The organism is Rhodanobacter sp. G1 (genome assembly GCF_055397855.1).
This window is the reverse complement of record NZ_AP039674.1, coordinates 1,189,453-1,298,575: the sequence shown is the minus strand read 5'-3', so window position 1 is coordinate 1,298,575 and position 109,123 is coordinate 1,189,453. Positions and strand designations below refer to the sequence as shown.

The window sequence follows — 109,123 nt, the reverse complement described above, 5'->3', positions numbered from 1 at the left end:
GGCCGGCGAAGCGCATCAGCACCGACTGGATGCCGCGATGGGCCAGCACAGCTTCACCCCTGGTGGGCTCGGCGACGATCACCGCCTGGTATCTCCCCTCTCCCAAAGGGAGAGGGGGAAAAGCGCGGAGGAAGGCGGCGATGCAACGCGGATCGTTCGCCTCCTCGTCCGTGGTGAACAGCAGCGCCATGTCGCCGTCGCTGGCGTTCGCCACCGCCAGCAGCGCCGCGGCGGCGCCCTTGATGTCGCAGGCGCCTAAACCAATGGCGCGATCCGCCGTCACGCGCAGCTCGTGCGGGCTGGCCGTCCACGCCGGTGAATCCGGCACCGTGTCCAGGTGCACGTTGAACAGCAGCTTCGGCTGGCCGCGCACCGCGTGCAGGCTCACCGCGCCGGCGCCGTGGTCGGTCACCGCGATGTCGAAACCGGGCAACTGCGCACGGATGTAGTCGAAGATGCCGCCGGTGGTGATCGCGCGCGGCGGGTTGCGCGTATCGAACGACACCAGCGCCTTGAGGTGTTCCAGTGTGGTTTGCAGCAGCGGATTCATGGATGGCCTGATGCCCTTGTGTAGACGTCCAGATCGAGTTTTTCCATCAAGGTCTGCGGCCGTGCGGGCGCGGCGAAACCGAAGCCGGCGTACAGGCCATGGGCGTCGCTGGTGGCGAGGCTGAAGCGTCGCAGGCCCTGCAATTGTGGATGCGCCATGACCGCCGCCACCAGCACCTTGGAATGGCCCTGCCCTCGATGCTCCGGCAGCACGAACACATCCGCCAGGTAGCCGAAGGTGGCGCCGTCGGTGACCACGCGCGCGAACGCCACCTGGCGTCCGTCGAGGTAACCGCCGAAGCACAGCGAGCCGGCGATGGCCCGTTCCACCGTCGCGCGCGGGATGCCGCGGCACCAGTAGGCCTCGCTGGAAAGGAAGCGGTGGATCAGCCCGATGTCGAGGCTATCCTTGTCCGTGGTTATTTGCAGGGTGCTCATGGGCTCGCTTGGCGAAGTTGCGGTTTCGGGACTTCCGTCATTCCTGCGCAGGCAGGAGGTGCTTTTCAACGGCCGAAGGGCTGGTCATCCAGTGCCTTTGCGCGTAGCCGCCAAGGTCGCTGGATCCCGGCCTTCGCCGGGATGACGGCGTTAGCTGCGATTGACCTCGGCCCACAGCGTGCTGCTCATGCCGAACAGCTTGATGAAACCCTCGGCCTCGGCCACGCCCCAGTCGGCCGACTGCGCGTAGGTGGCGCCCTTGGCGTTGAGGATGTGCTTCGACGCGATGGCCACGGCGTTGACCGTGCCGCCGTCCGTTTCCAGCGTGACCTCGCCGTTGACGGTGGACTGGCTGGAGGCGAGGAAGGCTTCCAGGTCGGCCTTCAGCGGATCGTGGAAGAAGCCCTCGTACACCACCTCCACCCACTTGCGCGCCACCTCGGGCTTGAAGCGGTTCTGCTGCTTGGTCAGCACGGCTTCTTCCAGCGCGCGGTGCGCGACGAGCAGCGAGACCAGGCCAGGCGCCTCGAAGATGATGCGGCCCTTGAGGCCGATGGTGGTGTCGCCGGTGTAGAGGCCGCGGCCCACGCCGTAGGGTGCGAACAAGGCGTTGAGCTTGGCCAGCAGCTTGTGGCCGGCGAGCTTCTCGCCGTCCAGCGACACGGCTTCGCCGTTCTCGAAGCCGATCTTCACCTGCAGCGGATGGGACGGCCATTCGGCGCGCGGCTTGCACCACGCGCGGGCGCCTTCGCCCGGCGCCTGCCACTTGTCGATCTCGCCGCCGGACATGGTGACGCCGAGCAGGTTCTCGTTGATGGTGTAGGCCTGCTGCTTGGCGCGCACGCCGAAGCCGCGCTCCTCCAGGAACTTCTGCTCGTAGGCGCGCGTCTGCGTGTGTTCCTTCTGGATCTCGCGGATCGGCGCCACGATCTCGTAGTCGCCCAGCGACTTCACCGCGAGGTCGAAGCGCACCTGGTCGTTGCCCATGCCGGTGCAGCCGTGCGCGATGGCGCGCGTGCCCAGTTCGGCGGCGCGCTGCAGCGCGACCTCCACGATCAGGTAGCGGTCGGACACCAGCAGCGGGTACTGGCCCTGGTAGCCCTCGCCCGCCCACACGAAGGGCTTCACGAAGCCTGCCCAGATCGCCGGGCCGCCGTCCACGGTGACGTGGCTGGCCACGCCCAGTTCCTTCGCGCGGTTCTCGATGAAGGCACGCTCCTCGGCGTCCACGCCGCCGGTGTCTGCGAACACGGTGTGCACGGCCCAGCCGCGTTCCTTGAGGTAGGGCACGCAGAAGCTGGTGTCGAGGCCACCGGAGAAGGCGAGGACGATGTCTTTGCTCATGGCTTGCGAATCCTGGTCGGGGAAGATGTCAGTCGGAAGAAACGACGATGCGCGGCTCGCAGCGCACCGGGAAATTCACGGAGTTGGCGATGAAGCAGGCGTGGTGCGCATCCTCGTGCGCGGCCAGCGCCTTGCCGGGATCGCTGCCGGCGCGGATGGCGACCCGCGGGCGCAACACGACTTCGGTGAAACGGCCGCCGTCGCCCTCGGTGACCATCGTGCCTTCGGCGCTGTCGTCGTAGGCGACGACCACCACGCCGGCCACGGTGGCCATGTGCAGGTAGGACAGCATGTGGCAGGTGGACAGCGCGGCCACCAGCATGTCTTCCGGGTTGTGCCTGGTGGCGTCGCCGCGGAAGCTAGGATCGGACGAGCCGGCGAGATCCGGCTTGCCGGGAATGCGGATCACGTGGTTGCGGCTGTAGTTGCGGTAGCCGTCGGTGCCGCTGCCGCGGTTGCCGACCCATTCCACGTCGACACGGTAGCGATGCGGGTGGTTCATGCCTTCGATTCCTCCTGCAGGGCCATCAGCGCGGCCAGCGCCGCGTCGCCATCGCCGTCGCGGCGGCGCAGGCCGGCGATCACGCCGAGGCGGTTGCGCTCGGGATGGTTCTGGCTGAGCTTGAACTTGCCTTCGATGCGCTCGATGGCGATCTCGATGCCAACGATGGCGCGCAGCAGCTTCTCGACGTGGTCGTCCGGCGCATCGCCGACGCGCCACGGCTGCGGTTCGGCGGCCTCGTGGTGGTCGGTCAGGCGCTCCAGCAGCGCACGCAGCCATGCTGCGTCCTCGACGACCTTCAGGCGGCCGCGCACATGCACCACTGCGTAGTTCCACGTGGGCACCTCGCGGTGCGTCTCCTGCTTGGTCGGATACCAGTTGGGGCTGACGTAGCCGTCCGGCCCCTTGAAGATCGCCAACACCTCTGCGCCATCCAGCCGCGCCAGCTCGTTGCCGCGCGCCACATGGCCGTGCAGCGCGCCGCCCACCCATTCCAGCGGAAGATGGTTGGCGACGACGCCGTCCGCCGCGCCCGCCACCACGGTGGCGAACGGGTAGTCGCGGATCAGCCCGTGCAGGGCTTCCGGACGCGTCTCGACGAACGACTTGGGCATGTACATGGCAGGCGCTCAGCGCTGGCCGACCAGCGATGCCATCACCGCCTTCTGCACGTGCAGGCGGTTCTCGGCTTCGTCGATGGCCATGCAGTACGGCGCGTCCATCACCGCGTCGGTGGCCTTGACGTTGCGGCGCAGCGGCAGGCAATGGCTGAACAGGCCGTGGTTGGTCAGCGCCATCTTGGCCTCGTCCACGATGAAGTGCTTGTGCGCCTCGCGGATGGGCTTCTCCTGTTCCCATCGGCCGAAGTACGGCAGCGCGCCCCAGCTCTTGGCGTAGACCACGTCGGCGCCGGCGTAGGCTTCCTCGATGTCGTGGCTGACCTTGAGCGAGCCGCCGTTCTGCTCGGCGTTCAGACGGCCAAACTCCATGTAGCGCTCGTCCAGCACGTACTCCGGCGTGGGGCACAACAGGGTCACGTCCATGCCCATCTTGGTGGCGATCAGCAACGCGGAGTTGGCCACCGCAGTGTTGAGCGGCTTGGGGTGGTAAGTCCAGGTGAGCACGTACTTCTTCTTCGTGAGGTCGCCCAGGTGCTCACGCAGGGCCAGCGCGTGCGCCAGTTCCTGGCAGGGATGGGTGATCGTCTCCATGTTGATCACCGGCACCGTGGCGTATTGCGCGAACGCCTTGATGACCTTGTCCTGGCGATCCACCGCCCAGTCCTGGAACTTCGGGAAGGCGCGCACCGCGATCAGATCCACGTAGCGCGACAGCACGCGCGCCACTTCGGCGATGTGCTCCTCGGTGTCGCCGTCCATCACCGTGCCCGGCTCGAACTCGATCGGCCACGCGTCCTTGCCCGGCGAAAGCACCACCGCGTGGCCGCCCAGCTGGAACGTGCCCAGCTCGAAACTGGTGCGCGTGCGCATCGAGGGATTGAAGAACAGCAGCGCCACCGACTTGCCGGCCAGCTGCGTGCCCGCGGGCGAACGCTTGAACGCGGCGGCCTGCTCCAGCAGCGCGTCGATCTCGGCGCGGCTCCAGTCCTGGGTGGTGAGGAAGTGGCGGATGGTCATGGTTCGGATCGCCCTCGGTGGAATCGCTCTTGGTGAATGGTCCGGCCATGACTGGCCGGCTTGCTGTTCGCGGACGGAGCCGCGCCTTTGTTGAAAGTCCGGCCATGGATGGCCGGGGTTTTGCGGACGGATCCGCGTGAAGTACAAGCCCAAAAACAAAAAAACCCGGCACGGTGGCCGGGTTTTTCGTCGATACGTGTGCAGCAGCGCGCGACAGCCTACCCGGCCGGATGTTCGTCCAGCGGTCGGCGCGCACGCGAAGTCATGCCAGCAGCCATGCGGGCGCTGGTCAGGACATTGGCGGTATAGACGGCTGTGGACATGGGTGTTCCAGTCGGGCGAGCCGCCATCATGACGGGATTTTCGCTGCCATGCAACATGCCATCGAAAGTGCGGCCGTGGATGGCCGTCCATTCGATTCTCGCGATCAAGGATGATCGCAAAGGCATAAGCGAAGGCGCCGCCCGGAGGCGGCGCGAATCGTCAATCGGCGGGAGTCACGCTCACCCGCACGCGCAGGCGCTCGCCGGGGTCGTAGTTCAAGCGCGATTCGTAGACCTCGCCGCGATAGCGGTACTCCACGTCGTAGCCCACGATCTGGCGCTGCTCGCTCACCGTGTTGACCATGGTGCAATTGGTCTGGGTGGTTTCATAGCTGCCGCCATGGTTGGAGACGCCGTTGCCCACCGCGCCGCCGGCTACCGCGCCGGCCACCGTGGCCGCGCGCCGGCCATCGCCCTTGCCGATGGTGCTGCCGAGCACGCCGCCCACCACCGCGCCGAGGATGGTGCTGGCCGTGCTGTTGCCGCGATCCTGGTGCACCACCTGCTGGTCGTAGCACTGCTGGCGCGGCACGTTGGCCTGCACCACGCCGTAGACCGGATCCACCCGGAGCACGTCGGCCCAGCCGAAGTGGGCGTTGTCGTCGGGCTGCGCGCCCGGCGGATATCCCGGCGGCGGCCCGGGGTAGCGCGCGTCCTGCGCCTGGGCACTGGCGGCAACCAGACCCAACATCAAGGTGGCAACAAGAAGCTTGGACATCGCGGACTCCAGACGGCATTTCAGGCGCAACTTCGGCGCATGGCCGATTGCAGCAAACAGACACTGAATCGCGGCTTAGAATTCCCGGGCTGCGACGCCATGCCGCCGTCCGCTTACTCCTTGTTAAGATGCACGGCTGGCCCGCAACCGCGGCCATTGCCCGGATACACGACATGCCGATTTCGCTCTACAGCAGCCTGACCCGCCGCACCGAAACCTTCGCGCCGCTCGATCCGCAGCGCGTGACGATGTACGTGTGCGGGCCCACGGTCTACAACTACGTGCACATCGGCAACGCGCGCGGCCCGGTGGTGTTCGACGTGCTGGCCCGGCTGCTGCGCCGGCATTATCCGAACGTGGTGTACGCGCGCAACATCACCGACGTGGACGACAAGATCAACGCCGCCGCGCTGGAACAGGGCGTGGGCATCGAGGCGATCACCGGCCGCTTCACCGCCGCCTATCGCGAAGACATGGCCGCGCTGGGCATCGCCCCGCCGGACGTGGAGCCCTGCGCCACCACGCACATCGGCCCGATCGTCGCGATGATCGAGCGGCTGATCGCCGACGGCCACGCCTACGCGGCGGAAGGCCACGTGCTGTTCGACGTGGCCAGCTACCCCGATTACGGCAAACTCTCCGGCCGCGACACCGATGAGATGATCGCCGGTGCGCGCGTGGAAGTGGCCCCGTACAAGAAGAACCCGGTCGACTTCGTGCTGTGGAAGCCCTCCACGCCGGAACTGCCGGGCTGGAACAGCCCCTGGGGTCGCGGCCGGCCTGGCTGGCACATCGAGTGCTCGGCGATGGCCGGGAAACACCTGGGCGAAACCATCGACATCCACGCCGGCGGCAACGACCTGCTGTTCCCGCACCACGAGAACGAGATCGCCCAGTCCACCTGCGCCCACGGAGGCAAGACCTTCGCGCGCTGGTGGCTGCACAACGGCATGCTCACCTTCGACGGCAGGAAGATGTCGAAGTCGCTGGGCAACGTGCTGCAGTTGCACGAGATGCTGAAGCACCATCCCGCCGAGGCGCTGCGCCTGCGCCTGATGAGCGGCCACTACCGCCAGCCGCTGGACTGGTCGGACGCCGCCATCGCGCAATCGGTGAACACGCTGGACGGCTGGTACCGCGTATTGCGCGATCTCGCCCACGTCGCGGTGGACAGCGCACAACTGCCCGTGCCCGATGCCGTCGAAGCCGCGCTGTGCGACGACCTCAACACTCCGCAGGCGCTGGCCGAACTGTCCGTGCTGGCCGACGCCGCGCGCGTGCAGGGCACGCCCGAGGCCAAGGCCGCCCTGCTCGGCGGCGGCGCCCTGCTCGGCCTGCTGCAGCAGGATCCCGAGGCGTGGTTCAAGCAGGCTGGCGGCCACGACGTCGACGCCGCCAAAGTGGAAGCGCTGCTGGAGGAACGCCGCGCCGCGCGCGCCGCGCGCGATTTCGCCCGCGCCGATGCGATCCGCGCCGAGCTGGTCGCGATGGGCGTGACCATCGAGGACGGCGCGCAGGGCACGCGCTGGAGCGTGGCCAAGGCGTGACCGCCATGGCGAAGGCATTTAGCGCATCGCCGGCATGCGCGCGATAATGTACGCATGAACGACATCGTCACCAGCAGCAGCGGCAGCGCCGACGGGGCGCAGCGCGAGATCGCCGAGGAGTTCGCCTACTTCAGCGAGTGGAGCGAACGCTACCAGTACCTGATCGATCTCGGCCGGCAATTGCCGCCGTTCCCGGAAGACCACAAGACCGAGGCCTGGCGCGTGCACGGCTGCCAGTCGATGGTATGGCTGGTGCCCAGCGGCGACGCCGCGCGCATGCACTTTGAAGCCGCCAGCGATTCGGCCATCGTCTCCGGCCTGATCGCGCTGGTGCTGCGCGTGTATTCCGACCGCCCGGCGGCGGAGATCGTCGCCACCGAACCGGACTTCATCCAGGCCATCGGCCTCGCCAAGCACCTGTCGCCCACGCGGTCGAACGGGCTGGCGGCGATGCTGGCGAAGCTGAAGGGCTATGCCGCTGCGGCGGCACAAGCCCAGGGAGCGAGTGGATAGGAGTGATGCGGGGAAAAAGGCAACGGCGTGTTGCACCCAGGCTCTTCTCCCGCTCCCCTTCCCTCACTGTCTCCAGCAAAAAGCCCCGCTCGCGGCGGGGCTTTTTGCTGCGACGCATAGCGTAACGATGCGCCTTGCTCAATCCCCCATCTGCTTCTGCAGATGCTCGCGGCGCTCCTGCGCGTCCAGCGACAGCGTGGCGATCGGGCGCGCGTCGAGGCGATCCACGCCGATCTCCTCGTCGGTTTCCTCGCAGTAGCCGTAGCTGCCTTCCTCGATGCGGCGCAGCGCCTTGTCGATCTTGGAGATCAGCTTGCGGTAGCGGTCGCGGGTGCGCAGCTCCAGCGAGTTCTCGGTCTCGCGGGTGGCGCGCTCGGCCTCGTCGCCCACGTCGCGCACCTCCTCGCGCAGGTTGTCCATGGTCTGGCGCGATTCCTCGACGAGCTGGTCGCGCCAGTCGCGCAGCTTGTTGCGGAAGTAGGCCAGGTGCATCGGGTTCATGTACTCCTCCTTGGGGGAGGGGCGGTAACCCTTGGGCAAGGCGATCTGGGTGGTGGCCGGCAAGGCGTAGCGCCCGTCTTCGCGGGTAACGCCGTTGTCGAGGTTCTTGGCTGCCGATTTGTTCATTGCGGATGGGGCGTTTTTCGATGTCTTGTGGGGGGTGCTGGCCGTGGCGTCCGCTGCACGCGGCAGCACCATGGCCGTGGCGCTCGCCACCTTGCCCTTGGGCAGGGCGGCGGGCGGAGCGGGTTTCTTCTCGACAGGCGCCGCCTTGGCTGGCTGGGGAGCGGCGGACTTGGCGACGACTGCCGGTTTCGCAACGGCCTTCTTCGCGGTCGCGGGCTTGGCAGCCGGCTTGGCGGGCTTCTTCGCCGTGGGCTTGGCGACCACCTTGGGCGCGGGCTTGGGTGCCGGTTTGGCGACCTTCTTCGCAGCCGGCTTGGCCACCGGCTTCTTCGCGACGGGCTTGGCCGCTTTCTTCGCCGCCGGCTTGGCGACCTTCTTCGCCACTGGCTTCTTCGCCGGCGCTTTCTTCGCGACAGGTTTCTTTGCCGCCGCCTTCTTCACGGCCGGCTTGGCTGCCTTCTTCGCGACAACCTTCTTGGCAGGTGCCTTGGCGCCAGCGGCTTTCGCCTTGGCGGATGCGGTGCTGCCCGCCTTCCCTTTCGAAGCCTTGGCTGCGGTCGAACTGCGCGTGGTTTTCGCCATCTTCCTTCACCATTTATTGGCCTTGGCGGCCGGGTGTTATAGCCCATGTACCCTGCACCGGCAAGCCGGCTTCTGGGATACTCGCAACACTAACTGGCGACGAGTTGTTCCAGCAACGTGAATGTGCCGACCCGATTCCTGCTGTTCCTGCTGCGCCTCTACAAACGCTGGCTCAGCCCCCTGATCGGACAGCATTGCCGTTTCTACCCCACTTGCTCGGATTATGCACGCGGCGCGATCGTGCGCTTCGGCCCCTGGCGCGGCTGCGCGCTCACCGCATGGCGGCTGTTGCGCTGCCAGCCGCTGTGCTCGGGCGGCGAAGATCCGGTGCCGGAGCGGTTTCGTTTCGTGCGGTGCAGGCACCACCACGACGGCGCGGACGCGCCGCATGCTCCCCAGCCCCTGCCGCAGGCAGACGAGGGGCGCTGAAGGCTCAGGGCGAACCGAAGCCGCCCGCCACGCCCTTGCTGGCGTAGGCCACCGCATCGTGCGGATGCAGGCTTTCCTGGTGCTCCACCCGCACGTGGAAATCGGCGAGACGCTCGTCGGCATCCAGCGCCAACTGGATGCGCCGCGCGGCGTCCTCGCAGAACATCAGGTTGCCGCCGTTGGCGAGCGCGAAGGCCTGTTCGTCCTCGCGCTTCACCGCGGTCTGCACCGGCGTGCCCAGCGCCTGCTCCACGCGGTCGAGGGTGTCGATCAGGTCGAACGGCACCCCTCCCTTCAGGCGCACCAGCAGGCGCGCCACGCTGCGCTGCGCGTGCGGCGTGGCGACGATGCCGCGCTCGCTGCCCAGCCAGGCCAGCACGGCGGCGTGGTCGACGGGTGCGGCCGCATCGAAATCTTTCGCGAACTGCTCCTGGATCAGCTGCCGCGACAAGGCGGCGGACGCAGGACAGGTGGAGGAATAGACCACCTCGGTGCCCAGCTCCAGCCGGAAGCCCTCCGGCCCCAGGCTGGCTTCCACCGAAACGGGATAGCTGCGCCAGCCGCTGTGGCCGCTGCGCAGGGCGTTGCGGCGCACCAGCGCGTCGAAGCGGATGCTGAGGCGGGCACGATCGGACAGCCCGCCGTGCGATTCGAGGAAGGCGCGCAGCAGGTTTTCCAGCACTGCCGCGCTGAGCGTTTGCGTGCCCAGGTGATGGTCGACCAGCAGGTACAGCCGCGACATGTGGATGCCGCGCTTGTCGGGATGCACCAAGTTGACGAAGGCGCCGACCTGGGCGCTGGCACGCTGCGCCTCGCCGTCGCCGGCGTCGAAGCGCACCGGCGCCTCGATGCCGTCCATGCCCACCCAGTCCAGCGCACCGCGCAGATGCGGCTGCGCCTGCGCGGCGACGTCGGGCATCAGGCGTGTGGTGTTCTCGTGGCTGTGCATGGGCGTACTCGTGGAGCGGAGTCGTCTATTTTGGGCCGGTCTGGCGCATTGCAACAGGCGATGGCGGGAAACGCTGCGTTCAAGCGGGCGCGATCGACCGCCAGCGCTGCGCCGCACGCCATGCGGCAAAGGTGGCGCCAAACCCTCCCTGCCCGCCTCGCTGCAGCACGGCCAGCGGATCGCCCGCGCCGCGTGCGCGGCGCAGCAGGCGCTCGGCCTCGCGCGATTCCAGCGCGCGGAACACGCCGAGCGGCCCCGACAGCCGGGCCGCTTCGCGCCAGGCCGATTGCAGGTCGGCCAGTTGCGCCTTGACCGCTTCGTCGCGCGCCGTGCTGCGCTGGCGCAAGGCGTTGCGGGCAAGGCCGTAGCGGGCCAGCCGCGCCATCGGCAGCGGCAGGCGGTCGCGCTCGGCGTCGTCTTCCAGCCGGCGCAGGGCGTACAGCAGGTGGCCGAGCGTGGCCACGCGCGCGGCGCGTTCCGGCGAGGCCTCGCCGCCGTACCACCACGCAGTTTCCAGCGCGGCCAGCGCACCATGCAATGAACCTGCGGCAGCGAGCTGGGCGGGGAAATCCGCCGCCGTGCCCTCTTCCAATTGCGCCATCGCGGCCAGCACCGGCGCCAGCCAGCGTTCGGCGGCGATGGCGTGGGCGCGTTCGTCGTCGAACAGCACCTGGGTCAGCGGATGGCGGCCGCCGCTGGCGGCGGCGCCGGACAGTTCCTCGGCCCACCAGTTGAGCTTGCCCAGCGCCACGTGCGGTTCGCGGATGCCGTAGGCGGCGGACAGCAGCTCCTGTTCCAGCGCGGCCAGCGCGACGTGGCCGGGATACTTCGCCGGATCGACGAAGGCCAGCGCCATGCGCTGCGCCGGCTGCACCGCCAGCCACTTGTCGACGTAGCTCTGCAATGCGCCCAGTTCGCTCACGTGCCGGCCTGCAGCAGTTCGGCCAGCTGGTGCGGATGGTCGAGCACCGCGTCGGCGCCCCAGCTGTCCGGGTCGCCGCCGTCGAGGTAACCCCAGCGCACCGCCACCGTGTACAGGCCGGCGGCGCGGCCGGCCGTGATGTCGCGCGCGTCGTCGCCCACGAACACGCTGCTGGCGGGATCGATGCGCGCGTGTTCGCAGGCCAGCAGCACCGGCGCAGGATCGGGTTTCTTCACCGGCAAGGTGTCGCCGCAGACCACCGCGCTGGCGCGCAGATCCCAGTCCATGCGCTGGATCAGCTCCTCGGTGAGGAAGCCGGGCTTGTTGGTGACGATGCCCCAGCGCAATTCGCGCGCCTCGATCATTTCCAGCAGCGGCGCCACGCCGTCGAACGGGCGCGTGTGCGTGGCCAGCATGCCCTGGTAAAGCTCGAGGTAGCGCGGCATGCGCGCCAGCAGCGCTTCGTCGTTCTCCTTGAACGCGCAGCGCAGGATCGCGCGGCTGCCACGCGAGACCACCTCGCGTACCGTGGCGTAGTCCGGCGCGGGCGCGCCGACCTCGGCGCAATAGGCCGCCAGCGCGGCGTGCAGGTCGGGCGCGCTGTCGAGCAGAGTGCCGTCGAGGTCGAACAGCACGCCCTCGATGTTCGCAGGCAAGGGCTTCATGCCGGCTTCCTTGCGCAGAGGATGTAGTTCACCGCGGTGGTGCGGCTCAGCCATGCCTTGCGGCTGAGCGGGTTATAGCCGAGGCCGCTGACGTCCTCCAGCTCCAGGCCCTCGATGCGCAGCAGGCGCGCGAGCTCGGAGGGCTTGAGGAACTGCGCGTAGTGGTGCGTGCCGCGCGGCAGCAGGCGCATCAGGTATTCCGCGCCGAGGATGGCCGCGCCGAACGCGGCCGGCGTACGGTTGAGCGTGGACAGGAACACGCGGCCGCCGGGCTTGAGCATGGCGGCGAGGTCGTGCACCAGGGCGGCAGGATCGGGCACGTGCTCGATCAGCTCCATGCAGCACACGACGTCGAACGAAGCCGGTTCGGACTCCGCCAGTTCCGCCGAGGATTGCTTGCGGTAATCCACCTTGAGGTTGGACTCGTGCAGGTGCAGCCGCGCGATCCCGATCACCTTGTCGCCCAGGTCGATGCCGGTGACCTCGGCGCCGGCGCGCGCCAGCGCCTCGCTGAGCAGGCCGCCGCCGCAGCCCACGTCGGCGACCCTGGCGCCGCGCAGGTTCGCGCGCGCGGCGACGTAATCGGCGCGCACGGGGTTGAGGTCGTGCAACGGGCGCGATTCGCCGTCCGGATCCCACCAGCGCGCGGCCAACTGGTCGAAACGGGCAATCTCGGCGGGGCTGACGTTGGCAGCGGTCATGTTCGGATCCAGGGTGGGCGCATCAATCTATTGAAAAGGGTGGCGACGGCCGGTCGCTGCCCGATCTTCGCGCCCATGGATGGGCGCCGGTTCAAACATGCCACTCGTACACCGTGACGTCCCAGCCGCCGCTGGTGTACGCGGGATCGCGGTGAACCATCGCCTGGGCCTCGGGCAGCGACTCGGCAAGCAGCAGATAGGCACCGCCACTGCCGTCGCCGAACGGCCCGGACAGCTCGATGCGCTGCTGCGCGCGCAACCCGTCGAGGAAGGCGCGGTGTTGCGGCACCACGGCCGGATCGAGCTGCGGGCGGCGCATGAGCATGACGAGATAGCGGTTCATGGCGGAAGCCTATTGAAAAGTGCGGCCACGGATGGCCGCTTTTTGATCTTGGCGCTCATGGACGAGCGCAGAATCCATCTGAAAGTGCGGCCATGAATGGTCGCTTTTTGACTTTTGCGCTCAAGGATGAGCGCCAAGATTCAGCTTGTCGCGATGCGTTCGCGCCAGGCGCGCGTGCGGGCGAGGATGGCGTCCACGTCCATACCCACCAGCTCGCGCGCGGCCAGCTTGCGGCGACCGGCGATCCACACGTCGCTGACCTGGTGACGCCCCGTGGCGTAGGCCAGTTGCGAGGCCACGTGGTACAGCGGCTGGGTCTCCAGGTCGGACAGCCGCACCGCGGCGAGGTCGGCCTGCTTGCCCGCCTCGATGGAACCGATCTTCGCCTCCAGCCCCATCGCCTTCGCGCTGCCCAGCGTGGCCGCGCGCAGCGCGCTGGCGGCATCCAGGGCGGCGGCATCGTTGGCGACTGCCTTGGCCAGCAATGCGGCGGTACGCAGCTCGCCGAACATGTCCAGGTCGTTGTTCGACGCGCAGCCGTCGGTGCCGATGGCGAGGTTCACGCCGGCCTTGCGCAGCTTCTCCGCCGGGCAGAAGCCGGAGGCGAGCTTGAGGTTGGATTCGGGGCAATGCACCACCGACACGCCGGCCTCGGCACAGGCGGCGATCTCGCCGTCGGTGAGTTGGGTCATGTGCACGGCGATCAGGCGGTCGTTGACCAGGCCCAGCTTCTGCAGGCGCTGGAACGGGCGCAGGCCGCTCTTCTTCTTTTCTTCCTCGACCTCGTGCGCGGTCTCATGCAGGTGCAGGTGCACCGGAATGTCGAGCTGGTCGGCCAGCACGCGGATGCGCTCGAAGCTTTCGTCGGACACCGTGTACGGCGCATGCGGCGCGAACGCGGTGGAGACCAGCGCGTCGCCGCGGAAGCTGTCGTGCACTTCACTGGCGCGCTCGAAGTATTCGTCCTGCGACTTCGCCCACGCGGTGGGGAACTCGATCACCGGCAGACCCACCACGGCGCGGAAACCCAGCTTGCGGTAGGTGGCGCCGATGGCGTCGGGGAAGAAGTAGTTCTCGTTGGCGCAGGTGGTGCCGCCGCGCAGCATCTCGGCCACCGCCAATTCCACGCCATCGCGCACGAACTCGGGGCCGATCACCTTGGCCTCGGCCGGCCAGATGTGCTGCTGCAGCCAGACCATCAGCGGCAGGTCGTCGGCCAGGCCGCGCAGCAGGGTCATCGGGTTGTGGGTGTGGGCATTGACCAGGCCGGGGATCAGCGCGTGCTCCATGAGGCGCACGGTTTCGCGCGGTGCGTAGGCGGCACGGGCATCGGCGATGGGCAGCAAGGCCACGATGCGGTCGCAGTCGATCGCCACCGCGTGATCTTCCAGCACCACGCCGTGCGGCTCGACCGGGACAACCCAGCGGGCTTCGATGAGGAGGTCGATGGACTGGGGCTGCGTGTCGCTCATGTAAAGACTCCATCAGGCGGATAAGCGAAGGGCGGCCCACCTTGCGGCGCCGCCCCTTGGCTCGTCATTTTGCCCGTCATTCCGGCGTAGGCCGGAATCCAGTTGGGTACTCGTGCGTAGCACGCTGAATATATCGAACGCTGCGCGTGAGTACTTCATTGGATCCCGGCTTTCGCCGGGATGACGAACCGGCAAAGGCGCGGGCGAATGCCCGCGCGCCGGTTCGTCACTTGCCGACGCGGCTGACGTATTCGCCGGTGCGGGTGTCGACCTTGATGATTTCGTCCTGGCCCACGAACAGCGGCACGCGCACCACGGCGCCGGTTTCCAGCGTGGCCGGCTTGCCGCCGCCGCCGGAGGTGTCGCCGCGCACGCCGGGGTCGGTCTCGGTGATCTTCAGCTCGACGAAGTTCGGCGCCTGCACCGCGATGATCTCGCCGTTGAACAGGGTGACCACGCACTCTTCCTCGCCCTTCAGCCACTTCGAGGTCTCGCCGATGCCGGCCTTGCTGGCCTGGTGCTGCTCGAAGCTTTCCTGGTGCATGAAGTGCCAGAACTCGCCGTCGGAGTACAGGTACTGCATGTCGGTGTCGGTGACGTCGGCGACTTCGAAGGAGTCGCTGGACTTCATCGTCTGCTCGGTGGTGCGGCCGGTCTTCAGGTTGCGGATGAAGATGCGGGTGAACGCCTGGCCCTTGCCGGGCTTGATGAACTCGGCTTCGGTGATGATCCACGGATCGTTGTTGTGAAGGATCTTCATGCCCTTCTTGACGTCGTTGAGACCGGCGGTAGCCATGCGGTGAACTCCAGGAGGTGAATGGTCGGGGCCCGAACGCCCTCGCGCCGCCATGGACGGCTAGAATGGATGGTTCGAGGGTCCGGTACGGCCCGGACAAGGCCACACATGATAACCGCAAGCCTCGGCGCACGCATTACATCTGCCTCCGGCACGCCGGACGGCGACTGGCGGCAACGGTGGCGCGAGGCCGTCACCGACGCTTCCGAACTGCTCGCCCTGCTTGGCCTGTCTACGCTCGCCGCGAAGCTGCCGCCGGCGGACGCCGGCTTCGCCCTGCGCGTGCCGCGCGGCTTCGTCGCCCGCATGCGCCCCGGCGACCCGCGCGACCCGCTGCTGCTGCAGGTGCTGCCGCAACTGGCCGAGCTGGACGAGGTACCCGGTTTCGTCGCCGACGCGGTGGGCGACCTCGCCGCGCGCGAGGCGCAGGGCGTGCTGCACAAGTACCACGGCCGCGCCCTGCTGATCGCCAGCGGCAGTTGCGCGATCAACTGCCGCTACTGCTTCCGCCGGCATTTCCCCTACGGCGAGGAAATGGCCGCCGCCGGCCAGTGGAGGAAATCGCTGGAGCACGTGCGGCAGGACGCCAGCATCGGCGAGCTGATCCTCTCCGGCGGCGACCCGCTGGCGCTGTCCACCGCCAAGCTGGAGGAACTGTCGCGCGGGCTGGCCGACATTCCGCACGTCGCCCGCCTGCGCATCCATACCCGCCTGCCGGTGGTGCTGCCCGAACGTATCGACGCAACCTTCACGCGCTGGCTGGCAGACCTGCCTCTGCAAAAGGTGGTGGTGCTGCACGCGAACCACGCCAACGAATTCGATGCCGGCGTGGATGCCGCCTGCGCCCGCCTGCGCGAGGCCGGCGCCACCCTGCTCAACCAGTCGGTGCTGCTGCAAGGAATCAACGACGCTGCCGATACACTGATTGCGCTGTCCGAGCGCCTGTTCGCCGCAGGCGTGCTGCCGTACTACCTGCACCAGCTCGACCGCGTGCAGGGTGCCGCGCACTTCGAGGTGGACGACGCTCGCGCGCTGGCGCTGACGGATGCGCTGCGCGCGCGCCTGCCCGGCTACCTGGTGCCGAAGCTGGTGCGCGAGGTGTGCGGCGACCCGTCCAAGCGCCCGCTGTAGGCGTGCGTCCCGTCATGCGCGTTTGGATGTCCGCTGGCAGTTGTGCCGACAATCCGCTACAACCCAGTTGTGCACCGCCCCGCCCGGAAGGCGAACGGACTTACCTGCTCATCGCGACATCGGCTACACCATGAAAAAAGACTTCGTCATCCGCATCCTCTTCATTGAACACTCGGTCGAAGAGGCGGAACAGATCATCAGCCTGCTGCGCAACACCGGCATCGCGGTGCGTCCGGCGCGCGCCACCGCCGCCGACCAGGTGCAGGCCGCGCTGGCCGAATTGGAACCGGATCTGGTGCTGTTCGATCCCGCCAACGGCGCAGTCACCTTGCCTGAAGTGATCCGCATGCTGGACGCCCACGGCAGCGACTACTCCCTGCTGGGCCTGGTCGGCGCGTTGGACAACCACCAGATCGCCGAACTGTTCGAACAGGGTGCGCAGGGCATCGCCACGCGCGGCATGCCCAGCCAGTTGCTGGCCGTGCTGCGGCGCGAATTCGAGGCCTTGCAGAACCGCCGCGCGCTGCGCCGGCTCGAGGCCACCCAGCGCGAACTGGAGCGCCGCTGCGACGCGCTGCTCGATTCCTCCCGCGACGCCATCGCCTACGTGCACGAAGGCGTGCACGTGCGCGCCAACCAGGCCTACCTGGAAACCTTCGGCCACGAGAGTTTCGACGACCTGCTCGGCATGCCCATCCTCGACATGATCGATGCCGTCGACCTCGACGAGTTCAAGAGCCTGCTGCGCGGCCACACCCGCCAGGAAAAGCTGCCGAACCAGGTCAGCCTGCACGCGCGCCGCGCCGACGGCAGCCAGTTCGACGCCAACGTGGAGTTTTCTCCGGCCACGTTCGAGGGCGAGCCCTGCCTGCAGATCGTGTTCCGCCGCCAGGCGGTCGACCCGGCCATGCTCGAACAGCTGCAGCGCGACCCGGTCACCGGCCTGTACAACCGCGCGCACATGCTGGAACGCATCGACCATGCGGTGACCGACGCCGCCAAGGGCAAGAAGGGCCAGGCGCTGCTGCTGATCGAGCCGGACAACTGGACCGGGCTGGTGGGCGGCATCGGCCTGGGCAAGGCCGACGAACTGCTGGTCGGCTTCTCCGACCGCGTGCGCATGCTGCTGGACGCCAACGACACCGCCGGCATGCTGGCCGAACACACCTTGGGCGTGATCCTCGACGCCCGTTCGGACGAGGCCATCCGCGAGTGGATCGCCAAGCTGCAGCAAAGCATCGCCAGCCAGATCTTCGACGCCGGCTCGCGCTCGCTCGCGGTCACCGCCAGCGTCGGCGGCAGCCTGCTCGGCGAAAAGAACGCCAATGCCGAGCTGCTGCTCAACCAGGCCAGCCAGGCGCTTCGCTCGGCGCAGAGCCTGGGCAGCAACCAGGCGGAACTGCACGACCCCGCCGCGCGCGAGAAGGCCGACGAGGAGCGCGAGCGCTACTGGCTGGATCTGCTGCGCAAGGCGCTGGAAGGCAAGGGCCTGATGCTCTACCACCAGCACACCATCAGCCTGCAGGACGCCGAAGGCGACTATTCGGAGATCCTGCTGCGCATGGACGGCCCGCAGGGCGAGGTGCTGCCGGGCTTCTTCATGCCGATCGCCGACAAGCACGGCCTCACCGGCGCCATCGACCGCTGGGTGCTCGACCAGGCCATCACCGCGCTGCAGCGGCGCGAGGGCATGGGCCAGCAGACCACGTTCTTCGTCAAGCTGACTGCCGCCTCGCTGCAGGATCCCACCTTCCTCGACTGGCTGGGCGGGCGCCTTGCGCAGGCCGCGCTGAAGCGCGGCCGCATGGTGCTGGAGATGACCGAGAGCAAGGTGATGACCCTGCTGCGCCCCGCGCAGGAGTTCCTCGCCGGCTGGAAGAAGCTCGGCGGCCGCTTCGCGCTGGAGCAGTTCGGCTCGGGCCTCAACTCGTTCCAGTTGCTCAGCCACATCGATGCGGACTACCTCAAGATCGACCGCAGCTACATGGCCGACCTGCCGAAATCGCCCGACAACCAGAAAAAGGTCGCCGAAATCTGCCAGCAGGCGCGCGAACTGAAGAAGCTGACCATCGCCGAATGGGTCGAGGACGCCACCAGCACCTCGCTGCTGTTCGCCGCCGGCGTGGACTTCGTGCAGGGCAACTTCCTGCAGGTGCCGCAGCGGCTGGATTGAGGCGTGCCGTGCGTCGCAGGGCGCACGCGCAGGCCAGGCCGCAGGGTTTCCGGCGGCGCCCAGGCGACCGGGCATACCGGGAACGGAAAGCATGAAAAAACCCGCGGAGCGATCCGCGGGTTTTTCGTTGCCTTGAAGCAGACGCTTGCGCTTACTCGGCGCTGGCGGCAGCGGCGGCGGCAGCCTTGTTCGCGGCCTTGATGGCGGCGGCGGCGGCGACGTCTTCCTTGATGCGGGCAGCCTTGCCTTCCAGGTTGCGCAGGTAGTACAGCTTGGCGCCGCGCACCTTGCCCTTGCGCTTCACCTCGACCGAGTCGATCGCCGGGCTGTGCGCCTGGAACACGCGCTCCACGCCGGTGCCGTGCGAGATCTTGCGCACGGTGAAGGCCGAATGCAGGCCGCGGTTGCGCTTGGCGATGACGATGCCCTCGAAAGCTTGCACGCGCTCGCGATTGCCTTCCTTCACCTTGACGTTGACCACCACGGTGTCGCCGGCGCCGAACTCCGGCAAGGGACGGGTGATCTGCTCGGCTTCGAACTGCTGGATGATCTTGTTCATGGCGACCTCAGTGGTTTGCGACGTTCCGTGCCGCGGTAGTTCTGTCGGCGGCCATCCACGACCGCGATTGTCATTGGTTAGTTGCGATCATCCCGATCGCGAGGATCAAACAGCGGCCATCCGTGTCCGCACTCTTCAACTTCCACCCGCCGCGCGATGTTCGCGACGGAATTCTTCCAGCAACGCACGGGATTCCGCATCCAGCGCGCGTTGCGCCAACAGCTCCGGGCGCCTGAGCCAGGTCCGGCCCAGCGCCTGCTTCAGACGCCAGCGGCGAATCGCCGCGTGGTCGCCGGAGAGCAGCACCGCCGGCACCTCGCCGTAGGCGTCCCGCACTGGCTTCGCGTAGTGGGGACAGTCCAGCAGGCCGTTCGAGAACGAGTCCTGCTCGGCGGACTGCGCATCGTTCAACGCGCCGTCCTGCAACCGCCCCACCGCGTCGATCACCACCGCGGCACCCAGCTCGCCGCCGGACAGCACATAGTCGCCGATGGAAAGCTCCTCGTCGACCTCGTGCGCCAGCAGGCGCTCATCCACACCCTCGTAACGCCCACAGAGCAAGGCGATGCGCGGCATCTTGGCCAGCGCTTCCACCTTGCCCTGCGTCAGCCGCGCTCCCTGCGGACTGAGGTAAATCACGTGCGCCGGTTCCGGCGCCGCCCCGCGCATGGCCTTGAGGGCCGCCCGCAAGGGCTCGATCAGCATCACCATCCCGGGCCCGCCGCCGCAGGTGCGGCCGTCCACGGTACGGTAGTTGTCGGTGGCATAGTCGCGCGGGTTCCAAGTTTCCACCTGCAGCAACTCGCGCTGCTGCGCGCGTCCCACCACACCAACGGCGGCGCACTGGCGGATGAAGTCGGGAAACAGCGTGACGACATCAACACGCACGACCCTAGAACTCCGGATCCCAGTCCACCACCATGCGCCCGCCGGACAAGTCCACCGAACGCACGACACTGCCCTGGATGAAGGGAACCAGCCGCTCGCGCCCGCCGTCCCGCACCACCACCACGTCGTTGGCGCCGGTGGCGAACAGGTGACTGACCCGTCCGAGCGCCGTGCCTTCGGTGGTGACGACCTCGAGTCCTTCGAGATCGACCCAGTAGTACTCATCCTTGCCGGGAGGCGGCAGCTGCTCGCGGGCGACGTGGATGTCGCTGCCGACGAGGGCGGCTGCCGTGTCGCGGTCGTCCACGCCGGGCAGGCAGGCCACCAGGCCCTTGCCCTGCGGGCGCCCTTTGGCTCCCGTGATCTCCTTGACCACATCCGGCGCCGTTGTCAGCAGCCAGGGGTGGTAGTCGAAGATCTTCGTGCGCGGCTCGGTCCAGGATTCGATCTTGACCCAGCCCTGCACGCCATACAGCCCGACGATGCGCCCGACCGGGACGCGCCGACCGGCTTCAGACACTTCAGGCAGCCTGCTGCTTGCCGGCTTCCTTGACGAGCGCGGCGACCTTGTCGCTCAGCTGGGCGCCCTTGCCCACCCACTCCTGCACGCGCGCGACGTTCAGCTCAAGGCGCTTGTCCTTGCCCGAGGCGACCGGGTTGTAGAAACCCACGCTCTCGATGTTGCGGCCGTCGCGCTTGTTGCGCTGGTCGGTGACCACGACGTGGTAGAACGGGCGGCCCTTGGCGCCACCGCGCGAAAGACGAATCTTGACCATGATGAAAGCTCCAGAGATGCCGGAATCGCCGGCCGCACGCACGAAGCCGTACGCGGTAAACGCGGCATTTTAGGGGGATGTGATTGAAAAAGGAAGAGGTTATGCGGTTCGCGGCGTAGCGGGGGCAGCCAGCTCGAAAAGCCAGAGCCTTGCCTGACTGCCCGGGAAGGGCAGTCGTGCCCTTCCCGGGCTCGCCAAGGCCGGCAAGCCGGCCTTGGCTCCGTTCCCATCGCATGGCGATGGGAACGAGCGGGCCATCCTTGGCCCGCGCTGCCGCCCCTAGCGGGGCGGCAGCATGCCGCCCATCCCGCCCATGCCCTTCAGCGCACCGCTCATCTGGCGCAGCAGGCCCTTGCCGCCGCCCCTGGAGAGCTTGGACATCATCTTTTCCATCTGCATGTACTGCTTGAGCAGGCGGTTGACGTCGGCGGGCTGGGTTCCCGAGCCGCGCGCCACGCGGGCGCGGCGCGAGCCGTTCAGCAGGTCGGGGTGGCGGCGCTCCTTCGGCGTCATCGAGCCGATGATCGCCACCATGCGCTTGATCTCGCCGTCGTTGACCTTGGATTTCACGCTGTCGGGCAGGCCGGAGACGCCGGGCAGCTTGTCCATCAGGCCGGCCAGGCCGCCCATGTTGTTCATCTGTTCCAACTGGTCGCGCATGTCCTCCAGGTCGAAGCGCTTGCCCTTCATCACCTTCTGGGCCAGCTTCTGCGCCTTCTCCTGATCGACCTTGCGCTCGACTTCCTCGACCAGCGACAGCACGTCGCCCATGCCGAGGATGCGCTGCGCGAGACGATCCGGGTGGAACGGCTCCAGCGCGTCGGTCTTCTCGCCGGCGCCGAGGAACTTGATCGGCCGGCCGGTGACGTAGCGCACCGACAGCGCCGCGCCGCCGCGGGCGTCGCCGTCGGTCTTGGTCAGCACCACGCCGGTGAGCGGCAGCGCGTCGGCGAAGGCCTTGGCGGTGACGGCGGCGTCCTGGCCGGTCATCGAGTCGACCACGAACAGGGTTTCGACCGGGGTGATCGCGGCGTGCAGCGCCTTGATCTCGGCCATCATCGCCTCGTCCACGTGCAGGCGGCCGGCGGTATCGACCAGCAGCACGTCGACCACCTCCTTGCGCGCGGCAACGATCGCCGCCTTGGCGATCTCGACCGGATCCTGCCCCGCCTCGGACGGGAAGAACTTCACGCCCACCTGTTCGGCCAGCGTGCGCAACTGCTCGATGGCGGCCGGACGGTAGACGTCGCAGCTCACCACCATCACCTTTTTCTTCTTGCGCTCGGTGAGCAGGCGCGCCAGCTTGGCCACGGTGGTGGTCTTGCCCGCACCCTGCAGGCCGGCCATCAGCACCACCGCCGGCGGCGTGACGGCGAGGTTCAGTTCGCTGTTGGCGGTGCCCATCACCGCGGTCAGCTCGTCGCTGACCACCTTCACCAGCGCCTGGCCGGGCGTGAGGCTCTTCATCACGTCCTGGCCCACCGCGCGCACCTTCACGCGCTGGATCAGCGCCTGCACCACGGGCAGCGCCACGTCGGCTTCCAGCAGGGCGATGCGCACCTCGCGCAGCGCCTCGCGGATGTTTTCCTCGGTCAGCCGGCCGCGGCCGCGCAGGCGGTTGACGGTGGCGGAGAGGCGTTGGCTGAGCGATTCGAACATGGGCGCGGCATCGGTATGAGCGAACTGATGATTATAACCGAGGCCGCCACCCGCTCAGCGTGCCGGTTGCGCTTTCACCCAGGCCGCGATGTCGGCGATCACCTGCGCGTCCACGCGGGCAGGCGCCCTGTAGTCGGCCGGGGTTCCGGTCTTGCCCGCCGGCATGAACAGGTGGCTGAGGCCGGGATACAGGTGGAACGTCGTGTACGGCCGGCTGGCCAGCACCCGCTGCCAACGCGCGAAGTCCAGCGTGGGCGACACCTGGAAATCGCTGCCGCCCTGCAGGATCAGCATGGGCAGCGTCGTCGCCTTCGCGTCGGCCACCGCATCGACCCGCGACCAGCTCAGCCAGTAGCCCTGCGGCATGCCGGCGAACGTGCCTTGTGGCGCCGGCTGGCCGGGAGCGACGGCGGCCAGCAGTTTCCGTTCCCGCTCATCCGCCTGCACGGCCTGTTCGACCGCCGCCGGCGGACGTCCCGCCTTGGCTTGCTGCTCGCGCACCTGCTGCTCGATCACGTCGAAAATCCGCCGCGCCGGCGCCGCCAGCAGCACCAGCCCGGCCAGTTGCGGGTCGCGCTGGCCAATGCGCGGCGCCATCATCGCGCCCAGGCTGTGGCCGAGCACGAACACGCGTTTCGGGTCGATCCCTTTCTGCTGCGCCAGCAGATGGGCTGCCGCCACGGCATCGTCGGTCACCTCCGCGTCGATCACGAGCCCGGCGCCGCCTTCGGAATGATCGAAGGTGCGCTTGTCGTAGCGCAGCGAGGCGATGCCGGCGCGCGCCAGCCCTTCGGCGATGTCGCGGAACGGCTTGTTCGGGCCGATGGTCTCGTCCATGTCGTGCGCGCCGGAGCCGGCCACCAGCACCACTGCCGGGAACGGCCCGGTTCCCGCAGGCAGGGTCAGCGCGCCGTGCAGCGGGCCGACCGGCGTCGGCACGTCCAGCGGCGACACCCGCACGCCATCGGCCTCGACGTGGGCCTGCACCGCCGTGGCGGCGAGCGCTTCCGCAGGCACGAAGCGGTAGCTGCCGATCTTGTCCTGCGCGTCGCAGGCTGCCACGAAACCCAGCTGCATGTTGGCGAAGCTCAACGTCGCGCCGGCAACGGCATGGCCGGCAAAGCTTTTCCGCCCCACCACGCCATGCGATTGATAGGCGCCAAACGTGCCTTGCAACTGCTTCCACACCTGTTCGAGCCTGGCGGCATCCAGCTTGCTCGCGACCGCATCGTCGAAATCCTTGCGCGCACCGGCGTAATCGCCATCTGTCAGGGCATCCAGCGACGCGGCCGCATGAGCCACGCAGGCCGGCGTGGGCGCATCGGCGGCACGAACGGCCGGCACGGACAGGACGACCGCAGTCAACAGGACATACAAAGATTTCATCACGCATCTCCTTCCGACGGGTGGCGCCGTTCGAGGCGCCGATAGATGAAGTACGAGCACGCGTGCGGGATCAGCAGCACGACCACCACGGCGGCCAGCGTCCATCCCGCCATGGCGCCGGCCAGCGCGAGGACGGCCATCGCCATGCCGGCCAGCACGTATACCCAACCGGCCAGCCGATGCGTGCGTTCCCACACCGCTTCGCTGGCCAGCGTCCACGGCGTGCGGATGCCAACGAAGAAGTTGCGGCGCAACTTGCCCATGTAATTGCCCAGCACCATCAGCAGCACGCCGACCGCCAGCGGCGCGACGGTCGCCATGGGCACGGCATGGCCCGCGCCGGCCAGCATGACCGCGATGCCGAGCACCAGCATCACGCCCTGGATCGCCAGCATCAGCGCGGCGTAGATGCCGGCGAAGGATTCCATTCCGAAACGCTTTGGCGAAATGCGCGGCAGCACTACCGCGAGTGCTGCCAGGCCGAGTATCAGCATCGGCCACATGGCCACGGCCCAGAATCGGGACGAATAGCCATTCGGCTGTCCATCGGCAGCCCAGTGGGTCGCCACGCGCGCCGGCATGTGCGGGTAAAGCCAGACCGACACGCTGACGGCGATGGCCACGAACACGACGGAAACGATCAAGCTGCGTGCGGGTTTCATCACTTGTCTCCAACCTTGCCCTTGGCGGGGAACAGATCCATCAGCATCCGCGCGAGATCCTCGAACACGGTGCTGTTGAGCGAATAGACGATGTACTGGCCGCGACGCTCGGTACGCACCAGGTCGGCGTGCTTGAGCACGGCGAAGTGGTGCGACAGCGAGGCCGGCGTGATGTCGAACGCCTCGCCGATCTCGCCAGCGGTGAGCGGGCCGCCCTGCAGGCGCTTGAGGATCGCGCGCCGGGTGGGATCGGCCATGGCCTTGAACACTTCCTGCTGCTTCATCGGATGCGTCATCCAGGGAATGTTTCTAGATATTTAGATATTTTTCTAAATATTGCAAGTGCTGTCGCGCGATTTGCCGCGTTCACGAGCCGCGGAAGCGTGTGCGACACTTCCAGACCATGCCGCTCGCCCTGCCTACCATCCTCGCCATCGTGTTCTACTTCGGTAGCGCCAGCCTGCTGGCCGCGCCACTGACCGGCTGCCCGCGCACGCCGCAGCGGCTGGGCCTGGCTGCGGCAACGCTGGCCGTGCTGCTGCACATCGCGGTGCTGCTGGGCGCGCACGGCGGGCGGCTGGATCTGCACTTCTTCGCCGCGCTGTCGCTGGTCGCCTGCGTGGTGGCGGCGCTGACCCTGCTGGTGAACCTGTCGAAGCCGGTGGCCGGGCTGGGCGTGATCGTGTTTCCGCTGGCGGCGCTGCTGCTGGGGCTGGACGTGTTCCTGGCGCCGCCCACCACGCCGAATCCGCTGGACTGGCAGATCAGCCTGCATGTGGCGATCGCCCTGCTCGGCTACAGCCTGCTGTCGATCGCCGCGGTGGTGGCGATGCTGCTGGCGGTGCAGGAGCGCGCGCTGCGCACGCACCGCCCGATCCGGCTGGTGCGCGCGCTGCCGCCGCTGACCCAGACCGAGGCGCTGCTGTTCCGCCTGATCGGCGCCGGCTTCGCCCTGCTCACGCTCACCCTGCTGAGCGGCCTGCTGTTCATCCAGAACATCCGTGCGCAGCACCTGATCCACACCACGGTGCTCAGCGTGCTCGCGTGGCTGATCTTCGGCACCCTACTGTGGGGACGCTGGAAGCACGGCTGGCGCGGGCGCAGCGCGGTGAACCTGTGCCTGATCGGCATGGCCGTGCTGCTGCTGGCCTTCTTCGGCAGCAAGGCGGTACTGGAGCTGATCCTTCATCGCACGGTGTAGGAGTCTGGGATCCGTTCGTGTCGAGCGTCGCGGAACGAAGTTCCGCGAAGTCGAAACACTTTGCCCAGCCGCACCATCCAGCCCTTCGACTTTGCGCCTGCGGCGCGACGCTCAGGGCGAACGGCCCCGGAACGACCGCCCCGTCACTCGCCGCGCAACCGCACGTCGCCGGGCGCGATTTCGGCACGTTCTTCCGCACGCGCCACGCGCTGTTCCTCGAAGAAACGCTGCACCTGCTGGCATACCGCCATGGTGTTCTCGCGCGCCAGCGCGGAGACGAGGAACCACGGCTCCTGCCAGTCGAGGCGGCGCACGATGCCCTCGGCCACCTGCTGGCGCTCGTCCTCGGGCAGCGCGTCGGACTTGTTCAGCACCAGCCAGCGCGGACGCTCCAGCAGTTCCGGGTTGAACTTCGCCAGCTCGTGCTCGATCGCGCGCACCTGCTCCACCGGATCGGTACCGTCGATCGGGGCGATGTCCACCAGATGCAGCAACAGGCTGGTGCGCGCCACGTGGCGCAGGAACTGGATACCGAGGCCTGCGCCGTCGGCCGCGCCCTCGATCAGGCCCGGGATGTCGGCGATCACGAAACTCTGGTCGGTGCCCAGGCTCACCACGCCGAGGTTCGGGTGCAGGGTGGTGAACGGGTAATCCGCCACGCGCGGCGTGGCCGCCGACACCGCGCGGATGAAGGTGGACTTGCCCGCGTTGGGGAAGCCGAGCAGGCCCACGTCGGCGAGCAGGCGCAGCTCCAGCTTCAGCTCGCGCGATTCGCCCGGCGTGCCGTTGGTGAACTGGCGCGGCGCGCGGTTCACCGAGCTCTTGAAATGGATGTTGCCCAGGCCGCCCTTGCCGCCCTGCGCCACCAGCAGGCGCTGGCCGTGCGCGGTGAGGTCACCGATCATCTCGTCGGTGTCGACATTGGTGACCATGGTGCCCACCGGCACGCGGATCGTGGTGTCCTCGCCGCCCTTGCCGTACATGTCGCTGCCCCTGCCGTTCTCGCCGCGCTCTGCCTTGTAGCTGCGCTGGTGGCGAAAATCGATCAGGGTGTTGATGCCCTCGTCGGCCACCAGCCACACCGAGCCACCGCTGCCGCCATCGCCCCCGTTCGGCCCGCCGAACGGGATGAACTTCTCGCGGCGGAAACTCGCGCAGCCGTTGCCGCCGTCGCCGGCCTGAACCTTGATGATTGCTTCGTCGACGAATTTCATGGGAGGCGGGCTTCGGGATCAGGAATGGGAAAAGCGCGCCCATGGTACGTCGGGCGCGATGCAGGCAGGGCGAAGGTTCTTTGGAACGCCCTGCAAAAACAAAAGCCCCGCCGAAGCGGGGCCCTTGCAGCAGCTTCGGAAAGGATCAGGCCTTCACGACGCTGACGAAGCGGCGATTGTTCTCGCCGCGAACCTTGAACTCCACCGTGCCGTCCACCAGGGCGAACAGGGTGTGGTCGCGGCCGAGGCCCACGCCGGTGCCGGCATGGAACTGGGTGCCGCGCTGACGCACGATGATGTTGCCGGCCTCGACGGCCTGGCCGCCGTAGATCTTCACGCCGAGGTACTTCGGGTTCGAATCGCGACCGTTGCGGGACGAACCTACGCCTTTTTTATGTGCCATGACTGTGTGCTCCGGCTAAATCAGGCGTTGATGCCCGTGATCTCGACTTCGGTGAAATGCTGACGGTGTCCCTGCTGGCGCTTGTAATGCTTGCGGCGGCGGAACTTGATGATGCGGATCTTGTCGGCACGGCCGTGCTTGCGCACGGTGGCGGACACGGTGGCGCCGGCCACGGTGGGCGCGCCGACGGTGATCGACTCGCCTTCGCCGACCAGCAGCACCTGGTCGAACTTCACGGCGGCGCCTTCTTCGGCGTCCAGCAGCTCCACGCGCAGGACGTCGCCCTGCTGCACGCGGTACTGCTTGCCGCCGGTCTTGATGACTGCGTAGCTCATGGGATTATCCCTTCTGTCGTTATTCTCTTGGGTTCCGTCACGGCCTTTCGGGCCGGACGAACCGCAGATTATAGCCAGCCGGCGCGGCGCTGGTCAAATCATGACCAGCCGGGAACCTGCGGACAGCATCGGGCAATAACTAACCTGCCCGGTTTGGTATAGTCCACTTTTTCCCCTTCACGACCCCACGCATGGACACCATCCGCATCCGCATCCGCGGCGCGCGCACGCACAACCTCAAGAACATCGACCTCGACCTGCCGCGCGACCGGCTGATCGTGATCACCGGACTGTCCGGCTCCGGCAAGTCCTCGCTGGCCTTCGACACCATCTACGCGGAAGGCCAGCGCCGCTATGTGGAATCGCTGTCGGCGTATGCGCGGCAGTTCCTCTCGATGATGGAGAAGCCGGACGTCGACCATATCGAGGGCCTGTCGCCGGCAATCTCGATCGAGCAGAAGTCCACCTCGCACAACCCGCGCTCCACTGTGGGCACGATCACCGAGGTGTACGACTACCTGCGCCTGCTGTACGCCCGCGTGGGCACGCCGCGCTGCCCCGACCACGGCATCCCGCTGGAGGCGCAGACGGTGAGCCAGATGGTGGACGCCACCCTCGCGCTCGATCCCGAGAAGCGCTGGATGCTGCTGGCCCCGGTGGTGCGCGAGCGCAAGGGCGAGCACGTGCAGGTGTTCGAGCAACTGCGCGCACAGGGCTTCGTGCGCGCCCGCGTGGACGGCGCGGTGTACGACCTCGACGCGGTGCCGCCGCTGGGCCTGCGCATCAAGCACACCATCGAGGCGGTGATCGACCGCTTCCGCCCGCGCGAGGACATCAAGCAGCGCCTCGCCGAGTCCTTCGAGACCGCGCTGCGGCTGGGTGACGGGCTGGTGATCCTCGCCGACATGGACGACGCCTCCGCGAAGGAACAGCTGTTCTCCTCGCGCTATTCCTGCCCGGTGTGCGACTACTCGCTGCCGGAGCTGGAGCCGCGCCTGTTCTCGTTCAACTCGCCGGTGGGCGCCTGCCCGTCCTGCGACGGCCTCGGCGTGACCCAGGTGTTCGACCCCGCGCGTGTGGTGGGCCACCCGGAGCTGCCGCTGTCCGGCGGCGCGATCCGCGGCTGGGATCGGCGCAACCCGCACTATTTCCAGATGTTGCAGTCGCTGGCCGCGCACTACGGCTTCGACGTGGACACCCATTGGCAGGATCTGCCCAAGGCCACCCAGCAGGCGATCCTGCACGGCAGCGGCAAGGAGAAGATCGCCTTCCGCTACCTCACCGAGCGCGGTGGCCGGGTGACCCGCGAGCATGCCTTCGAGGGCATCCTCCCCAACCTGGAGAGGCGCTACAAGGAAACCGAGTCCACCGCGGTGCGCGAGGAACTGGCGAAGTACATCAGCGACACGCCCTGCCCCGCCTGCGAAGGCCAGCGCCTGAACCGCTCGGCGCGCAACGTGTTCGTTGCCGACCACGCGCTGCCCGCGCTCACCCACCGCTCCATCGACGACGCGCTGGCGTTCTTCGCGGAACTCACGCTCACCGGCTGGCGCGGCGAGATCGCGGCGAAGATCATCAAGGAGATCCGCGAGCGCCTCACCTTCCTCAACGACGTCGGCCTCAACTACCTCACGCTGGATCGCCAGGCCGACACGCTGTCCGGCGGCGAGGCGCAGCGCATCCGCCTCGCCTCGCAGATCGGCGCCGGCCTGGTCGGCGTGATGTACGTGCTGGACGAACCCTCCATCGGCCTGCACCAACGCGACAACGAGCGCCTGCTCGGCACGCTCACCCGCCTGCGCGACCTCGGCAACACGGTGATCGTGGTCGAGCACGACGAGGACGCCATCCGCATGGCCGACCACGTGCTCGACATCGGCCCCGGCGCCGGCGTGCACGGCGGCGAGGTGGTGGCGCAGGGTACGGTGAAGGACATCCTGGCCTCGAAGCGTTCCGTCACCGGCCAGTTCCTTTCCGGCGAACGCGCCATCGAGGTGCCGAAGCAGCGCCGCCAGCCCAACGACGATTCGTACTGGTTGCGCTTGCACGGCGCCAGCGGCAACAACCTGAAGGACGTGGACCTGGACATCCCCGCCGGGCTGTTCACCTGCGTCACCGGCGTCTCGGGCTCGGGCAAGTCCACCCTGGTCAACGACACCCTGTTCCGCCTCGCCGCCAGCGAACTCAACGGCGCCAGCACGCAGCCCGCGCCGTTCAAGTCGGTGGAAGGCCTGCAGCTGTTCGACAAGGTGGTGGACATCGACCAGTCGCCGATCGGCCGCACGCCGCGCTCCAACCCGGCCACCTACACCGGCCTGTTCACGCCGCTGCGCGAGCTGTTCGCGCAGGTGCCCGAGGCGCGCGCGCGCGGCTACGAGCCGGGCCGCTTCAGCTTCAACGTGCGCGGTGGCCGCTGCGAGGCCTGCGAAGGCGACGGCATGTTGAAGGTGGAGATGCACTTCCTGCCCGACGTCTACGTGCCCTGCGACGTCTGCCACGGCAAGCGCTACAACCGCGAGACGCTGGAGATCCACTACAAGGGCCACACCATCGCCGACGTGCTCGACATGACGGTGGAGGACGCGCTGAAACTGTTCGAGAACGTGCCGGTGATCGCGCGCAAGCTCGACACGCTGCGCGCGGTTGGGTTGGACTACATCAAGCTCGGCCAGAGCGCGACCACGCTGTCCGGCGGCGAGGCGCAGCGCGTGAAGCTCTCCAAGGAGCTGAGCAAGCGCGACACCGGCAACACGCTGTACATCCTCGACGAGCCCACCACCGGCCTGCACTTCCACGACATCGAGCAACTGCTCGACGTGCTGCACCAGTTGGTGGACCAGGGCAACACCGTGGTGGTGATCGAGCACAACCTCGACGTGATCAAGACCGCCGACTGGGTGGTCGACCTCGGCCCCGAGGGCGGCGCGGGCGGCGGCCGCATCCTGGTCAGCGGCACGCCGGAAACCGTGGCCGCCACGCCCGAGTCGCACACCGGCCGCTTCCTCGCGCCGCACCTGAAACAGGCCAAGGCCAAGTCCACCGCCGCGAAGCGGGCGAAGAACGAACTCAAGCACATCGCCTCGGCCGACAAGCACAAGCCGATGCGCGGAAAAAAGAAGAAGACCCCATGAGCAAGACCGACAACGCATCGCCCAAGCCCGCACGCCGCGGCAAGAAGGCCGAGCCTGCTGCCGCGGCACCGGCGACCACCGAAGCAACGCAGGCCATGCCGCAACCGCTGTTCACGGCGGACATCGCCGCGCGCTGGCGCGACCTCGACGCCTTCAACCACGTCAACAACTCCAACTACCTCACCTACCTAGAAGAGGCGCGCCTGCAGTGGCTGAGCCACGTGCCCGGCCCGTGGTTCGACGAGCACAGCATGCCGGTGATGGCCGCCGTGCAGCTCAACTACCGCCGCCCGATCGAGTGGCCGGCGCAGCTGCACGTGGAGCTTTTCTGCGAGCGCATCGGCAACAGTTCGATGACCATCGCCCACCGCCTGGTGGACGCCAACGACGGCGAGCGCCTGTACTGCGACGGCCACGTGGTGATGGTGTGGATGGATCCGGCCACCGGCAAGCCGGTATCGCTGCCGGAAGCGATCCGCGCCGCGGTTGCCTAGGCAACCATCCGCCATGCGCCACCGCCCCGCCTTGGCCCGCACCGCATTCGCGGTCGGCCGCGACGCGGGCGAGCCGGTCGAGACCATCGCGGGTGAATGTCATGCCTGGCGTTTCCGTCCGCATTTCCACGTCGGCGACGAGATCGTGCGCGTGCTCGCCGGCCGCGCGCGGCTGCGCCTGCCCGACGGCTGCCGCGACGTCGCCGCCGGCGACACGCTGGCGGTGCCGGCCGGCGTGATCCATTGCTTCGAGCCGCTGGATCGGCAGGGCTGGGCCTTCGTCTCGCGCTTCGTGCCGGCGTCCCGCACCGCGACGCGCGAAACCGCCACGCTGGCCGCCCGGGCCACCGCGCTGCTGATGCAACGCCAGTCGCTGCACACCGATGTCGCCGCCGTCGCGCAAGGCTGCGCCATGTCCGCCGGCCACCTGTCACGCGCTTTCCGCCGCGAAACCGGCAGCAGCCTGCACAACTTCCACGTGCTGCTCGCACTGCACCAGGTGAAGACGCTGCTGCGCCGGCAGGTGCCCGTGATGGAGGCCGCACTGGAAGCCGGCTTCTATGACCAGGCGCACCTCAATCGCGAGTTCGTCCGCACCTACGGCATGACGCCAGCCGTCTTCCGCGATGGCTGGGCCGCCGCCGCGTGACGATGCCTCAGCCCAGCTCCAGCGCCATGTACAAGGTGCCCGGCAGCGGGTTGTCGTAGTACGGCGGCACCGGGCGGAAGCCCAGTTCCACGTACAGCCGCCGCGCGGCGTGCATCGTCACCAAGGTGTCCAGCACCAGGCGCGCATGACCTGCCTCGCGGGCGCGTGCGATGACCGCTTCCGCCAACCGGCGCCCCAGCGCCTGCCCGCGCGCGGCGGGGCGCAGGTACAGGCGCTTCATCTCGGCCGTGCCCGGCATTGGGGTCGGGCGCAGCGCCACGCAGCCCAGCGCCAGGCCTTCGGCATCGCGTGCGATCAGGATGTCGCCCAGAGGCGGCGCGTACTTGCCCGGCAGTTGCGCCAGCTCCGCCGCGAAGCCCTGGAAGGAGAGGTCGATGCCGAGGCTGCCCGCATATTCCGCGAACAGCTCGCGCACCGCTTCGCCGTCCGCGGGAAAGTGCGCCGACACGATGCTGGTACCCGATGCAGCCGACATGCCCGATAGCCTCCGCAGCCTGATCCTCTCAGTCTGCCGGAGGCGGTCGGTACATGCTTGGATGATCCTGACCTCGCGCGCGTGCGGTCTGACCTACTTCACCAGGATCTCGTCCGCGAACAACCAGGTGTTCGTGGCACCGTCAGGGAAACCGGCCGGCAGCGCGGTGTAGCGATTCGCCACGACGCGGACGTAGCGCGCACTCAACGGCTTGGCCACCTTGAACGCCACATGGAACAGGTGCGCGATCGAATCCATCACGTCGGCCTTCGGCTGCTCGGTATCGACCGCGATCCAGTGCTTGCCGTCGCCGGAAACCTCGAAGCTCACCGCACGCGGCGGCAGGATGCGCGAGCCGGTGTTCTGCAGGAAATCCACCGCCACCGCATGGATCGTCGTGGGCTTCCGCAGGTCGATGACGGCGTCCACGTCGGCGTCGTTCCAGCCCGACCATTGCCCGTTGTGGAAGTCGTCGCCGCCCAGCACGCCATCCGTCAGCGCAGCGGCAGGCGCGTACTTCGGCGACACCGGCTGGGCGAGATGCAGCGGCTTGCCGGTGGCGAGGTTGCCGACCAGGGTGAAGCTGGTGGGGTTGTCGTAGCGCAGCCCCTTGCGGAACGGCACCACCTTCAGCGTGCCGGCGCGACGCACGACCACGCTGTCGGTGAACGACGGCGAGCTGGCGGTGGGCGTGCTGCCGTCCAGGGTGTAATGGTTCACCAGGTCGTCGAAGCCGCGCTTGGCGTGCAACTGCCAGCCACCGTGCGGGTCGACCGTGATCGAGTACGCCACCACCGCTTTGTCCTCCGGGCCGTAGGCCACGTGCCAGGCATCCAGCCGCGGGTATTGCGCCTGCAGGCGCTGCTGGAAATTCGCCCACGCCGCATCGTCGTGCGCATTGCCGCGCCACAGGTTCTCGGCGAAGGCCAGCACGCGCGGATACAGCTTGGACTCGGCGTTGTACGGGTTCGCGCGCTCGCTCCACAGCGGCGCCTCGGCGCCCAGCAGCTGCGAGCGATGCGCCGCGAACAGGGCGGCGTCCGCCTTCGCGTCACCCGGGCTGCTGTCGTTGGCGATGTCGGTGCGGAATACGTCCTGCACCGTCAGCGAATCCAGCGCGCGATCGATGTAGAACGGGCCGGCGACCACCACGCGGTTGCCATTCGCCAGCGCCTTGGCCTGCTCGTCCGCGCCGCGCCAGGCTTCGATGATGGCCTGCGTGTCGGCGCCGCCCTCGAGGATCTCGTCCCAGCCGACCAGGGTCTTGCCCTTGCTCTCGAGGTAACGCTGGATGCGCTTGATGAAGTAGCTCTGCAGGCCGTCCTCGTCCTTCAAGCCCAGCTTGCGCATCAGCGCCTGGCAGGAGGCGCACGCGTGCCAGGCGACCTTGGGCGTCTCGTCGCCGCCGATGTGCACGTACTGCGACGGGAACAGCGGCAGCACCTCGTCCAGCACGTTCTCGAGGAAGGTGAAGGTGCCTTCGTCGCCCACGCAGTCGATGTTCTTGTGCACGCCCCAGGCGGTGGTCACGGCCACCGGCTTCTTGCTGCACGACAATTCGGGATACGCAGCGATCGCCGCCACGCTGTGCCCCGGCATCTCGATCTCGGGGATCACGGTGATGTTGAGCCGGCGCGCGTAGTCCACCACTTCGCGGATCTGCGCCTGGGTGTAGAAGCCGCCGTAGCGCGTGCCGTCCGCCTCGGTGCGCCATGCGCCGACGCTGGTGAGCTTCGGGTAGCGCTTGATCTGGATGCGCCAGCCCTGGTCGTCGGTGAGGTGCCAGTGGAAGGTGTTGATCTTGTAGTAGCTGAGCAGGTCGAGCTGTTTCTCGACGAAGCTCACCGGATAGAAATGCCGGCTGACGTCCAGCATCGCGCCGCGCCACGCATAGGCCGGCGCGTCCTCGATGCGCACGGCGGGAATCTCCACCGGCGCGGCCTTCGACAAGGGCAGCAGCTGGCGCAGCGTCTGCACGCCCCAGAACAGGCCCTTGTCGGTGGAGGCGCTGATCGTGACCCGCCCCGGCGTCACCGCGAGCCGGTAGACCTCCTCGCCCTGCACCGCGGGATCGAGCTTCAGCACGATGGCATGCACGCCGGAACCTTCGCGCACCGCGATCCCCGTCTGCGCGCGGATCGCCTCGCGCAGGAAGGCGGCGATCTCGCGGCCGCGGGCGTCCTTCGGGGCCTCCACGCGGGTGCGCCCGTCCAGCCGGTAGCTGCCCTGCTCCAGTTGCAGGTGCTGCGGTCGTGGAACGATGGACACCGCCGCCGCGGCGACGGCGGGAATCAACAGGCACAGGCCGAGCATGCAGGCCATCAGCGGTCGTGGCATTCGTGGCATTCCGGGGCTGGGGACGCGGGCACCGGCAAAGCGCCGCGGGCGGCACGAACCGGCCATGAAAAGTAATACAAACATACAATGGGTGCGAGGTCGATGCGGATCGCGTATCGGCCCGCATGCACTGCACATGGCGCCAAGGCGTCGGCCACATCCTGAATCACGTCCTCGCTGGCCGCCGGCCGACGGCCCTCGACCCGGTTAAGATCGGGCCGATCCCCCCAGGAGCAGCCCCATGAACCCGCCTGTCCTGTCTTCCCTTGCACTGGCCTGCGCCGCCTGCCTCGCCATCGCTTCTAGCGCCAGCGCGATGCCCGCCACGCCCGGCGCCAGCATCACGCTGTATCGCAGCGACAGCTCGGCGCTGTATGCCAGCAGCGGCGACGGCAACGTCGATGGCGGCTACGCGGTGATCCGCGAGCGGCGCCCGCTCACACTCAAGCCCGGCCTGCAGGACGTCACCCTGGGCGACCTGCCCGACCATCTCGACGCCGAAGCGTTGGCGCTGGGTTTTCCCGGTGGCGGCGCCAAGGTGGTCTCGCAGCTTCTGCTGCTAGGCCAGGGCGGCAACGCCGCGCTGGTTGGCCTGGTCGGCCAGGAAGTGACCGTGCTGGGCGGCAATGGCGAAACCCTGGCCCAGGGCACCCTGCTGCGTGCCAACGACGGCCTCCTGGTGAGAGGTGCGCAGAGCACCACCCTGATCCGCCAGTACGCCGCCGTGCGTACCGGCGATGGCAGCTTCCCCACCGGTTCCAGCTTGCGTCTGCGCATCGACGCCGCGCGTGGCGGCCGCAACGAGGCCGTGCTCAGCTACCCCACCGCGGGCCTTGGCTGGCGCGCCGCCTATGTCGCGACGCTGCAGCCAGGTGATGCGTGCCGCATGCAGTTCGAGTCGCGCGCCAGCATCGCCAACCGCAGCGGGCGCGACTGGAACGACGCCCGGCTCACCCTGATCGCGGGCGAGCCGGACTTCGCCAAGGCTTCCGCGCCCCGCCCGATGATGGCCGCCAAGGCCTTCGCCGCCGCGCCGCTGCCGCAGCAGGCGCAGTTGGACAACTACCGCAGCTACACCCTGCCCGCGCCGGTGGATCTGCCCGACGGCAGCGTGAGTCAGGTGCCGCTGTACGACACGCGCAGCCTCGCGTGCGAGCGCAGCAACCTCGTCGAGAACGGCGGCACGTGGCAGCCGGCGCAGCCCATGCTCGCCCCCGGCTTCGACAACGGCGGCAGCGACCGCATCGTCAGTACGCTCAAGTTCGCCGCCTTCGACAGCCTGCCCGCCGGCTACCTGCGCGTGCTCGCTCAGGATAGCCGCGGCACGCCGCAATTCATCGGCGAAGGCCGCATCGAGGACACGCCCAAGGGCGGCGACGCCAGCATTACGCTGGGCACCGCGTTCGACCTGCGCGCGGCGCGCGAACGCACCGCCTTCCGCGTGGATCAGGCCGGCCGCACGCTGGACGAAGCGTTCCGCATCACCCTCACCAACGCCGGCGGCAGCGCACGCACCGTCACCGTGCGCGAACACCCCAGCCGCTGGCGCGAATGGAAGCTGGCTTCGTCCAGCGTCGCGCCAGCCAGACAGACCACCGACACGCTGGAATTCCGCGTGAACGTGCCCGCCGATGGCAAGGCCGTGCTGGACTATGCCGTGCGCTACAGTTGGACGGCGGATCAGCACCCGCAGCCGTAACCGGAGCCATCCCATGATCGAAGTCACCCGCCACGACGCCGTCGCCGAGATCCGCCTCGCGCGCCCGCCGGTCAACGCGCTGAACCTGGAGATGCTGCAGTCGCTGCATGCGGCGCTGGATAAAAGCGTCCGCGACGGCGCGCACGGCATCGTGCTGTCCGGCGTGCCCGGCATGTTCTCCGCTGGCGTGGACGTGCCCGCTCTGCTGCAGGCGGATCGGGCCGGCGTGCTGGCGTTCTGGCGCGAGTTCTTCGCCACCGCCGCCGCGCTGGCCTGCTCGCCGGTGCCGGTGGCCGCGGCCATCACCGGCCACAGCCCGGCCGGCGGCGCGGTGATGGCGCTGATGTGCGATTACCGCGTGATGGCGCAGGGCCCGTACAAGATCGGCCTCAACGAAGTGCAGGTGGGGCTTGCGGTGCCCGACTGCATCCAGCTCGCGCTGCGCCGCGTGGTGGGTGCGTACCGCGCCGAGCGCCTGCTGACGGCCGGTGCGATGATCGACGCGCAGCACGCGCTGGACTGCGGCTTCGTGGACGAAACCACCGGCATCGACCAGGTGGCCACGCGCGCGCTGCACTGGATGCACGAGCTGCTCGCCCTGCCCCCGCATGCCATGCTCGCCACCCGCCGCGTGGCCCGCGCCGACCTGATCGCCACCTACGCCGACGTGGATGCGTTGCCCGTGGCCGACTTCGTCGAGGGCTTCTACCACCCGCAGACGCAAGCCACGCTGCAGGCGCTGGTGGCCAAGCTCAAGGGCAAGGGCTGAACCAGCTCAAGGCTCCCAGACCATGTACACATCCGCCCGCGCGTAGTGCGAACCCGCGCGCGGCGCGGGGCGATGGCGGAAACCGACGCTTTCGTACAACGCCAGCGCAGGCCCGAGCAGGCTGCTCGATTCCAGGAACAATTCGCGTGCGGGCAGCGTGCGGTACAGGTCAAGCGCCGCCTGCATCAGCAAGCGCCCTACGCCATGGCCGCGCGCATCGGGCGACACCGCCATCTTGGTGAGTTCGTAGACGCCGTCGCCCTCGTGCTTCAGGGCCACGGTGCCGAGCGCGCGCTCCGCCTCGTCGATGGCGAACAGGATGCGCCCGCCGCTGGCGAGAATGAATCGCTCGGGGTTCTCCAGCACTTCGCGGTCGTAGGCCTCGACCGTGAACCAACGCTCCAGCCACTCGATGTTGAGCGCCGCGAACGCAGCGCGCCAGCGTGGATCGAAGTCCGCGATGCGGATGCCTTGCGACAGGGAAGGCTGGGCCATGGGCTCGCTGCATGCACCGCTGCGCCGGCCCGGCTGACGCCAGGCCGGCCGCAGGGACACCATCAGCCCTTCTTGGCCTTGGTCAGCAGCTGATCCAGCAGCGACATCGCCAGGTCGATCTCCTCGTGGGTGATGTCCAGCGACGGCGCGAACGTGATCACGTTCTTGTACCAGCCGCCCACATCGAGCACGAGGCCGATCTTCTTGCCGTTGTGCTCCAGGTCGCCGGCGAGGCCGATGTCGACCATCTTGTCGAGCAGCGCCTTGTTCGGAGTGAAGCCGTCGTCGGTGCAGATCTCGGCGCGTAGCGCGAGGCCCAGACCATCCACGTCGCCGATTTCCTTGTGCTTCTTCTGCAGCTCGCGCAGGCCTTCGAGGAAGTGCGCGCCCTTCTTCGGCACGCTGGTCTCGTAGTCCAGCTCGTAGCCCATCTTGATCACTTCCAGGCCCAGCGAGGTGCCGAGCGGGTTGGAATTGAACGTCGAATGGGTCGAGCCCGGCGGGAACACGGTCGGGTTGATCAACTCTTCGCGCGCCCACAGGCCAGACAGCGGGTTCAGACCGTTGGTCAGCGCCTTGCCGAACACCACGATGTCCGGCGTCACGCCGAAGTTCTCGATCGACCACAGCTTGCCGGTACGCCAGAAGCCCATCTGGATCTCGTCGGACACCATCAGGATGCCGTACTTGTCCAGCACCTTCTTCAGGCCCTTGAAGAAGCCCATCGGCGGCAGCACGTAGCCGCCGGTGCCCTGGATCGGCTCGACGTAGAACGCGGCGTATTCGCACTGGCCGGTCTTGGGATCCCACACGCCGTTGTATTCGGTCTCGAACAGGCGCTCGAACTGGCGCACGCAGCTGTCGGAATATTCTTCCGGCGTCATGCCCTTGGGGCGGCGGAACGGATACGGGAACGGCAGGAACATCGCGCGCTCGCCGAAGTGGCCGAAGCGGCGGCGGTAGCGGTAGCTGGAGGTGATCGACGAGGCGCCCAGCGTGCGGCCGTGGTAACCGCCCTCGAAGGCGAACATCAGGCTCTTGCCGTTGCTGGCGTTGCGCACCAGCTTCAGCGAATCCTCGATCGCCTGCGCACCACCCACGTTGAAGTGCACGCGGCCGTCGAGGCCGAACTTCTTCTTCGCGTCCAGCGCGATGGTCTTGGCCAGCTCGATGCGGGTCTGGTGCAGGTACTGGCTGGCCACCTGCGGCAGCACGTCGATCTGCTTCTTCAGCGCGTCGTTGAGGCGCTTGTTGCCGTAGCCGAAGTTGACCGCCGAATACCACATCTGCAGATCGAGGAAGCGCGTGCCGGCGGTGTCGATCATCCAGCTGCCTTCGCCGTGGCGGAAGATCTTCGGCGGATCCACGTAGTGCACGGTGTCGCCGAAGGAGCTGTACTTGGCCTCGTCGGCGAGCAGTTGCGCGTCGTCGATGAAACCGACGGCGTTCTTGTCGATGTTCATGGATTGGATTCCGGGGGAGCGATTTCGGGAATGCGGCGAAGCGGCCGATCAGGCCGCCGTCGTCTCGTGATGGTGCGCGTGGCGCGGCAGGCTGCCGTCGAGCAGGCGAGGCAGGAACTCCAGCGCGTCCTCGAAGCCGGTGATCGGCACATAGGGGATGCCGGCGGCGCGACAGTGTTCGATCAGGCGGTGCTTGGCGAACACGAAGTCCACGCGGTCGGCCGCGCAGAAATCCGAGGCGCCGTCGCCTATCAGCAGGGTCTTGGCGCCCGTGGTGCGCGCCTGCGCCACGCAGGCGCATTTGCAGGTGCCGCTGCGGCAACCCTCGGCCTGGAACGGCGAGGTGAGCTGCCACTGCTTCGGCGGCGTGGCCGGCGCAAGGTGGTTGGCGGCCAGCGGCAGGTCGTCCAGGCCGTAGCGGCCGAGGATCTGGTGGATCGCGTAGTCGAGGCCGTCGCTGACGATGCGGATCGGCACGCCGAGTTCGCGCGCCTTGGCCACGAAGCCCGGGAAGGCGTGGTCGATCCACAGCTCGCGCAGGTGCTCGTCCAGCTCGGCGCGCGTCATCTGCAGCAGCCCGACCTGGCCCGACATGCACTCGCGCGAGCCGATGCGTCCGGCACGCCAGTCCTGCTCCAGCACTTCCCAGCCGGGGCGACCGAAACGGTCGAGCAACGAGTCGATCACGTCCTCGACGGAAATCGTGCCGTCGAAATCACAGAGGATGGTCCAGCCGGAAACGGGCATCAGTGGCGCACTCACAACGGTCATGAGTCGCACGTTAGGCAAGCTGCCTTTCGGCGCCCTTTCCCGTTTGTGCGATGCGCGCACTGCGCTGGTGCAGCCGCAGGCGGCTGCCCTCGGTGCCCCGTAGTGGGCGAGTCGTTCAGCCATCGGCGGACAGCCGAACTGCGGCGGAACGGATGCATCGCCTTTGACAACCGGGCGCACGGACAACCCGTCAAAGCGACGCGGCACCCTGCCTGCCCGTGTCCAGTCCCGTTCGCACCTGTTGCTCGCCTTGTCGTGTCTGGCATTGCCGTCCTGCGCCACGGCCTGCCCCAACGACACGCCCCTCGATAAGCCAGTACGGCTCGCGCAGCCAGCTCACTGCGTCTACTTTCTTTCTTGAAGACGCCAGGTCGCCAGCAGCACGATGGCCAACATCGCCAGATGCGCCGCAATGGACAGGATGGCAGCGCCGTGTACGCCACGCGATTCCACCGGCATCAGCGATGCCTGCAAGCCGTTGCCCAGATTCCAGCCCCAAAGCCGCCCACAGGCTCCCGCTGCGCCATAGCGCCGTCGCGTAAGGCAGGCCGAAGGCGAACAGCAGCCCCCATTCCTGCCGTCCATTGCCGAGCCGATAGATGTGGTTGAACACGAAGATCGCGGCGGAAACAAGCACGAACAACGCGCCGCTGCGCCAGCGAATGCCGGCGGCGCGATACCAGTAGCCGCGAGTGAGGATGTCCTCGGCAAGCGAGGGCACGAAGGTACCCAGCAACAACATCGGCAAGGCCGCCATCAGGTCAGCCGGCGTAGCCGCGGGCGCCTGCGCGTCTGCCACGTACACGCCAAGCCGCAACCCCGCCCATACCGCGACGAACTTCGCCAGCACCGCCAGCAGCAGGCAACCCGGCAACCACCGCCACCATCCATCTCCATCCAGCGCATACGCGCCAAAACCGCGCCAACCCAGCCAACGCGACAATGGCCACGCCAGCAGCACGCTGGCCGTCATCAACACATCACGCACCGCAGTGTTGTGCAGCCAAAGCATGCCCACGCCCTCGGCGGACTGGTACAACAGCCACAGGAGTGCGAACGCCAGCACCACCCGCCACGAATGCCTCATCGCCACCCTCTCCCTCCTCGCATCATGGCGAGACGCCGGCCATCAACGGTCGTCGCGCGTCCAGATCGCGCCGTCTTCCTCTTGCACGGGGAAATGCGCGATAGGCTCGTAGGCCGGCGGACAGGTCACCGCGCCGCTGCGCAGGTCGAAACGCGCGCCGTGGCGCGGGCATTCCACCTCGAAGCCGTGCACTTCGCCGCCGGCAAGATCGCCGCCGTCGTGCGTGCAGGTGTCCTCGACCGCATAGAGGTCGCCGTCGATGTTGTACACGGCGATGGGCGTGTCCCCGTCGTACACCAGCTTGAACTCGCCCGGCAGCAGTTCGCTGCGCGCGCCCACGCACACCCAGCCTTCGTCTGCCAGGCTCATGCCAGCTCCTTGCGCAGCACTTCGAAACGCAGGTCGTCGCGGCGCGGGATGCCGAAGCGCTCGTCGCCGTAGGGAAAGGGCTGGAACTCGCCGGTGCGGCGGTAACCGCGGCGCTCGTAGAAGGCGATCAGCTCCGCGCGCTGCACGATGGTCGTCATGTGCATCGCACGGCAACCCCACACCTCGCGCACGATGCGCTCGGCTTCAGCCATTACGGCCTTGCCCAAGCCACCGCCCTGCTGCAATGGATCGACGGCGAACAAACCGAAGTAGCCTGAGTCGCCCTGCCGCTCGATGTGGCAGCACGCCAGCAGCACTCCATCGCGTTCGGCCAGCAGAACCACGCTGTACGGTTGATCGAGGCGCACTGAAACATCAGCGGCATCGGTGCGCTGGCCGTCCAACAGGTCGGATTCAGTGGTCCAGCCCCGCCGGCCGGAGTCTCCGCGATAGGCGGATTCGACCAAGGCCACGATGGCGGGGATATCAGCGGCGGCGGCCGGACGGAAATTCAGGGCGGACGATTCGGACATGTGCCCATGGTAAAGCTTCAGCACAAGGATGGCGGCAAGTGCGGCGATCGCTGCGCGCAGGAATCCGCTTCGGCCACTCAGGGCCGACCACTGCTGCATGAAGTGGATGCGCAACATTGTCCCCAGCGGTATCAGCGGATGACCACGGCAACCCGCCTTCGAATAGTGCGCCTCGATGATCGCTTCGAGCTTCGACCACGGTATCACTTGATCCATCTCCGCCAGAAATACCTCACGGCGCGTGCGCTTCTTCTTGGCGTCGAAGGTCAATGAAGCGAAGGTGGTCTGTTTCATGGTGCGCATAGTCTGATGGGATGACGCTAGGATGCGCGATAGGGGGAATAAATCAGAGAGTAATAAAGAGACTTCCTCGTCCTATCGACCTCGAGGGCCATGATGGTGTTGGCACAACCGTCAGCAGAAGAGGAAGTCTCCATGAACACGGTAACCACGATTGGCATCGACTTGGCGAAAAACGTGTTTTCCATCTGTGGGGTCAACGCTGCAGGACGCGTGATGCGTCGGCAGGATCTGCAGCGGGATGCGTTTGCGCTGTGGCTTGCACAAGTTCCGGCAGGCACGGTGATTGCCATGGAAGCGTGTACCGGAGCGCATCACCGGGGCCGACGCAGTTTGGAGCATGGCTTGGTACCACGACTGATGGCGACCCAGTTCATAGCCCCGTTTCGCAAAAATCTGATGGCCAAGAACGATCACGACAATCCGGAAGCCATCGCCACCGCAGCCCGGCAAGGCAATATGCGGTTTATTCCGGTCGACGTGGATCAGCAGGCACGGCTGGCTTGGCACCGTGTGCGGGAGGGCTACAAGGCCGAAGGCTTGGCTATCAACAATCGGCTGCGCGGCATCCTGGCCGGGTTCGGAATCGTGATGGCGCGCAGTGACACGGCTTTGCGCCGGGCGCTGGCGGATCTGGAGGCGTATCCGACACTCCCGACCGAATGCAAGGAGCTGCTGCGCTCAGCCAACACACACTGGGAACAGGCACACAAAGCCCGTGATGCGTGTGAGACCCGGATCACGTCGTTGGGGCACCTGCTACCAAATGGCGACGCAACGAAAAAAGGCCCGCCGCGAACGACGGGCCTTTTTCATGCGGCGTTGGCGTGAACTCAGCTGCCCAGCAGCACCCGGTTCATGCGCTGCACGAACGCAGCCGGATCGGCCAGTTGCGCGCCGGCGGCGATCTCGGCCTGCTCCAGCAGCAACGTGGCCAGATCCTTCGCCTTCGCTTCGTCCGCCTCCCCCTCGACGCGCTTGAGCAGGGCGTGCTGCGGATTGACCTCCAGGGTGGGCTTGCTCTCGGGCAGTTCCTGGCCGGCCTCGCGCAGCAGGCGCGCGAGATGCGGCGCCATGTCGTAGTCGTTGAGAGCAAGACAGGAGGGCGAATCGGTAAGGCGCGCGGACACCTTCACATCGCCCACGCGGTCGCCGAGCAGTTCCTTGAGCTTCTTTAGCAGCGGCTCGGCTTCCTTCGCCGCTTCCTCCTGCTTCTTCTTGTCGGCCTCGTCCAGCGGCAGCTCGCCCTTGGCGACATTGCGCAGCTTCTTGCCTTCGTATTCCGCGAGGTAGCCGACCATCCACTCGTCGATGCGGTCAAACATCAGCAGCACCTCGATGCCCTTGGCGCGGAACGCCTCGAGCTGCGGGCTGCCGGCGGCGGCGGCGTAGCTGTCGGCGGTGATGTACCAGATCGCGTCCTGGCCCACCGCCATGCGGCCGACGTAGTCGTCCAGCGATACCGTCTGCTTCGCGCCTTCGCCTTTGGTGGAGGCGAAGCGCAGCAGCTTGGCGATGCGCTCGCGGTTCGTCGCGTCCTCGCTGATGCCTTCCTTCAGCGTGTTGCCGAAGGCCTTGAGGAAGGTGGCGAACTTCTCCGGCTCGTCCTTCGCCAGCTTCTCGATCAGATCCAGCACGCGCTTCACGCAAGCGGCCTTGATGCGCTCCAGCTGGCGGTTGTGCTGCAGGATTTCGCGACTGACATTGAGCGGCAGGTCGTCGGCATCCACCACGCCGCGCACGAAGCGCAGGTAGTTGGGCAGCAGCTCCTCGGCCGCGTCCATGATGAAGACGCGCTTGATGTAGAGCTTGAGGCCCTTGCGCTCGTCGCGGCCGCCCATCATCAGGTCGAACGGCGGCTGCGCGGGAATGTAGAGCAGCGTGGTGAAGCTCTGGCTGCCTTCGACGCGGTTGTGCGTCCACGCCAGCGGATCGTTGAAATCGTGGCCCAGCGACTTGTAGAAGCCGATGTAGTCCGCGTCGGAAATCTCGGACTTGGGCTTCGCCCACAGCGCCGAGGCGTCGTTGACGGTTTCCCACTCGTCCGTGGGCTTGCCGTCCTTCTCCACCGGCACGCGAATCGGAAAGGCCACGTGGTCGGAGTACTTGCGGATCAGCGACTTCAGCTGCCAGGCCTTGAGGAACTCGTCCTCGTCGGCCTTGAGGTGCAGGACAACCGACGTGCCGCGTTCGGCCTGCTCGACCTGCTCCAGCGCGTACTCGCCCTTGCCGTCGCTCTCCCACTTCACGCCCTCGCCCGCCGGCGCGTCGGCGCGGCGAGTCAGCACGGTGACCTTGTCGGCCACCACGAAGGCGGAATAGAAGCCCACGCCGAACTGGCCGATCAGGCGCGCGTCGGCCTTCTGCTCGCCGCTCATCGCCTCCAGGAAGCGGCGCGTGCCGGAACTGGCGATGGTGCCGATGTTCGCCACCACCTCGTCGCGCGTCATGCCGATGCCGTTGTCGCGCACGGTGATGGTGCGCGCCGCCTCGTCCCAGCTCACGTCGATGTGCAGCTCGCCGTCGCCGCCCAGCAGCTCGGGCTTGCCCAGCGACTCGAAGCGCAGCTTGTCGCAGGCGTCGGAGGCGTTGGAGATCAGCTCGCGCAGGAAGATCTCCTTGTGCGAGTACAGCGAATGGGTAACCAGGTGCAGCACCTGGGCGACTTCGGCTTCGAATTTGCGTGTTTCGGTAGTCATTGCGTGTCATCCATTCTTGCGTTGATTGCCTGGTCGTCATTCCGGCGCAGTCCGGAATCCAGTGACAGTAGCATCCGAAGTTTCGAGTGCTTCGCACGGGCATTTCACTGGATTCCGGCCTGCGCCGGAATGACGGCGAAAACTCAGTTCCTGGCGTTCTGCAGCGCCGCGATGCGCTCGTCCAGTGGCGGGTGGCTCATGAACAGGCGCTGGAAACCCTGCGCCAGCGGGCCGGAGATGCCGAACGCCGCCAGCGTCTTCGGCAGGGTGTTCTCGCCATGGTCACCCTTGAGGCGCTGCAGCGCGGAAACCATCGCGCCGCGCCCGGCCAGCTTCGCGCCGGCCGCGTCGGCGTGGAACTCGCGCCAGCGCGAGAAGGCCATCACGATCATCGAGGCGAACAGGCCGAACACCAGCTGCAGCACGATCACGGTGACGAAGTAGCCGATGCCGCTGCCGCCGCGATTGTCGTCGCGGCCTCCGGACAGCCAGCTGTCCACCAGCCGGCCCACGATGCGCGCGGCAAGGATCACCAGCGTGTTCAGCACGCCCTGGATCAGGGTCATGGTCACCATGTCGCCGTTGGCGACGTGGCCGATCTCGTGGCCGAGCACGGCGGCCACCTGCTCGCGATCCATTTGCTGCAGCAGGCCGGTGCTCACCGCCACCAGTGCGCTGTTCTTCGTCATGCCGGTGGCAAACGCGTTCATTTCCGGCGCGTCGTAGATCGCCACCTCGGGCATGCCGATGCCGGCGTTCTGGGCGTGCCGGCGCACGGTGTCCAGCAGCCAGCGCTCGGTTTCGTTCTCGGGTTGCCCGATCACCCGCGCGCCGGTGCTCATCTTGGCCATCCATTTCGACATGGCCAACGAGATGAAGGCGCCACCCATGCCGAACGCCGCGGCATAGATCAGCAGGCCCGTGCTGCCGCCCAGACCCTGCGCGGCGGCCATCTGATCCACCCCGAACAGGTGGCAGACGATGCCGAGCAGGAACAGCACGGCGAGGTTGGTACCGAGGAAAAGGACGACGCGGCGCATGGCTGTCTCTTTGGCAGTCACGGGAACGGGAATCTGGGCGATGAGTGTAGGCGTTGCCGGGCCTTTTCAAGCGTGCGCCCGCTCGCCAGCAGGCTGGCAGACAGGCAGACTTCCACGCATGGATTACCGTGGACGCTTCGCCCCCTCGCCCACCGGCCTGCTGCACTTCGGCTCGCTGGCCGCCGCCGTGGGCAGTTGGCTGCGCGCGCGGCAGGCCGGTGGCCAGTGGTTGTTGCGCATGGAAGACATCGACCCGCCGCGCGAGGTTCCCGGCTCGGCCGCCGCCATCCTCGCCGCGCTGCCGGCGTTCGGCCTGGCCGCGGACGAACCGGTACTGTGGCAGTCGCAACGCAGCGACGCCTACGACGCGGCCTTTGCGCAGCTGCGCAGGATGGATGCGGTGTTCCCCTGCTGGTGCAGCCGCAGCGAACTGGCCGCCGCCGGGCCGCATCGCGACGGCCGCTGCGCCAGCGCGCCCGACCCGACCCGCGAACCCGCATGGCGATTGCGCACACCGGACGTCGAGATCGCCTTCGACGACGCCCTGCAGGGGCCGCAGCGGCAGAACCTGCGCGAGGCCGCGGGCGACTTCGTGATACGCCGCGTCGAGGGCCTGTATTCCTACCAGCTCGCCTGCGTGGTGGACGACGCCCACCAGGGCATCACCGAGGTGGTGCGCGGCTGCGACCTGCTCGACTCCACGCCGCGGCAGATCCACCTGCAGCGCCTGCTGGGCCTGCCCACGCCGCGCTACCTGCACCTGCCGCTGGCGCTGGACGCGCAGGGGCGCAAGCTGTCCAAGTCGTCGCAGGCGCTGCCGGTCGATCCGGCCGAGCCGCTGCCGGCGCTGCGCCGCGCGCTGGCTTTCCTCGGCCAGCCGGTGCCCGCGGATGTCCCCGACGCAGCCGCCCTGCTCGCCACCGCATTGCGGCACTTCGACCCGGAACGCATGCCGCAATGCAGCGGTTACTTTGCGGGCTGAGCAGTTATAAATCCGACGTGCGGGCCAACGCCGGTCACCGACCGCCGCGCGCCGCGCCCGCCGCCACCCACCCCCAGGAGATTCGACATGACGCAGCGCACGGCTTTGGTTACGGGCGGCACCGGCGGCATCGGCAGCGCCATCGTGCGCTACCTCGCCCGGCAGGGGCACCGGGTCGCCACCAACTACCGCAACGCGGAGAAAGCCGAAGCGTGGCGCAAGGCCATGGCCGACGAAGGCATCGAGGTGTGCATGGTGTCCGGCGACGTCTCCGACCCCGCGTCCTGCGAAACGATGATCCAGGAGATCGCCAGCCAGTGCGGCCCGGTGGACATCCTGGTCAACAATGCCGGCATCACCCGCGACACCACCTTCCACAAGATGAGCTACCAGCAGTGGACGGAGGTGCTGAACACCAACCTCAACGCCTGCTTCAACGTCACCCGCCCGGTGATCGAGGGCATGCGCGAGCGCAAGTGGGGCCGCATCGTGCAGATCAGCTCGATCAACGGCCAGAAGGGCCAGTACGGCCAGGCCAACTACGCCGCCGCCAAGGCCGGCATGCACGGCTTCACCATTTCGCTGGCGCAGGAAAACGCCAAGTTCGGCATCACCGTCAATACCGTCTCGCCCGGCTACGTGGGCACCGACATGGTGATGGCGGTGCCCGAGGACGTGCGCGCCAAGATTGTGGCGCAGATCCCGGTGGGCCGCCTCGGCCGTCCCGACGAGATCGCCCACGCCGTGGCCTTCTTCACCGGCGACGAGGCGGCGTGGATCACCGGCGCGAACCTGGCGATCAACGGCGGTCATTACATGGGCTGGTGATGGCCGCGCCGCCGGACAGGCGGGTTCGTCGCAAGGATCCGCCGTGTCCGGCCCGACGACGCCGGCCCAATGGCACGCCCCGTGCTTTCCTGCTTCCGACACGAACACCGCGACGCGCCGGAACCCGATGGAAACGACTTTCTCCGCCCCGCTGGGCAAGATCCTCGACCTGCTGCTGGACGCCGTCTGCATCGTTGACGCGGACGGGCAGTATGTCTTCGTCAGCGCCGCTTTCGAGCGCATCTTCGGCTACGCCCCCGAAGAGGTGATCGGCAGACGGATGATCGAGCTGGTGCATCCCGAGGATCGCGACGTCACCCTGCGCACCGCCGCGGCTATCATGGCCGGCCAGCACGCATCCAATTTCCAGAACCGCTACGTGCGCAAGGACGGGCAAGTCGTGCACATCATGTGGTCGGCGCGCTGGTCCGAGGCCGACCGGGTGCGGATCGCCGTGGCCCGCGACATCACCGAGCTCAAGCGCGCCGAGTCGATGCGGCTGGCGCTGCACGCGATCTCCGAGACGGCACATGCGGCGCAGGATCTGCCCGCCGTGTTCGGGCAGGTGCACCGCATCGTCGACGGCATCCTGCCCATGGCGAGCTTCATCGTCGCCCTGCGCAACCCGGCGGACGGCCGCCTTGAAGTGCCGTACGCGGCCTGCGGCGGCGAGGCGCCGCCCACGGCCGGCAGCCTTGCCGCCGAGGTGATCCGCAACAACAAGGCCGTACAGGCCGCCGCCGGGGGCTCGCACTGGCTGGGTGTGCCGCTGTACGCGAAGAAGAACCCGATCGGCGCGCTGGTCGTGGAGCGCCAGGGCGGGGCCAGCCACACCAAGGCCGACGCCGAGCTGCTGGAGTTCGTCGCCACCCAGCTTGGCACGGTGATCGAGCGCAAGCAGGATCAGGTTCAGCTGCACCATCTCGCCCTGCACGACCCGCTGACCGACCTGCCCAATCGCATCCTGTTCCACAGCCGCCTGCAGGCCACGCTGGACAACGCCGCGCGCACGAAGGCGCTGGCGGCCTTGCTCTACATCGACTTGGACGGCTTCAAGCTGGTCAACGACCTGCACGGCCACGCCGTCGGCGACCTGCTGCTGTGCGAGGTCGCCGCGCGCATCCGCGGCTGCCTGCGCGAGCACGACACCGCGGCGCGCGTCGGCGGCGACGAGTTCGTGGTGCTGCTCGATGCGCTGGCCGCGCCCGCGCACGCCGTGGAAGTCGCCGAACGCATCCGCACCACGCTGACCCAGACCTTCCTGCTGCAAGGCCAGATGATCCGCATCTCGGCCAGCATCGGCGTGGCCACGTATCCGCTCGACGGCGAAAGCAGCGAACAGCTGGGCAAGGCCGCCGACCATGCCATGTACCGGGCCAAGAAGGCGGGTGGCAACCGCACCAGCGGAACGGACGAGGCCGGCAATCAGCCCTGACCGGCCTGCAGCAGGCGCTCCATCACCTTGCCCACCGCCGCGAACGCGAACGCGCCGGTGACGTGCGTGGCCGCGCCCAGCCCGCCGCCGCAGGCGAGATTCAGTGCATCGCCGCCGGGCGGGCGGTTGCCGCACACCGTGCCGTCGGGCTGCGGGTACTGCACGTTCTGCAGCGAATACACCGCCGACACGCCGAAGTAGCGATCCGGATTGCGCGGAAAGTTGAAGTCCGTGCGGAGCTTCTTGCGGATCAGGCTGAACATCGCGTCGTGCTCGGTGCGCGAGAGGTCGCGCACGCGGATCTGGGTGGGATCGGTGCGCCCGCCGGCCGAGCCCACGCTGACGATGGGCAGCTTGCGGCGACGGCACCACGCGATCATCTCCAGCTTCACGCGGAAGGCGTCGCAGGCGTCCAGCACCGCGTCGTAGCCGCGATCCAGCAGCTCGTCCAGCGTGGAGGTGGTGAGGAAGCGCTCGATGCCTTCCAGCCGCAGGGCCGGGTTGATCGCATGCAGCCGCGCGGCCATCACGCCCACCTTGGGCTTGCCGAACTCGCCGTCCAGCGCGTGCATCTGCCGGTTGGTGTTGGAGACGCAGACCTCGTCGGCGTCGATCAGGGTAAGCCGCCCCACGCCGCTGCGCGCCAGCGCCTCGGCCGCCCACGAGCCCACGCCACCCACGCCCACCACGCAGACGTGGCGCTGCGCCAGCTTCGCCACGCTGCCGGCGCCGTACAGGCGCTCGATGCCGGCGAAGCGTTCGTGGGGGAAATCGGAGTCGCTCATGGGGTACGGCCTTGCTGCGGGACGCGAGATTCTATCGCCGCCCGGGTTATGCTCAGCGCATTTCCACGAGGAACCGCCACGATGCGCGCAGCACTGTTGATCCTGCTCGGCCTGGTCATCGGCGTGATCGGCACGTCCCAGGTGATGAACGCGCTGGCCGCGCGCAACCCCATGCCCAAGGCGGTGATGCACACCATGGGCTACCACATGGGCGAGCTGAAGCAGGCGATGAAGGCGCAGAAGTGCGACGCGACGACGATCCAGCACCACCTGCTGCGCCTCGAATCCACCGCCACCGACATCGTGCCCACCTTCGGCATCGCCGACCAGGGCTTCGGCGACGCCGCGAACAAGCTGCAGGCCAGCCTGCAGCAAGCTGCCGTCTCCGCACCGGCCACCTGCGCGGCGCTGGCCACGGCGCTGAAGCCGGTCGGCGAGGCCTGCCAGGACTGCCACCAGAAGTACCGCTGAGCACCGTTCAAAAGCCCGTTCGCCCCAGGCGTTTCGACTTCGCGGAACTTCGTTCCGCTGCGCTCAACGCGAACGGGCTCCTGTCGCAGGCCGGCGCTAGAAACTGACCTTGCCGCGCAGCATCTGCGCGTACATCACCCAGTCGCCCATCAGGCTGTAGAGCGGGTGGCGGAACGTGGCCGGGCGGTTCTTCTCGTACACGAAGTGGCCGATCCACGCGCAGCCGTAGCCGGCCACCGGCAGCAGCCACAGCCACGCCAGCCGCCCGCTGGCGAATGCCAGCAGCAGGATCAGCAGCACCAGCGTGCTGCCGACGAAATGCCAGCGCCGGCACAGGCGGTTGGCGTGTTCGCCCAGGTAGTAGGGATAGAACGCACGGAAGCTGGCGAATTCGGCCATCTCGAACCCTCAACCCGGCAGCGGGATGAATTCCTGCTCGTCGCCGGGCACGACGGGGAAGCGCCCCTCGCGCCAGTCGGCCTTGGCTTGCTCGATGCGCTCACTGCTGGCGGCCACGAAGTTCCACCACAGATGGCGCTCGCCATCCAGCGGCGCGCCGCCGAACAGCATCACGCGACTGGCGCGGTTCGCCTTGAGCACGGGCGCGTCGCCGGACTGCACCGCCATGCGTCCCGCGGCCACGGCCAGCCCGCCCCACGACAATTCGCCCTCGACCACGTGCACGCCGTGCTCGGCATGTTCCGCCGGAAAAGCAAGTTCGGCGCCGGCAGCCATTTGCGCCTCGGCGAAGAACATTGGCGCGTACACCTTCACCGGCGAGGCCGCGCCCCAGCCCGTGCCGGCGATCAGCACCAGCTCGACGCCGGCCTGCCGGATGCGCGGCAATGCATCCGAATCATGATGGTGGAACTCGGGATCGACCTCCGCCTGCTCGCGCGGCAGCGCCACCCACACCTGGATGCCGTGCAGGCGCTGGCCCGCAGCGCGCGCTTCCGGCGGCGTACGCTCGGAGTGCACGATGCCGCGGCCGGCGGTCATCCAGTTCACCGCGCCGGGGCGGATGTCGGCGAGGCTGCCGAGGCTGTCGCGGTGGCGGATGCTGCCGTCGAACAGCCAGGTCACGGTGGCCAGGCCGATGTGCGGATGCGGCCGCACGTCCATGCCCTTGCCGGGTGCGAAATCCACCGGGCCCATGTGGTCGTAGAACACGAACGGCCCCACGTGGCGCGCATCGAGCACCGGCAGCAGGCGGCGCACGGCGAAGCCGTCGCCGAGGTCGTGCAGGCGTCCGTCGATCAGCGTCGGTTGCGTATCCATCGATTCGCCCCCTCACCAGGCTCGTTGATATTGCACCGGCGCATGGATCTGCGCACCCAGTTCCTGCGCGGCGCGACGCGGGAAATACGGATCGCGCAGGCTCTCGCGGGCGAGCAGCACCACGTCGGCTTCATCGTTCGCCACGATATCGGCGGCCTGCTTCGCTTCGGTGATGAGGCCCACCGCACCGGTGGCGATGCCCGCCTCGCGGCGCAGGCGCGCGGCGAACGGCACCTGGTAGCCCGGCCCCAGCGGGATCTTCACGTGCGGCAGCAGGCCACCGCTGGAGACGTCGACGAGATCCACGCCCAGCGCCTTCGCCTCGCGCGCCAGCTGCACGCTCTGCTCCACGTCCCAGCCGCCCTCGACCCAGTCGGTGGCCGAGATGCGCAGCCACAGCGGCAACTCCTGCGGCCACACCTCGCGCACGGCGGCGATCACCTCGCGCGCCAGCCGCGTGCGGTTCTCGAAGCTGCCGCCGTATGCGTCCTCGCGCCGGTTGCTGAGCGGCGACAGGAACTGGTGCAGCAGGTAGCCGTGCGCGGCATGCAGTTCGACCAGCCTGAAGCCGGCGGCCAGCGCACGCTGTGCGGATGCGCGGAAATCGGCGATCACCTGGCGGATGCCCGCCGCGTCCAGCGCCACCGGCGCATGCCAGCCCGCATCGAACGGCAATGCCGATGGCGCCACCGTGATCCAGGCACCTTGTTCGGGCCCGAGCGCACCGCCGCCTTCCCATGGCCGCTGCGCGCTGGCCTTGCGGCCGGCATGCGCGAGCTGCACGCCGGGCAGCGCGCCCTGTGCGGCGATGAAGGCGGCGATCGGCTGCCACGCGGCAAGCTGCGCGTCGTTCCAGAGGCCGGTGTCGCCCAGCGAGATGCGCCCCTGCGCCGATACCGCGGTGGCCTCGGCGATCACCGCGCCCGCGCCGCCCACCGCGCGGCTGCCCAGGTGCACCAGGTGCCAGTGGTCGGGCACGCCGTCGCTGGCCGAGTACTGGCACATCGGCGACACCACGATGCGGTTGCGCAGTGCCAGGCTGCGTTGCGGCAGGGGTTCAAACAGTTTCATCAGGCCACCAGCGTAGGGACGGAAGCGCTTACAGTGGCGCCCCATCGGCCCCGCATCAAGGGCCGGGACGGTGCGTTGCCGTGAACGCTGCGTCGTGCGCGGCGATCCATCCGGCGATGCGCGCGGCGATGGGCTCCGGCGTTTTCATCCAGCCGAAATGATCGGCCGGCTTGCCGCCGAGATCGTCGGGGGTGACCTGTTCGTGCCGGCGCAGGGCGCGCGGCATCTTGCCCAGCAGCCAGTCCAGCGAGGCGGCCGGGCCCAGCCAGTCGTCGCGCAGGCGCTGCGCCAGTACCGGCAGTTCCAGCACGGCCAGCGCCTGCTCGAAATCCTCGGCCATGCCCGCCGCGGCATAGCGGCCGGTGCGTCCGCTGCGCGCCCAGTCGGCAACGACGCCGCGCGCCTCGTTGCCGCCGAAGCCGATGCGGCGACCGGGCAGGTGCCCGCGCAGCGCCGCCAGCACGGGCGCCAGCACGTAGGCCATGCCGACCAGCGCACCGTGGCGGAACCGCCGCCAGTACGGCGAACCGCTGGCCACCAGGGCGATGCCCGCCACATCGTGCGGATGCAAGGCGGCATGCAGGCAGGCCAGTTGCCCGCCCAGGCTGTGGCCGCCGATCCATGCGCGCGCCTGGGGCCAATGCCCGCGCATCGCAGCCACGCCGACTGGCAGATCGAACTGCAGCAGCTCGCGGTAACCCCAGTCGCAACGGCGACCGGCGCGCAGGCTGCTGGAACCGATGCCGCGCCATTCGTGCAGCGCCACCGCCACGCCTCGTGCCGCCAGCGCCATAGCCAACGGCAAGTAATGCTTCGCCGGCACGCCCATCGCCGGCAACCAGTACACGGCCTCGCGCGGCTCGCCGTCCGGCGCCACGCACAACAGTTCAGCGCGCGCACCGTCGGCCATCGCCAGCGGCAGCACGGCAGGATCAGCGGCGATCGTCATGTTCATCGCAAACCGAAATGAAGAGTGCAGCCAGGGATGGCTGCCCGTTTGATTCTCGCGATCAAGGAAGATCGCAAAGAATCAAGAGTGCGGCCAAGGATGGCCGCCCGTTTGATCCTGGCAATCAGGGACGATTGCAAAGGCAAAGCCTGACCAAGGATGGCCGCCCGTTTGACTTTCGCGATCAAGGATGGTCGCAAAAGCAAAGCCAAAGAAAAGGCCGGCTTGCGCCGGCCCTTTCCACTTGCGACACGGCGATCAAGCCGGGGCGACTTCTTCAGCCTGGAGACCCTTCTGGCCGTTCACCACCTTGAACGTCACCTTCTGGCCTTCCTGCAGGCTCTTGAAGCCCGTGCCGGTGATGGCACGGAAATGCACGAACACGTCGGGGCCGTTCTCACGGCTGATGAAGCCGAACCCCTTGGCGTCGTTGAACCACTTGACGGTACCTGTTTCACGATCCGACATGACTCACTCCGATCCAATCCAGACGCTTGAGACAAGCCGACCCCCTCGGGCCGACGGCTTACTGGGCATGCCGGGGTCGGGTGTAGCGACATGGAACCGGGGGCTCCACACCGGGCACGCACGTGGCCAAGCAAACGCAGTGAACCAAGCATAACGGAAATTCAGGAATGCGAGGGAAGTGTCAAGTGGCGCTCCCGGAAGCTGTCGCGGACATAAAAAAACCGGGCATCGCTGCCCGGTTTCGTTCGACGCTTGCGCGGCGATCAGGCTGCGCTGACTTCGTCGGCCTGCAGGCCCTTCTGGCCCTGCACCACCTTGAAGCTCACCTTCTGGCCTTCCTGCAGGCTCTTGAAGCCGTTGCCGGTGATCGCGCGGAAATGCACGAACACGTCCGGGCCGTTGTCGCGCGCGATGAAGCCGAAGCCCTTGGCGTCGTTGAACCACTTGACGGTACCGATCTGACGATCAGACATAAATCACTCCACATGGGTAAAAAGAGACTCGACCGCCGCGACATTGCGGTGGCCGGCTTACTGGTGTGCAAAGGAAAACAACCCCGGGGTGAACAGATGAGGCAGATCGCGGATCAGCTGCATCGGGTCACCGGTGCTAGGCGACCCCGGCAAACGCAGTGCCACCATCATACCCGATAACCGCAGCGTGCCGCCCGGTGCGAGAATCGGGCGCCCCACGACCAGGGATCGCCGCCTTGAACGTCCGCCCGTTGCTCCCGCTGTGCGCCGGCCTGCTGCTGGCCGGTTGCGCCACCACCCGGCCGGTGCGCCCGGCCGCGCCCGCCGCGATCACCGGGGTGGCCTCCTGCGACGCCTACCTGTCCAGCTACCTGGCCTGCCACCGCGCCGCCGCGATCTACCCGGCGGATCAGTTGCAGGCGCATTACCAGTCCATGCGCGGCATCCTGCTGCAGGCCTCGCAGGATCCCGCAACCCGGCCGTACCTGGATGCGCGCTGCCGCCTGCTGGCCAGCCAGATGGATCAGGCCGTGCAGGGCCGCTCCTGCGGCGCACCGGCGTCGAACTGAGTCAACCCTTCCACGCCGCGCGCAGCAAGGGCGCCAATGCCGCCGGTCGGCAGCGCCCCAGGCGGATCGCCGGCGTGCCATGCCAACCGGCCGTACGCGAGACCGCAGCGGCGATTTCGCTGGCGAGACGCGGCATGGGCTCCACGCCCGGTTCCAGGAACAGCGCCTTGACCTCGAACACGCCCTCGGCGCGATGCGCCTTGGCGTCCAGCCGGCCGACCAGCGCGCCGCGATGCAGGATGGGCAGCACGTAATAGCCGTAGCGCCGCTTCGGCGCGGGCACGTAGCACTCGATGCGGTAGTCGAAACCGAACATCGCCAGCGCGCGGGCGCGATCCCACACCAGCGGATCGAACGGCGACAGCAACGCGGTGTGCGTGGCGCGCAGGCGGCCGGCGCGCGCCCGTTCCAGCGCATCGGCATGCTCGCGATGCACGTAGCCCGGCGCGTCCCAGCCGCGCACCGCCACCTCCAGCAATTCGCCTTCGTCCAGCAAGGGCGCCAGTTCGCGCGCGGTCACCGCCGGCTTGAGGCGGAAGTAGTCGGCGATCCAGCGCGCCTGCGCAATGCCCAGCGCGCGCACGCCTTCAACGATGAAGTGCCGGCGCAGTTGTTCCGTGTCGAGTTCGCTGGGAACGAACGGCGGCTCGAGCTTCGCCAGCACGCGCCCGGCGAGGTCGTACACGCGCTGGAAACGCTCGCGCCGCGTCACCATCAGCTCGCCCAGCGCGAACCACGCCTCCAGCCAGCGCTTCTCCGGCTTCCACTCCCACCAGCCGGAAACGCCGCGCTCCTCGCGCGGGAAATCCGAAGCCAGCGCCGGCCCGTGCTCGCGGATGCGCGCGAGCAGCGCATCCATCGAGGGCTTGTGTTCGCGATGCATGCGTTCGGCGTGGCGATGCGCCCAATGGCTGCCGCGCTCGCGCCACGCTCGGTGCGCGGCCAGGTCGCGCGCCGCGACGAAGCAGGCCTCGTGCGCCCAGCATTCGGCGATGCGGCCATCGGCCAGCGCCTCGTCCAGCCACGCCATCGGGTAGTCGCCGAGCCGCGCATGCAGCACCAGATACGGGCTGCGCGCGACCACGTGGATGCTGTCGATCTGCAACAGGCGCATGCGCTCGATGGCCGCCACCACGTCGTCGCGCCGCGGCTTGCGGCGCGGTGCCTGCAGCAATCCTTGCGCATGCAATTGCAGCGCGCGCGCCTGCGGCAGGCTCAACGCGACCGTGTTCGCTGAAGCTGCGTTCAACGGCATGCCGGCTTCACGCCGGATCGACAGGAGTGTTGCAATGGCATTTACGCTGCCTCTGTTAGGGTCAATCACGAGCCGGGCCGAAGCCTGACGCCGCTCGCGGTCGCCAGCAGGGCCAGCGCTCCTTCAGACATTCTGGCATGGAGAAATGACCATGAAAGCAAGCAACGTGTTCTTGCCCGTTCTCGCCACCGCCGCCCTGATCTTCGCCGGCACGGCCTTCGCGCAAGACCAGACAGGCCAGGCGCAGACGCCGCCTCCACCATCGCAAGGCGCCATGCAGTCGCAGCCTCCGGGACAGATGCCGCCGCCGTCGCAGCAGATGCCGCCTCCGCCTCCACCGCAAGGCACCATGCAGCCGCAGCCCCCGGCGCAGATGCCGCCGCCCGACGTGACCGTGCGCAGCGTGCCGCCGCCGGCGCCGCAGTTCGCTCCGCCGCCACCTTTCAGCCAGCTCTCCGGCGGCGGCAAGTCGATCACCCAGGAGCAGGCCGCCGCCTATCCGCCGCTGGCCAACGATTTCCTCAACGCGAGCCACGGTGCCCAGCGCATCAGCAAGGCGCAGTACGACGCGTGGGTGAAACAGCTGCAATAAGCCGCAGAAGACCGAGCCGGCCGCATCCCGATGCGGCCGGTTTTTTTGCCGCCATACCTTTGGCTCCATGGGATGCCGCCGGCGCGACGCCAGGGCCGACTGCGGCGATTCGCATGGACAACCGGAAGGCCGCCGCCACGCATGGCCTAGACTTCGCATACACCCGAGCGACGGAGTCGCCATGAACCATCTTCGCCTTCTCCTGCTGGCCGGCGTCTTCGCCGCTGGCGCCTGCCGCGCGCAGAATCCCGATCCGATGGACATCCGCGCCTGCACCGCGATCGAAAGCGATTCGCAGCGTCTGGCCTGCTACGACCGCGCCACCGGGCGCGACCAGTTGCCGGCCGCGCAAAAGCGCGCGAATCAACCTGAAGCGGCGAACGCCGGCGTGTTCGCGCACGACCGGCAAGCCGCCAACGCCGGAAACGCCGAGGTATCGGCGCCACTGTCGCTGCTGGACAGCCGCTGGGAGCTGTCGCCCGAAAGCAAGCTCGGCACCTTCAACCTGCGCGGCTACCGGCCGGTGTATGCGATGCCGCTGTTCGCCACCAGCAACCAGAACAACCTGCCGCACAGCCCCAACCCGGACAACACCGTGCAGGCGCCGCAGCAGCTGCAGAACGTCGAGGCCAAGTTCCAGCTCAGCCTCAAGACCAAGGTGTGGCAGGGCGTGTTCGGCGACGCCGGCGACCTGTGGGTGGGCTATACGCAGAGCTCGCGCTGGCAGGTGTACAACGCGCAGGTGTCGCGCCCGTTCCGCGAGACGGATTACGAGCCGGAAGCGTTGCTGGTGTTCGACACGCACTATTCGATGCTGGGGTGGGAAGGCCGCCTGCTCGGCATCGGCGTCGACCACCAGTCCAACGGGCGCGGCAACCCGCTGTCGCGCAGCTGGAACCGCGTGATCGCCGACGTCGGCTTCGAGCGCCCCGGCTGGACCATCATGTTCCGCCCGTGGTGGCGCATCCCCGAGGCGCGCAGCGACGACGACAACCCGGACATCAGCAAGTACGTGGGCCGCGCCGACCTGCAGATCGTCCATGAATGGAACGGGCAGGAGTTCGGCCTGATGCTGCGCGACTCGCTGAGCCTGGGCGCCGACAACCACGGCGCCGCGCGCTTCACCTGGAGCTTCCCCATCGCCGGCAACCTGCGCGGCTACATGGAGGTGTTCAAGGGCTACGGCGAAAGCCTGATCGACTACAACCACAACGCGACGTATTTCGGCGTGGGCGTGTCCCTGCTCGACTGGTATTGAGCCACTCGGCCCACCCACTGGTTTTCGCGCTCATCCATGAGCGCGAGCATCAAGTAGCGGCCACCCTTGGCCGCACTCCTCAACAAAGCACGCAATCGCTAGCAGCCCATGAGCGACACGATATCGATCCGCCCGGTGGCGACCGCCGACTACACCGCGTGGAAACCTTTGTGGGACGGCTACAACGCGTTCTACGGCCGCAGCGGCCCCACCGCCCTGCCGGAAGAAATCACCCGTACCACCTGGGCGTGCTTCCACGACCCGGCTGAACCGGTGCATGCGCTGGTGGCCGAGCGCGGCGGCACGCTGCTCGGCCTGGCGCACTACCTGTTCCACCGCAGCACGATCCAGGTCGCACCGAGCTGCTACCTGCAGGATCTGTTCACCGCGCCGGACGCGCGCGGCCTCGGCGTGGGCCGCGCCCTGATCGAACGCGTCTACGAACTCGCGCAACTGGCGCACGCGCCGCGCGTGTACTGGCAGACCCACGAAAGCAACGCCAGCGCGATGCGGCTCTACGACCAGGTCGCCGAGAAATCGGGCTTCGTGGTCTATCGCAAGATGCTCTAACGCCACCACGCCTGCTTGGTACCGGTGAGGATGCGCAGCATCTGCCCGCGCGCCAGCGGCAAACGCCCCAGCGGGCCGAAGGCCAGGTCGCGCAACCGCGCGAGGCGGTCGTGCTGCGACTGGAACAGCGGCGTGAGCCAGCGGCTCATGGACTGATACACCTGCAAATGACGACGGCGCGCACGCGCATAGGCGCGCAAGGCCGGCGCAAGCTTGTCGTGCGCGGCCAACGCATCCGCCAGCGACTGCGCATCCAGCAGCGCCATGTTCACGCCCTGGCCGAGCTGCGGACTCATCGCATGCGCCGCATCGCCAAGGAACACCACGCGTCCGCGATGCGGCACCGGCATCACCACGTCGCGGTAGCGCGCACGCTGCAATTGTTCCGGCGCTTCGATGCCGGCCAGCAGCGGCAACGCCTCCGGCCACAGCGCCGCTACGCGTTCGCGTAGACGCGCGAGGGCCTCTGCGTCGAAGGCATCGACTTGTTCGCCAGGAAGGCTGAAGTAGAAGGTCAGCCAACGACCTGCGCGATCGACGCGACACCCTACCGGCAGCAAGCCAATCATTTCGCGTGCACCAGCGTAGCGCTGCTGCAGGGTATCGACATGCGGCCAGCCCTCGGCTGGCAGCAGGCACCACATCGCACCCCAGGGATAGGTCACGTCGCGCGTGGCCAGGCCGGGCAGGCCGGCGCGCAGACGGGAGCCGGCGCCATCGGCGGCCACGACCAGATCGAACGGGCCATGGCTCCCGCCGTGTTCATCGAACAGGAGGCCTGCCTCCGCATCAACTCCCACCATGCGCGCGCCGACATGGATATCGCGGGCACCGGCATACGCATCGCGCAGCAATGAGAACAGGCTGCCGCGGCTCAAGCCCAGGCCGAAGCAATCCTGCACATGGTCGGCATAACGCATGGCCATCACCTGCCGGCCATGCACGGTGCAGCCATGCAGCGACTCGATGCGTTGACCCTGCGCCAGCACCTGCCCGTGCAAGCCGAGCCGGGCCAGCACCGCCAGCCCGGTGGGCTGCAGCAGGAAGCCCGCGCCCACCGGCCCCGGCGCGGCGGCCTGCTCGAACACGCTCAGGTCGTGTCCCTGCCCGGCCAGAAACAACGACGCCGCCTGACCGGCGGCGCCATAGCCCACGATGGCGATCTTCATGCGTCCCTGCATGATCGTGCGTCAGTGGTGATGACCGCCCGCGCCATGCACGTGGCCGTGCGACAGCTCTTCCTCGCTGGCCTCGCGCACGCCGGTCACCTCGATGGCGAAATGCAGCGGCTTGCCGGCCAGCGGGTGGTTGCCGTCGATGTGCACCTTGTCGTCCTCGACCTTGGTCACGGTGACGTTGATGACGCCCTGCGGGCCGTGTCCCTGGAACTGCATGCCGGGCTGGATGTCGGCCACGCCCTGGAACGCCTCGCGCGGCACTTCCTGCACCAGTTCCTCGTGGCGCACGCCGTAGCCTTCCTCCGGCGCCACGTGGGCATCGAACTTGTCGCCGGCCTGGCGGCCTTCCATCTGCTTCTCCAGGCCCGGCACGATGTGGCCATGGCCGTGCAGGTAGGCCAGCGGCTCGCGGCCGGCGGAGCTGTCGACGACCTGGCCGTCATCGTCGGTGAGCGTGTAGTGGAAGGTGACGGCGGCGTTCTTGGCGATCTGCATGGGGGCGTTCCGGTATCGGTGAAAGAGCCGGTTTTGCGCCGGCACGAAGGATCAAGCCTAGCAGATGGCGACTTTGCGATACTCGGCGCATGAAACCCGCCCTGTGGATCGCCTCGCTGCTGTGCCTGCTGGCTTTGCCGTGCGTCGCGCTGCCGATGACGGCGCTCGCCGCCACTCCTGTCGCGGCGCGAAGCCACCGTCCGCTGGCCGCGCAGATCGACGCGATCATCCGCCAGCCGCGCTACGCCGCCGCCGACTGGGGCATCGCCGTGGTGTCGCTGGACAGCGGCCGCACGCTGTACGCGCACCAGTCCGGCAAGCTGTTCGAGCCGGCCTCCACCGCCAAGCTGTTCACCGCTGCGTTGACGCTGTCCACGCTCGATCCGCAGACGCGTATCCCCACGCGCCTGCTTTCGTCCGCCACCCTCCGCCACGGCAAGCTGGAGGGCCCGCTGCTGCTGTACGGCATGGGCGATCCCACGCTGGGCACGCCCGGCGCCAATCCCGACTGGGCCGACCAGCTCGCCACGCAACTGGCCGCACATGGCATCCACGAGGTGCATGGCGATCTGGTTGCCGACACCACGTACTTTTCCGGCCCCACGCTGGGCAGCGGCTGGGAGGCCAGCGACCTGCTGGGCTGGTTCGCCGCGCCCGCCTCCGCGCTGAGCGTGCACGAGAACACCGTGGCGCTCACCGTGGCGCCGGCCCTCCTCGCCGGCCAGCCGCCGCAGCTGAGCTTCGCGCCCGACGTGGCGACGCCACCGTTGGCGAACACGCTGACCACCGCGCCGGCACGCACGCCCGACGACATCAACCTATATCGCGCACCCGGCGATACGTTGCTACATGCCTTCGGCAGCATCGCCACCGGCACGCCGGCGCGAACCTACCAACTGGCCATACCCGACCCAGCGCAACAGGCCGGCGCGGAGTTGCGTGCGGCGCTGACGCGCCACGGCATACGCCTGACCGGCGGCCTGCGCGTGCTCGCCTGGCCGGAACGCGACGATGCGTTGCGCACCAACGCGCAGGTGCTGGGCGAGGTGCTGTCGCCGCCCGTGGGCGAGATCCTCACCCAGGGACTCAAGCGCTCGCAGAACCTCTATCTGCAGAACCTGCTGCAGATCGACGGCGTCAGCGCGCAGGCCGCGGCAGCAAACCAGCCCGACGCCCCCGCAGGATTCCTGAGCAGCGAAGCATGGGGCCTGCGCGCGCTGCGCGAACTGCTTGAACGCATCGGCATCGCGCCGTCGTCGGTATTGATGGAGGAAGGCAGCGGCCTTTCACGCGGCGACCTGGCGACGCCCGCGGCGATGGCGCAATTGCTGCGATACATCGCCACGCAGCCTTGGGCAGGCGCGTTGCGCGACATGCTGCCGGTCGCCGGCGTGGACGGCACACTGGAATGGCGCATGCGCGACGGCCCGGCCACCGACAAGGTGCGCGCCAAAACCGGCAGCATGACCTACGTGCATAGCCTCGCCGGTTACGCCACCACGGCGGATGGTCGGCGGCTGGCCTTCGCGATCCTGCTCAACAACTACGACCGCGGCGACGGGGAACCGAGCGCCAACCGCGACATCGATGCCATCGTGCAGTTGCTGGCCGGCTGGCACGGCGGCCATTGAACCCGCTCACGCGCCCAGCAGCCGCTCCAGCTCCTTCCCGATCTTCTCCGGCGTGTCGGTGGGCGCGTAGCGCTTCACCACCTGCCCCTCGGCGTCGACCAGGAACTTGGTGAAGTTCCACTTGATCGCCTCGCTGCCGAGGATGCCCTTGCCCTCGCTCTTCAGCCACTTGTACAGCGGATGCGCGCCCGCGCCGTTCACCTCGACCTTGGCGAACAGCGGAAAGCTCACGTCGTAGCTGGTGCTGCAGAAGTTGCGGATCTCCGCCTCGTTGCCCGGTTCCTGGTGGCCGAACTGGTCGCAGGGGAAGCCCAGCACCGCCAGGCCACGCTCGCGCCATTCGCGCCACAGCTTTTCCAGCCCGGCGTATTGCGGCGTGAAGCCGCATTTGGAGGCCACGTTGACGATCAGCAGGGGCTTGCCCCGCCATTCGGCGAGCGAACGCTCGTTGCCGTCGATGTCGCGTGCGCTGAAGTCGTAGATGTCGCTCATGGCATGGATTCCGCGTATGGCCGTATGGAAGGCCGGTCAGCGGGTAGAATACTCGCCCGACCCGACGCCATACCTCCGTGATCCGCTTCCTCGACGTACGCAAGTCCTATCGCGTGGACGGCCGGGAGATTCCCGCGCTGCAGCCGTTCAACCTCGACATCGCGGATGGCGAGGTGTTCGGCATCATCGGCCATTCCGGCGCGGGCAAGTCCACCCTGATCCGCCTGATCAACCTGCTGGAACGGCCCAGCGGCGGGCGCATCCTGGTCGGCGACACCGAAATGACCGCGCTGGACGAGGCCGCGCTGCGCGCGCAGCGCCGGCGCATCGGCATGATCTTCCAGCACTTCAACCTGCTGGCCTCGCAGACGGTGGCGGAGAACGTGGCGTTCCCGCTGCGCCTCGCGGGCGAGCGCGACGCGGCGAAGATCCGTGCACGCGTGGACGAACTGCTCGCGCGCGTCGGCCTCGCCGAGCACGCCAGCAAATATCCGTCGCAGCTCTCCGGCGGCCAGAAGCAGCGCGTGGGCATCGCGCGCGCCTTGGCGAACCGGCCGGAAATCCTGCTGTGCGACGAGGCCACCAGCGCGCTCGACCCGCAGACCACGGCCTCGGTGCTCGACCTGCTTGCGGCGATCAACCGCGAGCTGAAGCTCACCATCGTGCTGATCACCCACGAGATGGACGTGGTGCGCCGCATCTGCGACCGCCTGGCCGTGCTCGACGCCGGCCGCATCGTGGAAACCGGCACGGTGGCCGACGTGTTCCTGCATCCCCGGCACGCCACCACGAAGCGTTTCGTGGAGGAGGCGCTGCCCGAGGAGGCCACCGCCGCGCAGGCGCCCGCCGTGGCCGGCCGTGTGCTGCGCCTCACCTTCCGCGGCGAGGCCGCGCTGCAGCCCGTGCTGAGCCGGGTGATGCGCGAGCACGGCGTGGATTTCAACCTGCTCGCCGGCCGCATCGACCGCATCAAGGAACTGCCCTACGGCCAGCTCACGCTGTCGCTGCAAGGCGACAACACTGATGCCGCGCTGGCCGCCCTGCGTGCGGCCGGCATCGAGATCGAGGAGATCGGCGCATGACCACCTCGCCGCTGCAAAGCCTGTTCCCCAACATCGACGACTGGGGCGAGCTGGGTCGCGCCTGCATCGACACCCTGCTGATGCTGGGCGGCTCGCTGGCGCTCACCGTGGCCATCGGCCTGCCGCTGGGCGTGCTGCTCTACCTCACCGGCAAGGGGCAGCTGCGCGCGATGCCGAAGTTCTACGGCACCGTCTCGCTGCTGGTGAACGTGCTGCGCTCGGTGCCCTTCATCATCCTGATGATCGTGCTGATGCCAGTCACCTACGCGCTGGTGGGCACCAAGCTGGGCGTGCGCGGCGCGATCCCGCCGCTGGTGATCGGCGCCGCGCCGTTCTTCGCGCGGCTGGTGGAAACCGCACTGCGCGAGGTGCAGCAGGGCGTGATCGAGGCGGCGCAGGCGATGGGCGCCAGCACCTGGCAGATCGTGCGCCACGTGCTGCTGCCCGAGGCGCGCGCCGGCCTCGCCGCCGGCATCACGGTCACCGCGATCGCGCTGGTGGGCTATACCGCGATGGGCGGCGCGATCGGTTCCGGCGGCCTGGGCGACCTCGCCTACCGCTACGGCTACCTCAGCTACAAGTCCGACTACATGGTCGTGACCGTGGCGCTGCTGGTAGTGCTGGTGCAGCTGCTGCAAATGCTGGGCGACCGCATCGTGGCACGTTATAAGCGCCACTGATCCGGTTATTTCCCCGCCAACGTCTGGACGCCTAGTCTGGAACTTCCCCGGAAACCGCCATGACCCATGCTGCTGCTCGCCGCCCTCTCCGCCATCCTCTCGCTGCTGCTGCTCGCCGGCGTGGCCCGCAAGCCGTCGTGACACGGATGCTGCGCGCCGCGGGCTGCGCGGCCCTCGCCATGCTGCTCGCGGCCTGCTCGGCGCCGAAGGAGGACGCGAACACGCTCACCGTGGCCGCCACCGCGGTGCCGCATGCGGAGATCCTGAAGCAGGCGCAGCCCATCCTCGCGAAGGAAGGCGTGAAGCTGGAGATCAAGGTGTTCGCCGACTACGTGCAGCCAAACATGCAAGTGGCCGAGAAGAACATCGACCTCAACTACTTCCAGACCAAGCCCTACCTCGACGCCTTCAACCACGAACACGGCACCGACCTGGTGCCCATCGTGGGGGTACACATCGAGCCGTTCGGCGCCTACTCGCGCAAGATCAAGAGCATCGACCAGTTGCCCGACGGCGCCACCGTGGCGCTGCCCAACGATCCCAGCAACGAGGGCCGCGCCCTGCTGCTGTTGGCGAAGAACCACCTGATCGAACTGAAGGATCCAACCAACGCGCTGGCCACGCCCAAGGACATCACGGCGAACCCGAAGCACCTGCAGTTCAAGGAGCTGGAGGCGGCGATGCTGCCGCGCACGCTGGACGAGGTGGATCTGGCGCTGATCAACACCAACTACGCGCTGGCGGCGGGCCTCAACCCCACCAAGGACGCGTTGCTGATCGAGAGCAAGGATTCGCCCTACGTGAACTACCTGGTGGGCCGCCCCGACAACAAGGGCGACCCGCGCGTGCAGAAGCTGGCGCAGGCGCTGACCAGCCCGGCGATCAAGGCGTTCATCGAGAAGAAGTACCAGGGCGCGGTGCTGCCGGCGTTCTGAGCCATTGCCGGTCGAGGGCCGCTGGCACTCGAATGCCCGTCATTCCGGCGTAGGCCGGAATCCAGTGGCGATATGGCTTGAACGGGCGTGGCCACTACTGGATCCCGGCCTATGCCCACTACTGTCCGGAATAATTTTGAACATTCGTGGCCGCGGTCTTTCTCGTCATTCCGGCGCAGGCCGGAATCCAGTGGCCGTGCGGCCTGAGCGAACACGGTCGCTACTGGATCCCGGCCTTCGCCGGGATGACGGTCTGGATAGGTGGTCGTTATCGGAAATGAAGTCGCCTTCTCGCAATGCTTCGTGCAAGCGGCGCGGGCCTTCATCCTTCGACACCATCCCCAGATTATTCCGGACAGCAGTGGGCCTATGCCGGGATGACGAGCAAAGAGCGGAAGACGCCGCTCCCGTTTCAACCGCCGACTCGGATCAACCGTCGACTCAGGCGGCCGCCATCTGCTTCGGGATCGAGCGGTTGGTGTGGGTGATGCGGTTCTTCTCGTCCACGTAGACGCAGGTGGGCTGGAACTGCGCCAGCTCCTTCTCGTCGATCTGCGCGAACGCGGCGATGATGATGAGGTCGCCCACCTGCACGCTGCGCGCGGCACTACCGTTCACCGAGATGATGCCCGAGCCTTCCTCGGCGCGCAGCGCGTAGGTGACGAAGCGCGCTCCGTTGTCGATGTCCCAGGCATGGATCTGCTCGTACTCGCGGATGCCCGCGGCGTCCAGCAGGTTGCCGTCGATCGCGATCGAGCCTTCGTAGTGCAGCTCGGCGTGGCTGACGGTGGCGCGATGGATCTTCGCCTTGAACATGTTGAGGTGCATGACTTCGATTTCCTGCGGGGACGGCCCGCGTGGCGGCGCATTATCGAACCGGCGGCGCTGCGTCGCAACATCGGCGGCTCAGCCTGGAAATGGGGCCGATTCAGTCGAACGGCAAGTTGTCGATCAGGCGCGTGGTGCCCAGCCGCGCGGCGATCAGCGCCACCAGCCCCTCGCGCTGGCCATCGGCCGGCTCGGACAGATCCTCGGCGCGGCGGATCGCCGCGTAGTCGGGCACGAAGCCGGCGCGCTCCAGCCGGGATTGCGCGGCTTCCTCCACGATACGCCGCGCATGGCCCTTCTCCAGCAGCTCGCGCATCTGCCGCAGGGTCTGCCGGATCAGCGGCGCCTGCGCCCGCTCCGCCGCGGAGAGGTACTGGTTGCGCGAGCTGAGCGCCAGCCCGTCCTCGGCGCGCAGGGTGGGCGCGCCGATCACCTTCACCGGCAACGCCAGGTCGGCGACCATGCGCTCGATCACCTTGAGCTGCTGGAAATCCTTCTGGCCGAACACCGCCAGATCAGGCTGCACCAGGTTGAACAGCTTGCACACCACGGTGGCCACACCGTCGAAATGGCCGGGGCGGTGCGCGCCCTCCAGCGTGTCGGTGATGCCGGGCACGTGGATGCTCACGCTCTGCTCGGCGCCGAACGGGTACATCGTCGCCACCTCCGGCGCGAACAGCAGGTCGCAGCCGTGTTCGGCCAGCCCTGCCTGATCCTGCGCCAGCGTGCGCGGATAGCGCTCGAAGTCCTCGTTCGGCCCGAACTGGGTGGGATTGACGAATACCGTGGCCACCACCCGGTCGGCGCGCGCGCGCGCCAGCTTCAGCAGGGAATGGTGCCCCGCGTGCAGGTTGCCCATGGTGGGCACCAGCGCCACGATCTGGCCCTGGGCGCGCCAGCCGCGTATGGCGGCGCGCAGCGCCGGGGCGTCTTGCACGGTTTGCATGGCGTGTTCTCGCTCGGTGGAGGCTCAGTTGAAGCAGTGCTCGGGGGCGGGGAAGGCCCCGCTGCGCACGTCGGCTGCGTAGGCGGCCAGCGCGGCCGCCACAGAATCGCGGCCGGCGAGGAAATCCTTGCTGAACTTGGGCCGTTTGCCGGGCGTGATGCCCAGCATGTCCTGGATCACCAGCACCTGGCCGTCGCAATGCGGGCCGGCGCCGATGCCGATCACCGGGATCTTCAGCGCCTGCGTCACCCGCTGGCCCAGCGTCGTGGGCACGCCTTCCAGCACCAGCAGATCCGCGCCCGCGGCCTGCACGGCCTGCGCCTCGGCGAAGATGCGATCCGCCGTTTCCTGCTCGCGGCCCTGGATGCGGAAGCCGCCGAACTTGTGCACCGACTGCGGGGTGAGGCCCAGGTGCGCGCAGACCGGGATCGCGCGCGCCACCAGCGCGGCGGTCGCCTCCAGGATGTGCGGCGCGGCGCCCTCGATCTTCACCATCGCCGCGCCCGCCTCGCCCACCAGCCGCGCGCCGGCTTCCAGCGCGTGCGGCACGTCGCGGTCGGCCATGAACGGCAGGTCGGCGACCAGCAGCGTCGCGGACAGCCCGCGTGCCGCCGCCTGCGTGTGGTAGACCATGTGATCCAGCGTCACCGGCAGGGTGCTCTTGTGGCCCTGCACCACCATGCCCAGCGAATCGCCCACCAGCGCCACGTCGATGCCGGCCAGCTCCACCTGCGCGGCGAGGCTGTAGTCGTAGGCGGTGAGCACGGTGATGCGGCGGCCTTCGGCCTTCATAGCATGCAGGCCGGGGACGGTGACCGGCTTGCGCGCGGGAATGGCGGTGGGATCCACGTACACGGCGATGCCTCGAATCAGGGAGGGGCGATTATCCGCTGCGCCGCATCATTCGGCCAGCCGGCCGAAGAGCCTGTTCACGATCTCCCCATGGCAAGGCCACCCGCAGGGCACAGTCTGTTTGCCCACATCCCTGCGTCATCACTCGGTCGCGGACGGACGTCCACTCCCTCCTTCTTCCTTGGCCTGCGCGCAAACAGCTCCTGGCGCGGGCCATGGGGAGATCGTGAGCAGGCTCTCAGCCCAGGCACTCGCAACCCTGCGCATCCACGGCGATCAGCAGGTCGGCCACGCGTCCCTGCCCCGGCAACACGAGATCGGGCGCCAGGTCGGCCAGCGGCAGCAGCACGAAGGCCCGCTCGGCGATGCGCGGGTGCGGCAGGGTCAGGCGGGCATCGTCCAGTTGCACGCCGTCCACGTGCAGCAGATCGAGATCCAGCGTGCGCGGCCCGTTGCGCTCGGCACGCACGCGGCCGGCGCGCTGCTCGATCGCCAGCAATTCGTCCAGCAGCACATGCGGTTCGAGGCTGGTTTCGAGCAAGACGGCTGCATTGACGAACGGCGGCTGCTCCCGCATGCCCCACGGCGGCGTGAGGTACAGGCGCGAACGGCGCAGCCGTTGCGTACCCGGCAGGCGCGCCAGCGCATCCACGGCATCCAGCACCTGCCTGCGCGGGTCACCCAGGTTGCTCCCCAGCGCGACGTAGGCTGCGGTCACGCCGGTTTCGGCTTGGCCGAAGGCTTGCGCCGGCGCCGCTTGCGCGGCGGACTGGCCGTAGCCACGGCCAGCTCGGGATCGTTGCCGCCGCCATGCGTGGGCAGTGCCGCCGCCAGCGTGTCGTGCGGCAGCTGCTGCGCGTGATCCCACCACAGGCCCAGCTCGCGCAGCGCCGGCGACTCGTGCGCGCGCAGCAGCAGGAAGTCGAATGCGGCGCGGAAGCGCGGGTGGGTCAGCAGGCGCAGCACCTTCTTGCGCTGGATCTGCTCGAAACGCGGCTGCAGCGACCAGATTTCCTCCATGGTGAAGGTGAAGCGGCGCGGGATCGCCACGCGCTGGCACTGCTCGGCCACCACCTGCATCGCGGCGCGCGCCCAGGCTTCGTTGGCATCCTTGCCGCGCGCGATCTGGTGGTGCGCCAGGTCGCGCACCTCGCCCCACAGCAGCACGGCGAACAGGAAGGCCGGCGTCACCGACTTGCCTTCCGCCACGCGCTCGTCGGTGTTCGCCAGGCCCTGCTCGACCAGCGCGCGCAAGGCTTCGTCGCCGCGCTTCAGCGCGCGCGCCGTGGCGGGGAACAGGAACTGCAGCAGGCCGCATTGCTCGAGCATGCGGAAGCTCTTCAGCCCGTGCCCGGCGAGGAACATCTTCAGCGATTCGTCGAACAGCCGCGCCGGCGAGGCTTCCAGCAGCAGCGAACCCAGCTCCGCGAACGGCGCCGCGGCGGCCGCGTCGATGGTGAAGCCGAGCTTGGCGGCAAGGCGCGCCGCGCGCAGCATGCGCACCGGATCCTCGCGATAGCGCGTGGCCGGCTCGCCGATCAGGCGCAGCACGCGATCCTGCAGATCCTGCATGCCGCCCACGTAGTCGCGCACGGAGAAGTCGCTGATGTCGTAGTACATCGCGTTGACGCGGAAGTCGCGGCGGATGGCATCTTCCTCGATCGTGCCCCACACGTTGTCGCGCACGATGCGGCCGTCGACGATGTGGCGCTCGCCTTCCGCGCCCTCCTCCTCGCCGGTGCCGCGGAAGGTGGCCACCTCGATGATCTCCGGCCCGAACACCACGTGCGCCAGCCGGAAACGGCGGCCGATCAGGCGGCAGTTGCGGAACAGCTTCTTCACCTCGTCCGGCGTGGCATTGGTGGCCACGTCGAAATCCTTGGGCCGGCCGCTCAGCAGCAGGTCGCGCACCGCGCCGCCGACCAGGAAGGCGTCGTAGCCGGCCTCGTTGAGGCGGTACAGCACGCGCAGCGCGGCCTTGCTGATGTTCTTGCGGGAAATCGTGTGCTGCTCGCGCGGGATGATGCGCAGCGCGGGCCTGGCGTCGTTCCTGGCTTCGGGATTCAAGCGGCTGGGATCCTTGCGGGTATCTTGTTCGGCATGCGCCGCGCGACGGCGCGACGGCATTGCCGAGCGGAACAATTCCGCTATACTAGCGCGCTCTGCAAGACTTCGCTCCCATCGTCTAGCGGTCCAGGACACCGCCCTCTCAAGGCGGGAACACGAGTTCGAACCTCGTTGGGAGCGCCACCACCCGTGCGATTCGTCCGGAATCGCCGCTCGGCGCGGTAATGCGGCAAGCTTCAAGCGACCGCCTTGCCCAAGCGCCAACCGCGGCCATCCATGGCCGCACTCTTCAGGAACAGCCGGCACGATCAAGCGATCGTGCCGTTTGTTTTTGGGCAGGCGCCACGACGATTGCACTGGCCCTCGGGTTCCGTCTCTTCCAGCGGCGGATCGGGCATTGGCAACTTTTCAGCCAGCGCGCATTGCAGTCATACTTGCCAACGCCCAAACGCAAGAGCACCACCCATGACCTTCGTCGTCACCGACAACTGCATCAAGTGCAAGTACACCGACTGCGTGGAAGTCTGCCCGGTCGATGCCTTCCACGAAGGCCCGAACTTCCTGGTGATCGACCCGGACGAGTGCATCGACTGCACGCTGTGCGAGCCGGAGTGCCCGATCAACGCGATCTACCCGGAAGACGACGTGCCCGGCGGACAGGAAGGTTTCGTGGCGCTGAACGCCGAGTTGGCGAAGGCCTGGCCGGTGATCACCGAGCGCAAGGACGGCCTGGCCGACGCGAAGGAATGGGAAGGCAAGCCGGACAAGCTCAAGCTGCTGCAGCGCTGAGCGCCGGAACACGGCGCCGCGGCTCCACGAAAGCCGGCGCGCTCATCCGGAACACCCAACGAAAATGCCGCCCGATGGGCGGCATTTTCGTTGGCGGGATCGGCGCGGAATCAGCCGGCCATGCCTTTCTTCAACGCGTCCACGAGCTTGGCGACCGCTCCGGCATTGCCCTGCGCGCGCACTTCGCTGGCGCTGCTGCCGCTGGGGTTCACGGTGACCTGTACCGGATGCGTGCTGCCGGCGGCGCTCTTGTCCTTGTGGCCGAACAGGCGGCCGAAGAAACCCTTCTTCTTTGCCACGTCCTCGCCGCCCACCACGTTCACGGTGTAGGTGTGCGCGTTGTCGTCATGGCCGGTCACCTGGCCGGCGCTGCCGGCGGCCAGCAGCTGGCCCACCTTCTGGTAGGCGCCGTCGACGCTGCCGGACACCACGAAGGCGTCGGAAATCTGGTCGGCCAAGGCTGGCGCAGCCTGCTGCTGCCCCGAACCCGGCGGCGGGATCACCAGCGCCGCAGTGGCCGGCGGCGTGTCCAGGCCCGGCGGGATTTCCAGCGGAGCCTCCTGCTTGGCCGTCTCCCACGCCTTCGTGGATCGGAACATGCCGCAACCGGAAAGCAACAGGCCCGCGAAGGCCAGCGCCGGCAGGGTCACGAGTAGCGAGGATTTCTTCATGCAAGGGTTTTCCGTGGGAGTTTCGGTTGGTAGCCGCCAACGCGGCTTTCGATCAGGCAGCGTGCGCCAAGGATGCCAGACTGGACAGCGCCTCGCGCAAACGGGCGCGATCCGGGCCTTCGGCCAGCTCCACCAGCGGCAAGCGCGGCAGCGCCGATCCCAGCCCAAGCTCCGGCAAGCCGGCTTTCACCGCGATCGGGTTCGGTGCGCAGTTCAGCGCCTGCACCAGGGGCGCCAGCGCATCGTCGCAACGCGCGGTGGCGGCGCGGTCGCCGCCAGTCGCCGCGTCGCACAACGCGCGGAACGCCTTCGGTGCGAGGTTGGCCACCACCGAGATGGTGCCGGCCGCACCGGCCAGCATGGCCTGCGCGGCCGAGCCGTCGTCGCCGGAGAGATAGACGAAATCCGCGCGCGCAAGTTCCGCAAGCGCGGCGATGCGCCCGGCGTCGGCGCACGCTTCCTTGATGCCCACGATGGCCGGGTGTCCGGCAAGCTGCGCCACGGTCTCCGGCAGCAAGTCGCAGGCGGTGCGGCCGGGCACGTTGTAGAGCAGCACCGGCAGGCCGCCATGCTCGGCGACTTCGAGGAAGTGGCGGCGCATGCCTTCCTGCGTGGGTCGCACGTAATAGGGCGCCACCACCAGCGCGGCATCGGCCCCCAGCGCCTTGGCGCGGCGCGTGACGGCCACGGTCTTCGCGGTGCCCGCCTCGCCGGTGCCGGCGATCACCGGCACGCGGCCGGCCACGTGTTCCACCGCAAACGCGAGCAGGCGGTCGAACTCGTCGTGTTCGAGCATGTGCGCCTCACCGGTGGAACCGGCCACCACAAGCGCCTGCGTGCCGCCGGCGAGCTGATGGTCGAGCAGGCGCGCGAACGCCGGCAGGTCGAGCGCGCCGTCGGGCGCGAACGGCGTCGCCAGCGCGCAGATGCTTCCGCGAATGTCCAAGGTCGAATACCGCACGGGAATCAAGTTTTGCATGTTACTTGCGGGCTTGCGGGAGCGGCAAGTAAGCTGGCTGGCGCGATTCCCGCGCCACGCGGGCTCCGGCACAGGCCATCCCATTGAAATCGACGCCCACCGCCCGTTCGGGCAGCGACAATCAGCTGCTGATCCACGCGCTGACCTCGGCCGCCCATTCGCCACTCACCGCGCTCACCCGACGTATCGCCGATGCCGGCTGCAGCCTGGCCGAGTCGCGCGTGGCCACGATCGGCAACGAGGTCTCGGTGATGCTGCTGGCCAACGGCGCCTGGGACGCGCTGGCCAAGCTGGAGACGGCGCTGAACAAGCTGGCGCGCGACGAGAACCTGCGCCTCGCCCACTACCGCACCACGCCGCGCGAGCCGAACTCGCACCTGCTGCCGTACATGGTGGAGATCATCTCCGCCGACCGCCCCGGCATCGTGGCGCGCATCGTGGAATTCTTCAGCCAGCAGGGCATCAGCGTGGAGCAGTTGCACTCCACCCGTTACCTGGCGATGCAGACCGGCGCGGAGATGTTCCAGGCGCAGTTCACGATAGGCATTCCGGCCGACGTGCATATCGCCGCCTTGCGCGACGATTTCCTGGAGCTGTGCGATGGCCTGAACCTGGATGCGATCATGGATCCGGTGAAGTTCTAGGCCTGTCCACGCTCTCCGCGGCCCGCTCCGCGCAGGACGCAAACGGACGCTCAGGATGCTCCGCCGACGGACGCCTGACAAGGCTGTCTCCGTCACATCCATCGCGCTAGTCTCTCCCCGCACAGCAGCGAAACCCCACCGGGTTTCCGGAGAGACCATGCCAGACCTCGGAAAGAAGGCCCCCGCCCTCGGCGGCACCACCGGCGACGGCAGCACGCTGAAGCTCGCCGACCTCAAGGGCCAATGGATCGTGGTGTATTTCTACCCCAAGGATGCCACCCCCGGCTGCACCACCGAAGCGCAGGACTTCCGCGACCTCTATCCGAAGTTCAAGAAGCGCCACGCCGAGATCGTCGGCGTCTCGCGCGACTCGGCCAGATCCCACGCCAACTTCGCCGCCAAGCAGGAACTGCCGTTCCCGCTGATATCCGACGCGGATGAAACCTGGTGCAAGTCCTTCGACGTGATCCACGAGAAGGTGCTCTACGGCAAGCGCCACCTGGGCGTGGTGCGCAGCACCTTCCTGATCGACCCGGACGGCAAGCTCGCCGCCGAATGGCGCGGCGTGAAGGTGCCGGGCCACGCCCAGGCCGTGCTCGACGCCATTCCCGCCAAGTGACCGCAGCACTCCACGTCGCCGCCGCCGCGGCATCCGCGCTGCCGCGCTCCCTTCGTCCTGTCCCACGCGAGGTTCCTGCCGCATGACCGCAAGCAAGCGCATCTACGTCCTGGACACCAACGTGCTGCTGCACGACCCCACTTCGCTGTTCCGCTTCGAGGAACACGACGTGTTCATCCCGATGACGGTGCTGGAGGAACTGGACGAGAAGAAGAAGGGCGTTTCGGAAGTCTCGCGCAACGGCCGCCAGGTCAGCCGCTTCCTCAACGAGCTGATCGTGCGGGGCAACGGCCACGGCATCAGCAACGGGCTGGAGCTGGCGAACCCGCAGGGCATCAAGCTCAAGCGCGGCGCCGCGGTGGGACGGCTGTATTTCCAGCAGCGCACCAGCGCCAACCACGGCAAGGCGGACAACCTGATCCTCGCCGCGGTGATCGAGCTGCGCGACCAGAACCCCGAGCGCTCGGTGATCCTGGTCAGCAAGGACATCAACCTGCGCATCAAGGCGAAGATCTACGGCATCGACGCGGAGGACTACGAGAACGACCGCGCGCTGGACGACTTCGCCCTGCTCTACACCGGCTCCAACGCGCTGCCCGAGAACTTCTGGGACGCGCATCCGGAAGTGGAATCGTGGAACGAACGCGGCCGCACCTACTACAAATTGAACCGACGCGAGGACGAGGACTGGCACCCCAACCAGTGCCTGTACCTGCCCGGCGAAGGCGGCGTGGAACTGCGCGTGCTCAAGCTGGACGACGACAAGGCCACGCTCGCGCTGATGGACGACCACAGCCACGCCAACCACCACGTCTGGGGCATCGCCGCGCGCAACCGCGAGCAGAACTTCGCGCTCAACGTGCTGATGGATCCGGAGGTGGATTTCGTCACCCTGCTCGGCACCGCCGGCACCGGCAAGACCCTGCTCGCGCTCGCCGCCGGCCTGGCGCAGGTGATGGATCAGCAGCGCTACCGCGAGATCATCATGACCCGCGCCACGGTGAGCGTGGGCGAGGACATCGGCTTCCTGCCCGGCACCGAGGAGGAGAAGATGACGCCGTGGATGGGCGCGCTCACCGACAACCTCGAAGTGCTGGCCAATCCCGAGGAAGGCGGCAGCTGGGGACGCCAGGCGACGAACGACCTGCTCGCCTCGCGCATCAAGATCCGCTCGCTGAACTTCATGCGCGGCCGCACCTTCCTGTCACGCTACCTGATCATCGACGAGGCGCAGAACCTCACGCCCAAGCAGATGAAGACCCTGATTACCCGCGCCGGCCCCGGCACCAAGATCGTCTGCCTGGGCAACGTGGAGCAGATCGACACGCCCTATCTCACCGAGACCACCTCCGGCCTCACCTACGCGGTGGATCGCTTCAAGCAGTGGGAGCATTCGGCCCACGTCACCCTGCGGCGCGGCGAGCGTTCGCGGCTGGCGGATTTCGCGTCGGAGGCGCTGTAAGGCTCTTGATCGTCATGCCGGCGCAGGCCGGCATCCAGCGGAGACTGCGCCATGGACAGGCGACAACCTTGCGTATACATGCTCGCCAGCGGACGAAACGGCACGCTGTACATCGGCGTCACCAGCAACCTGGTTGGACGCGTCTGGCAACACCGCAACGAAGCCATCCAGGGTTTCACATCGCGCTACCACGTCCACGATCTGGTCTGGTACGAGCTGCATGAAACGATGGAGTCCGCCATTCTCCGCGAGAAACAGCTCAAGGAATGGAAGCGCGCATGGAAACTGCGATTGATCGAAGGCGGGAATCCTGGATGGCTCGACCTTTATCCGACGTTGCTGTAACTGGATTCCGGCCTACGCCGGAATGACGATCAAGAGTAGGTGCCTCGTGCTTGCCGTCATTCCGGCGAAGGCCGGAATCCAGTAACCGCGACTCCCAATAGTGCGACAACCACCAAGCACCGATGCCCCACACCACGCCCCCCATCGCCCTCACCATCGCCGGCTCCGATTCCGGAGGCGGCGCAGGCATCCAGGCCGACCTGAAGACCTTCCACGCCCGTGGCGTGCACGGGCTGTCGGCCATTGCCGCGATCACCTCGCAGAACACGCGCGGCGTGAGCGCGGTGCACCCGGTGCCGCTCAAGCACATCCGCAGCCAGATCGCCGCGGTGTTCGATGATTTTCCCGTGGCCGCGGTGAAGACCGGCATGCTGGGTAGCGCGGCGATCGTGCGGCTGGTGGCACATGAGATGGCAGCGCGCAAGCCGGCCTGGCTGGTGGTCGATCCGGTGATGATCGCCACCAGCGGCGCGCGCCTGCTCGACGCGGACGCCATCGCGGTGCTGGTGAACGAGCTGATCCCGCTGGCCGACGTGCTCACGCCCAACCTGCCCGAGGCGGAGGCGTTGCTGGGCTACCCGATCCGCAGCGCGAAGGATTGCGCCCGCGCCGGCGAGGAACTGCGCGGACTGGGCGCCAAGACCGTACTGCTCAAGGGCGGCCACGGCAGCGGCCGCGAGGTGGTGGATCGGTTCTTCGACGCGCGCGGCGTGCTGGAACTCCGCCACAAGCGATTGAAACTGGAGGCCCACGGTACCGGCTGTACCCTGGCTTCGGCGCTGGCCGCCGAACTGGCCAAGGGTCAACCGCCGCGCAACGCCGTGCGAAACGCCGTGGCCTACGTGCAACGCGCGCTGGCGCGCGGCTACCAACCCGGCGGCACGCCGCTGCGCGTGTTGTCGCACTGATCCGCGCTCCTGCGGTGGCGTGCGGCACGGGCGCTAGAATGGCGCTCCGTCCCGCCGCCCTTTCCCGCCCACGCCGATGACCCCGCGCCTCGTCCTGCTGATCCTGATCCTGCTGTTCGTGCTGTGCGTGCTGCTGGTGCACCTGCGCGGGCGCGCGCGGCTGCGCTTCGACCGCCAACTGGTGGATCACTCGGCGATCTTTGCGCCGTACAACCTCTTGATGTACGCGTTCTCCGCGGTGCCGGCGCGGCCCATCCTCGACCGCCGTGGTTTCCCGCAGCTCGACCTGCTGCAGGCGAACTGGCAGGCCATCCGCGAGGAAGCGCTGTCGCTGTTCGACGAAGGCCACATCCGCGCGGCGCAGGGCGGCAACGACGCCAGCTTCAACAGCTTCTTCAAGCAGGGCTGGAAGCGTTTCTACCTGAAGTGGTACGGCGAGCCGCTGGCCTCGGCCGAAGCGCTGTGCCCGAAGACCGTGACGCTGCTGAAATCCATCCCCAGCATCAAGGCGGCGATGTTCGCCACGCTGGCGCCCAACAGCAAGCTCAACCCGCACCGCGACCCGTTCGCCGGCTCCCTGCGCTATCACCTCGGCCTGATCACGCCGAACTCGCGCGACTGCCGCATCTTCGTGGACGGCGAGGAACACGCCTGGGGCGACGGCAAGGACGTGGTGTTCGACGAGACCTACGTGCACTGGGTGGAGAACACCACCGACCAGACGCGCGTGATCCTGTTCGCCGACGTGGAGCGCCCGCTGCGTAGTCGCTGGATGGAAGCAATCAATCACCGCGTGGGGGCGTTCATGGGCAAGATCACCGCCTCGCCGAATACCGAGTCGCCGGAGGAGAAGACCGGCTTCGTCAACCGCGTGTTCGCGCTCAACCAGCGCAACCGCGAGCGCAGCCGTGCGTTCAAGAGGAAGCACCCGAAGCTGTTCCGCACGCTGAAATACCTGGGCATGCTGCTGCTGGCGTGGCTGATCGTCTGCGCGCCGTGGCCGTTCGTCCGCTAGGCCTGTCACGTCCGCGCGCGGCGGTGCGTCCTTGAGGCGATTCCAAAAGGAAACCGCCATGGATCCGCAGACCGCCCTGTTCCAGCAACACCGCCAGCGCCTGTTCGGACTGGCCTACCGCATGCTCGGCACGCCCGCCGACGCCGAGGACGTGCTGCACGACGCCTGGCTGCGCTGGCATGCGCAGGACACCGCCGCGCTGGACGATCCCGAAGCCTGGCTGGTCACCGTGACCACGCGCCTGGCGCTGGATCGCCTGCGCCGCGCCAAGACCGAACGCGCGCACTATCCCGGCCCGTGGCTGCCCGAGCCGCTGGTGGACGAGGAAGCTGCGCACGCCGGCACCGCCGAAACGCCCGAGGCGGCCCTGGAACACGACCAGACCCTCACCCTCTCCTTCCTCACCCTGCTGGAACGGCTGGGCCCGGACGAACGCGCCGCCTTCCTGCTCAACGAGGTGTTCGACTACAGCCATGCCGAGGCCGCGGCCATCCTGGGCATCGCCGAAAACGCCTGTCGCCAGCGCGTGCATCGCGCCAAGGCGCGTTTGCGCGAGGATCGCCCGCGCTACAGCGTGGACGCCCGCGCCCAGCAGCGCCTGCTGCAGCGCTTCGTGGCCGCGATGGAACAGCCTACGCTGGAATCGCTGCAGGCGCTGTTCGCCGAGGACGCCGTCCACATCAGCGACGGCGGCGGCGTGGTGGCCGCCACCCTGCATCCGCTGCATGGCGCCGAGCGGCTGGCGCGGCTGTACCTGCAGATCGCCCACCACACCCGCCTGCAGCCGTTGCGCTACAGCCTGCGCACGCTCAACGGAGCGCCGGCCCTGCTGGCCTGGGCCGGCGGCACACTGACCACCGCGATCTGGATCGAGGGCGACGGCGAACAGATCACCGCCATCCATGCGCTGCGCCACCCGGGCAAGCTCGCACGGCTGGCGGCGACGGTAACGGATCCGCAGGCCGGCGCGTCCTTGCATTGAACGGCTCATTCCAGCCGCCAATCCCCACTACCGCAGGAGCCATCCCATGACCCGCATTTCCATCCAGCGCCACTACGCCGCCATGCAGCCGCTGGTCAAACTCGGCCAGGAGATCCGCGAACGCGGCCACCTGGACGCCAAGCTGGTCGAACTGGTGCTGATGCGCTGCTCGCAGATCAACGGCTGCGTGTTCTGCCTCGACATGCACAGCAAGGACGCCCGCGCCGCCGGCGAAACCGAGCAACGCCTGTACCTGCTGCCCGCCTGGCGCGAAACCAGGCTGTACAGCGAGAGCGAACAGGCCGCGCTGGCGCTGGCCGAGGAACTCACCGAGCTGCCTTCCCACGAATCGGTGTCCGACGCGCTCTACGAGCGGGTGCACCAGCACTTCGAGGACGCGGCCGTGATCGACCTGGTGCTGCTGGTCGGCCTGATCAACACCTGGAACCGGCTCAACATCGCCGTGCGTACGGAAGGCGGCCACTACAAGCCCGCCGCGCACTGATACCGCCGGCCGGCCGCGCCGCGCAGCGGCCACGCGCGGGTGCGATCCGGCCGGATCGCACCCGCGAAGACGGCGCAGCAGTACGGTTCCGCCGCCCCGGACGCCGCCGATGTCCCCGCACTCCATGCTGGCGCCTCCCTTCCCAGGCAGACGCCCCATGACACTGCGCATCGTCAAATTCGCCCTCGCGGCCCTGGCCGTGATCCTGCTGTCCATCGCGGCCTGGCTTGGTACCGCGGGACGTCCCCTGCTGCGCATCGCCACCGGCTCGGTCAGCAGCGGCCTGTGCGACGCCGCGTTCGTCAGCCGGGTCGATCCCGGCAGCGTGTTCCGCGAACAACACGCGCCGCAGATGCGCGACATCGAATGGGCGCTCCGCTGGCACGTGGACAGGGTCCGGCGGGAGGCGGACGCCAGCGTGCTGGGCGCCTTCCGCGCACGCGCCGTGTTCCGCCCGGGGCTGGGCTGCCTGTTGCTGCACGGCGACGACGCGGTGCCCGAGGCCGCCGGCTTCGCCCCCGCGCCGATTACCAGTCCATATCCAGGCCACGCGGTCGCTTCGGACGATCCCGCCATCCGCGCCGCGCTCGACCGTGCCTTCGCCGAGCCCGATCCCGCGCATCCGCGCAACACCAAGGCCGTCGTGGTGTTGCACGACGGCCGGCTGATCGCCGAGCGCTACGCGCCCGGCTACGGGCCGGACACGCCGATCTGGGCGCATTCGATGACGAAGTCGCTGATCAACGCCTTGATCGGCATCTTGGTGCGCGAAGGCAAGCTGCGGCGGGATCAGCCTGCGCCGCTGCCGGCCTGGCGACGCGCAGGCGAGCCGCATGGCAGCATCACCGTCGACCAGTTGCTGCGCATGGACAGCGGCCTGCCGTTCGACGAGACCGAGGACGTGCTGAGCCCGATGACGCGCATGAGCTTTCTCCAGCGCGACATGGCCGGCTACGCGGCGCGGATGCCGCTGGCCGACGCGCCCGGCACCACCTGGGCCTACGGCAACCTGGACTACGTGCTGCTCGGCCGCATCGTCACCGACGCCGCCGGCGGCAGCGCCGTGGACGCCGAGCGCTTCGCCCGGCGCGAGCTGTTCGCGCCGCTGGGCATGGCGCATACGCTGATCCAGACCGACGCCCGCGGCACCCTGATCGGCTCGGGCGGCGGCTACGGCACGGCGCGCGATTTCGCCCGCTTCGGCCAGCTCTATCTCGACGACGGCGTGGTCGACGGCAAGCGCATCCTGCCCGAAGGCTGGGTGGCCTACAGCCATTCGCAGACCTTGGACACCGGCTATGGCGCCGGCTTCTGGCTCAACATCAAGCACGACACCCCGGTGCCGGTGTGGAACGCGCCCTGGGGCATGCCGCAGCTGCCCAAGGACATGTACTACGCGCGCGGCGCGTTCGGGCAGTACACGGTGATCGTGCCGTCGGAAAAACTCGTCGTGGTTCGCATGGGCATCTCGCTGGACTACGGCGACCACACCGGCGACCTGGTGGCCGCCATCATCAAGGCCCTGCACGCCCGGCCGACGCCGTGAGCGACTGCGATTTGCGGTAAGCGCTGGGCGTCTCGCCCAACTGGCGCTTGAACGCGGCGTTGAAGGTGGACTTGGAGGTGAAGCCGCAGGCGTAGGCGATGTCGAGGATGGTGCGCGTGTCGCCAACATCGGCCAGGCGCTCGCGCGCCGCCTCCACGCGCAGCCGGTTGACGTAGTCCCAGAACGTGCCGCCGGAGCGGCGATTGATCACCGCCGACACCAGGTACTCGGGATAACCGCTGCGCTTGGCCACCTGGCCGATGGTCAGTGCCGGCTCCAGGTACAGCGGCGCGGCGCCGCTCATCAGTTCCGCAAGGCGGGCCTCGACGGCATCGGAGCGGGCATCGTCCGGATCAGCGTCAGCCCGCTGCTCCGCTGGCGCGGGCGGCAGATCCGGCTCCACCGCAACCGGCGGCTGATTCAGGCTGAACCAGCCCACCACGCACACCCAGCCTGCCACCAGGCCGAACAGCAGCATGTAGTTGATCACCGGCAGCCAGACCACCGCCTGCACGATGGCGACGCCCCAGATCACGATCTGGCACAGCGCCAGCACGTCGATCCAGCGCAGCGAATGGCGGTCGGCGTCCGAACGGCGCTCGCGCAGCTCGCGCCGGTAGCGATGCACGCGCACCAGTGCCGCAGCCACGTAGGACAGGCTGTAGACGAACAGCGGCCCGTCGAACCACGCGCCGACGTTGCGCTCGCCGGCGACCCAGCGCGCCGACAGCGCCGCGATCCGTGCATGATCCATCGTCCACACGTAGCCGTCGGCCACGAACATCGCGCCGAAGCCGAGCAGGTGCGCGCAGTCGCGCCAGCGGAAGCTGCGCCCCTGCGTCAGTGCACGCACGTAGAGGTAGAACAGGCTGCCGTAGAGAAACGGAAACAGCGCCACGAAGCGGTAGGCACGGAACCATTCCGGCTCCAGCGTGTGCCAGTACGCCGCCTTAACCGCCAGGTCGAGCCCGGTCAGCGCCACCCACACCGCGAGCAGCCGGTTAGCCTGGCGATTGGCCGGTCGCCGCCACAACGCCAGCGCCAGCAAGGCGGCCTGCAAGGCCGCGGCAAAGTAGAGGAAGACCCATAACGTCATGCGCGCAAGGATGGGCGAAGGCGCCGGAGACGGCCAAGGCCATCGATGCTAGCGAAGCGGGCGGCACCGTTCCAGAATGCCGCCGTTCCAGAAACGCCAAGGCCGCGGACGATGCCGCGGCCTTGGCTCCTTGTTTACGATTCCCCGGCGTGTATCCCACGCCAAGTCATCCGCGATCTCCAGGCCCCACGGCTGGATTCCCGCTTTCGCAGGAATGACGGCAGGTGCGTATGAGGCGGATCAGCCTTTCACGCGCCTGGCGATGGCCGCGCCGAAGCTCTCGGTGGAACCCTTGCCGCCCAGATCCGGCGTCACGCTGTCGCGGTCGTTGGCCATGGTGTCGCGGATCGCGGCGCGCAGCTTGTCGCCCTTCTCCACCATGCCCAGGTGGTCGAGCATGTCGGCCGCGGCCAGCAGCAGCGCGCAGGGGTTGGCGATGCCCTTGCCGGCGATGTCCGGGGCGGAGCCGTGCACGGCCTCGAAGATCGCCGCGCCCTCGCCGATGTTGTCGCCCGGCGCCAGGCCCAGGCCGCCGACCAGGCCGGCGCACAGGTCGGAGAGGATGTCGCCGAACAGGTTGGTGGTGACGATCACGTCGAACTGCTCGGGACGCATCACCAGCTGCATGCAGGTGTTGTCCACGATCATTTCGTTGAACTCGATCTGCGGGTATTCCTTGGCGACTTCGCGCGCCACGTTGAGGAACAGGCCCGAGGCGGTCTTGATGATGTTGGCCTTGTGCACGGCCGTGACCTTCTTGCGGCCCTTCTTCACCGCCAGCTCGAAGGCGTAGCGCACGATGCGCTCGCTGCCCTTGCGCGTGTTGCGGATCATCGAGGTCGCGGTCTGGCCGTCCTCGGACAGCGACTGGCCCTCGGCCAGGTAGGCGCCCTCGGTGTTCTCGCGCACCGTGATGATGTCGATGTTCTCGAAGCGCGCCTTGGTGCCGGGGAAGCTGATCGCCGGACGCACGTTGGCGTACAGGTCGAAATGGCGGCGCAGGGTGACGTTGATCGAGGTGAAGCCGCCGCCGATCGGCGTGGTCAGCGGGCCCTTCAGCGCCACCTTGTGCTCGGCGATCTTGTCCAGCGTGGCCTTGGGCAGCAGGTCGCCGTGCTTCTCCAGCGCCACCATGCCGGCGTCGGCGAAGTCGTAGGAAAGGCCGCAGTCCAGCGCATCGAGCACGCGCAGCGTGGCGGTCATGATCTCCGGGCCGATGCCGTCGCCGGGGATCACCGCGATGGTCTTGCTCATGGGGAAACTCCTTGGGGAATGGAACCGTCGACCGGCGCCGGGGGATCGGCGCGCAAGGGTCGACAACCCTGCAATTATCGCCCATCCATACGGCAGCGAACAGCCAAGGGCCGGTGCGAGGCGTTGAAAATCCTCGCATGGAGCGTTGCGGGAACCCGCATGACGCCCTTCTTCCTCTCCCCGTCGGGGAGAGGATCGAGGTGAGGGGACAATCTTGCGGCGACGCCCGATCAGAGCGGGCTTCAAACCTAAAGCTCTGTCGCAAGAGCCGCCCCTCACCCCAGCCCTCTCCCCAGTGGGGAGAGGGAGAAATCGGCGTCAGGCGTGGTCGGCGCAGGCCACGTCGGCCGTGGCCTCGCCCTCTTCCAGCTTGTCGAGGAAATCCACCGCGCGGCGGAGGTGCGGGATCACGATGGAACCGCCCACCACGAGGCCCACGCTGAAGGTCTCGAAGAATTCCTCGCGGCTGACCCCGGCCTCCTTGCACTGCGCCACGTGGTAGCTGATGCAGTCGTCGCAGCGCAGCACCATCGAGGCGACCAGGCCCAGCAGTTCCTTGGTCTTCACGTCCAGCGCGCCGGGCTTGTAGGTCTGCGTGTCCAGCGCGAAGAAGCGCCGCACCACCTGGTTGTCCTCGGCCAGGATGCGCTCGTTCATGCGCTGGCGGAACGCGGTGAACTCGGCCACGCGATCCTTTTCGCCGCCCTGCCCGCCGCTCATGCACCCGCCTCCAGCAGTTCGGCCAGCTTGCCGCTGCGGTCGGCCGCCACCAGGTCGTCGTAGCCGCCCACCAGCTGGTCGTTGATGAAGATCTGCGGCACGGTGCGGCGGCCGCCGCTGCGCGCCAGCATGGCGTCGCGCTGGGCGGGATCGGTGTCCACGCGGATGTCTTCCCAGCTCAGGCCCTTGGCCTTGAGCAGGTTCTTGGCCGCCACGCAGTAAGGGCAAACGGCGGTGGAATAGACTTCAATCTTGGACATCACGAAACTCCGATTGCTTACGCCGCAAAATAGGGGCAAAAGCCCCCAGAACAAGCCGCTGCACGGTGAACCGATACCGCCGCAAGCGGTCGTTTATTGAACAGTGCGGCCATGGATGGCCGCCCGTTTGACCTTCGCGATCAAGGATGATCGCAATAGCTGCTCATTGTCGCCCACGTATGCCCATGCCGCCACGACGCCCCGCCAAGCGCCTGCTCACCGCCCTGATCCTCGCCGGCCTCGCCTTCGCCGCCGGCGCGCAGGACTCCTCGCGCCTGCCCGACCTCGGCAGCTCGGCGCAGGCGCTGATCTCGCCGCAGGAAGCGCAGGACTACGGCGCTTCCATGCTGCGCCAGATGCGCGCGCTGGGCATGGTGGTGGACGACCCGCTGCTGGACGACTACGTCAACGACCTCGGCTTCCGGCTGGTCGCCGCCTGCGCCAAGCCGCGCGACCATTTCCAGTTCTTCATCGTCAAGGACGACGAGATCAACGCCTTCGCCATGCCCGGCGGCTACATCGCGGTGAACTCCGGCCTGATCGCCATCACCCGCAGCGAGAGCGAGCTGGCCGGCGTGATCGCGCACGAGATCGGCCACATCACGCAGAACCACCTGCAGCGCGCGTTCGAGGACTCGAAGAAGAACGCGCCGCTGATGGCGCTGGTGCTGCTGGGCGCCATCGCCGCCAGCACGGCCGGCCGCAGCGCCGGCGACGCGCCGATCGCGGTGCTCGCCGGCGGGCAGGGCCTGCTGGCGCAGAAGGAGATCAACTTCACCCGCAAGGACGAGATCGAGGCCGACCGCGCCGGCATCAAGACGCTGGCCAACGCCGGCTTCGACCCGAACGCGATGGCCGCGTTCTTCCAGCACATGGAGGACGTGCTGAGCACGGGCGCGGGCGGCGAGGCGCCGTCCTTCCTGCAGGATCACCCGGTCACCAGCGACCGCATCGCCGACGCCAAGGCGCGCGCCGGCGCGCTGATCGCCGAGCAGAAGCGGCGCCCTTCCGGCGACCTGCTGCTCCAGGGCCAGTGGGAACAGATCAGCGCGCCGATCGCCTTCGTGCACGGGCCGATCCGGCTCGGCGCGGGCGCCGCCGGCCCGGCCGGCCTCGACACCTACGAACTGATGCGCGAACGCGCGCGCGTGCTGAGCGGCAACGCCCTGCGGCTGGCCGACTACTACGCCAGCAACCTCAAGGACAAACCCGGTTTCGACACCCCGGCCAACCGCTACGGCTATGCGCTGGCGCTCACCCGCAGCGATCGCGGCGCGCAGGCCGAGGCGCAGCTGCAACCGCTCATGCAGGCGCACGCCGGCAACCTGATCCTCACCCTGGCGCTGGCCGACGCCGAGCGGCAGGCCGGCCAGCGCGACGCCGCGCTGGCGCTGTATCGCCAGCTCAACCAGCAGTCGCCGCGCAACCGCGCGGTGGCGCTGGCCTACGCCACCGCGCTTACCGAACGCGGCGACCAGGCGCAGGCCGGCACCGCCGCCAACCTGTTGCGCCCGCTGCTGGAAAACAGCGACGACCCCGCGCTGTACACCGCCTACGCCCGCGCCAGCGACAAGGCCGGCGACGGCGAGCGCGCCGGCGAGGCCTGGGCCGACGCCAGCTACTACGCCGGCCGTCCGTTCGACGCGATGGAGCAGCTCAAGCGCCTGCTCAAGCGCGACGACCTCAGCTACTACGCCCGCTCGCGCATCCAGGCGCGCATCGCCGAGCTCACCCCGCTGGTGCTGGAGCTGCGCAAGCGCAAGATCGACACGCCGGACAACCCCGCCACCCAGGACAGCCCGCAGCAACTGCAGGACGAACGCTGCGCGGGACGCCTGTGCCTCGGCCTGGATACGGGCTCTGGCTCTTTTTAAGGATGCGGCCAACGGCGACCGCTTTCGTGAATAGTGCAGCCATGGATGGCTGCCCGTTTGATCCTGCACTCATGGACGAGTGCATAGGCAAACCCGTGTCATCGCCGCGTAACATTCCTGCATTGCAATATCCCGGTCACAGTCCAACGGACGTTGCCCGCGTGCACAAACGCATCCTGATCGTCGAAGACGAAACCTCGATCCGCGAAATGATCGCCTTCGCCCTGCGCAAGGCCGACATGGAGGCGATGCAGGCCGCCGACGCCCGCGCCGCCCAGCTCGCCATCTCCGAACAGGTGCCCGACCTGATCCTGCTGGACTGGATGCTGCCGGGCATGAGCGGGCTGGAACTGGCGCGCCGCCTGCGCAAGGAGGAGCTGAGCCGCGAGATCCCCATCATCATGCTCACCGCGCGCGGCGAGGAGATGGATCGCGTCAACGGCCTGGAAGCCGGCGTGGACGACTACGTGGTCAAGCCGTTCTCCACCCGCGAGCTGATCGCGCGGATCAAGGCGGTGCTGCGCCGCACCCACGGCGACGACGGCGACGGCATGGTGGAGCTGGGCCGGCTGCGCATCGACGGCCCCGCGCACCGCGTGTTCGCCGGCGACGAGCCGGTGACCATCGGCCCCACCGAATACCGCCTGCTGCACTTCTTCATGACCCATCCCGAGCGCGTGTACTCGCGCGCGCAGTTGCTCGACCACGTGTGGGGCGGCAGCGTGTACGTGGAGGAGCGCACGGTGGACGTGCACATCCGCCGCCTGCGCAAGACGCTGGAGCCGTGGAAGCTGGAGGACATGGTGCAGACCGTGCGCGGCAGCGGCTATCGCTTCTCGGCGAGCGTCTGACCCGCCGGAAACCAGCCTTTCGCTCGTCATTCCGGCGAAGGCCGGAATCCAGTGGCGGTTTCGCTTGCTCCAGCCACAAGGTCACTGGATCCCGGCCTGCGCCGGGATGACGAGCAAGCTGCATCGGCGGGCACGCTTGTAAGCTCTGCATCCAGCCTGCCAACCATCGCGCCTTTCGATGTCCATTCCCCGCCACCGGAAACTGCCCGCCATCTGCTTCGCCGGCCTGCTCGCGGGGGCATTTTTCGGCTGGCTGGCCGGCGACCCCATCGCTGCAGGCGTGGCCATCGTCGCCGTGGCGGAAATCGTCTTGCTGCTGACGCGGGACGGTCATGCGACGCGCCACATCATGTCGCCGGCCGCCCTCGCCGCGAAACACGACCGCCTCATGACGCGCACCCACCGCCTCGCCTCCAGTCTGCGCGACCTGCGCCGCACCGCCAGCCAGTTGCCCGACGCCGTGGTGCTGCTCGATCCCGACCAGCGCGTGCGCTGGTTCAACCACGCGGCGGAAAACCTGCTCGGCCTGCGCGCTCCGCACGACCGCGGCGCGCCGCTGGAGCAGCGCCTGCAAGCCTCGGAACTCGCCGACTGGCTGCGCCAGGGCGAGCACGAGCCGCTGCACGACACCGTGGCGCCCGGCCGCCCCGACAGCCAGATCAGCGTGAGCCTGCTGCCGTTCGGCCGCCGCCAGCAGGTGCTGCTGGCGCGCGACACCAGCCACGTCACCCGGCTGGAACAGATGCGCCGCGACTTCGTGGCCAACGTCTCGCACGAACTGCGCACGCCGCTCACCGTGATCCACGGCTACCTGGAACTGCTCGATCCCGAGGACGCTCCCGCGCTGGCGCCGGTGCTGGGCGAGATGCGCGCGCAGTCGCGCCGCATGGGCCAGATCGTGGAAGACCTGCTCACCCTGTCGCGGCTGGAGACCCAGCACCACGTCGAGGACGAGCGCGTGCCGATGGCGCCGCTGCTGGCCACGCTGCGCAAGGAGGCCGAGGCGCTCAGCCAAAGCCGGCACCACATTTCCGTGGAGGCCGACGCCGGGCTCGACCTGCTCGGCTCGCCCAAGGATCTGCACAGCGCGCTCTCCAACCTGGTCAGCAACGCAGTGCGCTACACCCCGGCCGGCGGCAGCATCACGATACGCTGGCGGCGCAACGACGACGGCGCGACCTACTCGGTCAGCGACACCGGCTACGGCATCCCCGCCAGCCACCTCGCCCGGCTCACCGAGCGCTTCTACCGCGTCTCCTCCAGCCGCTCGCGCGGCACCGGCGGCACCGGGCTGGGCCTGTCCATCGTCAAGCACGTGCTGAACCTGCACCAGGCGCGGCTGGGCATCGAAAGCGAGCCGGGCCGCGGCTCCACCTTCTCCTGCCACTTCGGTCCCGAGCGCCTGCTCGCGCCGGCGCGCGGCCACGACGAAAGCTGAAGCCCCGCGCGGCACGTCGCGCACCGGCCGGCGCGCATGCGCCAGAATGCACGCATGCGACATCCCGACGCCCAAGCACCCACACCCGCCGACCTCGCCGCGCCCGAGCTCTACCTGAGCCGCGAACTGGCCGCGCTGGAATTCAATTTCCGCGTGCTGGCGATGGCGCGCGACGCCTCGGTGCCGCTGCTGGAACGGTTGCGCTTCCTCAGCATCGTGGCGAACAACCTCGACGAGTTCTTCGAGGTGCGCGTGGCAATGCTCAAGCACCACCACGCCTTCGGCTCCGCCGCGCCGGGGCCGGACGGCCTGTCGCCGCCGGAGCTGCTGGCGCGCATCCGCGCCCGCGTGCTGGAGCTGGTCGCCGAGCAGTACGCGATCTGGCAGCAGGAACTGCGTCCGCAACTGGACGCCGAGCGCATCCACATCCTCACCCGCACGCAATGGAGCACGCGCCAGAAACGCTGGCTGCAGGGCTATTTCGAGCACGAGGTGCTGCCGGTGCTGTCGCCGCTGGGGCTGGATCCGGCGCACCCGTTCCCGCGCATCCTCAACAAGACGCTGAACATCGCGGTGGTGCTGAAAGGCCGTGACGCCTTCGGCCACGAAGGCCACATGGCGCTGGTGCGCGCGCCGCGCTCGCTGCCGCGCATCATCCGCCTGCCCGCCGAAGTGTGCGGCGAGGGCGACCACTTCGTGTTCCTCGCCGAGCTGCTGCACGCCTTCGTCGACCTGATGTTCCCCGGCTTCAAGGTGGTCGGCTCCTACCAGTTCCGGGTCACCCGCAACAGCGAACTGATCGTGGAAGAAGCCGAGGTGGAGAACCTCGCCCGCGCGCTCAGCGAGGAACTGGTGGGGCGCGGCTACGCGCGGCCGGTGCGGCTGGAGATCGCCAACGACTGCCCGCAGTCCATCACCGCGATGCTCACGCGCAACTTCCAGCTGGAAGAGGCCGACGTCTACCGCTGCGACGGCCCGGTCAACATCATCCGTGCCGGCCTGATCTGCGACTGGCTGGATCGACCCGAGCTGAAGTACCCGCGCGTTACCCCCAAGCTGCCCGCCGAGCTGGAGGCCAGCCGCGACAAGTTCGAGCAGATCGCCCGGCGCGACGTGCTGCTGCACCATCCCTACCAGAGCTTCGCCGCGGTGGTGGATCTGCTGCGCCAGGCCAGCACCGATCCCAACGTGCTGGCGATCAAGCAGACCCTGTACCGCGCCGGCGAGGACACCCCGCTGGTCGACCTGCTGGTGGAGGCCGCACGCCACGGCAAGGACGTCACCGTGGTGATCGAACTGCGCGCGCGCTTCGACGAGGAGGCCAACATCCGCCTCGCCACGCGGCTGCAGGAGGCCGGCGTGCAGGTGGTGTACGGCGTGGTGGGCTACAAGACCCACGCCAAGATGATGCTGATCGTGCGCCGCGAGGGCAACGTGCTGCGCCGCTACGCGCATCTCTCCACCGGCAACTACCACCAGATCAACAGCCGCACCTATACCGACATCGGCCTGATGACCGCCGATCCCGAAATCGGCGAAGACCTGCACAAGGTGTTCCAGCAGCTCTCCGGCCTGGGCCCGCGCATCGCGCTGAAGCGCCTGCTGCATTCGCCGTTCACGCTCTATACCGGCGTGATGGAGCGCATCGAGCGCGAAACGGAACTGGCCCGCGCCGGCCGTCCTGCGCGCATCGTGGCCAAGCTCAACGCACTGAACGAGGCGCACGTGATCGAGGCGCTGTACCGCGCATCAACGGCCGGCGTGGAGATCGACCTGGTCGTGCGCGGCGCCTGCACGCTGCGGCCCGGCCTGCCCGGCATCTCCGAGCGCATCCGCGTGCGCTCCATCGTGGGCCGCTTCCTCGAACACAGCCGCGTGTACTGGTTCGGCAACGACGGCGCGCCGGAAATCTACTGCGCCAGCGCCGACTGGATGGAGCGCAACCTGATGCGGCGCATCGAGATCGCCTTCCCGATCCGCGATCCCGAACTGGCCGCGCGCGTCTACGAGGAAACCCTCGCCAACAGCCTCGCCGACAACACCCAGGCCTGGCTGCTGGATGCCGGCGGCCGCTACACCCGCGCCACACCGGGCAGGCAAGCGCCGTACAGCGCGCAGCAGATGCTGCTGGACAAGTTGTGCCCGTGAACGAAACACCGCCGAGCAGGCCGCACCACGCCCACCGGTTGCTTCGCCGATAGCCGGACTCACCAAGCCACCTCATCGAACCATGGAGCACGACATGTGCGGGTTGCGCGAAAAGATGCTGCACGCGGCGGGAGTCGCCCTCTGCCTGGCAAGCCTCGCCGGCACGCCGGCCTTGGCCGCCGGCGCCGGCCCCGAAGCGCCCGCCGCCGCCAGCTCGGCGCCGAGCGACACCGACCTGGCGAATGCCACGTGCGCCATCGGCGAGGAGCAGTTCCTGCCGGCCGATTACTACTACTGCCTGGCCACGCAGGACTACGGCAGCCACCGCTATGCGCACGCGCAGAAATTCTTCGCCACCGCCGCAAGCTGGGCCAGCAAGCCGGCCCAGTACGTACTCGGCATCATGGCGCTCGACGGCGACCATCAACCCGTGAACCGCCCGCTGGCGGCGGCGTGGCTGGCGCTCGCGGCGGAACGGTCGCAACCGCCCTTCGCCGCCGCCTACGCCAGGCTAGCCGCCTCCCTCACCCCGGCCGAGCGGCAGGCTGCCGACGAGCTGCTTGCGCGCATGCGTCCCATCTATGGCGACGCCACCGCGGCGGTGCGCGCCGAGAAGCGCTATGCGCAGGGCATGGCCCGCCTGGCCAGCCTGACCGGTGCCGGCGGCCATTACTGCATGGCGGGGATCGCGACATCCGATGGCCCGGACATGGGCAGCGACCCGGAGCAGTGCCCGCCGATCCAGGTGATGACCAAGGCCATCGACCAGGCCGCCGCCAGGGTGTTCGACGGCTGGACGGGCCACGTCCGGGTGGGGCCGCTGCAACAGGTCGGCGCGCCCACCGCCGCACATCCTTCCGGTTGAGCCGCCGGCGCTCCGTCGCACCATGCCGGCACACGAAGAAAGCCGCGCGCAGATACGGCATGATGTGCGCTGCGGCGCACCTCCACGCCGACAAGGAACCCGCGCTTGAGCCAGGCCGACCAGACCCCGATCCGCGACGGCGAACTGCTGGCCGCGGTGGACATGGGCTCGAACAGCTTCCACCTGATCGTGGCCCGCATGGAGCACGGCGAGCCGCGGGTGATCGACCGCCTGCGCGACAGCGTGCGCATGGCCGCCGGCCTGCGCAGCGACGGCTCGCTGGACGCCGACCGCCGCGCCCGCGCGATGGACTGCCTCGCACGCTTCGGCCAGCGCATCGCCGGCCTGCCCTCGCAGCGGGTACGCGCGGTGGCCACCAACACCGTGCGCCGGCTGGCCGCGCCGCAGGCTTTCCTCGCCGCGGCCGAAGCCGCGCTGGGCCATCCGATCGAAGTGGTGTCCGGCCGCGAGGAGGGGCGCCTGATCTTCCTCGGCGCCGCGCACGACCTGCCCGCCTCGCGCGAGCCGCGGCTGGTGATGGACGTGGGCGGCGGCAGCACCGAATTCATCATCGGCCGCGGCCTCGCGCCGCTGCACACCGAGAGCGTGCAGGCCGGCTGCATCGCCTCCACGCTGCGCTTCTTCCCCGGCGGCAAGCTCAACCGCAAGCGCTGGCAGCGCGCGCGCGGCGAGATCGGCGTGCTGCTGCAGCAGTTCGCCGAGGACTACCGCGAATCGGGCTGGCAGGAGGCCTACGGTTCTTCCGGCAGCGCCAAGGCGATCGGCGCGGTGGTGCAGGCGATGAAACTGAGCGACGACGGCATCACCCCCGCATCGCTGGCCGGGCTGCGCGACGCGATCCTCGCGCAGGGCGCGATCGCCACGCTGAAACTGCCCGGCCTGGTGGAGGAGCGCGCGCCCGTGCTCGCCGGTGCCGTGGTGATCTTCGAGGCCGCGTTCGAGGCATTGGGCATCGCGCGCATGCGCGTGTGCGAAAGCTCGATGCGCGAGGGACTGATGTGGGATCTGCTCGGCCGCGCCGCCGGCAGCGACCCGCGCACCGGCAGCATCGACGCGCTGGCCACCCGCTACGGCGTGGATCGCGCGCAGGCGCGGCGCGTGGAATCCACCGCGCTGCAACTGTTCGACCAGGTGGCAAAGGCCTGGAAGCTGGACGGCGAGGCGCGCGAGTGGCTGTCGTGGGCCGCGCGCGTGCACGAGATCGGCCTCGCCATCGCGCACAGCCAGCACCATCACCACGGCGCCTACATCCTGCGCCACGCCGACCTTGCCGGCTTCTCGCGCCAGGAGCAGCAGCTGCTCGCCGCCGTGGTCGAGATGCACCGGCGCAAGCCGGACAAGGCGGTGATCGCCGCGCTGCCGCAGCGCTACCGCCCGCTGGCCCGCTACACCACGGCGCTGCTGCGCCTCGCGGTGCTGCTCCGCCGCGGCCGCCGCGCCGAATCGCTGCCGCCGATGAAGCTCGCCGCCACGCGCCAGCGCCTGCGCCTCAGCATGCCCGCCGCATGGCTGGAGCAGCACCCGCTCAGCGAGGCCGACCTGCACCAGGAACAGGCGCCCATGGCGGAACTGGGTCTGGAACTGGAGCTGTCCGCGGCTTGATGTCGTGCCCGTGCGATTCGTCCGGAATCGCCGTGGCGCAGCAGGTAATCGCAAGTTTCAAGCGCTCGCTCCGCTCTGGCGCCACCGGCAGCCATCCATGGCCGCACCCTCAAGATTTTTTGCGCCCGTCCATGAGCGCGAAGATCAAACGGGCGACCATCCATGGCCGCACTTCTCGAAACATCTCCTGAACCGCGAAAGACACATGCGGCCGTTGGGCCGCGTATCATGGGCGGATACCTTGAACGGCCTGCCTCCATGTCCAAGCCCAAGCTCGCCCTGCTGCTCCTGTCCGCCGCCCTGTTCGCGCCCGCGCTGTGGGCGCAGGACGCCACCAAGCCGGCGAACGCGGCCGACCCCGAAGTGGTGCTGCACACCTCGCAGGGCGACATCACGCTGGAGTTGTATCCGGACAAGGCGCCGAAGAGCGTGGCGAATTTCCTGCAGTACGTGCGCGAGGGTTTCTACGCCGGCACGGTGTTCCACCGCGCGATCCCCGGCTACCTCGTGCAGGGCGGCCTGTACACGCGCGAGCTGCAGCCCAAGCGCACGCACCCGGCCATCGCCAGCGAAGCGGACAACGGGCTATCCAACCTGCGCGGCACCATCGCGGTGGCGCGCGGCGCCGATCCGAACTCGGGCACCTCGCAGTTCTTCATCAACCTGGTGGACAACCGCCGGCTGGATTTCGTGGGCAACCAGAGCGGCCTCACCTGGGGCTACGCGGTGTTCGGCAAAGTCATCAAGGGCATGAACGTGGTGGACAAGATCGCCGCCACGCCCACCCACGGCATCGGCCCGTTCGCCGCCGACGTGCCCAACCCGCTGGTGGTGATCGAAGGCGCGCAGGTGGTCGGCGACGCCGCGCCCGCCACCGCATCCAGCACGGCAACGCACACCAGGGCGCGCTGATCCGATGGCCAGCCTGTTCATCGCCGACCTGCACCTGGATGACAGCCGGCCGCGCATCACCGAACTGTTCGAGCGCTACCTCGCCGGCGACGAAGTGCGCCGCGCCGACGCGCTGTACATCCTCGGCGACCTGGTGGAAGCCTGGATCGGCGACGACGACGATGCGGAACTTCCGCAGCGCATCGCGCACGCCACCCGCGCCGTGCGCGAAGCCGGCGTGCCGGTGTACTTCATGGTCGGCAACCGCGACTTCCTGCTGGGCGGGGACTTCGCCCGCCACGCCGGCTTCGAGCTGCTGGAGGACGGCACGGTGCACACGCTGTACGGCCGCCCCACCCTGCTGATGCACGGCGACGTGCTGTGCACCGGCGATGTGGCCTACCAGGCCGTGCGCAAGCAGGTGCGCACGCCGGAATGGAAGGCGCAGATCCTCGCCATGCCGCTGGAGGCACGCCGTGCCTTCGCCGCCAAGTCGCGCGCGGAAAGCCGCGCGCACACCGGCAGCGCGATGGAGACCATCATGGACGTCGACGCCGATGCCGTGGCCGAAGCCATGCGCAAGGCCGGCACCACGCGGCTGATCCACGGACACACGCATCGCCCCGCGATCCACCGCTTCCAGCTCGACGGCGCGCCCGCCGAACGCATCGTGCTGGGCGACTGGTACGAACAGGGCTCGGTGCTGCGCGTGGACGCCGATGGCGTCGAGCTACGCGGATTGCCGCTCCCGCAGTAGCGCGCGGAGCGCGCTACTGCGACTTCACCGCACCTTGCTCTTGGACACGTACCACGTGCCCAGCAGGAAATCCCACAGCGGCGAGGTGACACCGTAGTTCTTGTCGGGATGATAGTGGTGCACGTGGTGCACCGCCGCCCACTTGCGCGCCAGCGGATGGTTGAAACGGCCGCGCCGGTGGATGACGAGGTGGCTGAAGCCGTACAGCGCATAGCCCAGCGCGATCGCGCCGGCGAGCAGCAACGCGATCGCCGCGGGCAGCACCAGCGCCAGCGCCGCCGCGAGCATCACCACCACTACCGGCGGGAAGAAGAACGGCAGCGAATCGTAGCCCAGCGGCTGTTCGTGATGGATGGTGTGGCCGCGCTCGAACAATGGCAGCGCACCATGGAAGAGCCAACGGTGGAAGGCGTATTCGATGAAGCTGAAGATGAACAGGCCGAGCAGGAACACCAGCGCGGACAACAGCGGCTGGCTGTGATCCAGCCAGAACGACGCACCCAGCAGGGCGAAGGCGACGAGGAAATCGGTGACGTGGCCGACCCAGTAATTCGTCCGCGTGGACGACATCCGCGCAATGGCCTGCAACACGCCCGTGGAGCGCGCCCCAGCCGAGCCGCTCGGTGCGAGCTTCGCCTCGCTCATGGTGTGTATCGCTCCATCGCCATCTCCAACCCCCGTTGCCCATCGGCATGGCCGCATGGCGGCTACGCCGCCCAGTCTACCTCGCAACCATGCGGAGGCGAACGGCACGCGGCCCTTCCGCCTCATGCGGTATTCAGGCATCCGACAAGCGCGCCAACCGCGCGTCCTGCTCCCGCCAGAGCCCGTTGACCCAGGCCTGGAAGCGCTGGCGGAAGGCCTCGTCGCGCTCGTAGTCCCCGCGCAATTCCGGCTCGATGGCGCGATGGCGGAAGCTCACCCGCACCTCGCGCAGGCGTCCGGCGATCAGGTCGAGCATGCTGCACGGGCCACCGGGATAGGCGATGGCGACTTCGAGGATGGCGTCCAGCCCCTCGCCCATCGCGTCCAGCACGAAGGCCACGCCGCCGGCGCGCGGCTTCAGCAGGTAGCGGTACGGCGAACCCTGCGCGTCGTGCTTGGCCGGCGTGAAGCGCGTGCCTTCCACGAAGTTCATCACCGACACCGGCAACTGGCGGAATTTCGCGCAGGCGCAGCGGGTGGCTTCCCGATCCTTGCCCTGCAGTTCGGGATGCCTGGCCAGGGTCTCCCGCGAATAGCGCTTCATGAAGGGGAAATCCAGCGCCCACCATGCCGGCCCCAGCAGCGGCACCCAGATCAGCTGGCTCTTGAGGAAGAAGCGCAGGAACGGGATGCGCCGGTTCAGCAGCTTCTGCAGCACCGGGATGTCCACCCAGCTCTGGTGGTTGGCCAGCACCAGGTAGTTGGCGTCGCGGCGCAGGCCATCCAGCCCGCCCACCTGCCAGCGGATGCGCGTGAACAGCTCGAACAGCGCGTTGTTCACGCCGATCCAGCTCTCCGCGATCGCCACCAGCATGCGCGAACACAGGCGCCGCCATGCCGCCAGCGGCACCAGCAGCTTGAGCAGGGTCAGCGCGAACAGCGGCAGCACGTGCAGCAGCACGTTGAGCGCGAGCAGCAACGCCACCAGCGGCACGCGGATGAAGGAGGGAAGGAAGGCGAGCATCGGAATCCTTTCAGCGGAGCAGTCGGCGCACCTTGAGCAGGGCCGCCACGAAGGCGTCGACCTCCTCGTGCGTGTTGTAGAACGCCAGCGAGGCGCGCAGCGTGGCCGGCACGCCGTAGAACTGCATCAGCGGATGCGCGCAGTGGTGGCCGGAGCGCACCGCCACGCCTTCCAGATCCAGCAGGGTGGCGAGGTCGGTGGCCTGCGCGCCTTCGACCAGGAACGAGATCACCGGCTCCTTCTCGCGCGCCTCGCCGAAGATGCGCAGGCCCGGGATCTCGCGCAGTTGGGCTGTGGCGTGCTCGAGCAGGGCATGCTCGTGCGCGCGGACGGCCTCGAAGCCCAGCGACTCGACGTAGCCGATCGCCGCGCCCACGCCGGCGAAGCCGGCGATGTTCGGCGTGCCCGCCTCGAAGCGGTGCGGCGGCTCGGCGAAGGTGGTGCCGGAGAACTTCACCTCGCGGATCATCTCGCCGCCGCCGAAGAACGGCGGCATCGCGTCCAGATGTTCCTTCTTCGCCCACAGCGCGCCGGTGCCGGTGGGCGCCAGCATCTTGTGGCCGGTGAACGCGTAGAAGTCGCAGCCCAGCGCCTGCACGTCCACCGGGCGGTGCGGCATCGCCTGCGAGCCGTCCACGAACAGCGGGATGCCGCGCTCGCGGCAGGCCTTGGCCAGTTCGCGCACCGGGTTCACCGTGCCCAGCACGTTGGAGACGTGGGTCACACAGGCCAGCTTCACCTCGGGCGTGAGCAGCTCGACGAACTTCTCCACGATCAGCTCGCCGCGCTCGTCGATCGGCGCCGCCTTCACCGTGGCGCCGGCGCGCGCGGCCACGATCTGCCACGGCACGATGTTGGCGTGGTGCTCCATCGTGGTGGTGAGGATGGCGTCGCCGGGCTTGAGCCGCGGCAGCGCATAGCTGTAGGCCACCAGGTTGGCCGACTGCGTGGTGCCGGAAGTGAGCACCACCTCGTCGCGCGAGCGCGCATGGATGAAGCGCGCCAGCGCATCGCGCGCGCCCTCGTAGGCCGCGGTGGCCTCCTCGCCCAGCAGGTGCACCGCACGCGACACGTTGGCGTTGTGCTCGCGGTAGTGGCGATCCACCGCCTCGATCACCGCCTGCGGCTTCTGGCTGGTGTTGGCGTTGTCGAAGTACACCAGCGGCTTGCCGTGCACGGTGCGCGCGAGCAGCGGGAAATCGGCGCGGATGCGCTGGATGTCGAAGGTGGCGGCAGTGCTCATCGTCAAAGTGATCCGTTTTCCCGAACTCGCGGGTGCAGGCTTTTTTCCGTCATCCCGGCGCAAGCCGGAGGTGCTTCACAACAGCGAAGCTGGTCATCCAATGCCTGCGAACCGCTGCGCGCGAAGACACTGGATTCCTGCTTTCGCAGGAATAACGGGCATGAAACATCAAGCGGGCAACTCGACCGCCAGCAGCGCGGCCAGGTGTTCGCGCAGCGCCGTGTCGGGCAGGTCGTCCAATACCGCGCGGCAGAACGCGGCGGTGAGCAGGCCGCGTGCCTCTTCGAGCGGGATGCCGCGCGAGCGCAGGTAGAACAGCGAGCGCTCGTCGAGCTGGCCCACGGTGGCGCCGTGCGCGGCCTTCACCTCGTCGGCGTGGATTTCCAGTTCCGGCTTGGTGTCGATCTCGGCATTCGGCGACAACAGCAGGTTCTTGTTGCTTAGGCCGGCATCGCTGCCATCGGCGCCTGGCGCCACCAGGATCGCGCCGCGGAACACGCCGCGCCCGCGCTGGTCGGCCACGCCGCGCCAGACGGAATCCGACGCCGTGTTCAAGGCCTGGTGGCGTATCGCCAGTTGCATGTCGATGTGCTGGCGGCCGCACGGCATGAACACGCCGCGCGTGGCGAAGCTCGCGCCGTCGCCCGCCAGTTCGGCGCGCAGGTCGTGGCGCGCCAGCGCGGCGCCCAGCTCCAGCACGTGCGAGGTGGCCTGCGCGCGCCGGCCCAGATGCAACTTGCTGCGCCTGATCAGGCTGCTGCCGGTGGCCGCCCGCTGGAGCAGCACCTGCCGCAGCACCGCGCCGTCGCGCAGCGCGAGATCGCTCACCACGGTGCCGAGATGCTGCTGCTCGCCGCTGGCGGCATGGTGTTCCACCAGGGTGAGCTCGGCGCCCTCGCCCAGTTCGACGAGGTTGCGCAGATGCCAGGCCAAGTCGCCCTCGGCCGGCGCGCCGAGGAACACCAGATGCACCGGCGCAGCGGGCTTCGCGCCGGCCGCCAGCTTCAGCACCACGCCATCGGCGGCGAACGCGGCATTGAGCCGCACGAAGGCATCGCCCTGCTCCGCTTCGTGCCGCGACAGCGCGAAGCGCAGCGGCTCGTCGTCCTGCCGCAGCGCCTGCGCCAGCGGTTGCAGCGCGAGGCCGTCGGGCAGCGCGTCCAGCGCGGAAAGGTCGGCGCGGAACACGCCGTTGACGAAGACCAGCCGCGGCCCGTCCACGCCGGGCAAGGCGAACGCGGCGGGATCGACCGCGCGCTCCGCCGCCCGCGCATCGCCGTTCGCGAGGCGGCGCTGGCCCAGCGCGCGCAGCGCGGTGTACTTCCACGCCTCCATGCGCGTGTCGGGCAGGCCGGCGGCCACGAAGGCCGCGAGGTTTTCGCGGCGCCATGCGTCCAGCCATGCGATGCCGCTGGCCTGCAGCGGCGACGCGCCCAGCGCATCGACGAAAGGCAGCGGCTGGCTCATGCCGATGCGCCCGCCGTTTCGCCGTGCTCGCGCACCCAGGCGTAGCCGTGCTCTTCCAGCTTCAGCGCCAGCGTCTTGTCGCCGCTCTCCACGATGCGGCCGCCGGCCAGCACGTGCACGAAATCCGGCTCGATGTAGTCGAGCAGGCGCTGGTAGTGGGTGACGACGAGGAAGGAGCGCTCCGGCGAACGCTGCGCGTTGACGCCCTGCGCCACCTGCTTCAGCGCGTCGATGTCCAGGCCCGAATCGGTTTCGTCGAGGATGGCGAGCTTCGGCTCCAGCACCGCCATCTGGAAGATCTCGTTGCGCTTCTTCTCGCCGCCCGAGAAACCCTCGTTCACCGCGCGGTGCAGCAGCTCGTCGGAGATCTGCATCACCTTGAGCTTCTCGCGCACCAGCTTGAGGAACTGCATGGAATCCAGCTCCTTCTCGCCGCGCGCCTTGCGCTGGGCGTTGAGCGCCGCGCGCAGGAAATAGGTGTTGTTGACGCCAGGGATTTCCACCGGGTACTGGAAGGCGAGGAACACGCCGGCGGCGGCGCGCGCTTCCGGCTCCAGCGCCAGCAGGTCGATGCCGTTGAAGGTGACGCTACCCGCGGTGACCTCGTAGCCCTCGCGGCCGGCGAGCACGTTGCCCAGCGTGGACTTGCCCGCACCATTCGGCCCCATGATGGCGTGCACCTCGCCCGGCTTCACGCTGAGCGTGAGGCCCTTGAGGATTTCCTTGCCCTCGACGCGGGCGTGCAGGTTTTCGATCTTCAGCATGCGGATTACTCGATGGGTCAGAGGCCGATGCCGTCGTCGCGACGGCGCAGCACGACGTAAGTGAAGGCCTGATCCTTGCCTGCGGGCGTGCGATGCAGCTCGCGGGCATGGGTGACTGGATCGAAGGCGGGGGCGAACAGCTTGATCAGCTCGTCGGCGCCGTGTCGCGCCACCGGCAGGCCGCTGCAGCGCTCCGGGCCGTCGGGCGCGAAGCAGCCGAGCACGAGGTGGCCGCCGGTACGCAAGACCCTAGCCGCCGTGGTGACGTAGCGCGCCTGTTCGCCCGGCTCGACCAGGAAATGGAACACCGCGCGGTCGTGCCACAGCGCATAGTGCGCCACCGGCAATTCGGCCTGGATAGCGTCGCCGACGATCCAGTGCACCCGCTCGCCAAGCGCACCCAGCCGCCGGCGCGCCTCGGCCAGCGCGTTGGCGGAAAGGTCGAGCACGCTCACGTCGCGGAAACCGCGCGCGAGCAGGTCGTCGACCAGGGTGGCGCGGCCGCCGCCCACGTCGATCGCCGGCTGCCCGCGCGGCAGGTCGAGCGCATCGATCAGGCGCAGCGATTCGTCCAGGTGCGGTCGGAACCAGCTGGTTTCGCCTTCGCCCTTGTCGCGGTACACCGTTTCCCAGTGCTGCTGGCGCTCCATGCTCACCCCACCGCGCCTTCCAGCGAGACTTCGAGCAGCTTCTTCGCTTCCACCGCGAACTCCATCGGCAGCTCGCGGAACACCTGCTTGCAGAAGCCGTCCACGATCAGCGACACGGCGTCTTCCTCGCCGATGCCGCGGCTGCGGCAGTAGAACAGCTGGTCGTCGGAGAGCTTCGAGGTGGTGGCCTCGTGCTCGACGATGGCGCTGGGGTTCTTCACTTCCATGTACGGGAAGGTGTGCGCGCCGCACTTCTTGCCGATCAGCAGCGAGTCGCACTGGGTGTAGTTGCGCGCGCCGTCGGCGCCCTTCTCCACCTTCACCAGGCCGCGGTAGCTGTTGCTGCTCTTGCCGGCGCTGATGCCCTTGGAGACGATCTTCGACTTGGTGTCCTTGCCGATGTGGATCATCTTGGTGCCAGTGTCGGCCTGCTGGAAGTGGTGGGTGAGCGCCACCGAGTGGAACTCGCCCACCGAGCGGTCGCCGCGCAGCACCACGGAAGGGTATTTCCAGGTGATCGCCGAGCCGGTTTCCACCTGCGTCCAGCTGATCTTGGAATCCGCGCCGCGGCAGTCGCCGCGCTTGGTCACGAAGTTGTAGATGCCGCCGACGCCGTTCTCGTCGCCGGGATACCAGTTCTGCACGGTGGAGTACTTGATCTGCGCCTTCTCCAGCGCCACCAGCTCCACCACCGCGGCGTGCAACTGGTTCTCGTCGCGCCTGGGCGCGGTGCAGCCTTCGAGGTAGGAGACGTGGGCTGCTTCCTCGGCCACGATCAGGGTGCGCTCGAACTGCCCGGTGTTCTGCGCGTTGATGCGGAAGTAGGTGCTGAGTTCCATCGGGCAGCGCACGCCCTTGGGGATGAACACGAAGCTGCCGTCGGAGAACACCGCCGAGTTCAGCGCGGCGAAGAAGTTGTCGCCGGCCGGCACCACGCTGCCCAGGTACTTCTGCACCAGCTCGGGGTACTCGCGGATCGCCTCGCTCATCGAGCAGAAGATCACGCCGGCGTCGGCGAGCTGCTTGCGAAAGGTGGTGCCTACCGAGACGGAGTCGAACACCGCGTCCACCGCCACGCCGGCCAGCGCGGCGCGCTCGTGCAGCGGCACGCCCAGCTTCTCGTAGGTTTCCAGCAGCGCGGGGTCGACCTCGTCCAGCGACTTCGGCGCCTTCTTCGGCGCGGCGTAGTAGCTCAGCGCCTGGTAGTCGATGGGGTCGATCCTGAGTTTGGCCCAGTCCGGCTGCGGCATGGTCAGCCAGTGGCGGTAGGCCTTGAGGCGCCACTCGGTCATCCACTCCGGCTCGCGCTTGATCGCGGAGAGCTGGCGGATGGTTTCCTCGTCCAGCCCCGGCGGCAGGCCGGTCATCTCGATCTCGGTGACGAAGCCGGCGCTGTAGTTGCGCCCCAGCGCCTCGGCGACCTCGGCGTTGTCGCGCAGCGCGGTGGTGGCGGTGTCGATGGTTTCGCTGCTCATGCGGTGACTCTGCCTTTCGGGATGCCGGCCTTCAGGGTGCCGATGTCGATCGCCACTTCGTTGCGCGGCGGCGGGCCCAGCATGTCGGCCAGGCTCACCGCGCGCAGCGCGCGGTCGAGCACGTTGTTGATGCGCTGCCAGCTGCCGCGCACGCCGCATTGCGCCTCGCGCCCGCAATTGCCTTCGGAGGCGACGCCGCATTCGGTCATGCCGATGGGGCCTTCCATCGCCTCGACGATCTCGGCCAGCGTGATGGCGCCGGCCGGCCGCGCCAGCCGGTAGCCGCCATTGACGCCGCGGAAGGATTCCACCAGCCCGGCATGCCCCAGCGACTTCAGCAGCTTGCTCACCGTGGGCAGTTCCAGGTGCGTCTCGTCGGCGATTTGCGCCGTGCTCAGCACGTCGTCCGGATGGGCGGCGATGCAGGTCATCACCACCGCGGCGTAATCCGTGAGTCGACTGACACGAAGCATGGGGAGCGTGCGATCCGGGGACGGACTTAATTCAGACCAAAATGGTACTGATTAAGCCGCGCGCGGTCAAACCCGGCATGCCCGGCCGCCGCGGCCCCCGTCGAAACCGTCCTACGGACGGGCCTCGGGCAGTTCCATCACGATGGCGTCCTCGCGTCCGTCCTTGGCGGGGTAATAGCGCGGGCGCCGGCCGATCTCGCGGAAACCTACCGACTCGTACAAGGCCTTGGCCAGCGGGTTCGAGGGCCGCACCTCGAGGAATACGCGCTGCGCGCCGCTCCAGCGCGCCACGTCCAGCAGGCGGCCCAGCAGGTGCCGCCCCAGACCGAGACCGCGATGCGCCGGGGCGATGCAAATGTTGAGCACGTGCGCCTCGCCCGCGCCCACCGAGAGGATGCCGTAGCCGGCCACCTCGTCGTCGACGCACAGCACCCAGCACGGATGGCCCGCCTTGAGGCAGTCGGCGAAGATGCCGCGCGTCCACGGGAAGTCGTAGGAAGCCTGCTCCACCGCCGCGACCTCGTCGAGGTCGTCCACGCGCATCAGGCGCATGTGGCTGGCCGGTCTGGCCACCGCGACCATCGCGCCTACCGCCCCGCCGCGAGGCTACGCCGCAGGGTGCGCAGCGCGATCCACAGCCGCCGCTTGGCGGCGGCGTCGCCCAGCAGGCGCGCCGGCTCGTCCACCAGCACGATCTGCGCCTGGGCGGTCACCTGCATCGGCAGGCTGCGCCCCAATGCGTGCGCCTGCGCTTCGCCACAGGCCAGGTAGGCGCGCGCCTGCGGCACCGCGATTTCCGACTCGCCGGGCTGCACCCGCACGCGTGCGGCGCGCGCCAACGTCGCACCGCCGCTGGTGAGCGCACGCCCCAGCAGGTCGAGTTCGCGCGCACCGCAGGCGCCGGGCAACAGCACCACGCAATCGGCCTCGGCTGCGCTCGTCGGGGGCGCTTCCTCCGTCGCCGGCGGCTGCGCAGCAGGTGCCTGCCGGCGTTGCCACAAGGTCAACCCCAGGGCATGAAGCACGCGTTCGCGGTGCGCGGCGGCCGGTGTCACGCCCCGTTCCCGCGCCGTGCGCGCCGGCGATGCATGGCCAGGCCCCACAAGGTCATCGCCGGACCGGACAACAGATAGATGCCGAAGCCCACGAACAGCACGCGCGGCGGGTCGAGGTACAGCAGCACAAGAATCAGCAGCGCCGCCACGATCCAGCCGAACGGCACGTGCTGGCGGTCGCCCAGCGGCAGCGATTTGAAACTGAAATAGCGGATGCGGCTGACCATCAGCAGGCCGGTGATCGCGGCGATCCACGGCGTGACAAAGCACAGGCCGGCGCCGGAAACGCCGAACTTCTCCATCGTCCATACGAAGGACATGCACACCGCCGCCGCCGCCGGGCTGGCCAGCCCCTGGAAATAGCGCTTGTCCGCCACGCCCGCCTGAGTGTTGAAGCGCGCCAGCCGCAGCGCGGCGCAGGCGGCATAGATGAAAGCCGTGGCCCAACCCAGCTTGCCCCACAGCGGGCCGAACTCGCGCAACGCGGACAACGACCACGTGTACATCACCAGCGCAGGCGCCAGGCCGAAGCTCACCAGATCCGACAGCGAGTCGTACTGCACGCCGAACTCGCTCTGCGTGCCGGTGAGCCGCGCCACGCGGCCATCCAGGCCGTCCAGCAGCGCGGCGACGAACACCGCCACCGCCGCCTCGGCGAACCGGCCGCCGATGCTGGCGAGGATCGCGTAGAAACCGGCGAACATCGCCCCGGTGGTGAACAGGTTCGGCAACAGGTAGATGCCGCGGTGCCGGGGCTGGCGGGCGGGCAGCGAGTCGCTCATGGAGCTATCCGTGACGGGGTGCCGAAAGTGTAAACCATCCCCCGCTTGAGTCCCGGCCGCGCGGGAGTTCTACTAGTGCCCTGGCCGCGGGGCGGGGAGCCCCGGCCAACCGAGCCCTCTGGAGAAACCCATGTCCCGTTCGCTGATCGTCGTGGCGCTGCTGCTGGTCGCCCCGCTGGCCGCCGCCCAGCAAATCTACAAGTGGACCGACGCCTCGGGCACGGTGCATTACTCGCAGTCGGCCCCGCCGCAGGGCACCAAGTACCAGCAGGTGAAGTTGGCCGGCGGCGTGGAATCCGCCGACCAGCAGGGCGAGCAGCCTGCCGCCGACAGCACGCCCGCGCCAAACGACGATTCCACTTCCGCCCCGCCCCCCGCCGCGCCGGTGGCCGACACGCCCGCCAACCGCGCCAAGATGTGCGCCACGCTGAAATCCAACCTCGCCACCCTGCAGGGCAGCGGCCCGGTGGTGATGCAGCAGGGTGGCAAGCCCACCGTGCTGAGCGATGCCCAGCGCAAGCAGCAGGTCGCCAACGCCAACGCGCAATACCAGCAGTACTGCTCGGGGCAATAGAGGGTGGGAACCGGTTTTCGCCAAAACGACTGCCGACGCCAACCCGATCAGCCAGAGCTTGCGCATACCTGATTTGCGGAACCGTCGAGACGGTTCCGCGCCGCTATAATCCGGCTCTTTCAACGCCGGAAACCGCCGCATGCGCCTCAGCCAATTCCACCTGGCCACCGTCAAGGAAGTGCCCGCCGACGCCGAGATCGCCAGCCACCGGCTGATGCTGCGCGCCGGCATGATCCGCAAGCTCGCCTCCGGCCTGTACACCTGGTCGCCGCTGGGCCTGCGCGTGCTGCGCAAGGTGGAAAACGTGGTGCGCGAGGAAATGAACCGCGCCGGCGCCATCGAAATGCTGATGCCCACGATCCAGCCAAAGGAACTGTGGGAGGAAACCGCCCGCTGGGCGAAATTCGGCCCGCAGCTTCTGAAGATCAAGGATCGCAAGGAGCAGGAATTCTGCTATGCGCCCACCGCCGAAGAGGTAATCACCGATTACGCGCGCAACGAGCTCAACAGCTACAAGCAGCTGCCGGTGAATTTCTACCAGATCCAGACCAAGTTCCGCGACGAGATCCGCCCCCGTTTCGGCGTGATGCGCGCACGCGAATTCCTGATGAAGGACGCCTATTCCTTCCACCTCGGGCAGGCATCGCTGGCTGAAACCTATCAGGCGATGTACGACGCCTATTCGCGCATTTTCACCCGGCTCGGTCTGCAATTCCGCGCGGTGCAGGCCGACACCGGCGCCATCGGCGGCAACGCCAGCCACGAATTCCAGGTGCTGGCCGATTCGGGCGAGGACGCCATCGTGTTTTCCGACGGCTCCGATTACGCGGCGAACGTGGAAAAGGCCGAGGCATTGGCGCCGGCCGCTGCGCGCCCCGCTCCCGCCGCTGAATTGAAGCGCGTCGACACGCCCACCCAGAAAACCATTGCCGAAGTCAGCGCCTTCCTCGGCGTATCGCCCGCGCAATGCGTGAAAACCCTGCTGGTGAAAGGCCACGACGGACTGGTGGCGCTGTGCCTGCGCGGCGACCATGAATTGAACGAAGTGAAGGCCGGCAAGCTGGCCGAATTGCCCGACGAAGTCGAGCTCGCCAGCGAAGCGGAAATCCTAGCCGCCACCGGCACGCGCCCCGGCTTCATCGGCCCCGCCGGACTGCCCGGAACCATCCCGGTGATCGTGGATCGCAGCGCCGCCGTGCTAGCCGATTTCGTCTGCGGCGGCAACGCCGACGGCACCCACCACACCGGCGCCAACTGGGAGCGCGACGCGCACGTCACGCGCGTCGAGGACATCCGCCAGGTGGTCGAGGGCGACCCCTCGCCCGACGGCAAGGGCACGCTGCGCCTCGCGCGCGGCATCGAGGTGGGCCACGTGTTCCAGCTCGGCAGCAAGTACGCCGAGGCGCTGGGCGCCACCGTGCTCGACGACCAGGGCAAGGCCCAGGTGATGCTGATGGGCTGCTACGGCATCGGCATCAGCCGCATCGTGGCGGCCGCCATCGAGCAGCGCCACGACGAGGCCGGCATCGTCTGGCCGGAAGCGATGGCGCCGTGGCGCGTGGCGGTATGCGTGATCAACCCCAAGGGCAACCCGGAAATCGCCGCCGCCGGCGAATCGCTGTACCAGGAGCTCGCCGCACGCGGCATCGAAACGGTGCTGGACGATCGCGGCCTGCGTCCCGGCGCGATGTTCGCCGACATGGAGCTGATCGGCGTTCCACACCGCGTGGTGGTCAGCGAGCGCGGCCTCGCCGCCGGCACGCTGGAATACCGCGCCCGCGTTGATGCGGAAAGCCGTGCCGTGACGCGCGACGAACTGCTTGGAATGCTCGGCTGAAACCGGTTTCAAATGCAACGACAAACGGCCGCCCTGTGCGGCCGTTTGTTTTCATGGCCGCAACCGGAATGGATTACTCCCGGCCTTGCGCAATAACCCAATACGGAATCGCTCGTTTTGCAAAATCCGGTTTATTCAGGTAACAATGGCGCCCGTGCCGGCAATGGACATTCCGGCCTGCCCAAAATCCACCCTGTCACTGGAGTCTCCGATGGCCGCCATCGATATCAAGAACCTCAACCACAACCAGCTCAATGAACTGATCAACAAGGCGCAGTCGCGCCAGCAGGAAATGAAGAAGGAAAAGGTCGCCAAGCTGCGCGAGAAGATCCACGCGCTGATCAAGGCCGAGGGCTACAGCTTCGACGACATTTTCGGCGGTGCCCGCGGCAAGCGCCGCAGCGGCGGCGTGGTGCCCCCGAAGTACCGCAACCCGGCGAATGCCGAGCAGACCTGGTCCGGCCGCGGCAAGCGCCCGCGCTGGTTCAACGACGCGCTGAAGGGCGGCAAGAAGGAAAAGGATCTGCTGGTCTGATCGCCGCGTTTCCCGCATTGCCAAAACGCCGGCCCTCGGGCCGGCGTTTTTCATTGGCGCTGGCAAATGCGCCTTTCGCGGAACGGATTACCGCCGCCCTTCCCCGCACGAGCGCCCCGCTTCACAGCGAGCGGCGCGGCGAAACCAGCAATTCGCCGAACAAGAGTCCCGCCACCAGCGATACCAGCAGGGTCACCAGCAACAGCGCCGTGTCCATGCCCAGCGTCGTGTCGCGTTCGAGCAGGAAGGAGACGCTGCGGAAACCCACGCTGCCCGGCACCAGCAGCAGGATGCCCGGTTCGCGGATCACCGCGCCCGGCCGCTGCCACAGCCGCGCGTAGAGGTTGGCCAGCGCGCTGACCAGCAGGCCGCCGACGAACACGCCGAACGGCGCGCCGGGCAGGCGCCCGGAAAACTCGCCGCCCCAGCGCGTGGCGAGGTAGCCGGCGATCACCGCCACGATCACCGCCGGCCAGTCGCGCCAGGCCGCGCGGAACAGCATCGCGAACGCCGCCGCGGCCGCCAGCAGCGCCGGCCAGTCGGTCCAGCCTGGCAGCGGCGGCAAGGCGAAGTCGCGCGCGTGGATGCCGAACGCGGCGCAGACCTCGGTGGCCGCCACCGTGCCGAACACCAGCTTGAGCAGGGTCGCCGTGGCGCCGCCCATGCGGGCCATGCCGGACACCAGGTGCCCGCTGGACACCTCGCGCACCGCGGTGGTGAGCGACATTCCGGGCACCAGGATGATCAGCGCGGCCAGCACCACCGACTTGATCGCCAGCGGCACCACGAACGCGCTGACCAGGATCGCCACCGCGGTCGCCACGATCGCGCTGATCGCGTCGCTGGCCGCGGCCAGCCGCGGCCGGTTGGCCGCGCCCAGGGTGATGACGCCGATCAGCATGCCGATCACCGCGGCCACCGCGAGGTCGGCCCAGGAACTGTGCAGGAACAGCGCCGCGATGCTGGCCGCGGAGAGGCCGTAACTGGCGATGGTGGTGGCCTTGGCCTTGCGCGATTCCGGCGCGCCCAGCGCGCGCAGCAGACGCCAGCCCTGGCGCAGATCCAGCTCGCCCGCGATCACGCGGTCGGCGATGGCGTCCGCCTCGCACAGCCGCGCCAGGTTCACGTCGCCGGGGGCGAGCCGCATCACCTGCGTGGTCTGCGCCACGCCTTCGCTGCCCTGCGCCAGATCCGCGAAGGAAACGATGATGGCGGTGGGGCTGGACCACACGTCGGCCTGCAGGCCCAGCCGGCGCGCGCAGAGGTCGATGGCCATCTCCAGCCGCGGCGCCGAGGTGCCGTACTGGTGCAGACGCCGCGCCAGCTCCAGCAGGAAGGCGATGCGCGTGTTCGGCGCCGCGGCGACAGGGAGGCGTGCGCTCGCGGTGGGCGCACTCATGCAGCGGCGCGCACCTTGAGCGTGGCGCCGTCCACCGCCACCACTTCCACCGTGCTGCCCAGCGGCAGATCCGGCCCGCTCACCAGCCACTGGCCATCGCCCACGCGCACCTTGCCGCGTCCGTTGACGATGGGTTCGACCAGCTCGTAGCGCTGGCCGATCATTTGCTCGCCACGCCGGTTGAGCCGCTCGCCGCCGGGCGCCTCGCGCTCAATGCGCGGCCGCAGCCAGCGCGCGTAGGCCAGGCACGCGGCCAGCGCCAGCACGGCGAACAGCACCGCCTGCAGCAGCAGGCCCATCCCCGGGAACAGCCACAGCAGCACGCCCATCGCCGCCGCCGCAACGCCGATCCACAGCAGGAAGTAGCCGGGCATCATCACCTCGCCCACGATCAGCAGCAGGGCGAGAATCCACCACAGGTAATGCATTGCGATCTGTCCGAGCATGGGGAACGTCCCGATGGTTTAGCTCCCCTCTACCGCTTGCGGGAGAGGGGCTGGGGGGGAGAGCGCTTCGACGAATTGGCGAATCCGCTCCAGCACGCTCCCGGTCTGATTCATTACATCGTGATTCCAGAAACGCAACACGGTGAAACCCTGCCCTGCCAGCCACGAGTCCCGCTCGCGATCATAGGCGACTTGATCGCCGTGTTGACTACCGTCCAACTCGATCGCGAGATCGCGCTCCATGCAGATGAAGTCGACGATGTAAGGGCCAACAGGCTTCTGGCGTTTGAATTTCAAGCCAAGGAAGCGATGCGCACGAAGGAAATACCACAAGCGTTCCTCGGCAGGAGTCTGCGCGGAACGCATGACTTTGGCGCGATCGAGATTGCTGGTGTGCATCGGCGCAAGCTCCGTTGCCCTCTCCCCCAACCCCTCTCCCGCAAACGGGAGAGGGGAGTCAAATGTCAGCGCGGCGGCGGCACGGCCTTGACGGCCGCCTGCTGCTGCCCCAGCGACTCCTTGGCCAACTCGGCGATGCCGGCCATCGCGCCGATCACGCCGGTGGC

117 protein-coding genes, 1 tRNA gene and 2 pseudogenes (2 of these 120 running past the window's edge) are annotated in these 109,123 nt (G+C 68.3%); 46 read left to right on the top strand and 74 right to left on the bottom strand.

The window, feature by feature from the left end; all coding sequences use genetic code 11:
- From ACZ5Z2_RS05880 to ACZ5Z2_RS05850, 7 genes are all read right to left on the bottom strand, one after another.
- Window positions 1-550: the 5' end (the start) of an acetylornithine deacetylase gene (locus ACZ5Z2_RS05880; RefSeq protein WP_464761016.1), read on the bottom strand. Its footprint begins 605 nt before the window's first position; the window shows 550 of its 1,155 coding nt (coding positions 1-550); its start codon is at window positions 548-550; its stop codon lies beyond the left edge, outside the window.
- A complete protein-coding gene (locus ACZ5Z2_RS05875) occupies window positions 547-987 on the bottom strand; it encodes a GNAT family N-acetyltransferase (protein WP_464761015.1) in 441 nt (146 codons plus the stop codon). The genes ACZ5Z2_RS05880 and ACZ5Z2_RS05875 overlap by 4 nt, the downstream gene beginning before the upstream one ends.
- Before the next feature lie 150 nt (window positions 988-1,137).
- A complete protein-coding gene (locus tag ACZ5Z2_RS05870; protein WP_464761014.1) occupies window positions 1,138-2,331 on the bottom strand; it encodes an argininosuccinate synthase in 1,194 nt (397 codons plus the stop codon).
- A 28-nt stretch (window positions 2,332-2,359) separates the two neighbouring features.
- Window positions 2,360-2,833 (bottom strand): OsmC family protein, encoded by a 474-nt coding sequence (locus ACZ5Z2_RS05865; protein ID WP_464761013.1) that lies wholly within the window; start codon window positions 2,831-2,833, stop codon window positions 2,360-2,362.
- Entirely contained in the window at window positions 2,830-3,453 is a 624-nt protein-coding gene (locus tag ACZ5Z2_RS05860) for an FMN-binding negative transcriptional regulator (RefSeq protein WP_464761012.1), read from the bottom strand. Before ACZ5Z2_RS05860 ends, ACZ5Z2_RS05865 begins: the two co-directional genes overlap by 4 nt.
- 9 nt (window positions 3,454-3,462) lie before the next feature.
- A complete protein-coding gene (locus ACZ5Z2_RS05855) occupies window positions 3,463-4,470 on the bottom strand; it encodes an N-acetylornithine carbamoyltransferase (RefSeq protein ID WP_464761011.1) in 1,008 nt (335 codons plus the stop codon).
- A 483-nt stretch (window positions 4,471-4,953) separates the two neighbouring features.
- The gene (locus ACZ5Z2_RS05850) at window positions 4,954-5,511 is read right to left on the bottom strand and encodes a glycine zipper 2TM domain-containing protein (protein WP_464761010.1); all 558 of its coding nucleotides are present in this window, start codon (window positions 5,509-5,511) and stop codon (window positions 4,954-4,956) included.
- 173 nt (window positions 5,512-5,684) lie between these two features.
- Here ACZ5Z2_RS05850 and cysS point away from each other — a divergent pair, with 173 nt between their 5' ends.
- Entirely contained in the window at window positions 5,685-7,058 is a 1,374-nt protein-coding gene (gene cysS, locus ACZ5Z2_RS05845) for a cysteine--tRNA ligase (protein ID WP_464761008.1), read from the top strand.
- Between the two features lie 54 nt (window positions 7,059-7,112).
- Window positions 7,113-7,571, top strand: coding sequence for a SufE family protein (locus tag ACZ5Z2_RS05840; protein ID WP_464761007.1), 459 nt, complete (start codon window positions 7,113-7,115; stop codon window positions 7,569-7,571).
- 138 nt (window positions 7,572-7,709) lie between these two features.
- On the opposite strand, the gene dksA is transcribed toward ACZ5Z2_RS05840, so the two are convergent.
- Entirely contained in the window at window positions 7,710-8,780 is a 1,071-nt protein-coding gene (gene dksA / locus ACZ5Z2_RS05835) for an RNA polymerase-binding protein DksA (RefSeq protein ID WP_464761006.1), read from the bottom strand.
- A 117-nt stretch (window positions 8,781-8,897) separates the two neighbouring features.
- Between dksA and yidD the strand changes: the two genes are divergently transcribed.
- Window positions 8,898-9,209, top strand: a complete 312-nt coding sequence (gene yidD / locus ACZ5Z2_RS05830) for a membrane protein insertion efficiency factor YidD (protein WP_464761005.1) — start codon at window positions 8,898-8,900, stop codon at window positions 9,207-9,209.
- A gap of 4 nt (window positions 9,210-9,213) precedes the next feature.
- Here the strand turns inward: yidD and folE2 are convergent, their stop codons facing one another.
- The 7 genes from folE2 to efp all read right to left on the bottom strand — a co-directional run bounded on the left by folE2 (window position 9,214) and on the right by efp (window position 15,057).
- Window positions 9,214-10,158, bottom strand: a complete 945-nt coding sequence (gene folE2, locus ACZ5Z2_RS05825) for a GTP cyclohydrolase FolE2 (RefSeq protein WP_464761004.1) — start codon at window positions 10,156-10,158, stop codon at window positions 9,214-9,216.
- Window positions 10,159-10,237: 79 nt separating this feature from the next.
- Window positions 10,238-11,080 carry a squalene/phytoene synthase family protein gene (locus tag ACZ5Z2_RS05820; RefSeq protein ID WP_464761003.1) on the bottom strand — a complete coding sequence of 281 codons (843 nt, stop codon included), beginning with the start codon at window positions 11,078-11,080 and terminating at the stop codon, window positions 10,238-10,240.
- Entirely contained in the window at window positions 11,077-11,745 is a 669-nt protein-coding gene (gene gph / locus ACZ5Z2_RS05815) for a phosphoglycolate phosphatase (protein ID WP_464761002.1), read from the bottom strand. The genes ACZ5Z2_RS05820 and gph overlap by 4 nt, the downstream gene beginning before the upstream one ends.
- Entirely contained in the window at window positions 11,742-12,446 is a 705-nt protein-coding gene (ubiG, locus tag ACZ5Z2_RS05810; RefSeq protein ID WP_464761001.1) for a bifunctional 2-polyprenyl-6-hydroxyphenol methylase/3-demethylubiquinol 3-O-methyltransferase UbiG, read from the bottom strand. The genes gph and ubiG overlap by 4 nt, the downstream gene beginning before the upstream one ends.
- Window positions 12,447-12,537: 91 nt before the next feature.
- Window positions 12,538-12,789 (bottom strand): YciI family protein, encoded by a 252-nt coding sequence (locus ACZ5Z2_RS05805; RefSeq protein WP_464761000.1) that lies wholly within the window; start codon window positions 12,787-12,789, stop codon window positions 12,538-12,540.
- 140 nt (window positions 12,790-12,929) lie between these two features.
- Entirely contained in the window at window positions 12,930-14,261 is a 1,332-nt protein-coding gene (locus tag ACZ5Z2_RS05800; protein WP_464760999.1) for a TRZ/ATZ family hydrolase, read from the bottom strand.
- Between the two features lie 226 nt (window positions 14,262-14,487).
- Window positions 14,488-15,057: an elongation factor P gene (efp, locus tag ACZ5Z2_RS05795; protein WP_464760998.1), complete on the bottom strand. Its 570-nt coding sequence runs from the start codon at window positions 15,055-15,057 to the stop codon at window positions 14,488-14,490.
- A gap of 108 nt (window positions 15,058-15,165) precedes the next feature.
- Here efp and epmB point away from each other — a divergent pair, with 108 nt between their 5' ends.
- Complete coding sequence (gene epmB, locus ACZ5Z2_RS05790; protein ID WP_464760997.1) at window positions 15,166-16,188, top strand: EF-P beta-lysylation protein EpmB; 1,023 nt, start codon at window positions 15,166-15,168, stop codon at window positions 16,186-16,188.
- 130 nt (window positions 16,189-16,318) lie between these two features.
- Window positions 16,319-18,361 (top strand): EAL domain-containing response regulator, encoded by a 2,043-nt coding sequence (locus tag ACZ5Z2_RS05785; RefSeq protein WP_464760996.1) that lies wholly within the window; start codon window positions 16,319-16,321, stop codon window positions 18,359-18,361.
- A 151-nt stretch (window positions 18,362-18,512) separates the two neighbouring features.
- Here the strand turns inward: ACZ5Z2_RS05785 and rplS are convergent, their stop codons facing one another.
- The 8 genes from rplS to ACZ5Z2_RS05745 form a co-directional block, all read right to left on the bottom strand.
- Window positions 18,513-18,920: a 50S ribosomal protein L19 gene (gene rplS, locus ACZ5Z2_RS05780; protein WP_464760995.1), complete on the bottom strand. Its 408-nt coding sequence runs from the start codon at window positions 18,918-18,920 to the stop codon at window positions 18,513-18,515.
- 135 nt (window positions 18,921-19,055) lie between these two features.
- The gene (gene trmD, locus ACZ5Z2_RS05775) at window positions 19,056-19,808 is read right to left on the bottom strand and encodes a tRNA (guanosine(37)-N1)-methyltransferase TrmD (protein WP_464760994.1); all 753 of its coding nucleotides are present in this window, start codon (window positions 19,806-19,808) and stop codon (window positions 19,056-19,058) included.
- Window positions 19,809-19,812: 4 nt separating this feature from the next.
- Window positions 19,813-20,328, bottom strand: coding sequence for a ribosome maturation factor RimM (gene rimM, locus ACZ5Z2_RS05770; protein WP_464760993.1), 516 nt, complete (start codon window positions 20,326-20,328; stop codon window positions 19,813-19,815).
- 1 nt (window position 20,329) lies between these two features.
- Window positions 20,330-20,584, bottom strand: a complete 255-nt coding sequence (rpsP, locus tag ACZ5Z2_RS05765; protein WP_192105606.1) for a 30S ribosomal protein S16 — start codon at window positions 20,582-20,584, stop codon at window positions 20,330-20,332.
- 279 nt (window positions 20,585-20,863) lie between these two features.
- On the bottom strand, window positions 20,864-22,243 hold the full coding sequence (ffh, locus tag ACZ5Z2_RS05760) for a signal recognition particle protein (protein WP_464760992.1): 1,380 nt from the start codon (window positions 22,241-22,243) through the stop codon (window positions 20,864-20,866).
- A gap of 54 nt (window positions 22,244-22,297) precedes the next feature.
- Entirely contained in the window at window positions 22,298-23,629 is a 1,332-nt protein-coding gene (locus ACZ5Z2_RS05755; RefSeq protein ID WP_464760991.1) for an alpha/beta fold hydrolase, read from the bottom strand.
- The gene (locus ACZ5Z2_RS05750; RefSeq protein WP_464760990.1) at window positions 23,629-24,291 is read right to left on the bottom strand and encodes an SdpI family protein; all 663 of its coding nucleotides are present in this window, start codon (window positions 24,289-24,291) and stop codon (window positions 23,629-23,631) included. The genes ACZ5Z2_RS05755 and ACZ5Z2_RS05750 overlap by 1 nt, the downstream gene beginning before the upstream one ends.
- Complete coding sequence (locus ACZ5Z2_RS05745; protein WP_464760989.1) at window positions 24,291-24,575, bottom strand: autorepressor SdpR family transcription factor; 285 nt, start codon at window positions 24,573-24,575, stop codon at window positions 24,291-24,293. The genes ACZ5Z2_RS05750 and ACZ5Z2_RS05745 overlap by 1 nt, the downstream gene beginning before the upstream one ends.
- 119 nt (window positions 24,576-24,694) lie before the next feature.
- Here ACZ5Z2_RS05745 and ACZ5Z2_RS05740 point away from each other — a divergent pair, with 119 nt between their 5' ends.
- A complete protein-coding gene (locus ACZ5Z2_RS05740; protein WP_464760988.1) occupies window positions 24,695-25,492 on the top strand; it encodes a cytochrome C assembly family protein in 798 nt (265 codons plus the stop codon).
- Window positions 25,493-25,635: 143 nt separating this feature from the next.
- Here ACZ5Z2_RS05740 and cgtA read toward each other — a convergent pair whose 3' ends face one another.
- The 3 genes from cgtA to rplU all read right to left on the bottom strand — a co-directional run bounded on the left by cgtA (window position 25,636) and on the right by rplU (window position 27,444).
- Window positions 25,636-26,706 (bottom strand): Obg family GTPase CgtA, encoded by a 1,071-nt coding sequence (gene cgtA, locus ACZ5Z2_RS05735; protein ID WP_464760987.1) that lies wholly within the window; start codon window positions 26,704-26,706, stop codon window positions 25,636-25,638.
- Between the two features lie 145 nt (window positions 26,707-26,851).
- Window positions 26,852-27,109, bottom strand: coding sequence for a 50S ribosomal protein L27 (rpmA, locus tag ACZ5Z2_RS05730; RefSeq protein ID WP_464760986.1), 258 nt, complete (start codon window positions 27,107-27,109; stop codon window positions 26,852-26,854).
- A 20-nt stretch (window positions 27,110-27,129) separates the two neighbouring features.
- Window positions 27,130-27,444: a 50S ribosomal protein L21 gene (gene rplU, locus ACZ5Z2_RS05725; RefSeq protein WP_367844208.1), complete on the bottom strand. Its 315-nt coding sequence runs from the start codon at window positions 27,442-27,444 to the stop codon at window positions 27,130-27,132.
- Window positions 27,445-27,635: 191 nt separating this feature from the next.
- Between rplU and uvrA the strand changes: the two genes are divergently transcribed.
- From uvrA to ACZ5Z2_RS05710, 3 genes are read left to right on the top strand one after another with little or no spacing between them, the layout of a single operon-like run.
- Entirely contained in the window at window positions 27,636-30,575 is a 2,940-nt protein-coding gene (gene uvrA / locus ACZ5Z2_RS05720) for an excinuclease ABC subunit UvrA (RefSeq protein ID WP_464760985.1), read from the top strand.
- Complete coding sequence (locus ACZ5Z2_RS05715) at window positions 30,572-31,069, top strand: acyl-CoA thioesterase (RefSeq protein WP_464760984.1); 498 nt, start codon at window positions 30,572-30,574, stop codon at window positions 31,067-31,069. The genes uvrA and ACZ5Z2_RS05715 overlap by 4 nt, the downstream gene beginning before the upstream one ends.
- Before the next feature lie 13 nt (window positions 31,070-31,082).
- A complete protein-coding gene (locus ACZ5Z2_RS05710) occupies window positions 31,083-31,718 on the top strand; it encodes a helix-turn-helix transcriptional regulator (protein WP_464760983.1) in 636 nt (211 codons plus the stop codon).
- A 7-nt stretch (window positions 31,719-31,725) separates the two neighbouring features.
- Here the strand turns inward: ACZ5Z2_RS05710 and ACZ5Z2_RS05705 are convergent, their stop codons facing one another.
- Together ACZ5Z2_RS05705 and ACZ5Z2_RS05700 are read right to left on the bottom strand one after the other, a co-directional pair.
- Window positions 31,726-32,214, bottom strand: a complete 489-nt coding sequence (locus tag ACZ5Z2_RS05705; RefSeq protein ID WP_464760982.1) for a GNAT family N-acetyltransferase — start codon at window positions 32,212-32,214, stop codon at window positions 31,726-31,728.
- Window positions 32,215-32,307: 93 nt separating this feature from the next.
- Window positions 32,308-34,551, bottom strand: a complete 2,244-nt coding sequence (locus tag ACZ5Z2_RS05700; RefSeq protein WP_464760981.1) for a glycoside hydrolase family 20 protein — start codon at window positions 34,549-34,551, stop codon at window positions 32,308-32,310.
- A gap of 241 nt (window positions 34,552-34,792) precedes the next feature.
- On the opposite strand from ACZ5Z2_RS05700, the gene ACZ5Z2_RS05695 reads away from it, so the two are divergent.
- Both ACZ5Z2_RS05695 and ACZ5Z2_RS05690 read left to right on the top strand, forming a co-directional pair.
- A complete protein-coding gene (locus ACZ5Z2_RS05695; RefSeq protein ID WP_464760980.1) occupies window positions 34,793-36,250 on the top strand; it encodes a DUF4139 domain-containing protein in 1,458 nt (485 codons plus the stop codon).
- A gap of 13 nt (window positions 36,251-36,263) precedes the next feature.
- On the top strand, window positions 36,264-37,019 hold the full coding sequence (locus ACZ5Z2_RS05690) for an enoyl-CoA hydratase/isomerase family protein (protein WP_464760979.1): 756 nt from the start codon (window positions 36,264-36,266) through the stop codon (window positions 37,017-37,019).
- 6 nt (window positions 37,020-37,025) lie between these two features.
- Here the strand turns inward: ACZ5Z2_RS05690 and ACZ5Z2_RS05685 are convergent, their stop codons facing one another.
- The 7 genes and pseudogenes from ACZ5Z2_RS05685 to ACZ5Z2_RS05655 form a co-directional block, all read right to left on the bottom strand.
- Complete coding sequence (locus ACZ5Z2_RS05685) at window positions 37,026-37,514, bottom strand: GNAT family N-acetyltransferase (RefSeq protein ID WP_464760978.1); 489 nt, start codon at window positions 37,512-37,514, stop codon at window positions 37,026-37,028.
- A 62-nt stretch (window positions 37,515-37,576) separates the two neighbouring features.
- Window positions 37,577-38,977: an aspartate aminotransferase family protein gene (locus ACZ5Z2_RS05680; RefSeq protein WP_464760977.1), complete on the bottom strand. Its 1,401-nt coding sequence runs from the start codon at window positions 38,975-38,977 to the stop codon at window positions 37,577-37,579.
- A gap of 48 nt (window positions 38,978-39,025) precedes the next feature.
- Window positions 39,026-39,724: an MtnX-like HAD-IB family phosphatase gene (locus ACZ5Z2_RS05675; protein WP_464761671.1), complete on the bottom strand. Its 699-nt coding sequence runs from the start codon at window positions 39,722-39,724 to the stop codon at window positions 39,026-39,028.
- Window positions 39,725-39,938: 214 nt separating this feature from the next.
- Window positions 39,939-40,817, bottom strand: coding sequence for a CPBP family intramembrane glutamic endopeptidase (locus ACZ5Z2_RS05670; protein ID WP_464760976.1), 879 nt, complete (start codon window positions 40,815-40,817; stop codon window positions 39,939-39,941).
- Window positions 40,818-40,877: 60 nt separating this feature from the next.
- Entirely contained in the window at window positions 40,878-41,204 is a 327-nt protein-coding gene (locus ACZ5Z2_RS05665; RefSeq protein WP_464760975.1) for a non-heme iron oxygenase ferredoxin subunit, read from the bottom strand.
- A complete protein-coding gene (locus ACZ5Z2_RS05660; RefSeq protein WP_464761670.1) occupies window positions 41,201-41,737 on the bottom strand; it encodes a GNAT family N-acetyltransferase in 537 nt (178 codons plus the stop codon). Before ACZ5Z2_RS05660 ends, ACZ5Z2_RS05665 begins: the two co-directional genes overlap by 4 nt.
- A 75-nt stretch (window positions 41,738-41,812) precedes the next feature.
- Window positions 41,813-42,031: pseudogene (locus ACZ5Z2_RS05655) on the bottom strand (transposase); the annotation flags it as partial.
- A gap of 141 nt (window positions 42,032-42,172) precedes the next feature.
- Between ACZ5Z2_RS05655 and ACZ5Z2_RS05650 the strand changes: the two are divergent.
- Window positions 42,173-42,784: pseudogene (locus ACZ5Z2_RS05650) on the top strand (transposase); the annotation flags it as partial.
- A gap of 86 nt (window positions 42,785-42,870) precedes the next feature.
- Here ACZ5Z2_RS05650 and htpG read toward each other — a convergent pair.
- Together htpG and htpX are read right to left on the bottom strand one after the other, a co-directional pair.
- Window positions 42,871-44,736, bottom strand: a complete 1,866-nt coding sequence (gene htpG / locus ACZ5Z2_RS05645; RefSeq protein ID WP_464760974.1) for a molecular chaperone HtpG — start codon at window positions 44,734-44,736, stop codon at window positions 42,871-42,873.
- Window positions 44,737-44,879: 143 nt separating this feature from the next.
- Complete coding sequence (gene htpX, locus ACZ5Z2_RS05640) at window positions 44,880-45,776, bottom strand: protease HtpX (protein WP_464760973.1); 897 nt, start codon at window positions 45,774-45,776, stop codon at window positions 44,880-44,882.
- Window positions 45,777-45,894: 118 nt separating this feature from the next.
- Here htpX and gluQRS point away from each other — a divergent pair, with 118 nt between their 5' ends.
- The 3 genes from gluQRS (at window position 45,895) to ACZ5Z2_RS05625 (ending at window position 49,021) form a co-directional block, all read left to right on the top strand.
- On the top strand, window positions 45,895-46,758 hold the full coding sequence (gene gluQRS / locus ACZ5Z2_RS05635; protein WP_464760972.1) for a tRNA glutamyl-Q(34) synthetase GluQRS: 864 nt from the start codon (window positions 45,895-45,897) through the stop codon (window positions 46,756-46,758).
- A gap of 87 nt (window positions 46,759-46,845) precedes the next feature.
- The gene (gene phbB, locus ACZ5Z2_RS05630) at window positions 46,846-47,586 is read left to right on the top strand and encodes an acetoacetyl-CoA reductase (RefSeq protein ID WP_464760971.1); all 741 of its coding nucleotides are present in this window, start codon (window positions 46,846-46,848) and stop codon (window positions 47,584-47,586) included.
- A 127-nt stretch (window positions 47,587-47,713) separates the two neighbouring features.
- Window positions 47,714-49,021, top strand: a complete 1,308-nt coding sequence (locus tag ACZ5Z2_RS05625; RefSeq protein WP_464760970.1) for a diguanylate cyclase domain-containing protein — start codon at window positions 47,714-47,716, stop codon at window positions 49,019-49,021.
- Here ACZ5Z2_RS05625 and ACZ5Z2_RS05620 read toward each other — a convergent pair.
- Window positions 49,012-49,806 (bottom strand): tRNA threonylcarbamoyladenosine dehydratase, encoded by a 795-nt coding sequence (locus ACZ5Z2_RS05620; RefSeq protein ID WP_464760969.1) that lies wholly within the window; start codon window positions 49,804-49,806, stop codon window positions 49,012-49,014. The genes ACZ5Z2_RS05625 and ACZ5Z2_RS05620 overlap by 10 nt on opposite strands.
- 81 nt (window positions 49,807-49,887) lie before the next feature.
- Between ACZ5Z2_RS05620 and ACZ5Z2_RS05615 the strand changes: the two genes are divergently transcribed.
- A complete protein-coding gene (locus tag ACZ5Z2_RS05615; RefSeq protein WP_464760968.1) occupies window positions 49,888-50,277 on the top strand; it encodes a cytochrome c in 390 nt (129 codons plus the stop codon).
- Between the two features lie 96 nt (window positions 50,278-50,373).
- On the opposite strand, the gene ACZ5Z2_RS05610 is transcribed toward ACZ5Z2_RS05615, so the two are convergent.
- From ACZ5Z2_RS05610 to ACZ5Z2_RS05585, 6 genes are all read right to left on the bottom strand, one after another.
- Complete coding sequence (locus tag ACZ5Z2_RS05610; protein ID WP_192164935.1) at window positions 50,374-50,676, bottom strand: Mpo1-like protein; 303 nt, start codon at window positions 50,674-50,676, stop codon at window positions 50,374-50,376.
- 9 nt (window positions 50,677-50,685) lie between these two features.
- Window positions 50,686-51,555 carry a pirin family protein gene (locus ACZ5Z2_RS05605; protein ID WP_464760967.1) on the bottom strand — a complete coding sequence of 290 codons (870 nt, stop codon included), beginning with the start codon at window positions 51,553-51,555 and terminating at the stop codon, window positions 50,686-50,688.
- Between the two features lie 12 nt (window positions 51,556-51,567).
- Window positions 51,568-52,626 carry an NADH:flavin oxidoreductase/NADH oxidase gene (locus ACZ5Z2_RS05600; RefSeq protein WP_464760966.1) on the bottom strand — a complete coding sequence of 353 codons (1,059 nt, stop codon included), beginning with the start codon at window positions 52,624-52,626 and terminating at the stop codon, window positions 51,568-51,570.
- 55 nt (window positions 52,627-52,681) lie between these two features.
- Entirely contained in the window at window positions 52,682-53,575 is an 894-nt protein-coding gene (locus ACZ5Z2_RS05595) for an alpha/beta hydrolase family protein (protein ID WP_464760965.1), read from the bottom strand.
- A 258-nt stretch (window positions 53,576-53,833) separates the two neighbouring features.
- Window positions 53,834-54,043, bottom strand: a complete 210-nt coding sequence (locus ACZ5Z2_RS05590; RefSeq protein WP_464760964.1) for a cold-shock protein — start codon at window positions 54,041-54,043, stop codon at window positions 53,834-53,836.
- Window positions 54,044-54,306: 263 nt separating this feature from the next.
- A complete protein-coding gene (locus ACZ5Z2_RS05585; RefSeq protein ID WP_192104674.1) occupies window positions 54,307-54,516 on the bottom strand; it encodes a cold-shock protein in 210 nt (69 codons plus the stop codon).
- A 236-nt stretch (window positions 54,517-54,752) separates the two neighbouring features.
- Between ACZ5Z2_RS05585 and ACZ5Z2_RS05580 the strand changes: the two genes are divergently transcribed.
- Window positions 54,753-55,085, top strand: coding sequence for a hypothetical protein (locus ACZ5Z2_RS05580; RefSeq protein WP_464760963.1), 333 nt, complete (start codon window positions 54,753-54,755; stop codon window positions 55,083-55,085).
- 1 nt (window position 55,086) lies between these two features.
- Here ACZ5Z2_RS05580 and ACZ5Z2_RS05575 read toward each other — a convergent pair whose 3' ends face one another.
- Window positions 55,087-56,340 (bottom strand): winged helix-turn-helix domain-containing protein, encoded by a 1,254-nt coding sequence (locus ACZ5Z2_RS05575; RefSeq protein WP_464760962.1) that lies wholly within the window; start codon window positions 56,338-56,340, stop codon window positions 55,087-55,089.
- 151 nt (window positions 56,341-56,491) lie between these two features.
- Here ACZ5Z2_RS05575 and ACZ5Z2_RS05570 point away from each other — a divergent pair, with 151 nt between their 5' ends.
- From ACZ5Z2_RS05570 to ACZ5Z2_RS05560, 3 genes are all read left to right on the top strand, one after another.
- Window positions 56,492-56,932 carry a hypothetical protein gene (locus ACZ5Z2_RS05570; RefSeq protein ID WP_464760961.1) on the top strand — a complete coding sequence of 147 codons (441 nt, stop codon included), beginning with the start codon at window positions 56,492-56,494 and terminating at the stop codon, window positions 56,930-56,932.
- Between the two features lie 181 nt (window positions 56,933-57,113).
- Window positions 57,114-58,190, top strand: coding sequence for a phospholipase A (locus ACZ5Z2_RS05565; RefSeq protein WP_464760960.1), 1,077 nt, complete (start codon window positions 57,114-57,116; stop codon window positions 58,188-58,190).
- A 108-nt stretch (window positions 58,191-58,298) separates the two neighbouring features.
- Window positions 58,299-58,760, top strand: a complete 462-nt coding sequence (locus tag ACZ5Z2_RS05560; RefSeq protein ID WP_464760959.1) for an N-acetyltransferase family protein — start codon at window positions 58,299-58,301, stop codon at window positions 58,758-58,760.
- Here the strand turns inward: ACZ5Z2_RS05560 and ACZ5Z2_RS05555 are convergent.
- Both ACZ5Z2_RS05555 and ACZ5Z2_RS05550 read right to left on the bottom strand, forming a co-directional pair.
- The gene (locus tag ACZ5Z2_RS05555; protein ID WP_464760958.1) at window positions 58,757-59,929 is read right to left on the bottom strand and encodes an FAD-dependent oxidoreductase; all 1,173 of its coding nucleotides are present in this window, start codon (window positions 59,927-59,929) and stop codon (window positions 58,757-58,759) included. The genes ACZ5Z2_RS05560 and ACZ5Z2_RS05555 overlap by 4 nt on opposite strands.
- Before the next feature lie 21 nt (window positions 59,930-59,950).
- Window positions 59,951-60,433: an FKBP-type peptidyl-prolyl cis-trans isomerase gene (locus tag ACZ5Z2_RS05550; RefSeq protein WP_464760957.1), complete on the bottom strand. Its 483-nt coding sequence runs from the start codon at window positions 60,431-60,433 to the stop codon at window positions 59,951-59,953.
- An 89-nt stretch (window positions 60,434-60,522) separates the two neighbouring features.
- Between ACZ5Z2_RS05550 and dacB the strand changes: the two genes are divergently transcribed.
- A complete protein-coding gene (gene dacB / locus ACZ5Z2_RS05545) occupies window positions 60,523-62,064 on the top strand; it encodes a D-alanyl-D-alanine carboxypeptidase/D-alanyl-D-alanine endopeptidase (protein ID WP_464760956.1) in 1,542 nt (513 codons plus the stop codon).
- A gap of 6 nt (window positions 62,065-62,070) precedes the next feature.
- Here dacB and ACZ5Z2_RS05540 read toward each other — a convergent pair whose 3' ends face one another.
- Complete coding sequence (locus tag ACZ5Z2_RS05540) at window positions 62,071-62,556, bottom strand: glutathione peroxidase (protein ID WP_464760955.1); 486 nt, start codon at window positions 62,554-62,556, stop codon at window positions 62,071-62,073.
- 77 nt (window positions 62,557-62,633) lie between these two features.
- Between ACZ5Z2_RS05540 and ACZ5Z2_RS05535 the strand changes: the two genes are divergently transcribed.
- From ACZ5Z2_RS05535 to ACZ5Z2_RS05525, 3 genes are all read left to right on the top strand, one after another.
- Complete coding sequence (locus ACZ5Z2_RS05535) at window positions 62,634-63,638, top strand: methionine ABC transporter ATP-binding protein (RefSeq protein WP_464760954.1); 1,005 nt, start codon at window positions 62,634-62,636, stop codon at window positions 63,636-63,638.
- Window positions 63,635-64,318, top strand: coding sequence for a methionine ABC transporter permease (locus ACZ5Z2_RS05530; RefSeq protein ID WP_464760953.1), 684 nt, complete (start codon window positions 63,635-63,637; stop codon window positions 64,316-64,318). The genes ACZ5Z2_RS05535 and ACZ5Z2_RS05530 overlap by 4 nt, the downstream gene beginning before the upstream one ends.
- 146 nt (window positions 64,319-64,464) lie before the next feature.
- Entirely contained in the window at window positions 64,465-65,253 is a 789-nt protein-coding gene (locus ACZ5Z2_RS05525) for a MetQ/NlpA family ABC transporter substrate-binding protein (RefSeq protein WP_464761668.1), read from the top strand.
- 441 nt (window positions 65,254-65,694) lie between these two features.
- On the opposite strand, the gene panD is transcribed toward ACZ5Z2_RS05525, so the two are convergent.
- The 5 genes from panD to pcnB all read right to left on the bottom strand — a co-directional run bounded on the left by panD (window position 65,695) and on the right by pcnB (window position 69,946).
- Window positions 65,695-66,081 (bottom strand): aspartate 1-decarboxylase, encoded by a 387-nt coding sequence (gene panD / locus ACZ5Z2_RS05520; RefSeq protein ID WP_464760952.1) that lies wholly within the window; start codon window positions 66,079-66,081, stop codon window positions 65,695-65,697.
- A 100-nt stretch (window positions 66,082-66,181) separates the two neighbouring features.
- Window positions 66,182-67,027, bottom strand: a complete 846-nt coding sequence (gene panC / locus ACZ5Z2_RS05515) for a pantoate--beta-alanine ligase (protein WP_464760951.1) — start codon at window positions 67,025-67,027, stop codon at window positions 66,182-66,184.
- Between the two features lie 24 nt (window positions 67,028-67,051).
- Complete coding sequence (gene panB / locus ACZ5Z2_RS05510) at window positions 67,052-67,876, bottom strand: 3-methyl-2-oxobutanoate hydroxymethyltransferase (protein ID WP_464760950.1); 825 nt, start codon at window positions 67,874-67,876, stop codon at window positions 67,052-67,054.
- Window positions 67,877-68,117: 241 nt separating this feature from the next.
- Entirely contained in the window at window positions 68,118-68,597 is a 480-nt protein-coding gene (gene folK / locus ACZ5Z2_RS05505; protein WP_464760949.1) for a 2-amino-4-hydroxy-6-hydroxymethyldihydropteridine diphosphokinase, read from the bottom strand.
- On the bottom strand, window positions 68,594-69,946 hold the full coding sequence (pcnB, locus tag ACZ5Z2_RS05500; protein WP_464760948.1) for a polynucleotide adenylyltransferase PcnB: 1,353 nt from the start codon (window positions 69,944-69,946) through the stop codon (window positions 68,594-68,596). Before pcnB ends, folK begins: the two co-directional genes overlap by 4 nt.
- Before the next feature lie 107 nt (window positions 69,947-70,053).
- Here pcnB and ACZ5Z2_RS05495 point away from each other — a divergent pair.
- Window positions 70,054-70,129, top strand: a tRNA-Glu gene (locus ACZ5Z2_RS05495).
- A gap of 282 nt (window positions 70,130-70,411) precedes the next feature.
- The gene (gene fdxA / locus ACZ5Z2_RS05490) at window positions 70,412-70,735 is read left to right on the top strand and encodes a ferredoxin FdxA (protein ID WP_192104689.1); all 324 of its coding nucleotides are present in this window, start codon (window positions 70,412-70,414) and stop codon (window positions 70,733-70,735) included.
- A gap of 110 nt (window positions 70,736-70,845) precedes the next feature.
- Here the strand turns inward: fdxA and ACZ5Z2_RS05485 are convergent, their stop codons facing one another.
- Together ACZ5Z2_RS05485 and dapA are read right to left on the bottom strand one after the other, a co-directional pair.
- Window positions 70,846-71,406, bottom strand: coding sequence for a hypothetical protein (locus ACZ5Z2_RS05485; protein WP_464760947.1), 561 nt, complete (start codon window positions 71,404-71,406; stop codon window positions 70,846-70,848).
- Between the two features lie 52 nt (window positions 71,407-71,458).
- Window positions 71,459-72,385: a 4-hydroxy-tetrahydrodipicolinate synthase gene (gene dapA / locus ACZ5Z2_RS05480; protein WP_464760946.1), complete on the bottom strand. Its 927-nt coding sequence runs from the start codon at window positions 72,383-72,385 to the stop codon at window positions 71,459-71,461.
- 83 nt (window positions 72,386-72,468) lie between these two features.
- Between dapA and ACZ5Z2_RS05475 the strand changes: the two genes are divergently transcribed.
- The 9 genes from ACZ5Z2_RS05475 to ACZ5Z2_RS05435 all read left to right on the top strand — a co-directional run bounded on the left by ACZ5Z2_RS05475 (window position 72,469) and on the right by ACZ5Z2_RS05435 (window position 80,411).
- Complete coding sequence (locus tag ACZ5Z2_RS05475) at window positions 72,469-73,029, top strand: glycine cleavage system transcriptional repressor (RefSeq protein WP_464760945.1); 561 nt, start codon at window positions 72,469-72,471, stop codon at window positions 73,027-73,029.
- A 157-nt stretch (window positions 73,030-73,186) separates the two neighbouring features.
- On the top strand, window positions 73,187-73,648 hold the full coding sequence (locus ACZ5Z2_RS05470) for a peroxiredoxin (RefSeq protein ID WP_464760944.1): 462 nt from the start codon (window positions 73,187-73,189) through the stop codon (window positions 73,646-73,648).
- An 82-nt stretch (window positions 73,649-73,730) separates the two neighbouring features.
- The gene (locus ACZ5Z2_RS05465) at window positions 73,731-75,110 is read left to right on the top strand and encodes a PhoH family protein (protein WP_464760943.1); all 1,380 of its coding nucleotides are present in this window, start codon (window positions 73,731-73,733) and stop codon (window positions 75,108-75,110) included.
- Between the two features lie 51 nt (window positions 75,111-75,161).
- Window positions 75,162-75,455 (top strand): GIY-YIG nuclease family protein, encoded by a 294-nt coding sequence (locus ACZ5Z2_RS05460; RefSeq protein ID WP_464760942.1) that lies wholly within the window; start codon window positions 75,162-75,164, stop codon window positions 75,453-75,455.
- Window positions 75,456-75,577: 122 nt separating this feature from the next.
- Complete coding sequence (thiD, locus tag ACZ5Z2_RS05455) at window positions 75,578-76,363, top strand: bifunctional hydroxymethylpyrimidine kinase/phosphomethylpyrimidine kinase (RefSeq protein ID WP_464760941.1); 786 nt, start codon at window positions 75,578-75,580, stop codon at window positions 76,361-76,363.
- A gap of 76 nt (window positions 76,364-76,439) precedes the next feature.
- On the top strand, window positions 76,440-77,378 hold the full coding sequence (locus ACZ5Z2_RS05450; RefSeq protein ID WP_464760940.1) for an aspartyl/asparaginyl beta-hydroxylase domain-containing protein: 939 nt from the start codon (window positions 76,440-76,442) through the stop codon (window positions 77,376-77,378).
- 58 nt (window positions 77,379-77,436) lie between these two features.
- On the top strand, window positions 77,437-78,360 hold the full coding sequence (gene sigJ, locus ACZ5Z2_RS05445) for an RNA polymerase sigma factor SigJ (protein ID WP_464760939.1): 924 nt from the start codon (window positions 77,437-77,439) through the stop codon (window positions 78,358-78,360).
- Between the two features lie 46 nt (window positions 78,361-78,406).
- On the top strand, window positions 78,407-78,865 hold the full coding sequence (locus tag ACZ5Z2_RS05440; RefSeq protein ID WP_464760938.1) for a carboxymuconolactone decarboxylase family protein: 459 nt from the start codon (window positions 78,407-78,409) through the stop codon (window positions 78,863-78,865).
- 157 nt (window positions 78,866-79,022) lie between these two features.
- A complete protein-coding gene (locus tag ACZ5Z2_RS05435; protein WP_464760937.1) occupies window positions 79,023-80,411 on the top strand; it encodes a serine hydrolase domain-containing protein in 1,389 nt (462 codons plus the stop codon).
- Here ACZ5Z2_RS05435 and ACZ5Z2_RS05430 read toward each other — a convergent pair.
- The 4 genes from ACZ5Z2_RS05430 to grxC all read right to left on the bottom strand — a co-directional run bounded on the left by ACZ5Z2_RS05430 (window position 80,380) and on the right by grxC (window position 83,741).
- Complete coding sequence (locus ACZ5Z2_RS05430; RefSeq protein ID WP_464760936.1) at window positions 80,380-81,507, bottom strand: helix-turn-helix domain-containing protein; 1,128 nt, start codon at window positions 81,505-81,507, stop codon at window positions 80,380-80,382. The genes ACZ5Z2_RS05435 and ACZ5Z2_RS05430 overlap by 32 nt on opposite strands.
- Window positions 81,508-81,747: 240 nt before the next feature.
- The gene (locus ACZ5Z2_RS05425; RefSeq protein ID WP_464760935.1) at window positions 81,748-82,761 is read right to left on the bottom strand and encodes an isocitrate dehydrogenase; all 1,014 of its coding nucleotides are present in this window, start codon (window positions 82,759-82,761) and stop codon (window positions 81,748-81,750) included.
- Between the two features lie 318 nt (window positions 82,762-83,079).
- Window positions 83,080-83,481 carry a carboxymuconolactone decarboxylase family protein gene (locus ACZ5Z2_RS05420; RefSeq protein WP_464760934.1) on the bottom strand — a complete coding sequence of 134 codons (402 nt, stop codon included), beginning with the start codon at window positions 83,479-83,481 and terminating at the stop codon, window positions 83,080-83,082.
- Window positions 83,478-83,741, bottom strand: coding sequence for a glutaredoxin 3 (gene grxC / locus ACZ5Z2_RS05415; protein WP_464760933.1), 264 nt, complete (start codon window positions 83,739-83,741; stop codon window positions 83,478-83,480). The genes ACZ5Z2_RS05420 and grxC overlap by 4 nt, the downstream gene beginning before the upstream one ends.
- 179 nt (window positions 83,742-83,920) lie before the next feature.
- Between grxC and ACZ5Z2_RS05410 the strand changes: the two genes are divergently transcribed.
- The 8 genes from ACZ5Z2_RS05410 to ACZ5Z2_RS05375 all read left to right on the top strand — a co-directional run bounded on the left by ACZ5Z2_RS05410 (window position 83,921) and on the right by ACZ5Z2_RS05375 (window position 94,188).
- Window positions 83,921-85,615, top strand: a complete 1,695-nt coding sequence (locus ACZ5Z2_RS05410; protein ID WP_464760932.1) for a M48 family metalloprotease — start codon at window positions 83,921-83,923, stop codon at window positions 85,613-85,615.
- A gap of 161 nt (window positions 85,616-85,776) precedes the next feature.
- Window positions 85,777-86,466 (top strand): phosphate regulon transcriptional regulator PhoB, encoded by a 690-nt coding sequence (phoB, locus tag ACZ5Z2_RS05405; protein ID WP_464760931.1) that lies wholly within the window; start codon window positions 85,777-85,779, stop codon window positions 86,464-86,466.
- 184 nt (window positions 86,467-86,650) lie between these two features.
- Window positions 86,651-87,904 (top strand): phosphate regulon sensor histidine kinase PhoR, encoded by a 1,254-nt coding sequence (phoR, locus tag ACZ5Z2_RS05400; protein ID WP_464761667.1) that lies wholly within the window; start codon window positions 86,651-86,653, stop codon window positions 87,902-87,904.
- A gap of 54 nt (window positions 87,905-87,958) precedes the next feature.
- Window positions 87,959-90,052 carry a polyphosphate kinase 1 gene (gene ppk1 / locus ACZ5Z2_RS05395; RefSeq protein ID WP_464760929.1) on the top strand — a complete coding sequence of 698 codons (2,094 nt, stop codon included), beginning with the start codon at window positions 87,959-87,961 and terminating at the stop codon, window positions 90,050-90,052.
- Between the two features lie 94 nt (window positions 90,053-90,146).
- On the top strand, window positions 90,147-90,917 hold the full coding sequence (locus ACZ5Z2_RS05390; protein ID WP_464760928.1) for a hypothetical protein: 771 nt from the start codon (window positions 90,147-90,149) through the stop codon (window positions 90,915-90,917).
- 105 nt (window positions 90,918-91,022) lie between these two features.
- Window positions 91,023-92,540 (top strand): Ppx/GppA phosphatase family protein, encoded by a 1,518-nt coding sequence (locus ACZ5Z2_RS05385; RefSeq protein ID WP_464760927.1) that lies wholly within the window; start codon window positions 91,023-91,025, stop codon window positions 92,538-92,540.
- A gap of 258 nt (window positions 92,541-92,798) precedes the next feature.
- A complete protein-coding gene (locus ACZ5Z2_RS05380; RefSeq protein ID WP_464760926.1) occupies window positions 92,799-93,452 on the top strand; it encodes a peptidylprolyl isomerase in 654 nt (217 codons plus the stop codon).
- A gap of 4 nt (window positions 93,453-93,456) precedes the next feature.
- A complete protein-coding gene (locus ACZ5Z2_RS05375; protein WP_464760925.1) occupies window positions 93,457-94,188 on the top strand; it encodes a UDP-2,3-diacylglucosamine diphosphatase in 732 nt (243 codons plus the stop codon).
- A gap of 24 nt (window positions 94,189-94,212) precedes the next feature.
- Here ACZ5Z2_RS05375 and ACZ5Z2_RS05370 read toward each other — a convergent pair whose 3' ends face one another.
- The 11 genes from ACZ5Z2_RS05370 to pssA form a co-directional block, all read right to left on the bottom strand.
- Complete coding sequence (locus ACZ5Z2_RS05370) at window positions 94,213-94,833, bottom strand: sterol desaturase family protein (protein ID WP_464760924.1); 621 nt, start codon at window positions 94,831-94,833, stop codon at window positions 94,213-94,215.
- Between the two features lie 133 nt (window positions 94,834-94,966).
- Window positions 94,967-95,857: an acyltransferase gene (locus ACZ5Z2_RS05365; RefSeq protein ID WP_464760923.1), complete on the bottom strand. Its 891-nt coding sequence runs from the start codon at window positions 95,855-95,857 to the stop codon at window positions 94,967-94,969.
- Between the two features lie 10 nt (window positions 95,858-95,867).
- Complete coding sequence (locus ACZ5Z2_RS05360) at window positions 95,868-97,100, bottom strand: cysteine desulfurase (RefSeq protein ID WP_464760922.1); 1,233 nt, start codon at window positions 97,098-97,100, stop codon at window positions 95,868-95,870.
- A 168-nt stretch (window positions 97,101-97,268) separates the two neighbouring features.
- Window positions 97,269-98,567, bottom strand: coding sequence for a Fe-S cluster assembly protein SufD (sufD, locus tag ACZ5Z2_RS05355; protein ID WP_464760921.1), 1,299 nt, complete (start codon window positions 98,565-98,567; stop codon window positions 97,269-97,271).
- Complete coding sequence (gene sufC / locus ACZ5Z2_RS05350) at window positions 98,564-99,331, bottom strand: Fe-S cluster assembly ATPase SufC (RefSeq protein WP_464760920.1); 768 nt, start codon at window positions 99,329-99,331, stop codon at window positions 98,564-98,566. Before sufC ends, sufD begins: the two co-directional genes overlap by 4 nt.
- 17 nt (window positions 99,332-99,348) lie before the next feature.
- Window positions 99,349-99,981 (bottom strand): class I SAM-dependent methyltransferase, encoded by a 633-nt coding sequence (locus tag ACZ5Z2_RS05345; protein WP_464761666.1) that lies wholly within the window; start codon window positions 99,979-99,981, stop codon window positions 99,349-99,351.
- A 2-nt stretch (window positions 99,982-99,983) separates the two neighbouring features.
- A complete protein-coding gene (gene sufB, locus ACZ5Z2_RS05340; protein ID WP_464760919.1) occupies window positions 99,984-101,456 on the bottom strand; it encodes a Fe-S cluster assembly protein SufB in 1,473 nt (490 codons plus the stop codon).
- Complete coding sequence (locus ACZ5Z2_RS05335) at window positions 101,453-101,929, bottom strand: SUF system Fe-S cluster assembly regulator (RefSeq protein ID WP_464760918.1); 477 nt, start codon at window positions 101,927-101,929, stop codon at window positions 101,453-101,455. Before ACZ5Z2_RS05335 ends, sufB begins: the two co-directional genes overlap by 4 nt.
- Before the next feature lie 111 nt (window positions 101,930-102,040).
- Window positions 102,041-102,511, bottom strand: coding sequence for a ribosomal protein S18-alanine N-acetyltransferase (rimI, locus tag ACZ5Z2_RS05330; protein WP_464760917.1), 471 nt, complete (start codon window positions 102,509-102,511; stop codon window positions 102,041-102,043).
- A 5-nt stretch (window positions 102,512-102,516) separates the two neighbouring features.
- Entirely contained in the window at window positions 102,517-102,984 is a 468-nt protein-coding gene (locus ACZ5Z2_RS05325; protein WP_464760916.1) for a hypothetical protein, read from the bottom strand.
- Window positions 102,981-103,766 carry a CDP-diacylglycerol--serine O-phosphatidyltransferase gene (gene pssA / locus ACZ5Z2_RS05320; protein WP_464760915.1) on the bottom strand — a complete coding sequence of 262 codons (786 nt, stop codon included), beginning with the start codon at window positions 103,764-103,766 and terminating at the stop codon, window positions 102,981-102,983. The genes ACZ5Z2_RS05325 and pssA overlap by 4 nt, the downstream gene beginning before the upstream one ends.
- Window positions 103,767-103,896: 130 nt before the next feature.
- On the opposite strand from pssA, the gene ACZ5Z2_RS05315 reads away from it, so the two are divergent.
- The 3 genes from ACZ5Z2_RS05315 (at window position 103,897) to ACZ5Z2_RS05305 (ending at window position 106,712) form a co-directional block, all read left to right on the top strand.
- The gene (locus ACZ5Z2_RS05315) at window positions 103,897-104,340 is read left to right on the top strand and encodes a DUF4124 domain-containing protein (protein ID WP_464760914.1); all 444 of its coding nucleotides are present in this window, start codon (window positions 103,897-103,899) and stop codon (window positions 104,338-104,340) included.
- A gap of 139 nt (window positions 104,341-104,479) precedes the next feature.
- Window positions 104,480-106,177 (top strand): proline--tRNA ligase, encoded by a 1,698-nt coding sequence (locus ACZ5Z2_RS05310; protein ID WP_464760913.1) that lies wholly within the window; start codon window positions 104,480-104,482, stop codon window positions 106,175-106,177.
- A 211-nt stretch (window positions 106,178-106,388) separates the two neighbouring features.
- Window positions 106,389-106,712, top strand: coding sequence for an H-NS histone family protein (locus ACZ5Z2_RS05305; protein WP_464760912.1), 324 nt, complete (start codon window positions 106,389-106,391; stop codon window positions 106,710-106,712).
- Between the two features lie 121 nt (window positions 106,713-106,833).
- Here ACZ5Z2_RS05305 and ACZ5Z2_RS05300 read toward each other — a convergent pair whose 3' ends face one another.
- The 4 genes from ACZ5Z2_RS05300 to ACZ5Z2_RS05285 all read right to left on the bottom strand — a co-directional run.
- The gene (locus tag ACZ5Z2_RS05300; RefSeq protein WP_464760911.1) at window positions 106,834-108,111 is read right to left on the bottom strand and encodes a threonine/serine exporter family protein; all 1,278 of its coding nucleotides are present in this window, start codon (window positions 108,109-108,111) and stop codon (window positions 106,834-106,836) included.
- Window positions 108,108-108,557 carry an NfeD family protein gene (locus ACZ5Z2_RS05295; RefSeq protein WP_464760910.1) on the bottom strand — a complete coding sequence of 150 codons (450 nt, stop codon included), beginning with the start codon at window positions 108,555-108,557 and terminating at the stop codon, window positions 108,108-108,110. Before ACZ5Z2_RS05295 ends, ACZ5Z2_RS05300 begins: the two co-directional genes overlap by 4 nt.
- An 18-nt stretch (window positions 108,558-108,575) precedes the next feature.
- Window positions 108,576-108,956 carry an endonuclease domain-containing protein gene (locus ACZ5Z2_RS05290; protein ID WP_464760909.1) on the bottom strand — a complete coding sequence of 127 codons (381 nt, stop codon included), beginning with the start codon at window positions 108,954-108,956 and terminating at the stop codon, window positions 108,576-108,578.
- Window positions 108,957-109,021: 65 nt separating this feature from the next.
- Window positions 109,022-109,123, bottom strand: the 3' end of a protein-coding gene (locus ACZ5Z2_RS05285; protein WP_464760908.1) for an SPFH domain-containing protein. Its footprint extends 843 nt past the window's final position; the window shows 102 of its 945 coding nt (coding positions 844-945); its start codon lies off the right edge, out of view; the stop codon is at window positions 109,022-109,024.

Coding starts and splice junctions, on each gene's coding strand:
- ACZ5Z2_RS05875 (WP_464761015.1), bottom strand. CDS start 987: ATGAGCACCCTGCAAATAACCACGGACAAGGATAGCCTCGACATCGGG.
- ACZ5Z2_RS05870 (WP_464761014.1), bottom strand. CDS start 2,331: ATGAGCAAAGACATCGTCCTCGCCTTCTCCGGTGGCCTCGACACCAGC.
- ACZ5Z2_RS05865 (WP_464761013.1), bottom strand. CDS start 2,833: ATGAACCACCCGCATCGCTACCGTGTCGACGTGGAATGGGTCGGCAAC.
- ACZ5Z2_RS05860 (WP_464761012.1), bottom strand. CDS start 3,453: ATGTACATGCCCAAGTCGTTCGTCGAGACGCGTCCGGAAGCCCTGCAC.
- ACZ5Z2_RS05855 (WP_464761011.1), bottom strand. CDS start 4,470: ATGACCATCCGCCACTTCCTCACCACCCAGGACTGGAGCCGCGCCGAG.
- ACZ5Z2_RS05850 (WP_464761010.1), bottom strand. CDS start 5,511: ATGTCCAAGCTTCTTGTTGCCACCTTGATGTTGGGTCTGGTTGCCGCC.
- cysS (WP_464761008.1), top strand. CDS start 5,685: ATGCCGATTTCGCTCTACAGCAGCCTGACCCGCCGCACCGAAACCTTC.
- ACZ5Z2_RS05840 (WP_464761007.1), top strand. CDS start 7,113: ATGAACGACATCGTCACCAGCAGCAGCGGCAGCGCCGACGGGGCGCAG.
- dksA (WP_464761006.1), bottom strand. CDS start 8,780: ATGGCGAAAACCACGCGCAGTTCGACCGCAGCCAAGGCTTCGAAAGGG.
- folE2 (WP_464761004.1), bottom strand. CDS start 10,158: ATGCACAGCCACGAGAACACCACACGCCTGATGCCCGACGTCGCCGCG.
- gph (WP_464761002.1), bottom strand. CDS start 11,745: ATGAAGCCCTTGCCTGCGAACATCGAGGGCGTGCTGTTCGACCTCGAC.
- ubiG (WP_464761001.1), bottom strand. CDS start 12,446: ATGACCGCTGCCAACGTCAGCCCCGCCGAGATTGCCCGTTTCGACCAG.
- ACZ5Z2_RS05805 (WP_464761000.1), bottom strand. CDS start 12,789: ATGAACCGCTATCTCGTCATGCTCATGCGCCGCCCGCAGCTCGATCCG.
- ACZ5Z2_RS05800 (WP_464760999.1), bottom strand. CDS start 14,261: ATGAGCGACACGCAGCCCCAGTCCATCGACCTCCTCATCGAAGCCCGC.
- efp (WP_464760998.1), bottom strand. CDS start 15,057: ATGGCTACCGCCGGTCTCAACGACGTCAAGAAGGGCATGAAGATCCTT.
- epmB (WP_464760997.1), top strand. CDS start 15,166: ATGATAACCGCAAGCCTCGGCGCACGCATTACATCTGCCTCCGGCACG.
- ACZ5Z2_RS05785 (WP_464760996.1), top strand. CDS start 16,319: ATGAAAAAAGACTTCGTCATCCGCATCCTCTTCATTGAACACTCGGTC.
- rplS (WP_464760995.1), bottom strand. CDS start 18,920: ATGAACAAGATCATCCAGCAGTTCGAAGCCGAGCAGATCACCCGTCCC.
- rpsP (WP_192105606.1), bottom strand. CDS start 20,584: ATGGTCAAGATTCGTCTTTCGCGCGGTGGCGCCAAGGGCCGCCCGTTC.
- ffh (WP_464760992.1), bottom strand. CDS start 22,243: ATGTTCGAATCGCTCAGCCAACGCCTCTCCGCCACCGTCAACCGCCTG.
- ACZ5Z2_RS05755 (WP_464760991.1), bottom strand. CDS start 23,629: ATGAAATCTTTGTATGTCCTGTTGACTGCGGTCGTCCTGTCCGTGCCG.
- ACZ5Z2_RS05750 (WP_464760990.1), bottom strand. CDS start 24,291: ATGAAACCCGCACGCAGCTTGATCGTTTCCGTCGTGTTCGTGGCCATC.
- ACZ5Z2_RS05745 (WP_464760989.1), bottom strand. CDS start 24,575: ATGAAGCAGCAGGAAGTGTTCAAGGCCATGGCCGATCCCACCCGGCGC.
- ACZ5Z2_RS05740 (WP_464760988.1), top strand. CDS start 24,695: ATGCCGCTCGCCCTGCCTACCATCCTCGCCATCGTGTTCTACTTCGGT.
- cgtA (WP_464760987.1), bottom strand. CDS start 26,706: ATGAAATTCGTCGACGAAGCAATCATCAAGGTTCAGGCCGGCGACGGC.
- rpmA (WP_464760986.1), bottom strand. CDS start 27,109: ATGGCACATAAAAAAGGCGTAGGTTCGTCCCGCAACGGTCGCGATTCG.
- rplU (WP_367844208.1), bottom strand. CDS start 27,444: ATGAGCTACGCAGTCATCAAGACCGGCGGCAAGCAGTACCGCGTGCAG.
- uvrA (WP_464760985.1), top strand. CDS start 27,636: ATGGACACCATCCGCATCCGCATCCGCGGCGCGCGCACGCACAACCTC.
- ACZ5Z2_RS05715 (WP_464760984.1), top strand. CDS start 30,572: ATGAGCAAGACCGACAACGCATCGCCCAAGCCCGCACGCCGCGGCAAG.
- ACZ5Z2_RS05710 (WP_464760983.1), top strand. CDS start 31,083: ATGCGCCACCGCCCCGCCTTGGCCCGCACCGCATTCGCGGTCGGCCGC.
- ACZ5Z2_RS05705 (WP_464760982.1), bottom strand. CDS start 32,214: ATGTCGGCTGCATCGGGTACCAGCATCGTGTCGGCGCACTTTCCCGCG.
- ACZ5Z2_RS05700 (WP_464760981.1), bottom strand. CDS start 34,551: ATGCCACGACCGCTGATGGCCTGCATGCTCGGCCTGTGCCTGTTGATT.
- ACZ5Z2_RS05695 (WP_464760980.1), top strand. CDS start 34,793: ATGAACCCGCCTGTCCTGTCTTCCCTTGCACTGGCCTGCGCCGCCTGC.
- ACZ5Z2_RS05690 (WP_464760979.1), top strand. CDS start 36,264: ATGATCGAAGTCACCCGCCACGACGCCGTCGCCGAGATCCGCCTCGCG.
- ACZ5Z2_RS05685 (WP_464760978.1), bottom strand. CDS start 37,514: ATGGCCCAGCCTTCCCTGTCGCAAGGCATCCGCATCGCGGACTTCGAT.
- ACZ5Z2_RS05680 (WP_464760977.1), bottom strand. CDS start 38,977: ATGAACATCGACAAGAACGCCGTCGGTTTCATCGACGACGCGCAACTG.
- ACZ5Z2_RS05675 (WP_464761671.1), bottom strand. CDS start 39,724: ATGCCCGTTTCCGGCTGGACCATCCTCTGTGATTTCGACGGCACGATT.
- ACZ5Z2_RS05665 (WP_464760975.1), bottom strand. CDS start 41,204: ATGAGCCTGGCAGACGAAGGCTGGGTGTGCGTGGGCGCGCGCAGCGAA.
- ACZ5Z2_RS05660 (WP_464761670.1), bottom strand. CDS start 41,737: ATGTCCGAATCGTCCGCCCTGAATTTCCGTCCGGCCGCCGCCGCTGAT.
- htpG (WP_464760974.1), bottom strand. CDS start 44,736: ATGACTACCGAAACACGCAAATTCGAAGCCGAAGTCGCCCAGGTGCTG.
- htpX (WP_464760973.1), bottom strand. CDS start 45,776: ATGCGCCGCGTCGTCCTTTTCCTCGGTACCAACCTCGCCGTGCTGTTC.
- gluQRS (WP_464760972.1), top strand. CDS start 45,895: ATGGATTACCGTGGACGCTTCGCCCCCTCGCCCACCGGCCTGCTGCAC.
- phbB (WP_464760971.1), top strand. CDS start 46,846: ATGACGCAGCGCACGGCTTTGGTTACGGGCGGCACCGGCGGCATCGGC.
- ACZ5Z2_RS05625 (WP_464760970.1), top strand. CDS start 47,714: ATGGAAACGACTTTCTCCGCCCCGCTGGGCAAGATCCTCGACCTGCTG.
- ACZ5Z2_RS05620 (WP_464760969.1), bottom strand. CDS start 49,806: ATGAGCGACTCCGATTTCCCCCACGAACGCTTCGCCGGCATCGAGCGC.
- ACZ5Z2_RS05615 (WP_464760968.1), top strand. CDS start 49,888: ATGCGCGCAGCACTGTTGATCCTGCTCGGCCTGGTCATCGGCGTGATC.
- ACZ5Z2_RS05610 (WP_192164935.1), bottom strand. CDS start 50,676: ATGGCCGAATTCGCCAGCTTCCGTGCGTTCTATCCCTACTACCTGGGC.
- ACZ5Z2_RS05605 (WP_464760967.1), bottom strand. CDS start 51,555: ATGGATACGCAACCGACGCTGATCGACGGACGCCTGCACGACCTCGGC.
- ACZ5Z2_RS05600 (WP_464760966.1), bottom strand. CDS start 52,626: ATGAAACTGTTTGAACCCCTGCCGCAACGCAGCCTGGCACTGCGCAAC.
- ACZ5Z2_RS05595 (WP_464760965.1), bottom strand. CDS start 53,575: ATGACGATCGCCGCTGATCCTGCCGTGCTGCCGCTGGCGATGGCCGAC.
- ACZ5Z2_RS05590 (WP_464760964.1), bottom strand. CDS start 54,043: ATGTCGGATCGTGAAACAGGTACCGTCAAGTGGTTCAACGACGCCAAG.
- ACZ5Z2_RS05585 (WP_192104674.1), bottom strand. CDS start 54,516: ATGTCTGATCGTCAGATCGGTACCGTCAAGTGGTTCAACGACGCCAAG.
- ACZ5Z2_RS05575 (WP_464760962.1), bottom strand. CDS start 56,340: ATGCCGTTGAACGCAGCTTCAGCGAACACGGTCGCGTTGAGCCTGCCG.
- ACZ5Z2_RS05570 (WP_464760961.1), top strand. CDS start 56,492: ATGAAAGCAAGCAACGTGTTCTTGCCCGTTCTCGCCACCGCCGCCCTG.
- ACZ5Z2_RS05565 (WP_464760960.1), top strand. CDS start 57,114: ATGAACCATCTTCGCCTTCTCCTGCTGGCCGGCGTCTTCGCCGCTGGC.
- ACZ5Z2_RS05560 (WP_464760959.1), top strand. CDS start 58,299: ATGAGCGACACGATATCGATCCGCCCGGTGGCGACCGCCGACTACACC.
- ACZ5Z2_RS05555 (WP_464760958.1), bottom strand. CDS start 59,929: ATGAAGATCGCCATCGTGGGCTATGGCGCCGCCGGTCAGGCGGCGTCG.
- ACZ5Z2_RS05550 (WP_464760957.1), bottom strand. CDS start 60,433: ATGCAGATCGCCAAGAACGCCGCCGTCACCTTCCACTACACGCTCACC.
- dacB (WP_464760956.1), top strand. CDS start 60,523: ATGAAACCCGCCCTGTGGATCGCCTCGCTGCTGTGCCTGCTGGCTTTG.
- ACZ5Z2_RS05540 (WP_464760955.1), bottom strand. CDS start 62,556: ATGAGCGACATCTACGACTTCAGCGCACGCGACATCGACGGCAACGAG.
- ACZ5Z2_RS05530 (WP_464760953.1), top strand. CDS start 63,635: ATGACCACCTCGCCGCTGCAAAGCCTGTTCCCCAACATCGACGACTGG.
- ACZ5Z2_RS05525 (WP_464761668.1), top strand. CDS start 64,465: ATGCTGCGCGCCGCGGGCTGCGCGGCCCTCGCCATGCTGCTCGCGGCC.
- panD (WP_464760952.1), bottom strand. CDS start 66,081: ATGCACCTCAACATGTTCAAGGCGAAGATCCATCGCGCCACCGTCAGC.
- panC (WP_464760951.1), bottom strand. CDS start 67,027: ATGCAAACCGTGCAAGACGCCCCGGCGCTGCGCGCCGCCATACGCGGC.
- fdxA (WP_192104689.1), top strand. CDS start 70,412: ATGACCTTCGTCGTCACCGACAACTGCATCAAGTGCAAGTACACCGAC.
- ACZ5Z2_RS05485 (WP_464760947.1), bottom strand. CDS start 71,406: ATGAAGAAATCCTCGCTACTCGTGACCCTGCCGGCGCTGGCCTTCGCG.
- dapA (WP_464760946.1), bottom strand. CDS start 72,385: ATGCAAAACTTGATTCCCGTGCGGTATTCGACCTTGGACATTCGCGGA.
- ACZ5Z2_RS05470 (WP_464760944.1), top strand. CDS start 73,187: ATGCCAGACCTCGGAAAGAAGGCCCCCGCCCTCGGCGGCACCACCGGC.
- ACZ5Z2_RS05465 (WP_464760943.1), top strand. CDS start 73,731: ATGACCGCAAGCAAGCGCATCTACGTCCTGGACACCAACGTGCTGCTG.
- ACZ5Z2_RS05460 (WP_464760942.1), top strand. CDS start 75,162: ATGGACAGGCGACAACCTTGCGTATACATGCTCGCCAGCGGACGAAAC.
- thiD (WP_464760941.1), top strand. CDS start 75,578: ATGCCCCACACCACGCCCCCCATCGCCCTCACCATCGCCGGCTCCGAT.
- ACZ5Z2_RS05450 (WP_464760940.1), top strand. CDS start 76,440: ATGACCCCGCGCCTCGTCCTGCTGATCCTGATCCTGCTGTTCGTGCTG.
- sigJ (WP_464760939.1), top strand. CDS start 77,437: ATGGATCCGCAGACCGCCCTGTTCCAGCAACACCGCCAGCGCCTGTTC.
- ACZ5Z2_RS05440 (WP_464760938.1), top strand. CDS start 78,407: ATGACCCGCATTTCCATCCAGCGCCACTACGCCGCCATGCAGCCGCTG.
- ACZ5Z2_RS05435 (WP_464760937.1), top strand. CDS start 79,023: ATGACACTGCGCATCGTCAAATTCGCCCTCGCGGCCCTGGCCGTGATC.
- ACZ5Z2_RS05430 (WP_464760936.1), bottom strand. CDS start 81,507: ATGACGTTATGGGTCTTCCTCTACTTTGCCGCGGCCTTGCAGGCCGCC.
- ACZ5Z2_RS05425 (WP_464760935.1), bottom strand. CDS start 82,761: ATGAGCAAGACCATCGCGGTGATCCCCGGCGACGGCATCGGCCCGGAG.
- ACZ5Z2_RS05420 (WP_464760934.1), bottom strand. CDS start 83,481: ATGAGCGGCGGGCAGGGCGGCGAAAAGGATCGCGTGGCCGAGTTCACC.
- grxC (WP_464760933.1), bottom strand. CDS start 83,741: ATGTCCAAGATTGAAGTCTATTCCACCGCCGTTTGCCCTTACTGCGTG.
- ACZ5Z2_RS05410 (WP_464760932.1), top strand. CDS start 83,921: ATGCCCATGCCGCCACGACGCCCCGCCAAGCGCCTGCTCACCGCCCTG.
- ppk1 (WP_464760929.1), top strand. CDS start 87,959: ATGCGACATCCCGACGCCCAAGCACCCACACCCGCCGACCTCGCCGCG.
- ACZ5Z2_RS05390 (WP_464760928.1), top strand. CDS start 90,147: ATGTGCGGGTTGCGCGAAAAGATGCTGCACGCGGCGGGAGTCGCCCTC.
- ACZ5Z2_RS05380 (WP_464760926.1), top strand. CDS start 92,799: ATGTCCAAGCCCAAGCTCGCCCTGCTGCTCCTGTCCGCCGCCCTGTTC.
- ACZ5Z2_RS05375 (WP_464760925.1), top strand. CDS start 93,457: ATGGCCAGCCTGTTCATCGCCGACCTGCACCTGGATGACAGCCGGCCG.
- ACZ5Z2_RS05370 (WP_464760924.1), bottom strand. CDS start 94,833: ATGAGCGAGGCGAAGCTCGCACCGAGCGGCTCGGCTGGGGCGCGCTCC.
- ACZ5Z2_RS05365 (WP_464760923.1), bottom strand. CDS start 95,857: ATGCTCGCCTTCCTTCCCTCCTTCATCCGCGTGCCGCTGGTGGCGTTG.
- ACZ5Z2_RS05360 (WP_464760922.1), bottom strand. CDS start 97,100: ATGAGCACTGCCGCCACCTTCGACATCCAGCGCATCCGCGCCGATTTC.
- sufD (WP_464760921.1), bottom strand. CDS start 98,567: ATGAGCCAGCCGCTGCCTTTCGTCGATGCGCTGGGCGCGTCGCCGCTG.
- sufC (WP_464760920.1), bottom strand. CDS start 99,331: ATGCTGAAGATCGAAAACCTGCACGCCCGCGTCGAGGGCAAGGAAATC.
- ACZ5Z2_RS05345 (WP_464761666.1), bottom strand. CDS start 99,981: ATGGAGCGCCAGCAGCACTGGGAAACGGTGTACCGCGACAAGGGCGAA.
- sufB (WP_464760919.1), bottom strand. CDS start 101,456: ATGAGCAGCGAAACCATCGACACCGCCACCACCGCGCTGCGCGACAAC.
- ACZ5Z2_RS05335 (WP_464760918.1), bottom strand. CDS start 101,929: ATGCTTCGTGTCAGTCGACTCACGGATTACGCCGCGGTGGTGATGACC.
- rimI (WP_464760917.1), bottom strand. CDS start 102,511: ATGGTCGCGGTGGCCAGACCGGCCAGCCACATGCGCCTGATGCGCGTG.
- pssA (WP_464760915.1), bottom strand. CDS start 103,766: ATGAGCGACTCGCTGCCCGCCCGCCAGCCCCGGCACCGCGGCATCTAC.
- ACZ5Z2_RS05315 (WP_464760914.1), top strand. CDS start 103,897: ATGTCCCGTTCGCTGATCGTCGTGGCGCTGCTGCTGGTCGCCCCGCTG.
- ACZ5Z2_RS05310 (WP_464760913.1), top strand. CDS start 104,480: ATGCGCCTCAGCCAATTCCACCTGGCCACCGTCAAGGAAGTGCCCGCC.
- ACZ5Z2_RS05305 (WP_464760912.1), top strand. CDS start 106,389: ATGGCCGCCATCGATATCAAGAACCTCAACCACAACCAGCTCAATGAA.
- ACZ5Z2_RS05300 (WP_464760911.1), bottom strand. CDS start 108,111: ATGAGTGCGCCCACCGCGAGCGCACGCCTCCCTGTCGCCGCGGCGCCG.
- ACZ5Z2_RS05295 (WP_464760910.1), bottom strand. CDS start 108,557: ATGCTCGGACAGATCGCAATGCATTACCTGTGGTGGATTCTCGCCCTG.
- ACZ5Z2_RS05290 (WP_464760909.1), bottom strand. CDS start 108,956: ATGCACACCAGCAATCTCGATCGCGCCAAAGTCATGCGTTCCGCGCAG.